Below are 112971 nucleotides of genomic sequence, written 5' to 3'. Positions count from 1 at the left end.
CCCGCCGGAAGCCAAGGAAGGTGACCATGAACGACCAGCTCCCGCTGCCGCCCACCACCGACCCCCGCACCGTCCGCGTCACTGGCGGCCACCGCCTGGAAGGCACGGTGGCCGTGCAGGGAAGCAAGAACATCGCCCTGCACCTGTACGCCGCCGCCCTGCTGGCGGACGAGCCGCTGATCTTGACCGGCGCCCCGGAGATCCTGGACACCCTGGTCTGCGCGGAGATCCTCAACCACACCGGCACCCCGACCAAGGTCGTCGGCGACCGCTTCGAGACCACCCCGGCCGCTGCCTGGTACCCGGTCATCCCCGACCAACTCGGCCGCCGCATCCGCACCACCGCCGTCATGGCCGCCGCTCTGCTCGCCCGCGCCGGGCAGGTCAGCTTCCCGCTGCCCGGCGGCGACGCGTTCTGCCGCCGCATGATCGACCGCCACCTCGCCGCCATGGAGGCAGCGGGCGCCACCCTGGCGGTCACCGACACCCACGTGAAGGCCCGCACCGCCTCCTGGGACTCGGCCGCCTTCACCACCGACGCCGCCACCCGGCAGTGGGGGCCGAGCCTGGGCGCCACGGTCACCGCAATGCTGCTGGCCGCCCGCCTGCGGGGCACCTCCAGCATCCTGAACCCCAGCGTCGAACCGGAGGTGATGGTCACCGCCGCCGTGCTCGCGGCCAGCGGGGTCGGCATCACCTGGGAAGGCACTACCGCCCTGCACGTCACCGGCACCGACCGGATCCTTGGCGGCGCCTTCCTGGTCCCGCCGGACCGGCTGGAGGCCGCCACCCTGGTCCTGGCCGCCGCGATCACCGGCGGCACCATCCAACTCGACGACTTCCCGACCAGCGACTTCCCCGCCGGCCTGATGGCCGTCTTCGCCGACGCCGGGATCGAGCTGACCCCGGTCAACGGCGGCACCCTCGCCCACTGCCCGGCCGGCCCCCGGACCGTGCACCTGGCCACCGGCCCCCACCCCGCCTTCCCGACCGACGTGCAGCCCCAGCTGACTGCCTTCCTCACCCAGGCCCCGGGCACCTCCCGGATCGAGGAACGCGTCTACACCGACCGCACCACCCACCTCGGCCCGCTGCGGGCGCTCGGCGCCACCGTCAACGCCGACGGGGCCGCGATCACCGTCCGTGGTCCCGCCCCGCTGACCGGCGCCGACGTGGCCGGGGAGGACATCCGAGCGGCCACCGCCGCGCTGATCGCCGCCCTGGCCGCCGAGGGCACCTCTACGATCCGAGGCATGTACCACCTGCGACGCGGCTACGGCAGCCTGCTGCCCAAACTCTCCTCGCTCGGTGCCAAACTGACGATCGACCAGGAGATGCCGTGACCATCACCTCGTGGAAGCCCGCCCAGCTTGCTGACCTGCGCGAGTGCCTGGAACTGATGACCGCCGACGGCACCGTGCCCGGCGGCGTCATCGCCCACGGCACCCTCGACGGGGTGCCCGGCTTCCTGGCAGCAGGAATCGTCGCGCCTGAGTGCGGCAACGCCCGGCCCGGCCCGGACACCGTCTACGACGTCGCCTCGCTGACCAAGGTGGTCGCGACCTGGCCACTCGTCCACGCCGCCGGCATCGACCTCGACTCCCCGGTCCGCACCTACCTGCCCACGGTGTCGGCCGACGCGCCGGGCGGGCGGGTGACGGTGGGACAGATCCTGGCCCACACCACCGGGCTTCGGGCCGACACCCGCCTGGACCAGTACCGCAACCGGGGCGAGGACCTGGCCGCGCTGATCTGCGGCGAGGACCTGATCGCCGAACCGGGTGCCGGGCACCGCTACATCAACCGCGGCTTCATCCTCGCCGGCCTCCTGCTCGCCCAGGCCACCGGCCGCCGCCTGGACGACCTGGCCGTGGACCTCTGGGCCTCGCTCGGCATGATCAACACTGTCTACGGGCCGATCAGCCGCTCCAACCGGGTCGCACCGACCGAACAGCGACTGGCCGGTGCCCCGCGGCTGTGGGGGATCCCGCACGACGACAACGCGGCCCTGCTGGGCGGCGTCGCCGGGCACGCGGGCGTCTTCACCACCGCCGGTGACCTGGCCGCCTACGCGACCGCGCTGCTGGCCGGGCACCGCGACGGCACCGGACTGGGCGGCTGGCTGGCCCGCAGCATGGTTCCGCAGGCCGCGATCGAGCCGGGCATCGACCGGGGCCTGGCCTGGATCCTCGCTGATGGGGGCCGAGTGGCCTACCACCACGGGTTCACCGGCACGAGCCTCTACCTCGCCCCGGCCACCGGCCGCTACCTGGTGATCTGCACCAACGCGGTCTACCACCACCAGGACAACCGCACCCGCCTCGCACCGCTGCGGAACCTCGCCCTCAAGGCGGTCACCGCCGAACCCTAGGGAGGAACCGGCCGTGGCACCGACCACGCTCGCACCCCTCACGACCCTGCGGCTCGGCGGACCCGCCGACCGCATCCTGACCCTCTGCGACCCGGCCGACTGGGCCGACACCGTCCGAGCAGTCGACCAGCACGACGAGCCGGCCCCGGCCGTCCTGGGCGGCGGCAGCAACGTCATCGCCTCCGACGCCGGACACCGGGGCACGGTGCTGGTGATGAACACCCGAGGCATCACCGCCGAGCACGTGGACGAGAACACGGTGGCCGTCACCGTCCAGGCCGGCCACCCGCTCACCGACCTCGTCGCCTGGGCTGCAACCGAGCACCTGGCCGGGATCGAGTGCCTGGCCGGAATACCCGGCACGACCGGGGCTGCCCCGGTCCAGAACGCCGGAGCCTACGGCCAGCAGATCGCCGAAGCCCTCCACCACGTCACCGCCTGGGACTGGCAGCACCGGAGACTGCGCACACTGCCCGCCCAGGCCTGCCGTTTCCGCTACCGCCACAGCATCTTCAAGTCCCACCCCGGCCGTTGGACGATCCTCACCGCCACCTTCCACCTCACCCGGGCAGAGAAGTCAACGCCGCTGGCTTACCAGCAGCTGGCCGACGAACTCGACCTGCCGCTGGGCTACCGAGCACCAGTGCCCGAGGTGATCACCGGCGTCCTCGCCAACCGCCACCGCCGCGGCCTCCTGCTCGACCCGCACGGTCCCGAGGCCCGCCAGGTGGGTTCAATCTTCCTCAACCCGCCCGTCACCGTCGTCCAGGCCGCCGACCTGTCAGCGGTCGGCTGCCCGGTCCACACCAGCAGCGACGGTCGGCTCCGAGCCAGCGCGGGTTGGCTGATGGAGCAAGCCGGCTACGGGCCGGGCCAATGGCGGGCCGACGGCATCAAGTGCTCACGCCACCGTGCGCTCACCCTGACCGTCCACGACGGGGCGACGGCTACCAGCTTTCGCGATGTCCTCCACCGCCTCGCACGGAAGGTCCAGGGCACCTGCGGGATCGCCCTGATTCTTGAGCCGGTGCCGGTCGGCGCCTGGCCGACTGGCGCCGAGACCTGACCTGCTACGCCGCCGTGGCCACCTGCTCGGCTCTCAGCGAGCTGTTGTCAGTCGGCTACGTTTCGGATCGGGGCACGGTGGTCGCAGCAAACTGCCTCCCTCTCAAGTGATCTGATCATGTGGCGAGTACTGACGACGCCAAAGGCAGCCCCGGCGAGGGCGAGGAGGAACGTGATCGCCAGGGCCGCCGTGATCAGGACGTCCTCGGCGCCGGGCCTCACCGCCGTGGGCCGATCACGCGGTGGCCGAGGCGGGCAGCCAGGTCCTGGAGCAGGTGCTCGGCCTGCTCGCGGCTGAGAGCGAGGGCGAGTTGATTGCCGGGGGCGACCTCGACACCGAAGTCGACGGCGGCGCGAAGCTGGACGGCAGCATCGGGCGCGCTCTCCACATCGAGGTGGGCGACAGTGGTGCGCTCGACGTGGAGCGGCAGCTGGATCAGGACTCCCACGGGTTCACCTCCATCGCCAGGGCGCCGCTCACGCGGCGGACTCCAGGTTCAGCTCGAACCACACCCGCTTGCCCCGCTTCGCCGGCGCCGTGCCGAAGCGGTGGGTCAGCGACTGGACGAGGTGCAGGCCCCGACCGGACAGCTCGTACGGGTCGGCGGAACCGGTGCGCTGCTCGGGCAGGACGGGGCTCTCGTCGGCAACGGAGACCCGCAGCGTGCGACGGGTGCGGAGCGCGACGACCACGACGGGCGCGGGACTGCCGCCGTGCTTCCAGGCGTTGACGAACAGCTCGTGCAGGGCGAGTTCGGCGTCGCGGACCAGGTCGTCGGGCCACCCGGCGGTGACGAGGAGGTCGCGCAGCTCCTCCCGGGCAGCGGACCAGTCGGGCGGCTCGGGGGATTCGGGGGAGCTGGGCAGGCTGAAGGTGCTGCACATGGTGGAACCTCCGTGAGGTGCGGTGAGGTTTCGCCGATCGGCGGATGCGTCGCCGTGAGCCAGGCCAGGACGGGACTGGTTGGGGTCGCGTGTGGCTGCTCTGCGGTGCGGGGCAGCGGAGCCTACTGCCCTGATAAGAGGCGTTACTGACGATCCGTCGGATCGGACTTACGACATCGACCATAGCCCACGAGCACTTAGTTCTAAGTAGCTTCAGGGAAGGTTCCACCTCCCGAGTGACGGCTGGCCTCGCTCGCCACGGACTTGGCACACTGATACCACGAACCGCCGAGAGGACGTCCATGCCCGGTCGCCAGAACCCAACGCTTCGTCAGCGCCGCCTCGGTGCTGAGTTGCGGAGGATGCGAGAGCAGGCCGGCCTCAGCGGAAGTCAGCTGGCCCGGTTGCTCGGTGCCACCTCCGCGTACGTGGCGCAGGCGGAGAACGGCAAGGCCAGCGTCAGCATGGAGCGCTTGCATGCCATCGCTGCCACATGCATGTGTGCGAACCAGCCTTTGATTGACGCGCTGCTCGACATCATCGCGGATCGCGAGAAGGGCGGCTGGTGGGAGGAGTACCGAGGAGTCCTCTCGACCGACTTCCTTGAGGTGGCTGAGCTGGAACGCGGAGCAGAACATCTGGTCACCTACACGAGCACTTTCATGCCCGGGCTGCTTCAGACCGACGCCTACGCCCGCTCCTTGTTCGCCCAGGCCCACCCGCCCCTCGCACAGCAGCAGGTCGACCTCCGAGTGAGGTTCCGGATGCAACGACAGGAGGCTGCCCGAGCACGTGGCTTGCCGAACTCGGTGTACATCCATGAAGCCGCGCTCCGCATGCGGTTCTGCGGGTCCAGGATTCTCGCCGACCAGCTCGACTCACTCATCGTCGACTCCGAGCGTCCCGGAACCTCCATCAGGGTGCTCCCGTTCGACTCGGACGCTCTCCCGAGTCCCAGTGAGAACTTCACCTACATGGCTGGTCCGATCTCCGAACTGGACTTCGCACAGATGGACACTGGTCATGGCGGGCAGGTCTTCGACGCTCCAGCCCATCTGGCGAGGTTTCGAGCCATCATCGCCCGGTTGGGGTCCAGCGCCCTCCCGGAGAGGGAGTCACGAGAGCTCATCCGGTCCATCAAGGGGAAAGTGGAAGACAAGCATGCATAGCTCTACCTGGCAGAAATCAAGCTATTCCGCCAATCATGACGAGTGCGTCGAGGTCCGCGCCGCCGACGGCCTCATCGAACTCCGCGAGTCCGACGACGGCGACATCATCGTCCGCACCAGCCCGACCAAGTTCGCCAAGTTCCTCCAGGGCGTCAAGGCCGGCGAGTTCGACCACTTCACCGAACTCGGCAACTGACCGACAACGGCCCCTCGCCTTCCCAGGCGAGGGGCCGACCGACCATCCTCCGTCAGGCGATCGTCCAGGTGTCCGGCCCCGCCAGCAGGGAGGCCAGGTCACCCGCCCCCTTCTGCTCCACCGCCGTCTCCAACTGCTCCGCCATCAACGTGTCGTACACCGGCCGCTGCACATCCCGGAAGATGCCGATCGGCGTCTGGTGCAGCGTGTCGTTGTCCGCCAACCGCGAGAGTGCGAACGCGCTCACCGGGCTGGCCGCGTGGGCGTCGTGCACGAGCACGTCCGAGCGGTTGGCCTCCGTCAGCTCCGCCGTCGTCAGCTCGCCGCTCCGCGCGTCGCGGAAGACGCCCCGCCCGCCGAAGGTGACCGGCTGGCCGTGCTCCAGCCGGATGAGAGCACGCTCGGCGCTCTCCGAGTCCTTCAGCACGTCGAAAGCGCCGTCGTTGAAGATGTTGCAGTTCTGGTAGATCTCCACCAGCGCCGTGCCCTCGTGCGCCGCCGCCGTGCGCAGGACCGACGTCAGTCCGGCCCGGTCCGAGTCGATCGCCCGCGCCACGAAGGTGGCCTCGGCCCCCAGCGCCAGCGAGACGGGGTTGAACGGCGCGTCCAGCGAACCCATCGGGGTGGACTTGGTGATCTTGCCGACCTCCGAGGTCGGCGAGTACTGACCCTTCGTCAATCCGTAGATCCGGTTGTTGAAGAGCAGGATCTTCAGGTTCACGTTCCGCCGCAGCGCGTGGATCAGGTGGTTGCCGCCGATCGACAGCGCGTCGCCGTCCCCCGTGACCACCCACACCGACAGGTCCTGCCGCGAGGTCGCCAGCCCCGTGGCGATCGCCGGCGCGCGCCCGTGGATGGAGTGCACCCCGTACGTGTTCATGTAGTACGGGAACCGGGACGAACAGCCGATGCCCGAGATGAAGACGGTGTTCTCGCGCTTGATGCCCAGCTCGGGCATGAAGGCCTGCACGGCGTTGAGGATCACGTAGTCCCCACACCCCGGGCACCAGCGCACCTCCTGGTCGGTCTTGAACTCCTTGGCCGTCTGCAGTGCTTCGGCCTTGGGCACCAGCGAAAGGGAACGCAGCTCGCTCATCGGGTCTCTCCGTCGTCCAGGGTGCCGATCGCCGCCCACAGCACGTCCGCCAACTGCGCTGCCTTGAACGGCAGTCCGCGGACCTGGTTGTAGGACTGGGCGTCCACCAGGTACTTGCCGCGCAGCAGCAGGGCGAGCTGGCCCAGGTTCATCTCGGGGACGATCACCTTGTCGTAACTATCCAGCACCACACCGAGGTTGGCCGGGAAGGGGTTGAGGTTGCGCAGGTGGGCCTGGGCGACGTGGCCGCCGTCCGCGCGGACCCGGCGCACGGCCGCGGCGATCGGACCGTAGGTGGAGCCCCAGCCGATCACCAGCACCCGGGCCCGGCCGTCCGGGTCGTCGACCTCCAGCTGCGGCACGGTGATGCCGTCGATCTTGGCCTGCCGGGTGCGGACCATCAGATCGTGGTTGGCCGGGTCGTAGGAGATGTTGCCGGTGCCGTCCTGCTTCTCGATGCCGCCGATCCGGTGCTCCAGACCGGGCGTGCCGGGCACCGCCCAGGGGCGGGCCAGCGTCTCGGGGTCGCGCTTGTACGGGTGGAAGGCGCCGCCCTCGGCGTTCGGGCCGGTCGCGAAGTCCGGCTCGATGACCGGGAGTTCGTCGACCGCCGGAATCCGCCAGGGCTCCGAGCCGTTGGCCAGGTAGCCATCCGAGAGCAGCATCACCGGGGTGCGGTAGGTGACGGCGATCCGGGCCGCCTCCAGCGCCGCGTCGAAGCACTCCGCGGGCGTGGCCGGGGCGACGATCGGCACCGGGGCCTCGCCGTTGCGGCCGAACATCGCCTGCAGCAGGTCGGCCTGCTCGGTCTTGGTGGGCAGGCCGGTGGACGGGCCGCCGCGCTGGATGTCCACCACCAGCAGCGGGAGTTCGAGCGAGACCGCCAGGCCGATCGCCTCCGACTTCAGCGCCACACCGGGCCCCGAGGTGGTGGTCACGCCCAGCGCTCCGCCGAAGGCCGCGCCGAGCGCGGCACCGATGCCGGCGATCTCGTCCTCGGCCTGGAAGGTCCGCACGCCGAAGTTCTTGTGCTTGGACAGCTCGTGCAGGATGTCCGAGGCCGGGGTGATCGGGTAGGAGCCCAGGTAGAGCGGCAGGCCCGAGCGCTGCCCGGCGGCGATCAGCCCGTAGGAGAGCGCCAGGTTGCCGGAGATGTTGCGGTAGGTGCCGGCCGGCAGCCTGGCTGGCGGCACCTCGTAGGAGACCGCGAAGTCCTCGGTGGTCTCGCCGAAGTTCCAACCCGCCCGGAACGCCGTGATGTTGGCCTCGGCGATCAGCGGCTTCTTGGCGAACTTGGTCCGCAGGAAGGACTCCGTGCCCTTGGTCGGCCGGTGGTACATCCAGGACAGCAGCCCGAGCGCGAACATGTTCTTCGCCCGCTCCGCGTCCTTGCGCGCCAGCCCGCTCTCCTTCAGCGCCTCCAGCGTGAGGGTGGTGAGCGGCACCTTGTGCAGGTGGTAGGAGCTGAGCGAGCCGTCCTGCAGCGGATCGGCCGCGTAGCCGACCTTGGCCAGCGCCCGCTTGGTGAACTCGTCGGTGTCGACGATGATCTCCGCGCCGCGCGGCAGGTCCGCCAGGTTCGCCTTGAGCGCCGCCGGGTTCATCGCCACCAGCACGTCCGGCGCGTCCCCGGGGGTGAGGATGTCGTGGTCGGCGAAGTGCAGTTGGAAGCTGGAGACACCCGGCAGGGTGCCCTGGGGCGCCCTGATCTCGGCCGGGAAGTTCGGCAGCGTGGACAGGTCGTTGCCGAAGGAGGCGGTCTCCGAGGTGAAGCGGTCCCCGGTCAGCTGCATCCCGTCACCCGAGTCCCCCGCGAACCGGATGATCACCCGATCCACCCGCCGGATCGGCTTGCTCCGCCTGGGCGCTCCCGGCCCCGGCCTGCCATCGAGGCCGTCGCCGGAACCGCCCGGGCCACCACTCGCTGTTACCTGATCGACCTCGCTGGTCACTGCCGCGGACCTCCTTCAGGGATACCAGCCGCGGAAGTGGGCCCTGTGCCCCGTCCGCCTGGTGCACCGCTCGCATCCTATGCGCGGTGGGATTGCTGGGGCGGTAACTGGAGCAAGCTTGGACCCTGACTCGAGCGATTGGCCGAAGGAGGCCCGTTTCGGCCCAGGCGAACAGGAGTTCAGGTGGCGGGGAGGCGCGAGTCGGGGTATGCGGGGCGTCAGGAGTTGAGGTACGTGAGCACCGCCAGCACCCGGCGGTGGTCCTGCTGGCTCTGGCCCAGGCCGAGCTTCTGGAAGATGTTGGAGACGTGCTTCTCCACCGCGCCGTCCGAGACCACCAGCTGCTTGGCGATCGCCGCGTTGGTCCGCCCCTCGGCCATCAGGGCGAGCACCTCGCGCTCACGCGGAGTGAGCCCGACCAGCACGTCACCCTTGCGGCTGCGGCTGAGCAGCTGCTGCACCACCTCGGGGTCCAGCGCCGTGCCGCCCTGGGCGACCCGCTGCACCGCGTCCACGAACTCGCGGACCTCGGCCACCCGGTCCTTCAGCAGGTACCCGACGCCCCGGGTGGAACCGGCCAGCAGCTCACCCGCGTACTGCTCCTCCACGTACTGCGAGAGCACCAGCACGCCGAGTCCCGGGAACTTGTCCCGCAGCGCCACGCAGGCCCGCACGCCCTCGTCGGTGAAGCTGGGCGGCATCCGCACGTCGGCCACCACCACGTCCGGCAGCCCGTCCCCCGCCGCCAGCTCGTCGATCGTCTTCAGCAGCGCCGCGGCGTCCGCCACCCCGGCGACCACCTCCAGGCCGCGGTCGGTGAGCAGCCGGGTCAGGCCCTCCCGGAGCAGGACCGAATCCTCGGCGATGACGACGCGCAGCATGTGCGGAACCCCCAGTGAGACGCCCCCAGGCGGGACGTTGCTGCCTCACATGGTACGGATGGCCACCGCGTCGCAGAGCCCCTGCAGGGCCGCCTTGGCCGGGCAGTCCGGCAGCGGGGCGAGCAGCGCCCGGGCCTCCTCGGCGTACCGCAGGGTCTCCCGGCGGGCGTGCTCCAGCGCCGGGTGCCGGCGCAGCAGCCGCAGCGCCTCGGCGTGCCGCTGAGGGTCCGTCAGGTCGGTGCCGACCAGCTCGCGCAGCCGGAGGTCCTCGGCGTCGTCCTCGTTGACCGGCATCGAGTCGAGCAGCAGCACCGGCAGGGTCGGCACGCCCTCGCGCAGGTCGGTGCCGGGGGTCTTGCCGGACTCGTGGCCGTCGCTGGCGATGTCCAGCACGTCGTCGGCGAGCTGGAAGGCCAGGCCCATCTTCTCGCCGTACTCGGTGAGGATGTCGACCATCCACGGCTCGGCGCCGGCCATCAGCGCGCCGAACCGGCCGGAGACGGCCATCAGCGCGCCGGTCTTGCCGGCCAGCACGTCCAGGTAGTGGCTCAGCCGGTCGTCGCCGGGCTGCGGGCCGGCGGTCTCCAGGATCTGGCCGGTGACCAGCCGCTCGAAGGCGTCTGCCTGGATCCGCACGGCCTCCGGGCCGAGGTCGGCCAGCACCTGGGAGGCGCGCGAGAAGAGGAAGTCGCCGGTGAGGATGGCCACCGAGTTGTCCCAGCGGGCGTTGGCGCTGGGTGCGCCGCGGCGCACCGGCGCCTCGTCCATCACGTCGTCGTGGTACAGGGTGGCCAGGTGGGTCAGCTCGACGACCACGGCGGCGGGGACCACCCCGGGCGCGGTCGGGTCGCCGAACTGGGCGGCGAGCATCACCAGCAGCGGGCGGAACCGCTTGCCGCCGGCCTCGATCAGGTGGCTGGCGGTGATGGTGATGAACGGGATGTCGCTCTTGACGGCCTCGGCGAGGGCGGTCTCGACCGCCTCCAGTCCGGCCTGGACGTCACGGGTCAGATCGCGGTCCTGCACGCTGAGCCCGAAGGGTCCTACGACGGTCACGAAGACCACTCCTGTCGCCGGTCGATCATGCGGTCCGGTCCCTGTTGCGGCCGCTGCCATCACCAGCAGCGTATCGGGTCACGAGTGGATCACTGTACGGGCGTGCTGGTCGGAGACCGAAGATGGCACCGGGCCCGGGGACAGCCGCCCCGGACCCGGTTGTTCACACCTCGTTCAGCGCCCTGTCGGGCAGTCCGTGCGGGGCGGGCCGCTCAGCGGACGAACATCGCCGCCTTGGACGCCAGGTCCAGGAAGTACTGCGGCGCGAGGCCCAGCACCAGGGTGGCCGCCACCGCGACCGAGATCACGGTGGCCGTCGCGGTGCTCGGGATCACCACCGCGGGACCGTTCGGCTGCGGGTCGGAGAAGAACATCAGCACGATCACCCGGATGTAGAAGAACGCGGCCACCGCCGAGCTCAGCACACCGACGATCACCAGCGGGGTCGCCCCGCCCGCCGCCGCGGCCTGGAAGACCGCGAACTTCCCGGTGAAGCCCGCGGTCAGCGGGATGCCGGCGAAGGAGAGCAGGAAGAGCGCGAAGACCGCCGCCAGCAGCGGCGAGCGCCGCCCCAGCCCGGCCCAGCTGGACAGGTGGGTGGCCTCGCCCCGGGAGTCCCGGACCAGGGTGACGGCGGCGAAGGCGCCCAGCGTCACCAGGGCGTAGGCGAGCAGGTAGAAGAGGACCGCGCCCAGGCCCTGCCGGTTGGTGGCGATCACGCCGGTCAGGATGAAGCCGGCGTGCGCGATCGAGGAGTAGGCCAGCAGCCGCTTGACGTCCTGCTGGGTGACCGCCAGCACCGCGCCGGCCACCATGGTGAGGATCGCCACGCCCCACATCACCGGCCGCCAGTCCCAGCGCAGGCCGGGGAAGGCGACGTAGAAGATCCGCAGCAGCGCGCCGAACGCGGCCACCTTGGTGGCGGCCGCCATGAAGCCGGTGACCGGGGTCGGGGCGCCCTGGTAGACGTCCGGGGTCCAGGCGTGGAACGGCACCGCGCCGACCTTGAAGAGCAGGCCGACCGCGAGCATCGCCAGGCCGATCAGCAGCAGCGCGTCGTTCTGGGTGGAGACGGCCAGCGCCGGGGTGGCCGGGGCGGTGCCGGAGACCACGTCGGCGATCTCCGGCAGCCGGAAGGTGCCGGCGTAGCCGTACAGCAGCGCGCTGCCGAAGAGGAAGAAGGCCGAGGAGAAGGAGCCCAGCAGAAAGTACTTGACCGCCGACTCCTGGGAGAGCAGCCGGCGGCGCCGGGCCAGCGCGCAGAGCAGGTAGAGCGGGAGGGAGAAGACCTCCAGCGCCACGAACATGGTGATCAGGTCGTTGGCGGCCGGGAAGAGCAGCATGCCGCCGACCGCGAACAGGGTGAGCGGGTAGACCTCGGTGCTGGCGAAGCCGGCCCGGGCCGCCTGCCGCTCCTGCTCGCCGCCGGGGGTGGCGGAGGCCTGCGGGGCGAAGGGGTCCTGCGGCACGCCCTCCACCCGGGGGTCCAGCCCGCGCTCGGCGTAGAGCAGCACCGACATCGCGGCGGCCAGGATGATCACGCCCTGGAGGAAGAGCGCGGGGCCGTCCAGCGCCACCGAGCCCATCGCCAGCAGGCCGCTCTTGGTGGTGGCGTAGCCCTCGCTGGCCAGCACCACCACGGCGGCGAAGGCGCCGGCCAGGCCGAGCAGCGCGACCGCCAGCTGCGCGCGGTAGCGCCAGCGGCGGGGCACGAAGGCCTCCAGCAGGATGCCCACCACCGCCGTGCCGAAGACCACCAGCATCGGGGAGAGCTGGCCGTACTCGATCTGCGGCGCCGGGATGCTCGGCGTGTTGCCGCCCGAAGCAGCGAGCAGCGTTTGGTCGTGCAGCAGCCACAGGCTGTGGACAGCGCTCACTTGGTCTCACCTCCTGCGGGGGCCGCCACCGGGTGGGCCGGGGCGGGGTCGGTCCGGTGGACCTGGGAGAGGGTGTCCGCGACGGCCGGGTTGACCAGGTCGGTGAGCGGCTTGGGGTAGACGCCGAGCGCGATGGTCAGCGCGATCAGCGGCGCGGCCACCAGCAGCTCACGGGCCTTCAGGTCGGGCATCCCGCTGACGCTCGCCTTGACCGGGCCGGTCATGGTGCGCTGGTAGAGCACGAGCACGTAGAGCGCGGCAAGCACGATGCCCAGGGTGGCGACGATGCCGAGCGCCGGGTACCGGGTGAAGGTGCCGACCAGCACCAGGAACTCGCTGACGAAGGGCGCCAGCCCGGGCAGCGAGAGGGTGGCCAGGCCGCCGATCAGGAAGGTGCCGGCCAGCACCGGTGCGACCTTCTGCACGCCGCCGTAGTCGGCGATCAGCCGGGAGCCGCGGCGCGAGATCAGGAAGCCGGCGATCAGCATCAGCAGCGCGGTCGAGATGCCGTGGTTGACCATGTAGAGGGTGGCGCCGCTCTGGCCCTGGCTGGTCATCGCGAAGATGCCCAGGATGATGAAGCCGAAGTGCGAGATCGACGCGTAGGCGACCAGCCGCTTGATGTCCTTCTGGCCCACCGCCAGCAGCGCGCCGTAGAGGATGCCGATCACGGCGAGCACCAGGATCGCCGGGGCGAAGAACTTGGACGCGTTCGGGAACAGGCCCAGGCAGAACCGGAGCATCGCGAAGGTGCCGACCTTGTCCACCACCGCGGTGATCAGCACGGCCGTTCCGGCGGTGGACTCGCCCATCGCGTTCGGCAGCCAGGTGTGCAGCGGCCAGAGCGGGGCCTTCACCGCGAAGGCGAAGAAGAAGCCGAGGAAGAGCGCCCGCTCCGCGTTGGGGTCGATCACCAGCTTGCCGTCGGCGATCGCCGAGGTCAGGGCCTGGAGGTCGAAGGTGCCCAGGTTCTGGTTCTGCGCGATGACGTAGAGGCCGATCACCGCGGCCAGCATCACCAGGCCGCCGAGCAGGTTGTAGAGCAGGAACTTGACGGCCGCGTAGGACCGCTGCCGGGCCTGCTCGGGGCCGCCCGCCTTGTCGCCGAAGCCGCCGATCAGGAAGTACATCGGGATCAGCATGGCTTCGAAGAAGACGTAGAAGAGGAAGACGTCGGTGGCCAGGAAGGAGACCAGCACCATCGCCTCGACGGCGAGGATCAGCGCGAAGTAGCCCTGGGTCCGACGGCGCCCCTCGAAAGTGTTGCTGCCGAACGACCCCTCCGGAGCGGGGCCTCCCGCGACGGAGTCGCCGGTGTCCGGAGTGGCGTCGTGCCAGGAGGCCAGCATCACCAGCGGCACCAGCACCGCGGTGAGCAGCACCAGCACGGCGCCGATCCCGTCCACGCCGAACGAGAAGCTGATCCCGAAGGCCCGGATCCAGCTGTAGTGCTCGGTCAGCTGGTAGCGCGGACCGCCGGAGTCGAAGCGCGCCGCGATCGCCGCGGCGAGCCCGAGGGCGGCCACCGAGAAGGCCAGCGCGACGGCCTTGGTGGTGCGCCGCCGGGACTCGGTGGTCCCGGCCGGCAGCGCGGCGGTGACGATCGCCCCGGCGGCCGGGACGGCGCAGGCGGTGGTGAGCAGGACACTCATGCCGCCACCTCCTGACGCCAGGCCAGATCAGTCAGGTTCCTCATACCGACCTCATCAGGAGAGTGGTGGCGACCAGCACCAGCGTGCCGCCGAACATGGAGAGCGCGTAGGAACGGACGTAGCCGTTCTGCACCCGGCGCACCCGGCTGGAGAGCCCGCCGATGGTCGCGGCCAGGCCGTTGACCACGCCGTCCAGGCCCTTGCTGTCGAAGTAGACCAGCGCGGCGGTGAGCGCCGAGCCGGGCCGGACCAGCACCGCGTGGTTGATGTCGTCCTGCAGCAGGTCGCGCCGGGCGGCCCGGGTGAGCGCGGAGCCCACCGGCGGGGTGACCGGCACCGGGTTGCGCCCGTAGACCAGGTAGGAGGCGCCGACACCGGCCAGCATGCAGACCATGGTGATCGCGGTGACCGCGATCGACGGCAGCGGGGAGTTGCCCTCGCTGTGCCCGGTGATCGGCTGCAGCCAGTTGACGAAGGCGTCGTTGAGGCTGAACAGCCCGCCGGCCAGTACCGAGCCGAAGGCCAGCACGATCATCGGCAGGGTCATGGTCTTCGGCGACTCGTGCGGGTGCGGCAGCTCGCCGTTCGCGTCCGGCTGCCAGCGCTTCTCGCCGAAGAAGGTCATCAGCATCACCCGGGTCATGTAGAACGCGGTGACCGCGGCGCCGACCAGGGTGACCAGGCCGAGGATCCAGCCCTCGGTGCCGCCCTTGGCGAAGGCCGCCTCGATGATCTTGTCCTTGGAGAAGAAGCCGGACAGGCCGGGGAACCCGATGATCGCCAGGTAGCCGAGGCCGAAGGTGACGAACGTGACCGGCAGGTACTTGCGCAGCCCGCCGTAGTGCCGCATGTCCACCTCGTCGTCCATGCCGTGCATGACCGATCCGGCGCCGAGGAAGAGCCCGGCCTTGAAGAAGCCGTGGGTGACCAGGTGCATGATCGCGAAGACGTAACCGATCGGGCCGAGCCCGGCCGCCAGGATCATGTAGCCGATCTGCGACATGGTCGAGCCGGCCAGCGCCTTCTTGATGTCGTCCTTGGCACACCCGACGATCGCACCGTAGAGCAGGGTGACCGCGCCCACGCAGACCACCGCCGTCTGGGCGTCCGGGGCGAGGTCGAAGATCGCGCTCGACCGGGTGATCAGGTAGACGCCGGCGGTCACCATGGTGGCCGCGTGGATCAGCGCGGAGACCGGGGTCGGGCCCTCCATCGCGTCGCCGAGCCAGCTCTGCAGCGGCACCTGGGCCGACTTGCCGCAGGCCGCCAGCAGCAGCATCAGGCCGATCGCGGTCAGCTTGCCCTCGCCGGCCTGGTGGGCCGCGCCGAAAACGCCGCTGAAGGAGAAGTCGCCGAACTGGGTGAACATCAGCATGATCGCGATCGACAGGCCGACGTCGCCGACCCGGTTGACCAGGAAGGCCTTCTTGGCCGCGGTGGCCGCGCTGGGCTTGTGCTGCCAGAACCCGATCAGCAGGTACGAGGCGAGCCCGACGCCCTCCCAACCGACGTACAGCAGGAGGTAGTTGTCCGCCAGCACGAGCAGCAGCATGGCGGCCAGGAAGAGGTTCAGGTACCCGAAGAAGCGCCGCCGCCGCTCGTCGTGGGCCATGTAGCCCACCGAGTAGAGGTGGATCAGGGTGCCGACCCCGGTGATCAGCAGCACGAAGGTGACCGACAGCTGGTCCAGCTGGAAGGCCGCGTCGGCCTTGAAGCCGGCCACCGGGATCCAGCTGAACAGCTTGACGTGGACGGCTCGTTGGTCCACCGAGCGGCCCAGCATCTGGCTGAACAGGACCAGCCCGAAGACGAAGGAGAGCGCGGCCGCCAGGGTGCCGAGCCAGTGCCCGAACCGGTCCAGCGCCCGGCCGCCGAGCAGCAGCAGGGCAGCACCGGCCAGCGGCGCCGCGATGAGCAGCGGGATGAGAGTGTTCACTTCGGCCCCTACAGCTTCATCAGGTTGCTGTCGTCGACCGAAGCCGAATGCCTGGTACGGAAGATGGAGATGATGATGGCCAGCCCCACCACGACCTCGGCCGCGGCCACCACCATGGTGAAGAAGGCCATGATCTGGCCGTCCAGGTTGCCGTGCAGCCGGGAGAAGGTGACCAGGGCCAGGTTGGAGGCGTTCAGCATCAGCTCCACGCACATGAAGAGCACGATGGCGTTGCGCCGGACCAGCACCCCCGCGGCCCCGATGGTGAACAACAGGGCTGCCAGGTAGAGGTAGTTGACCGGGTTCACTCCGCCTCCTCCGGTGTCGGCTGGTTGGTCGGGACGGTCTCCAGGGCCGGCCGCGGCCGGCCGGGCGCCGGGCGCTCGGAGGCGGGCCGGCCGAGGAAGTCGGCGGTGCTGTTCTCCAGCTCGGCCATCCGGCGCAGCATGTCCTGGCTGACGTCGCGGATCTGGCCGCGCTCGCGCAGCGTCGACATCACCGAGTCCTCGGCGACCGTGCCGTCCGGCAGCAGAGCGGCGATGTCCACCGCGTTGTGCCGGGCGTAGACGCCGGGCGCGGGCAGCGGCGGCACCTGCTTGTTCTCCCGGACCCGCTCGGCGGCCAGCTCGCGCTGGGTCTTGGGCTTCACCACGTGCTCGCGGTGGGTCAGCACCATCGCGCCGATCGCCGCGGTGATCAGCAGCGCGCCGGTGACCTCGAAGGCCCAGACGTACTTGGTGAAGATCAGCCGGGCCAGGCCCTGCACGTTGCCCTCGGCGTTGGCCTCGGAGAGCCCGGTGAAGTGGCCCAGCCTGGCGTTGGCGATGCCGGCGATCAGCAGCACCCCGAAGCCGAGCCCGCAGAGCACCGCGGCGATCCGCTGGCCCTTCAGGGTCTCCTTGAGCTGGTCGGCGGTGGAGACGCCGACCAGCATCACCACGAAGAGGAAGAGCATCATGATCGCGCCGGTGTAGACCACGATCTGCACCACGCCCAGGAAGACCGCGCCCTGGGCCAGGTAGCAGACCGCCAGCGCCATCATGGTGGCGGCCAGGCAGAGCGCGCTGTGCACGGCCTTGCGCATGGTCACCGTGCCGAGCGCGCCGCCCACCGCGAGCACCGCGAGCACCCAGAACTGGACCGCTTCGCCCGTGGAGGTCATGAGGTCACCTCGCGCTCACTCTGCTCCTGGGTGATGGTGCCGGGGGCGGCCTGGGTGACCTCGCCCCGGTAGTAGGCGCCCTCGTCGGTGCCCGGGAACATCGCGTGCGGCGGCGCCACCATGCCCTCGGTGAGGCCGGACAGCAGCTGCTCCTTGGTGAAGATCAGGTCCTTGCGCGAGGAGTCGGCCAGCTCGTACTCGTTGGTCATGGTGAGCGCCCGGGTCGGGCAGGCCTCGATGCACAGGCCGCACAGGATGCAGCGGGCGTAGTTGATCTGGTAGACCGCGCCGTACCGCTCACCCGGGGAGTAGCGCTCCTCCTCGGTGTTGTCGGCGCCCTCCACGTAGATCGCGTCGGCCGGGCAGGCCCAGGCGCACAGCTCGCAGCCGACGCACTTCTCCAGTCCGTCCGGGTGCCGGTTCAGCTGGTGCCGCCCGTGGAAGCGGGGGGCGGTCGGCTTCTTCTGCTCGGGGTACTGCTCGGTCAGCCGCTTCTTGAACATGGCCGTGAAGGTCACGCCGAAGCCTGCGGCCGGGCCGAGCAGCGACGGCTTGTCGTTCTCGGGCTGGGTCATCCCGGATCAGCTCCCTTCGGACTGGTTGGCGCCGTTGAGCGCGTCCTGCAGTGGTTCGTCGGCGGGCGGCTGCACCCGCGGCACCCGGCTGCGCCGGCGCGGGACCGGCGGCAGCTGCTGGCCGGGCAGCGGCGGCACGGGGTACCCGCCCGCCATCGGGTCGAACTCGGCCGGCGGCTCGAAGGCCTGTACCTTCTCCTTGCGCCGGAAGACGTCCCGGACCAGCGAGAGCAGCAGCACCGCGACCACCGGCGCCCCGACGTAGAGCACCACGTTGCCGAAGTCCTGGCCCTCGTTGCGCAGCGCCCGGACCGAGGCGACCATCACCAGCCAGACCAGCGAGACCGGGATCAGCACCTTCCAGCCGAGCTTCATGAACTGGTCGTAGCGCAGCCGGGGCAGCGTGCCGCGCAGCCAGATGAAGAAGAAGAGCAGCAGCTGGATCTTGACGACGATCCAGAGCATCGGCCACCAGCCGTGGTTGGCGCCGGCCCAGAAGGCCGAGATCGGCCAGGGGGCCCGCCAGCCGCCCAGGAAGAGGGTGGAGGCGACGGCCGAGACGGTGACCATGTTGACGTACTCGGCCAGCATGAACATCGCGAACTTCAGCGAGCTGTACTCGGTGTTGAAGCCGCCGACCAGCTCGCCCTCGGCCTCCGGCAGGTCGAACGGGGCCCGGTTGGTCTCGCCCACCATCGCGATGATGTAGACGATGAAGGAGACCGGCAGCAGCACCGCGAACCAGGTCGGCTGCTGGGAGCTGACGATCTGCGAGGTGGACATCGAGCCGGAGTAGATGAAGACCGCGGCGAAGGAGAGGCCCATCGCGATCTCGTAGGAGATCATCTGCGCCGAGGAGCGCAGGCCGCCGAGCAGCGGGTAGGTCGAGCCGGAGGACCAGCCGGCCAGCACGATGCCGTAGATCCCGACCGAGGCGGTGGCCAGGATGTAGAGCAGCGCCACCGGCAGGTCGGTGAGCTGCATCGGGGTCCGGGTGCCGAAGATCGAGACCTCGTCGTCGGCCGGGCCGAACGGGATCACCGCGAAGGACATGAAGGCCGGGATCGCGCAGACGATCGGCGCCAGGACGTAGACCACCTTGTCGGCCTTGGCGACCACCAGGTCTTCCTTGAGCGCCAGCTTGATGCCGTCGGCCAGCGACTGCAGCAGGCCCCAGGGCCCGTGCCGGTTGGGGCCGATCCGCAGCTGCATCCAGGCGACGACCTTGCGCTCCCAGACGATCGCGATCAGCACCGTGAGCACCAGGAAGGCGAAGCAGAAGACCGCCTTGAGCAGGACCAGCCACCACGGGTCGCGCCCGAAGTACTCCAGGCTCCCGGAGGCGGCGGCCAGTTGGACCGCCGGCAGTGTGGGTGCCATTACTCCTCCTCCCCTGCGGGGGCGATGGTCACCAGGTGACCGACGGTGGTGCCGAGGGTGCGGTGGATGCCCTCGCCGGCGCTGTTGACCGGTACCCAGACGGTCCGGTCGGACTGCTCGGCGGTGATCTCCAGCGGGAGGACCAGCGAGCCGGCCGGGCCGGTGACGCGCAGCCGGGCGCCCGGGGCTCCGCTCGCTCCGATTTCTGCGGCGGTGCCGGGCGAGAGCCGGGCGACGGCGGCGTGCCGGGTGCCGGCCAGGTGCTCGTCGCCCTGCTGCAGCCGGCCGCGGTCCAGCAGCAGCCGCCAACCCGCCAGCACCGCCTGGCCGGTGGCCGGCCGGGGCAGCGGGGCCGGGTGACCGGCCGGGGGCGCCGGGTGGTCGCCCTCCCAGGGGGTGAAGGCGTCCAGCTCGATCCGGGCGGCCCGCACATCGGGCAGTCCGAGGCGGTGGCCCATCGCATCGGCCAGCATGCTCAGCACCCGGACGTCCGGGTGCAGATGACGGCCCATCAGCTGGTCGGGCTTGAGCGCGGCCTCGAACATCCGCACCCGGCCCTCCCAGTCCAGGAAGGTGCCGGCCTTCTCGGCCACGGCGGCCACCGGCAGCACCACGTCGGCCTGTTCGGTGACGGCCGAGGGGCGCAGTTCCAGGGCGACGGTGAAGCCGACCCGGGCCAGCGCCTCGTCGGCCAGCTGCGGGTCCGGCAGGTCGTCCGGGTCCAGCCCGCCGATCACCAGCGCGTCCAGGTCGCCGGCCGCGGCGGCGGCCAGGATCTGGCCGGTGTCCCGGCCCAGCCGGGCCGGCAGCTCGGCGACGCCCCAGGCGGCGGCCGCCTCGGCGCGGGCGGCCGGCACGGTGACCGGGCGGCCGCCGGGCAGCAGGCCGGGCAGCGCGCCGGCCTCCAGCGCGCCGCGCTCGCCGGCCCGGCGCGGGATCCAGGCGAGCCGGGCGCCGCTGGCGTGCGCCAGCCGCAGTGCCGCGGTGAGCGCTCCGCTGATCGGGGCCAGCCGCTCGCCGACCAGGATCACCGCGCCCGGCTGCCGCAGCAGTTCGGCGGCCCCCTCCGGCTCGCCGTCCAGTCCGGCGGATTCGGCCAGGGTGCCCAGCCACTCGGGCTCGGTGCCCGGGGCGGCCGGCAGCAGGGTGCCGCCGAGCTTGGCCAGGCCGCGGGAGCGGTGGTCGGCGATCGCGTAGACCTTGAGCCGTCCGGTGCGGGCCGCCTTGCGCAGCCGCAGGAAGACGATCGGCGACTCCTCCTCGGGCTCGAAGCCCGCGAGCAGCACCACCGGGGCCTGCTCCAGATCCTGGTAGCTGACGCCGCCGCCGTCGAGATCGACCCCGTGCCCGGCCACCGCGGCGGCCAGGAAGTCGGCCTCCTCGGCGCTGTGCGGGCGGGCCCGGAAGTCCACGTCATTGGTGCCGAGCACCACCCGGGCGAACTTGGCGTAGCCGTAGGCGTCCTCCACGGTGACCCGGCCGCCGGTCAGCACACCGGCCCGGGCGCCGCGCAGCCCCTCGGCGGCGGCGGCCAGCGCCTGCGGCCAGGAGGTGGGCACCAGTTCGCCGGTGGCCGCGTCGCGGACCAGCGGGCTGCTCAGCCGGTCCCGCTGCTGGGCGTAGCGGAAGGCGAACCGGCCCTTGTCGCAGTTCCACTCCTCGTTCACCGCCGGGTCCTCGCCGGCCAGGCGCCGCAGCACCTTGCCGCGCCGGTGGTCGGTGCGCTGGGCGCAGCCGGCCGAGCAGTGCTCGCAGACGCTGGGCGAGGAGACCAGGTCGAACGGGCGGGAGCGGAACCGGTAGGCGGCCGAGGTGAGCGCGCCGACCGGGCAGATCTGGATGGTGTTGCCGGAGAAGTAGGACTCGAAGTCGTCGCCCTCCCCGGTGCCGACCTGCTGCAGCGCGCCGCGCTCCACCAGGTCGATGAACGGGTCGCCGGCGATCTGCTGGGAGAACCGGGTGCAGCGGGCGCAGAGCACGCAGCGCTCCCGGTCCAGCAGCACCTGGCTGCTGATCGGCACCGGCTTCTCGTAGGTCCGCTTCATCCCGTCGAACCGGGACTCGGCCTGGCCGTTGGACATCGCCTGGTTCTGCAGCGGGCACTCGCCGCCCTTGTCGCAGACCGGGCAGTCCAGCGGGTGGTTGATCAGCAGCAGCTCCATCACGCCGCGCTGGGCCTTCTCGGCCACCGGCGAGGAGAGCTGGGTGCGGACCACCATGCCCTCGGCCACCGGGATGGTGCAGGAGGCGACCGGCTTGCGCTGGCCCTCGATCTCCACGATGCACTGGCGGCAGGCGCCGGCCGGGTCGAGCAGCGGGTGGTCGCAGAACCGGGGCACCTGGGTGCCGATCTGCTCGGCCGCGCGGATCACCAGGGTGCCCTTGGGGACCTGGACTTCGACGCCGTCGATGGTGAGCGTGACGAGTTCGACGGCGGTCTGCGCCGATGGCTCGGTGACGGTCACGCGTGCACCTCCCTCTCGGTGGCGGGGCGGGGGGCCGCGGCGCGCCGGCCGTCGGCCCAGACGGTGCTGGCGGCCGGGTCGAACGGGCAGCGGCGCTCGGCGAGGTGCTGCTCGTACTCGGCGCGGAAGTACTTCAGCGAGGAGACGATCGGGCTGGCCGCGCCGTCGCCGAGGGCGCAGAAGGACTTGCCGTTGATGTTGTCGGCGATGTCCAGCAGCTTCTCCAGGTCACCGGGCTCGCCCTGGCCGGCCTCGATCCGCTTGAGCAACTGGACCAGCCAGTAGGTGCCTTCACGGCACGGGGTGCACTTGCCGCAGGACTCGTGGGCGTAGAACTCGGTCCACCGGGTGACCGCCCGGACCACGCAGGTGGTCTCGTCGAAGACCTGCAGCGCCTTGGTGCCCAGCATCGAGCCGGCCGCGCCCACGCCCTCGTAGTCGAGCGGCACGTCGAGGTGCTCCTCGGTGAACATCGGGGTGGAACTTCCGCCCGGCGTCCAGAACTTGAGGCGGTGGCCGGAGCGGATGCCGCCGCTGATGTCGAGCAGCTGGCGCAGCGTCACGCCGAGCGGGGCCTCGTACTGGCCGGGGTTGGTGACGTGGCCGGAGAGCGAGTAGAGCGTGAAGCCCGGCGACTTCTCGGTGCCGAGCGAGGTGAACCACTCCTTGCCGCGGGCCAGGATCGGCGGCACCGAGGCGATCGACTCCACGTTGTTGACCACGGTCGGGCAGGCGTAGAGGCCGGCGATGGCCGGGAACGGCGGGCGCAGCCGGGGCTGGCCGCGCCGGCCCTCCAGCGAGTCCAGCAGCGCCGTCTCCTCGCCGCAGATGTAGGCGCCGGCGCCGGCGTGCACGGTGATGTCCAGGTCGATGCCGCTGCCCAGCACGTTCTTGCCGAGGTAGCCGGCCGCGTAGGCCTCGGCCACCGCGGCGTGCAGCCGGCGCAGCACCGGGACCACCTCGCCGCGCAGGTAGATGAAGGCGTGGTCGCAGCGGATCGCGTAGGAGGCGATCACCATGCCCTCGATCAGCGCGTGCGGGTTGGCGAAGAGCAGCGGGATGTCCTTGCAGGTCCCGGGCTCGGACTCGTCGGCGTTGACCACCAGGTAGTGCGGCTTGCCGTCGTTCTGCGGGATGAACTGCCACTTCATGCCGGTCGGGAAGCCGGCGCCGCCGCGGCCGCGCAGGCCCGCCTCCTTGACCAGCGCGATCACCGCGTCCGGCTCCATGGCCAGCGCGGCGCGCAGGCCCTGGTAGCCCTCGTGGCGGCGGTAGGTCTCCAGCGACCACGGCCGGTGGTCGTCCCAGGAGGCGGAGAGCACGGGGGTGAGCAGCTTCTCGGCCGGCTCGGTGGCGGTCATCACGCTTCCGTCCCTTCGTTGCGCGGCGAGACCACCCGGGCGCCGGGGGCACCGGGCAGCGACTCTCCCCGGGCCAGCCGCAGGCCGGCCAGGCTGGGTGCGCCGCCCGCGCCGGACTCGTCGTTGGCGCCGGCCCGCTCGTCGGGGAAGCCGGCCAGGATGCGGGCGGTCTCGCGGAACTCGCAGAGCCGGGCGCCGCGGGTCGGCCGGACCTCGGCGCCGGACCGCAGGTCGTCGACCAGCCGGCGGGCGCTCTCCGGGGTCTGGTCGTCGAAGAACTCCCAGTTGACCATCACCACGGGGGCGTAGTCGCAGGCCGCGTTGCACTCGATGTGCTCCAGCGAGACCGCGCCGTCCTCGGTGGTCTCGTTGTTGCCGATCCCCAGGTGCTCCTTGAGCTCCTCGAAGATCTGGTCGCCGCCGAGCACCGCGCAGAGCGTGTTGGTGCAGACGCCCACGTGGTAGCGGCCGGCCGGGCGGCGGCGGTACATCGTGTAGAAGGTGGCGACGGCCGTGACCTCGGCCGTGGTCAGCTCCAACTGCTCGGCGCAGAACCGGATTCCGGTCGGGCTGACGAAGCCCTCCTCGGCCTGCACCAGGTGCAGCAGCGGCAGCAGGGCCGAACGGGACTGCGGGTAGCGGGAGATCAGCTCCCGTGCGTCGGCAGCGAGGCGCTGCCTGACCTCCGGCGGGTACGGCTTGGCCGGCATCGCCGGCAGGCCGAGCGCCACGCTGGGCTGTGCTTCCGAACTCACCGGTCCACGCCTCCCATCACCGGGTCGATCCCGGCCACCGCCACGATCACGTCGGCGACCTGGCCGCCTTCGCACATCGCCGCCATCGTCTGCAGGTTGGTGAAGGACGGGTCGCGGAAGTGCACCCGGTACGGCCGGGTGCCGCCGTCGCTCACCACGTGCACGCCGAGCTCGCCCTTGGGGGACTCGACGGCCGCGTACGCCTGGCCGACCGGGACCCGGAAGCCCTCGGTGACCAGCTTGAAGTGGTGGATCAGGGCCTCCATGGAGGTGCCCATGATCTCCCGGATGTGGTCCAGCGAGTTGCCCATCCCGTCGGGTCCGACCGCGAGTTGGGCCGGCCAGGCGATCTTCTTGTCGCCCACCATGACCGGGCCCGGGGCCAGCCGGTCCAGGCACTGCTCGACGATCCCCAGCGACTGGTGCATCTCCTCCAGCCGGATCAGGAACCGGCCGAAGGAGTCCGCGGTGTCGGCCACCGCGACCTCGAAGTCGTAGTTCTCGTAGCCGCAGTACGGATCCGTCTTGCGCAGGTCGTGCGGCAGGCCGGTGGCCCGCAGGATCGGGCCGGTGGCGCCCAGCGCCAGGCAGCCGGGCAGGTCGAGGAAGCCGACGTCGACCAGTCGGGCCTTGAACACCGGGTTGCCGGTGGCGAGTTTGTCGTACTCGTGCATCCGGGAGCGGAGCAGCTTGACCGCCTCGCGGATCTGGTCGACGGCGCCGGGCGGCAGGTCCTGGGCCAGGCCGCCGGGGCGGACGTAGGCGTGGTTCATCCGCAGGCCGGTGACCAGTTCGAAGACGTCCAGGATGAGTTCGCGGTCCCGGAAGCCGTAGATCATCAGCGTGGTGGAGCCGATCTCCATGCCGCCGGTGGCCAGGCAGACCAGGTGCGAGGAGATCCGGTTGAGCTCCATCATCAGCACCCGGATGACATTGGCCCGGTCCGGCACGTCGGCGGTGATGTCGAGCAGCTTCTCCACCGCCAGGCAGTAGGCGGTCTCGTTGAAGATCGGCGTCAGGTAGTCCATCCGGGTCACGAAGGTGGTGCCCTGCACCCAGGAGCGGAACTCCATGTTCTTCTCGATGCCGGTGTGCAGGTAGCCGATGCCGCACCGGGCCTCGGTCACCGTCTCGCCGTCGATCTCCAGGATCAGCCGCAGCACCCCGTGGGTGGAGGGGTGCTGGGGACCCATGTTGACGATGATGCGTTCGTCGTCGGCCCGGGCGACGGCGTCCACCACCTCGCCCCAGTCGCCGCCGGTGACGGTGAAGACCCGCCCCTCGGTGGTCTCGCGCGACCCCGCCTGCTCGTATTGAGTGCTCATCAGGAGTACGACCTCCGCTGGTCGGGCGCCGGGATCTGGGCGCCCTTGTACTCGACGGGGATGCCGCCGAGCGGGTAGTCCTTGCGCTGCGGATGGCCCAGCCAGTCGTCCGGCATCATGATCCGGGTGAGCGCCGGGTGCCCCTCGAAGACGATCCCGAAGAAGTCGTAGGCCTCGCGCTCGTGCCAGTCGTTGGTCGGGTAGACGCTCACCACCGAGGGGATCCGCGGGTCGTCGTCCGGCGCGGTGACCTCCACCCGGATCAGCCGGGTGTGGGTGATCGAGCGCAGCTGGTAGACCGCGTGCAGCTCCCTCCCCTGGTCCGAGGGGTAGTGCACGCCGCTGACGCCGAGGCAGAGCTCGAAGCGCAGCGCCGGGTCGTCGCGCAGGGTCCGCACGGTCTGCAGCAGGTGCTCGCGGGCGATCTGGAAGGTCAGCTCGCCGCGGTCCACCACGGTCTTCTCGATCACCTGGCCAACCGTCAGGCCCTGTTCCTCCAGTGCGCCTTCGAGCTCGTCGGCGACCTCGTCGAACCAGCCGCCGTACGGGCGCTCGGCGGGGGCCGGCAGCGCGATGGCCGCGTTCAGGCCGCCGAAGCCGGAGGTGTCGCCGGTGCCGTGGGTGCCGAACATGCCCTTGCGCTGCCCGATCACCTCGACCGCCAGCTCCGTGCGGCCCCGCGGCACGGGCTGGCCGCTCTGCTCCTCGCTCATCGCAGCAGCCCCCGCATCTCGCTGGTGGGGACGGCGGTCAGGGCCTGCTCCTCGGCGAGCTCCTGCGCCTTGCGCTTGTTCACGCCCAGCGGCTCGTGCTGGATCTTCTCGTGCAGCTTGATGATCGCGTCCATCAGCATCTCCGGGCGCGGCGGGCACCCGGGCAGGTAGATGTCCACGGGGACGATGTGGTCGACGCCCTGGACGATCGCGTAGTTGTTGAACATGCCGCCCGAGGACGCGCAGACGCCCATCGAGATGACCCACTTGGGGTTGGCCATCTGGTCGTAGACCTGGCGGAGCACCGGGGCCATCTTCTGGCTCACCCGGCCTGCCACGATCATCAGGTCGGCCTGCCGGGGCGAGCCGCGGAAGACCTCCATGCCGAACCGGGCCAGGTCGTACCGGCCCGCGCCGGTGGTCATCATCTCGATCGCGCAGCAGGCCAGCCCGAAGGTGGCCGGGAAGAGCGAGGCCTTCCTCACCCACCCCGCGGCGCTCTCCACCGTGGTGAGCAGAAAGCCGCTCGGCAGCTTCTCCTCGATTCCCATCTACCCATCCCTCTCAGTGGTTTGGCAGGTCGGGGCCCTCGCTCGGGGCCGTCAGTCCCACTCCAGGCCGCCGCGCCGCCACACGTACGCGTAGGCGACGAAGACGGTGGCGATGAAGAGGAGCATCTCGACCAGCCCGAAGATCCCCAGGGCGTCGAAGCTGACCGCCCACGGGTAGAGGAAGACGATCTCGATGTCGAAGACGATGAAGAGCATCGCCGTCAGGTAGTACTTGATCGGGAACCGACCGCCGCCCACCGGCTGCGGGGTCGGCTCGATACCGCACTCGTAGGCCTCCAGCTTGGCCCGGTTGTAGCGCTTCGGGCCGGTGAGCGAGGCCATCACCACGGAGCCGACCGCGAACGCCGCCGCGATGGCACCCAGTACGAGGATCGGCGCGTAGGCATTCATCGCCGTCGCTCCCTCCGTCCAGTCGTCCTTGACTGCAGATCGGAACCGCCGGATCACTGTGGGGTGATCCGGTGATCCGGTTCCCGAGATCCACCTCATGTGAGGCAGTTCACAAGCCCCGGATCGAGCGCATCCTATGCCCGTCGGCTTGTGATCTGCGACACGCAGTTCGGGATGGGTTCTGTGATCTACACCACCCCGGCGGGCGGCAGCCGCGTCCACCTGGGGAGACTCGTGAACGCATCGAACGCAGACGATCGCTATCTGTCATATTCCACGGCAAGCCAGCTGGCCAGGGCGCCGTTCCTATATCAACTATCTCGCGATCAAGGCAAATTTCTAGGCTTTACCTTCGCGTGCTAATGGACCCCACTCGACCGGGTGACCTGCGCGGAGCCCGCTCCTTGACCCCGGGTTCACAAGCCCGCCGGCCGGCCTCGGTGCCGACCAGCACCAGCAGGGCGCCGGCCACCACGCCGGCGGTCAGCCGGTCGCCGCCGAGCGCGATCCCGAGCACCGCGGCCCAGAGCGGTTCGGTGCCCAGCAGCAGCGAGACCCGGGACGGCGAGGTGGCCCGCACCGCCCACATCTGCACCGCGAAGGCCAACAGCGTGCAGAACAGCGCGAGGTAGAGCAGCAGGGTCCACTGCAGCGCCCCGTAGCCGGCCGCCAGGCGCCAGGGCGCGGGTGCCCCGGTGAACGGGCTCACAAGAGCGAACACTACTCCGGCGGAGGCGAGTTGCACCCAGGTGAGCGCGCCGGAATCGGTCCCGCGCAGCGCCTTGGTGCGGCCCATCACCAGCACGTGCACGGTGCGCACGATGGCGGCGCCGAGCATCAGCAGGTCGCCGAAGGAGGGCGCGCGCAGTCCGCTGCCCTGGGTCAGCAGCGCCACCCCGAGCAGCGAGGCGCCCGCCGCCAGCAGGAACCGCCGCGACGGGCGGGTGCGGCTCAGCGCGCTCTCGCCGAGCGGGGTGAGCAGCATGTTGAGGCTGATGATCAGCCCGGCGTTGGTGGCGGAGGTGTGCACGGCGCCGAAGGTCTCCAGCAGGAAGATCCCGCCGAGGATGCCCCCGAGCAGCGCCCCGCCGACCCACTCCGTCCGGCTGAGCCCGCGCAGCCGCCCGTGCACCACGGCCCCGAGCAGCGGCAGCACCAGCACGAACCGCAGCACCAGCGTCGGCAGCACGGTCTGCGCGGTGGCCAGGTGCTTCACCGCCAGGAAGCTGGACCCCCACACCACCGCCACCAGCAGCAACGGCAGGTCGGTGACGAGCCCGCGCGGGGCGGCGGCTTGTGAAGGGTTTCGCATGGGCGGATCTTGACGCAGAGCCACCGAACCGATCAACAGCTTTACGTCTCGGTTGAGCGGTCATGGACGCGCGGTGGAGCACCAGGAATGAACAACCGGACCGCGGGGCAGAGACGTTGTGCACATGCCAGGCACCACCATCCGTCCCCTCCTGCCCGAAAGGCCGTCAGATGTCCCGCAACCGCCTCACCGTCGCGGCGGCCGCAGCCGCCCTGGTCCTCACCGCGACCACCGCCGCCTCCGCCGCGACCGTCACCGCGACCCCGAAGGCCGCCCCGGCCGCCGCCCCCGCGGCCGCCGCCGACTGCGGCTTCACCAAGGCGGTCCCGGCCGACGACTTCAAGGGCATCCCGGTCTTCGACGCCGCCAAGGCCGCCAAGCCGTACCACGCGAGCCTGCGCACCAGCCAGGGCACCGTCACCTTCCAGGCCCTCACCGCGGCCGCCCCCTGCACCACCTTCTCGTTCCGCTTCCTCGCCGACCACGGCTACTACGACGGCACCCACTGCCACCGCCTCACCACCAAGGGCATCTTCGTCCTGCAGTGCGGCGACCCCACCGGCACCGGCGCGGGCGGCCCCGGCTACTCCTTCAACGACGAGAACCTGACCGGCGCCACCTACCCCGCCGGCACCGTCGCGATGGCCAACGCGGGCCCCAACACCAACGGCAGCCAGTTCTTCTTCGTCTGGCAGGACACCAAGCTGCCCCCGCTCTACACCCCGTTCGGCAAGGTCACCGGCGGCCTCGACGTGCTGCAGAAGATCGCCGCGGCGGGCGAGGACGACCAGAACGGCCCCGGCGACGGCTACCCGACGCTGCCGGTGGACCTGCGCAAGGTGAAGATCGAGAACCGCTGACCCCGCGGGGGCGCCCGCACGGGCCATGCCGTGCTCGCCTTGGCCCGGACACACGAAAGGCAAGGAGTCACCACTCCCCGCCACTCTCAACCTATAGCGCACCCCGGGCCTTGCCACAAGACCCCCGCCGTGCCGCAGACTCTGCGGGTCACACGGGTGCGAGCAGGGAGAACGTGCGGATGATCGACGTCATCGTGGTGGGCGGCGGGCCCACCGGGCTGATGGTGGCCGGGGAGCTGCGGCTGGCCGGGGTCGGGGTGGTGGTGCTGGAGCGGCTGGCGGAGCCGACCCGGGAGTCGCGGGGACAGGGGCTGCACGCGCGCAGTGTCGAGATCATGGACCAGCGCGGGCTGCTGGAGCGGTTCCGGGCGGTGAGTGAGGAGTTCCGGGTCGGCGCGATGTTCGGCGGCATGCACCGGGAGTGGCCGGAGGGCATGGACACCGCGCACCCGTACGGGCTGGCCGTGCCCCAGCCCGTCACCGAGCAGCTGCTCAACGCCTACGCGCGGGAGAACGGCACCGAGCTGCGGCGCGGCTGCGAGGTGGTCGCGGTGAGCCAGGACGCCGACGGCGTGACCGTCGGGCTGGCCGGCGGCGAGCAGCTGCGCTCGCGCTGGCTGGTCGGCTGCGACGGCGGCCGGAGCCTGGTGCGCAAGCAGCTCGGCATCGGCTTCCCCGGTGAGCCGGCCACCTTCGAGACGCTGCTGGGCGAGCTGGAGCTGACCGAGGATCCGGAGAAGATCACCGCCGTGATGGCCGAGGTCCGCCGCACCCAGCTGCGGTTCGGCGCCAGCCCGCTGGGCGGCGGCTGGTACCGCGTGGTGGTCCCCGCCGACGGGCTGGCGCAGGACCGCTCCGCCCAGCCGACCCTGGAGGACTTCCGCCGGCAGCTGCGGGCCGTCGCCGGCACCGACTTCGGCGCCCGCGCACCCCGCTGGCTCTCCCGCTTCGGCAACGCCACCCGCCAGGCCGAGCAGTACCGGGCGGGCCGGGTGCTGCTGGCCGGCGACGCCGCGCACATCCACCCGCCGACCGGCGGGCAGGGGATGAACCTCGGCCTGCAGGACGCCTTCAACCTGGGCTGGAAGCTGGCCGCCGAGGTCAACGGCTGGGCGCCCGAGGGGCTGCTGGACAGCTACCACGACGAACGCCACCCGGTCGGCGCCCGGGTGCTGGACAACACCCGGGCCCAGGTCACCCTGCTCGGCACCGACCCGGGCGCGGTGGCGCTGCGCGAACTCTTCGGCCGGCTGATGGACTTCGCGGAGGTCAACCGCTACCTGACCGGCCTGATCACCGCGATCGACGTCCGCTACGACCTGGGCGAGGGCCCCGACCTGCTGGGCCGCCGCCTGCGCGACCTCCCGCTCGCACCGGGCCGGCTCTACGAACTGCTGCGCACCGGCCGCGGCCTGCTGCTGGACACCACCGGCACGCTCTCCACCGCCGGCTGGGCCGACCGGGTCGACCGGGTCACCGACCCGGCCGCCGCACTCGGCGCCCCCGCCGTGCTGCTGCGCCCCGACGGCCACGTCGCCTGGATCGGCGACGACCAGCGCGACCTGGCCTCCCACCTCGCCCGCTGGTTCGGCGAGCCGGCCGCCTGACCGCCCGTCAGGCGTTCGGCGCCACCCGGGTCAGGCCGTTGATGATCCGGTCCATCGCGTCGCCGCCCTGCGGGTCCGTCAGGTTGGCCAGCAGCTTCAGGGTGAACCGCATCAGCATCGGGTGGGTGAGCCCGCGCTGGGTGGCCAGCTGCATCACCTTGGGGTTGCTGATCAGCTTCACGAAGGCCCGGCCCAGCGTGTAGTAGCCGCCGTAGACGTCCTTCAGCACCGCCGGGTACCCCTGCAGGGCGCGCTCGCGCCCGGCGGGGGTGACCCGGGCGTGGGCCTGGATGATGGTGCGCGCGGCGATCTGGCCGGATTCCATCGCATAGGCGATGCCCTCGCCGTTGAACGGGTTGACCATCCCGCCCGCGTCGCCGACCAGCAGCAGGCCGCGGGTGTAGTGCGGCTGGCGGTTGAAGGCCATCGGCAGGGCGGCGCCGCGGATCGGATCGGTCATGTTCTCCGGCGTGTAGCCCCACTCCTCCGGCATGCTCGCGCACCAGGACTTCAGCACCTCGCGCCAGTCCAGCTCGCCGAAGGCCGGCGAGGAGTCCAGGATGCCCAGGCCCACGTTGGAGGTGCCGTCGCCCATGCCGAAGATCCAGCCGTACCCGGGCAGCAGCTTGCGCTCGCCGCCCCGGGTGTCCCACAGCTCCAGCCAGGACTCCAGGTAGTCGTCCGAGGAGCGCGGCGAGGTGAAGTACGTCCGGTAGGCCACACCCATCGGCCGGTCCTCGCGCCGGTGCAGGCCCATCGCGAGCGACAGCCGGGTCGAGTTGCCGTCCGCCGCCACCACCAGCGGCGCCCGGAACTCCACCTCGCGCTTCTCCGCCCCGAGCTTCGCCGTCACCCCGGTGATCCGCCCGGTCCGGTCGTCCAGCACCGGCCCCGACACGTTGCACTTCTCGTACAGCCGCGCCCCGGCCTTCTCCGCCTGACGGGCCAGCAGCTCGTCGAAGTCGGCCCGCTTGCGCACCAGCCCGTAGTCGGGGAACGAGGACAGCTCCGGCCAGTCCAGCTCCAGCCGGACCCCGCCGCCGATGATCCGCAGCCCCTTGTTGTGCAGCCACCCGTTCTCGGTGGAGACGTCGATCCCCATGTCCACCAGCTGCTTGGTGGCCCGCGGCGTCAGCCCGTCCCCGCACACCTTCTCGCGCGGGAACTCCGTCTTCTCCAACAGCAGCACGTCCAGCCCGCTCTGGGCCAGGTAGTACGCGGTGGCCGAGCCCGCCGGGCCCGCGCCGACCACGATGACGTCAGCACTGCTCTCGACGGTGTTCTCGGTCACGATGGCAACACTCCTGATGCACGACAGCGCCACTCAGCAGCACTGGAACGGGTCTCCGGCAGTCTACGGGGTGGCCCCGTCGACGGGCCTGGCGACTGCCCACAGGTCCTCGAACCGCTGGATCCGCCGGGCCACCTTGTCCTCGCTCAGCACCAGCAGGGTGCTGGCCACCATCAGGTCGGGACCCGGTACCCCGTCCCCGTCCCCATCGCCCTCGTGCCCGCTGGTGTCGGTCTGCACCTCGTAGCTGACGGACCGGTCGAAGACGATGAAGTCCGACATCGGCCGCCTGGCCCAGTGCGGCAGGTCCCGCACCGCGACGATCCGCACGCTCAGGCCCAGTTGCTGGTGGCTGCGGCCGACCTGGCGGATGCCCTCCAGCACCCGCTGGTCGGCGCTCTGCACCACGAACACCCGGCGCACCGGCACCCCGCGGCGCACCGCCGCTCGCTGCGCCTCCAGGTAGCGGCGGCCGAGCTCGGTGGTCCAGAAGCCGATGTCGATGGCGGTGCTGATCGCGTCGATGCCGGTGGCGGCGCTGTGGGTGAGGGTGAGCAGCCAGTCCTGGTCCTCCCCGTCGTAGGCGGCCTGGCCCGCCATCAGCTCCTTCACCAGGTCCGCCACCCGGCGCAGCTCGCGCTGGGTGAAGGCGCCGACGATCGGCGGCTGGTCTCCGCCCAGGCCGGCCAGGTTCTCGGCCAGCTGGGTCATCTCCCCGCCGGCCAACGGCGTGCTGCGCAGCCGGTCGTAGAGCTCGGTGGCCTTGTTGACCCGGGCGAAACCGTCCTCGACCAGTCCGTGCATCCGCTCGTTGTGCTCCGCGATGCCCTGTTCCAGTTCGGCCAGCCGGACCTCGAAGTCCCGGAGGAACTCGACCAGCAGCACGACTCCGCCGACCAGCACCGACAGGTTGACGCTGGTGGTCCACGCCTGCTTGGTGAGCTCGGTGATCGCCAGGGTGCCGCCGCCCGAGATGCTGGTGGTGAGGATCTTGCGGATCAGCGGCGACATCCGCCCTGCTGACCTACTGCGTCCGCGGTGTGACTCTTGGTATCCGAGAAGTGGTGCGTGACGCTCGATCATCGTGTTCTCCCCCGGGACGGTGTGACTAGCGCTCAGGTATCGGGGCGCTCAGGCCGACGGCCTGCAACGCCAACTGGTCGCGGATCCGCTGGACGGCCGCCGCCCACTGGCGGGTGAATCCGGGGCTGGTCTCCAGGTGTCCCCACACCTGGGCCAGCAACCGGTCCACCCGGGCGCCGGGCATCCACAGATGGAGCAGATGGTTCACGGCCGGGCGCAGCCGCAGCACGGGTTCGGCGCCGGGCACCGAGCCGAGGCCGCTGCGCTCGATCAGCTGGGTCAGCGCGGTCAACAGCCAGTCGTGCAGCGCCAGGTCCTCGCAGAAGGCCGCGACGGCCATCGGGTCCACCTGCTCCAGGCTGAGCCGCAAGGTGCGCAGGGTGCCGTCCTCGATGGTGAAGTGCGCGCCGGGCGGACCCTGCTCGCAGCTCCACAGCAGCCGGGTGCGGCGGGACTTGAACGGGGCCCGCCGGTCCAGCTGCGGACGGCCCTGCAGGTCGGTCAGCAGCCGCTCGGCGATCGCCCCGAGGTCCAGCTGCCCGCCGGACGGCACCTCGAGGAAGCCCGCCACCAGTTCGGCGTCGGTGACCGGTCCGGTCGGCTCGACGGTGCCGGGCCGGGCCAGGTAGTGGCCCCAGGGCAGCCGCATCCCGACGCCGCGCTCGCCGATCCCGGCCCGCACCGAGGCCTGCAGCACCCGCCCCTCGGTGAGCACGGCCTGCGCCACCGCGGTGCCGACCCCGCGCACCGCCTTGCGGGAGGCCGTCGGCAGCGGGCAGTCCACTCCGGTCAGCAGTTCGGCCGAGCGGACCTGCTGGTTGGGCCGGGCGGAGCTGCGCACCCGCTCGCCGTGGCGCAGGTGGAGCAGCTGCAGCGCGACCGGGTGGGAGAGTTCGACCGAGTGCTGGAGCAGTCCGGTGCGGACCTCGCCCAGAACCAGCCGGCCGCTCATGACGGCCCGTTGAACAGGTAGTCCACCCGGGCCCGCACCCCGTCCGGCAGTTCGATCCCCTCCTGCCGGGCCCGGTCGGCGAGCTGGCGCAGCACCGGCTCCTCCGGCGACCACTGGTCCAGGATCACCGCCACGGCGTGCTCGATCGGCAGGAACCGCCCGGCCAGCACCGAGAAGGTGCGGTAGGCGGCGAACGGCGCGGCGCCCGGGTTGAGCCGCACCAGCGGCGCCAGCGCATCCCAGGAGGCCGGAAACGCCTCCGGCGGGTCGGCCGGCCGCAGCACCTCCTGCCCTTGGTCGCGGAGCAGCCCCAGCCGGAGCAGCTGCCAGACGGCGGCCAGGAACGGGCAGGACCAGGTGCGCCGGCCGTGCCGCTCGTCCCAGAGCTCCACGTCCAGGAAGACCGAGTGGTTGCGGGCCTCGATCTCCCGGGGCGGCCGCCAGCCGGCCGACGCGCTCATCGCCTCGGCGAGGGAGTCCGCCGGCGAGCGCTCGCCGTTGCTCAGCCAGCCGCTCTCGCTGGCCGGCGGGCGGGAGCCGTTGCTGCCGGGCGGCGGCGACTGCACCAGCCGGGCCTCGACCAGTTGCGCGGGCCGGACGCCGCCGGCCTCGGCGCAGGCGGACTCACGGGCCAGGTAGTCGATCACCAGGCCGGCCGCGGCGGCCTGCTCGATGATCTGCGGCACCACCTCGGCGGGCGAGGAGAACCGGGTGAAGTAGTCGTCGATCAGGAAGCAGGTGCTGACCCGCGGCCGGCGCGAGCGGCCGCGGGCACAGCTCTCGCGGGCCGCGTCGGCCCACGGCCGGACCCGGGCGAAATGCTCGCGCAGCCGGTCCGGTCCGGCGGCGAAGTCGTCCATGTAGAGGTGGCCCAGCTCCAGCGAGAGGTGGGCCAGCGGCAGTGCCGCAGTGCGCGGGTCGGCCGAGGCCTCCCGGAACGTGGTCTCCATCGCCCCTCCCCCGCCGTCGGTCACAACGGCGACTCCCAGCGCTGGTCGTCGGTGAGTGCCGCAGCCAGGTCGGCGAAGGCCTGGGCGGTCTCCAGATTGGCCACCTGGTGCAGCAGCACGTCGTCGTCGGTGATCAGTTGCTCGCGCCACTGCAGCACCGGGTCGAGCGGGACCTTACCGAGGGTCAGGGTCGGGCCGAGGCGGTGCTGGGCGGCGAGCCGGTTCAGCTCCTCGTCGCAGATGCTCAGCCACTGCGCCTGGGCCGGGCGCAGATCGGTGAACATCGGTGATCTGGCATCGGGCACGGCCGCCCGGACGAACCTGACCGAGTCCCGCATCAGCTGTGCGTCGTGGCCGCGGGAGGCCGCCGTCGCCATGATGCCCCGCTCCCCGTAGACCAACCCGGCGGCGGCGATGATGTGCTGACGGGTCCAGCGGTGGAAGACCAGCCACCTGGCGGTCAGCATCGCCAGCTCGGGCTGCGAGGTGGCCTCCAGGGCGAGCTGGGCGGCGTAGGAGCGGCCGGCGCTGAGGTCCACCAGGATGATCTCGAACTCCTCCGCCAGCCGCAGGAACAGCTCGGTGCAGCGCCGGACCGTGTCCGGTCCGAGCACGAACTCCCCGCCGCCCTGGTCGCCGGGCAGCAGCACCAGCCGGCCGGACCCGGCCGGACGGCGGTGCAGCGCCTGGCTCTCCGACTCGGACCAGATGTCGAGCCGGCGTGGCTCGGCGGCCTCGCCGCGCAGGTAGGAGTGCAGGCCCGGCTGCTCGGAGCCGCGCAGCGCGGTCGGCACGTCGAAGACGGCGGCGCTGGTCGGCGAGCCGAAGTCGAAGTCCAGGTAGCAGACGTCGTCGCCGCGCAGTGCCCGGCGGTAGGCGATGTTGGCGCTGGTGACCGAGCGGCCGGTGCCGCCCTTGTCCGAGGTGGCGAAGATCAGCACCGGGCGTCAACTCCCCCAGGCGGCGGTGCGGCGGGCGGCAGCCAGCTCGTCCAGCGCGGTGAGCACCTGGACGGCCAGCGCGCAGGCGGTGCCGGGGCTGTCGCGGAGCAGCCGCCGGGCCAGCTGCAGCCGGGACTCGGCCTGGTTGAGGGTGTTCTGCACCGAGGCGAAGCCGCCGGCCGCCGCGGCCATCATCTCCTTGTCGAGCAGGTGGTCCGCCTCGCCGAGCAGGTCGGTGGCGACTTCGGTGAGCCGGGGCGAGCGGATCGGCGTCTCACCGATCATGTCGGCGGTGGCGATCAGCGCCTCCACCATTCGCTCGGTGAGGCTCCAGGAGACCGCCTCGGTGTGCGTCTCCACGTCCGGTGAGACGGCGCTGAGGTCGTCCCAGAGGCGGGCGAACTGGCCGCTGGGGATTCGCCGCTGCCAGAGGTGGTCCATGATCTGCTCGGCCAGCCGGAGCAGCCGGTCGTGCGGGCCGACGGCCTGCGCCAGCTTCGCCAGCTGGACGGTGCGCTTGAGCAGCTGGGGCGAGAAGTCGGCAACCGACCAGCGCAGCATCGGCCCCAGCCGCTCGCTGCCGAGCAGGGTGAGCGGTACGCCCTGGCGGTGCAGGCTCAGCCCGGCATCGCCCGGCACCATCCGCCGGGTGGTCTTGGAGCGGACGCCCAGCTCCTCCAGCACGTTGACGGTGCGGTTCAGGTCGGCGTCGGTGGCCCGGCGGCGCAGCAGGTCCTGCACCAGGATCGAGCTGACCAGCAGGGAGAAGTAGAGGGAGTCCTGGCCGTCGGTGGTGCGCCAGGGGATGTCCTCCAGCGGCCAGGCCTGGTCCTCGAACCGGGCCAGCGTGGACCAGTACTCCTGGGTCAGCTTCCACCGCAGCTGCAGCGCGTTGGCCAGGCGCTGCTGGCCCTCGTTGAGCAGGCCGAGGATCATGGTGCGGTCGGAGAAGAGGTCGGCGATGCCGTCGAGCGCGACCACGGTGAAGTAGAGGTAGGGCGCGTTCTGGGCCACTCCGGCCGGCTGCGGGCCGATGTCCTCCGGGGTGTCGACCGGCGGCGCGCCCTCCACCACGCCCCAGGACCAGCCGCACTCGAAGAGCAGGTTCTCGTTCTCCAGCGCGTCGCCGCCCGCCAGGCCGAGGGTGAACTGGTCGCGGATGCTCGCCCGCAGCGGCTGCAGCTTGGTCTGCAGCTTCTGCACCACGGCCCGGTTGGAGAGCCCCGCGCGGTTGATCCGCTCGCAGAGCACCTGCCCGCGCTCGGAGTCGGCCTCGAAGACCGAGACGGTGAAGCAGCGCAGCAGCGCGGCCATCGCGGCGGAGAGCCGCACCGAGGCGGCCTCCTGCAGTTCGTCGGCCCGTCGGCGCAGGTCGGACCGGGTCAGGTTGCGGCTGAACACCTTGAGGAAGCCGAGGGTTGCCAGGCAGAGCGTGATGGAGAGCGAGTAGGAGTCCACCACGCCGAGCCGCAGCTGCTCCTCGGTGATCTCCGCGTCCGCCTCGTCGGAGCGGTAGTAGTCACCGGCGCCGAAGGTCGGCACCCCGGACATGCTGTTCCGCTCGAAGTAGTCGGCGGCGGCATCCATCAGCGCACGCGGGATCTCCACGCTGTCGCCGAGCTTGCGCAGGGCGGCCAGCACGTCCTCGGCCGTCCGGTCCGGCTCGTCGAGGCGGAGCACCGGCACCTCGGTGGCAGGGTAGAGCAGGCAGAGCAGCCGCTCGGCCTCACTGACGCAGTTGGGCAGCGCGCCGGGCTGGTGCTCGTGCTGGAGCTGGGGGGCGACCGCCTCCCAGATCTCCAGCAACTGCTGGCGTGGCTTGATCCGCACGTCCCACCTCGGTTCCGACTAGGCCGGGTCAGCCGCGCAGCCGCCCCAGGGCCAGCAGCATGCCGCTGTACCCGTCGCGCAGCGGCGAACTCCCCGGGACATCGATATGACTGATCGTCAGATCATCTTCAGCGTAGCCCTGGAGACCGTTCAACACGTCGGGCTGTTCGATCTTGCAGGCCGGGAAGGTCTCGCCCCCGACCGCGTAACCGGTCGAGTTCTCCATGAAAGCGACCGCGAACGGGGCCCCGGGGCGCAGCGCCCGGGCGAACCGGCCGACCGCGCCGCGGTACTCGTCGTAGTCGGTGGAGAGCGACTCGGCGACGAAGAACATGGTGCCGATGTCGGCGGCCCGCTCGGGCAGGTCGAGCTCGGCGAAGAGGTCACCGCGCACCACCTCCGCGGCCTCGCGCAGCCGGGCCCGGGGATCGGGCAGCCCGCGGTAGGCCGGCTGCTCGCAGAGCACCTCCCAGAACGGGTCCCAGTTGGTCCCGTACTCCCGGACCGCCGCCTCCAGCCACCCGACGTTGGCGCTGGACCGCTCGAACAGCGTGATCCGCTCGCACCAGGGCAGCATGGCCAGCGAGGGGTAGAGGTTGGTGCCGGCCCCGACGTCCAAGCCCCGCAGCCCGGCGGCCGGGCGCTGCTCGAAGTGCGCGGTGAAGTGGTCCCGCACCGCCGCCAGGATCTGCCGGTCGTCCGCGCGCAGCGTCCGGTAGTTGTGTTCCAGGTAGGCCTCGGGATCGAAGGAGTCCCAGGGGGCCTGGCTGTTGGTGAGGGCCCTGGCGTCGAGCGCGGGGGTGGCATCCATACTCACAACTTCCCTGCGGCGCCCCGGGGGGAGTGGTGGCCGGGACTGGCGCATTTCCGCCCGTACGAGCGCTGGTTCCTGAAAGGGTGTCATCGTACCGTACTGCAAGGGGAGTTGGCCCCTTTCCAGCGCAGTATGGTCAGCCGACGAGAGGGTAATCCCATGCACCCTGTACAGCCGTCGCTCAAGCACCAGCAGCCCGGCCTGGTGCGGCTCGCCACCGAGCGGGACCTGGGCCGGCTGGAGCGGATCGACCAGCAGATCTTCCCCGAGGAGCCGTACCCGTTCTTCGTACTCCGGCAGCTCTTCGAGGTGCACGGCGGCCGCTTCCTGGTGCTGGAGCACCAGGAGGAGCTGGCGGGCTACGCGCTGCTCGCCACCACCCCGGACCACGCGCAGAGCTGGGTACTCGGGCTCGGCGTCCTGGCGCAGCTGCGCAACCTCGGCTACGGCCGGCAGCTGATGGAGGAGTCGATCGCCCTCCTCACCGCCGACCGGGTCGGCGAGCTGCGGCTCAGCGTGGACCGGGAGAACACGGTGGCGCTGCACATCTACCGCTCGCTCGGCTTCACGCTCGCCGGCGAGCGGCCGGACTACTTCGGGCCCGGGGACGACCGGCTGATCCTCCGGCTGCCGCTTCGCCCCTGACGGCTCAGGCCTTGAACCCCCGGTGCAGCGCCACGATGCCGCCCGTGAGGTTGCGCCAGGCGACGCGCTGCCAGCCGGCCTGCTGGAGGAGGGCGGCGAGGGCGGGCTGGTCGGGCCAGGCGCGGATGGATTCGGCGAGGTAGACGTAGGCGTCGGGGTTGGAGCTGACCCGGGTGGCGACCGGGGGGAGGGCACGCATCAGGTACTCGGTGTAGACGGTGCGGAACGGGGTCCAGGTGGGGGTGGAGAACTCGCAGATCACCACCTTGCCGCCGGGCCTGGTGACCCGGAGGAGTTCGGCCAGCGCCTCCTCGGTGGCGTGCACGTTGCGCAGGGCGAAGGAGATGGTGACCGCGTCGAAGGAGTCGTCGGCGAACGGGAGCCTGGTGGCGTCGCCGGCGGTGAGGGCCAGCTCGGGGTGGCGGCGCTTGCCCTCGGCCAGCATGCCGATCGAGAAGTCGCAGGGGACGACCTTGGCGCCCGCGGCCGCGAACGGCAGCGAGGAGGTGCCGGTGCCGGCCCCGAGGTCGAGCACCAGGTCGCCCGGCCCGGCCCCGACCGCGTCGGCGACCGCGCGGCGCCAGGCGCGGGCCTGGCCGAGCGAGAGCACGTCGTTGGTCCGGTCGTACTTGGCCGCGACGTCGTCGAACATGGCGGCGACTTCGTGCGGCTGCTTGTCCAGATTGGCTCGGGTCACGTACCCCATTGTTCACCCTGGGCGCCCGGTACCCCGCCAGGGGTCCGCAGTGCGGTCAGCGGGCGGGGCGGCGCACGGCCTTGTGGCGGCGGCGGGAGCGCTTGCCCTGGGTGATCGCCGGCATGCCCTCGGCCAGGGCCTCGGTGGCCAGCGCCACGGTGGCCATCACCTGGGTGCCGCGGCCCGAGCGGAAGGCGACCCGCCGGTGGTGGCGGCGGATCCGCAGCAGGCAGAGGCCGCAGAACAGCACCGCCACCGGCACGCTGATCTGGGCCAGCCGGACCCCGGCGGGCTGCGGGTAGGTCTGGTTGCAGACCCGGACCGCGCCGGCGTCGGAGGCCGCGTGCTCCAGGCAGATCGGGTCGCCGACCTTGGCGCCCGACGGGAGCTGGAGGTCGGCCGCCGAGTGCTGCTGGCCGCCCGCCGGGTAGCTGACGGCGCTGTAGGTGCCGCTGCCGCCGGGCAGCTGGGTGACCGTGCCCTGGACCCGGACCGGGTGGGCCCCGATCTTGTCGGCCAGCTCGGACTGCCGCCAGCCCAGCAGGCACATGCCCAGCGCCACCACGGCGCTGAGCAGCGCGGCGAGGTACCAGCCGCGGCCCATCCGGGGGGCGTCGGGCGCGGACGGGGATCGCATGGACGGGGGCCTGGCTTCCCGTAGGGGACGGTGAGGGGGCACGCCGTTCGGGGGGACACCGTCCGGCGGGACCGACCGGGATCGTAACCGCTGGCGGCCCCTCAGGTCACGGCGAGTCCGAATCAGACCACTGCCCGACACCGGGAGTTCGTGAACCGACGGCCCGTCAGCCGCAAGCCGAACGCCGTCAGCCGCGGGCCCGGTAGACGATCCTACCGGCCAGTACCGTGGCCAGGCAGCGATCGGATCCGGCCTCCAGCACGACGAAATCCGCCCGTCCGCCGACCGCCGGCTCCCGCGCCCCGGGGGCGGCGACCACCGCCAGCCCGGACCGGGCCACCGCCGTGCGCACCTCGGGCCGCTCGAACGGCCCGGTCAGCGCCGTCACCCCGCGGGCCAGCAGCGCCTGCAGCCCGCGCCGGGCGCTGCCGCCCAGGCCCGCCGGGGTCAGCCCGGCGGGCAGCTCCCGGGGCTCGGTGCCGATCCCCTCGCGCGGGTCCGGGTGGTAGCGCCGCTCCAGCAGCTCGCCGCCGGCCTGCTCGACCGCGCCCCCGGTGATCCGGGCGCCGGGCCAGTCGCGCACCCGGGCCCCCGGGTGCGCGCCGGCCAGCTCGGCGGCGGGGCCGATCGCCTCGATCCGGTCGTCGCGGACCAGCACCGACGGTCCGTCGGCGCACTGGTGGAGGGTCAGCATCAGGCGTTGTCGAGGATCTTCAGCTCGGGATGCGCCGTGCCGCCCTCGATCGCCGTGGAGGCGATGTGCGAGGCCACCCGCGGGTCCACCGGGTCGTTCGCCGGGTCGTCCAGCACCCGCAGGTGCTGGTAGGTGGTGGAGCGCTGGGCCGGGGTGCGGCCGGCGGTGCGGATCAGGTGGATCAGCTCGGTCAGGTTGGAGCGGTGCTTGGCGCCCGCCGCCGAGACCACGTTCTCCTCCAGCATCACCGAGCCCAGGTCGTCCGCGCCGTAGTGCAGCGACAGCTGGCCGGCCTCCTTGCCGGTGGTCAGCCAGGAGCCCTGGATGTGCGCCACGTTGTCCAGGAAGAGCCGGGCGATGGCGATCATCCGCAGGTACTCGAAGACGGTCGCCTGGGTGGAGCCCTTGAGGTGATTGTTCTGCGGCTGGTAGGTGTACGGGATGAAGGCCCGGAAGCCGCCGGTGCGGTCCTGCACCTCGCGGATCATCCGCAGGTGCTCGATCCGCTCGGCGTTGGTCTCGCCGGTGCCCATCAGCATGGTGGAGGTGGACTCCACGCCCAGCCGGTGCGCCGTCTCCATGATCTCCAGCCAGCGCTCGCCGGACTCCTTGAGCGGCGCGATCGCCTTGCGCGGGCGCTCCGGCAGCAGCTCGGCGCCGGCGCCGGCGAAGGAGTCCAGGCCCGCGGTGTGGATCCGGGAGATCGCCTCCTCGATGGAGACGCCGGAGATCTTCGCCATGTGCTCGACCTCGGAGGCGCCCAGCGAGTGGATCACCAGTTCCGGGAAGGCCTGCTTGATCGCGGAGAAGTTCCGCTCGTAGTACTCCACGCCGTAGTCCGGGTGGTGGCCGCCCTGGAACATGATCTGGGTGCCGCCCAGCTCCACCGTCTCCGCGCAGCGGCGCAGGATCTCGTCCAGGTCCCGGGACCAGCCCTTGTCGCTCTTCGGCGGCACGTAGAAGGCGCAGAACTTGCAGGCGGTGACGCAGACGTTGGTGTAGTTGATGTTGCGTTCGATGATGTACGTCGCGATGTGCTCGGTGCCCGCGTAGCGGCGCCGGCGCACCGCGTCGGCCGCGGTGCCGAGGGCGTGCAGCGGCGCGGAGCGGTAGAGCTCCAGCGCCTCCTCCGGGGTGATCCGACCGCCGGCCGCGGCCCGGTCGAGGACGGCCTGCAGGTCGCTGCTGCTGGGCGCGGCGGTGGGCGCGGCTACCTCGGTCACCTGGCGGCCTTCTTTCTTCCGGTATGTCCAGGGTGCTGACCGGCTCAGCCTACGCCAGAGGGTCCGGCCGGACCGGTGCCCGGTCGGGCCCTGCGGCGGCCGGTCAGCCCGCCTTGTGCAGGGTGGCCTTGGGGTTGCCGGCGGGGCCGTCCTGCGAGTGGTAGGCCAGCGTGCCGTCGCCGTTCAGGTCCAGCTCCTCGGTGCTTCCGTCGGTGCAGCCGGTGCCGGCCACCAGGCGGGAGTGGAAGACCAGCGCGGTCCGGGTGGCCGAGGTGAGGGTCCAGGCGCCCCGGCAGGTGAGGTTGAGCAGGCCGCTGGCGTCCACGCTGGTGGTGTTCTCGGCGCCGAGGTCGGCGGCCCGGACGGTCACCGTGATGGACTGCTGGCCCAGGCTGCCGAGGTGGTCGGTCGTCACCTGGCCGCTCCAGGTGCCGAGGAAGGCGACGGGGACGGCGCTGGCGCCGCTCGGCCCCGGGGAGGGCGGGGGGAGGGGCGGGGCGGTGCCCCCGGTCGGGGAGCCGGCGGCGGGCGAGTCCGGCGGGTCGTTCTCGGACGGGGACTCGGCGGCGGACGGGGACTCGGACGGGGAGTCGGACGGAGCGTCCGGAGCGGACTCGGCCGGTGAACTGCGGTCGTCCGAGGAGTCCCCCTGGTTCTTCGTCGCGGCCGCCCACGGGTGCCAGGCGACCAGCCCGCCGCCCGCGCCGAGCAGCAGCACGCCCGCCAGCACCGCCGCGAGCGTGCGGCGGCGCGGGGTGCGGCCGGCCGACGGGGCGTCAGCCGGCGGTGCGGACGGCGGCTCCGCCTCCAGCTCCAGCAGCTCGACGGCCTGCCGGCCCACCGCCTCCGCCACCGCCGGGGGCAGCCAGCCGGGGCGGCCGAGCCGGACCGTCGCCTGGTCGCCGGCCGGCGCCGCGGCGGAGTCCAGGGCCTGCACGGTCTCCAGGGCGAGCAGGCGCTGGGCCAGCCGCTCGGGGGTCGGACGGGCGGCCGGGTCCTTGGCCAGGCACTCGGCGAGCAGCGCGCGCAGCGGGCCCTCGGGCAGCCCGGCCAGGTCGGGCTCCTCGTGCAGCACCCGGTAGAGCAGCACCGCCGCGCTCACCCCCTCGCCGAACGGCGAGCGCCCGGTGGCCGCGTAGGCCAGCACGGCGGCCAGCGAGAAGAGGTCGCTGGGCGGGCCGACCCGGTCGCCGCGGGCCTGCTCGGGCGAGAGGAAGCCGGGCGAGCCGACCACGAAGCCGGACTGGGTCAGCGTGCCGGCGTCCAGCGCCCGGGCGATGCCGAAGTCGATCAGCCGCGGCCCGTCCAGGGCCAGCAGCACGTTGGACGGCTTGACGTCCCGGTGCACCAGGCCGAGCCCGTGCACCGCCGCCAGCGCGCCGGCCAGGCCCGCGCCGAGCACCCGGACGGTCTGCGCCGGCAGCGGGCCGAACCGCTGCACGGCGCTGGTCAGCGAGGGGCCGGCGATGTAGCCGGTGGCCACCCAGGGCGCCGGGCCCTCGGTGTCGGCGTCCAGCACGGGCGCGGTCCAGCGGCCGTCCACCCGGCGGGCGGCGGCCACCTCCTGGCGGAACCGGGCGCGGAACTCCGGGTCGTCGGCCAGCTCCGGGCGGACCGCCTTGACCGCTACGGTGCGCCCGCCGGCCGAACGCCCGAGGTACACCCGGCCCATGCCGCCCGCGCCGAGCCGGCGCAGCAGCCGGTAGCCGCCGAGCTCCCTCGGGTCCGCCGCCTCCAGTGGCTCCATCCGCCCCGTCCCCTCTCCCCCGTCGTCGAACACCCCGCACCGTACCGGGTGCGGGCCGCGCGGCCGACGGGTAGCGGAGTCAGACCACCGGCGCCCGCTCCAGCAGCCGGACCGTCACGTCCGGCGCGAAGCCGCTGTCGTGGGCCACCCGGCGGGCGAACTCGGCGATGCCGGCCAGCTGCGGCCCGGCGAGCGAGAAGTCCAGCGCCTCGCTGAAGTAGCGCTCCAGCACCGCCGCGTCGAAGCCCTCCCAGCGGGCGGCGTGCGCGGCCACCTCGCCCGCCTCCAGCAGGGAGAGGTCGCGGGACTCCAGGAACGCCCGGTGCACGGCCGTGACCAGCTCGGGCCGGCGCTCGACGAACTCCCGGCGGGCCGCCCAGACGGCGAAGACGAACGGCAGGCCGGTCCACTCCTTCCAGAGCTGCCCGAGGTCGTGCACGGTGTACTCGGGGTGCCGGTCGGCCTCCAGGGTCACCCGCAGCGCCGGGTCGCCGATCAGCACGGCGGCGTCGGCCCGGGCCAGCATCGCGTCCAGGTCGGGCGGGCAGCTGAAGTACTCGGGGCGCACCCCGTCCCGCTCCTCCAACAGCAGCCGGGCCAGGCGGACGGAGGTCCGGCTGGTGGACCCGAGCGCGACCGGACGGCCGTCCAGCTGGTCCAGCGGCACGGTGCTGACGATCACGCAGGACATCACCGGCCCGTTGCTGCCGACCGCGATGTCCGGGAGCACCACCAGCTCCTCGGCGTGCCGCAGGTACTCGACGCAGGTGATCGGGCCGATGTCCAGCCGGCCCTCCACCAGCTGGTCGCTCAGCTTCTCGGGGGTGTCCCGGGTCAGGTCGAGGTCGAGCAGCGCCCCGGTGCGCCCGAGCCCCCAGTAGAGCGGAACACAGTTCAGGAACTCGATGTGGCCGACCCGGGGACGTGCCTGCCGGCCCCCGCCGGGGGCGGCGCCGATACCCTCGTCAACGCGTTCCACAAGATCGGCCACTGCCTGCTCCCTCTGCCTGTTCAAGCTGTTCTGGCAGGGTATGCCCGGCTGCTCCGCAGACCGTCAGGACCCCCGTGCGACACACCCCGACACGCCCCTCGCGCAGCTTCGGACACACCCTGGTCGAGCCCGCCTCTCCGTGCTACGGTTTCACTCAGTTGCAGTTTGATTCCCCTTGCAGTACTTGAAGCCTGCGGAGCATGTAACCGCAGGCTTTTTGTAGTTTTTCAGCATTGCAGCATTATGCGAAAAACTCCGGGCCCACATCCCGGAGGCGGGGCGATCAGCGCAGCGGACCGGACGTCACAACACGTGTGGCGTCCAACACGTCCCTCGCAAGGAGAACGGCATGGCCACGGGAACCGTCAAGTGGTTCAACGCTGAGAAGGGCTTCGGCTTCATCGCCCAGGAGGGCGGCGGCCCGGACGTCTTCGTCCACTACTCCGCGATCAACGCCAGCGGCTTCCGCTCGCTGGAGGAGAACCAGTCGGTCAGCTTCGACGTCACCCAGGGCCCCAAGGGTCCGCAGGCGGAGAACGTCACCCCTGTCTGATCACTTGATGATCACCTGATCGCTCCGGGCCCCCGTGGGCCCGCCGGCGGCCCGGCCAAGGGGCCCCATGAGCATGAATAGCAGTACCAAGGGGGCCCTCTGCGGGCCCCCTGCCGTTTTGTCAGAACTCGTCGGTACGGAGCGCCAGCGCAAAGGGCTCGGGGAGTTCGACGGGGGTGCCGAACGGGTGCGGGCCCGATACGCGCGGATAGCCCGGCGAGCCGGGTTCGGCGAAGAGCGTGCAAGAGCGTTGCCGCCGGTCGACGAGGAGATAAATCGGAGCACCGTACTCCGCATATCGGCGTCGCTTCACCAGCCGATCCGTATCTCCGTTTGATTCCGAGCTCACCTCGACCACCATCAGCGTCTGCTCGGGCAATAGGGACTTTCCGCCCTTTGCCAGTTCGCGGGACGTCGGTCACCGACTCGTGGTACCAGCTCGGCGACTCGTGCCGGATCACCCCCTCGATGATTTCCACCCGATCGCCCTCGATGTGGCGAATGGCGAACTTCAGCGCCGCTTCCGGATCGTCGACCTCGTACTCACGCGCCCGCTCCGCGCCCATGGCACTTCCTTCCGGTTCGCCGGCCACCGTATCCCCGCCCCGCCCGGTGCTCCCGCTCCGCTCACACGAACGAGCGAACCCCCGGCGCCGGTGGGCACCAGGGGTTCGCTGCGGCGTGACGGCGGATCAGGCCGCCGTGGCCAGGGGGACCGCCGGCTCGTCGTAGAGCTCCTTCGGCGCGTTGTAGGCCGCCAGGTCCAGCGTCTTCTCCCGCGCCGAGACCAGGATCGGCACGACGACCTGCCCCGCGACGTTCGTCGCCGTCCGCATCATGTCCAGGATCGGGTCGATCGCCAGCAGCAGGCCGACGCCCTCCAGCGGCAGGCCCAGCGTCGACAGGGTCAGCGTCAGCATCACGATGGCGCCGGTCAGGCCGGCGGTGGCCGCCGAACCGATCACCGACACGAACGCGATCAGCAGGTAGTCGCCGATGCCCAGGTGGATGCCGTAGACCTGCGCGACGAAGATCGCGGCGATCGACGGGTAGATCGCGGCGCACCCGTCCATCTTCGTCGTGGCGCCGAACGGAACCGCGAAGCTCGCGTACTCGCTCGGCACGCCCAGCCGCTCCGTCACCCGGCGCGTCACCGGCAGGGTGCCGACCGAGGACCGCGAGACGAACGCCAGCTGGATCGCCGGCCACGCGCCCTGGAAGAACCGCACCGGGTTCAGCCCGCCCGCGAAGCGGAGCAGCAGCGAGTAGACGACGAACAGCACCAGGGCGCAGCCGACGTAGATGTCGGCGGTGAAGGTGGCCATCGGACGGAGCAGGTCCCAGCCGTACTTCGCCACCGACTTGCCGATCAGGCCCAGCGTGCCGAGCGGGGCCAGGCGGATGACCCACCAGAGCGCCGTCTGCACCAGCTCCAGCAGCGACTCGTTGAGCTTCAGGATCGGCTCCGCCTTGGCGCCGACCTTCAGGATCGCCGCGCCGGCCACGATCGCCAGGAAGACGATCTGCAGCACGTTCACCTTCAGGAACGCGTCGGCGATGTTCGTCGGGATGATCCCGGTCAGGAAGTCGACCCAGGAGCCGGAGTCCTGAGGCGCCTTCAGGCCGGTCGTGGACAGGTGGGTGCCGGTGCCCGGGTCCGTCAGCAGGCCGATGGCCAGGCCGATCGACACGGCGATCAGGCTGGTGATGCCGAACCAGAGCAGCGTCCGGACCGCCAGCCGCGCCGCGTTCGCGACGTTCCGCAGGTTGGCGATGGAGACCACGATCGCCGTGAAGACCAGCGGCGGCACCGCCAGCTTCAGCAGCTGCACGAAGGTCTTGCCGATGGTGTCCAGCGTGGTCGTGAGCCAGGAGACATCGTTCTGCCGGGCGATGAAGCCCAGCACGACGCCGAGCACCAGGCCGGCGACGATCTGCACCCAGAACGGGGTGCGGCGCAGGCGGCCGAGGGCCGGGGGCGCGGGAGTGGAGGACATGGGGGTGCTACTCCGGGGTGTGGCGGGAACGGGGGGAGGCGGGGGCAGGGCGGCGCACGCAGGGAGGGGCAGCCGGCCGCACGGGGCCGGAGCGGGCGGTACGCCGCCTAGCTACAGCTCGGAACTCGACACGAGCGGACGCAGCGGCACTCCTCGACCCCTGAGCACAGCGCGGCGCGCGGCATGAGCGAACCGCTCATGCCCTGCTGCCGGAGTGCTCCTGGGGTGGTCATGGCCGACACGTTAGCAGCGAACCTTTGAGATGTTCAAAGTAGAAGTTTCAGATCCGGCCACGAACGACCCCCGCACCCAGACACCTGCTCGGTTGACCCCAGCCTTGTTATACGTATAACTTTCAAGCTCACCGCCCCCCTGACTCACTCCCGGGAGATCCCCGTGGGCTACCTGGCCCTGCTCCGCGCCCCGCACGTCCTCCGACTGCTCGGCGGCACCCTGCTCGGCCGGCTGCCCGCCGGGATGACCGCCCTGGTGATCGCCCTCGCGCTGCGCGAGGCGGGCGCGCCGTACAGCCGGATCGGGCTGGCCACCGCCGCCTACGCGCTCTCCGCCGCGATCGGCGGCCCGGTGCTCGGGCGGATCGTCGACCGCACCGGCCAGCCCAAGGTGCTGCTCTGCTCCGCACTGGTCGCCGGGCTCGGTTACGCGCTGCTCGCCCTCGCGCCCGGCAGTGCGCCCGCCGCGATAGCCGGCGCGGCCGTCGCCGGGCTCGCGATGCCGCCGCTGGAACCCTGCCTGCGCTCGCTCTGGCCGGATGTGGTGGCCGAGGAGCAGCTGGACACCGCTTACGCCTTCGACTCCGCCTCGCAGCAGATCCTCTACGTGGCCGGCCCGCTCGCGGTGGCGCTGATCGCCGGCACCGCCGGACCCGTGACGGCGCTCTGGACGGCCGCCGGCCTCGGCTTCGTCGGCGCGCTGGTGGTGGCCACCACCGCCCCCGCCCGCCGCTGGCGGGCGCCGGCCCGCGCGCACGGCAGCGGAATCCTCGGGCCGCTGCGCTCCCCCGGGCTGGTGCTGCTGCTGATCGGTCTGGCCGGCGCGGGCTGGACGGTCGGCGCACAGAACGTGCTCTTCATCGCCTACGCCGAACGCCACCGCGGCGCGCTCCCCGGCGGTGCCGGGCTGCTGCTCGCGGTGGCCGCCTTCGCCGGGCTGCTCGGCGCGCTCGGCTACGGCGCGGTGAAGTGGCGCAGCTCCACCGGCACCCGCACCTGGGCGCTGGCCCTCGGGATGGCCGCCTGCTACCTGCCGCTGCTCGCCCTGCCCGCGCCCTGGCCGATGACCGCGCTGGCCTTCCTCTCCGGCCTCGGGCTGGCGCCGCTGCTGGCAGCGGCCTTCGTGCTGGTCGCCGAACTGGCGCCGGTCGGCACGGTGACCGAGGCCTTCGCCTGGCTGGTGACGCTCTTCGCCACCGGCAACTCGCTCGGCTACGCGGTCTCCGGCGCGCTGGTCTCGGTCTCGCTGACCGCCGTCACCTGGTGCGCGGTGGGCGGCGTGACGCTCGGCGGGGTGCTGCTGTTCGCCGCCCGGGGGCGGCTGGACGCGCCAGTGGCGCCGCCGGCGGCGGCGCCACTGGGTGTGACGGTCTGACGTTCGGTCAGTCACTGGTGGTGCGTCAGCTGTGCTTCCCGGGGCGGCGGTAGGCCACCGCACAGATCACGGCACCGGCGAGCACCGCGATGGCGCCGAGCGCGGTCAGGAACTCCCCGGGCACTCCGCTACCGGTGTTCGGCAGCGAGGTGCTGCTCGGCGACGGGGTGGGGGTGACCGTCCGGGTCGGCTCCGGCGTCACCGTGGCGCTGGGGCTCGGCGACTCGGTGGGCGACTCGGTGGGCGACACCGTCGGCGAAGGAGTCGGGGTGGGCGTGGGGGTCGGGGTGGGCGTCGGGGTCGGAGTGGGCGTGGGAGTGGGCGTCGGGGTCGGGGTCGGGGTCGGAGTGGGCGTCGGAGTCGGCGTCGGCGTAGGCGTCGGCTGCTCCACCACCCCCATGTCCACGTCCAGGTCCCGCTGCCCGCCCGACAGGTGCACGGTCGGCGTGATCCCGGTCGCCTGGTCGGCGTCCGAGTCCTTCGCCCCGTCCGTCCCCTGGTGCTGCCTGGAGACCGTGGCCCCGGCCGGCAGCGTGGTGAGGTCGAACTGCACCTGGTAGGCACCGTCCGGCAGGTTGTCGAACAGGTAGTGCCCGTTCGCGTCGGTCACCGTGCTGACCGGCCGGCCCATCTTGTCGCGGACCGGCTGCCCGTTCCCGTCCAGCAGGTTGACCTTGACCCCGGCCACACCGGTGTCACCGCCCTGCTGGATGCCCGAGTCGTTCCGGTCCAGCCAGACGAAGTCGCCGAGCGCGTTGTTCGACGGCGCCGTCTGCTTGACGGCCACGCCGACCTTGGCCGGCTCGGCGGGCAGCAGCTGCTGCCCGCTGTGGTCGGTGGCGGTGAAGGCGAAGCTGTTCCAGGCGTACTCGCCGTCCGCCGCGTCCACCGAGGCGACCATCGGCCAGGTCAGGGTGAACGAGGCGCCGGAGGCCAGGGTGCCGGGGCGGTGCACCCGGAACCAGGTGGCCGTGCCGGGGCCGGGGAAGGTGCTGCTCCAGACCGCGCCGGCGTTGCAGCCCACCCGGGTGACCAGCGCCGTCTCCACGCAGGGGTTGGCGTCGGTGGTGTACTCGATCAGCACGGTCGGGTCGCTGCTGGTGATCGGCTGGCTGAGCGAGGGGGTCCAGACGGAGCCGCGCGGGGCGTCCTGGGTGAGCACGTAGGTGTCGCCCGGGGCGGGCAGCCTGTCGTAGGCGATGAAGCTGGTGACCGGGTCCGGCGAGTCGTTGCGCACCGTCATCCGGTAGGAGATCTGGCCGCCGGGGGTCGAGGTGCCGATGCTGCCGTAGTCGGCGTCCAGGTCGCCCTTGACCTCCTTGTAGGAGCGCAGCACGCTCGGCGCGTCGACCTGCACGTTGGAGGAGGCGTGGCACAGCAGCTCGGAGGTGTCGCCGTTGCCGTTCAGGTCGAGCACGTCCGGGGTGCTGCCGCTGTCGGAGCCGAAGTAGGAGCAGGCCACCGGCAGGGTCGGCTGGTCGACCGTCACGTACACGTCGTTGACCAGGGTGCCCGCGCCGACGCTGCCGGCCACCTGGACGTCGAAGAGCGTCCGGTAGGCCTTGTCGTCGTGCAGGTAGGTCATGTCCGGCGCGCCGGCCGGCCACTCCATCCTGATGATCTGCCGGCCGTCCGGGCCGGGGGTGACGGTGACGGACTGCGGGGCGACGGTGTCCGGGTAGGCGGGGTCCCGCCGGGCCGAGCCGTCCACGTAGACCAGGCCGGCCGGCAGCAGGTCGTAGAGCACCAGCGGGCGGTCCAGGTCCCGGCCCGTGCGGTTGTACGGGATCACCTGGAAGGTGGCCGTGCCGCCCGGCGAGGAGACCGCGCCGGCCACCGTGGTCTTGGCCGCGCCCAGGTTGGTGGCGGCCTTGACGGTGGAGTGGGCGCAGGAGTTGGCACTGGCGTTGGTGGTGCCGTCGGTGGCGGCGGTGTCCACGCAGTTGGTCAGCGGGTCCGGGGCGGCGGTGCCGTCGTGCCCGGGGGTGATCGTCTGGGCCACCAGCTGCACCGCGTTGCCCGGGCTCCAGCCGGTCGGGATCGGGCCGTTCCAGGTGAGGTCGATGCCGTCCAGCCAGCGGCCGGCCGGGATGCCCAGCAGGTCGTCGGCCGGGTCGCCCGCACCGTCGACGAAGGTGATCCGGCGGGCGCTGGAGCCGTTCAGCGGGCTGCTCGGGCTGAAGGTCAGCCAGGTCGGGTCACCGTTCAGCCGGTACTTCAGGTCCAGCACGATGCTGGTCGGGTTCCACGGTTCGAACTGGAAGGACTGCGCCCGGATCCAGTTGAAGACGCCGCCGGTGCTGCCCGCGCCCGGGTCGGTGATGTTCAGGCTGGTCGCCGGGCCGGCCGTGTTGGTGGCCGAGAGGCTGAGGGTGTTGATGTCACCGGCGACCGAGTTGGCCCCCCACACCTTGCTGGCCGTGACCACCACGCCGGTCACCGGCGTCTGGAACGGGCCGGTGGTGGCGCTGTCGGTGTCCAGCCGGCGCTCGGTCCCGCCGAGCGGGGTGCCGCGCAGCTCCACGTTGTTGGTGGCGATGGTCCCGGTCGGGAAGGCGGGGTCCGGGTAGTTGACCACCATCGCGCCCGGCTGCTTGCAGCCGCCGTTGGGGGTGGTGAAGTCGCCGTTGTCGTAGGCCCAGACGTTGGGGCTGGTGGTCACCTGGGTCCAGCCCGGGGAGCGGCCGGTGTCCACCACCGCGCCGTCCGGCAGGGTGTCCAGCAGCCGGTTGTGCTCCAGGTTGACGTTCGGCACGTTGCCGGTGGCGCAGGTGCTGAACTGGTAGGTGACGGTCCGTCCGTCCTGGCTGCTGGTCTGGATGCCCTTGGTGACGCTGTACTCCGGCTCGACCCGCGCCTTGGTGTCGGCGGTGGCGGTCTGGGTGGTCTCCCCGGTGGCCGAGAGGGTTGCCGAGTTGGTGGAGGCGGCGCCGTTGGGGGTGGAGAAGTTCGGGTACTTCATCACCACCGTGATCGAGGCGGTGGTGCCGGGGCTGAGGTTGTTCAGCTTGATGTTCATCGTGCCGCCCATGGCCCCCTGGGCCGGCACGGTGGAGCCCGCCACGTCCACCGAGGTGGGGTCGGGCGTCCAGCCGACGAACTGCATGTTCGCCGGCAGGGTGTCGGTGATCTGCCCGCCGGTGCACTCGGCGACGGAACAGGTGTACTTGAGCGTGAAGGTGACGTTCTCCCCCGGAGAGGCGGTCGCCTTGTCCACGCTCTTGGTGAAGGAGATGGCGGCCTGTGCTGGCGTTGCCAGCATGCCGCTGCCCAGCAGTGAGCCTGCCAGGAGGGCGAGAACCGAGACGATCCGCCCGGTCCGGAAGGGTGTGCGCATACTGTGCAGTTCATCCGACTGTCCCATTGATGCCCGGACGACTCGAACGCGGCCGACCCGAATTCACCCGTACGGCGGTTCGACTCAGCGGGGCTCACGGGTGGACGACCTGACGATCAGCCGGGTGGCCAGCGGGGCCACCGGCTCCACCTGACCGCCTGTCAGCAGCGCGGCCAGCGCGGCGATCCCGGTGCGGCCCAGCTGCTCGCCCGGCAGGTCGACGGTGGTCAGCGGCGGGGTCAGCAGCGCCGCCACCGAGATGTTGTCGATGCCCACCACCGAGACGTCCTGCGGGATCCGCAGGCCCAGGTCGGCGGCGGCCTGGTAGAGCCCGGAGGCCACCACGTCGTCGTCGCAGAGCACGGCGTGCGGGCGGTCCGGACGGCCCAGCAGTTCGGCGGCCGCGGTCCGGGCGGCGGACTCGCCGCGGTTCAGCGAGACCCCGTACTCCAGCACCTCCAGCCCGGCGGCGACGCGCTCGAAGGCGGCCTGGCGGACCCGGAAGGTGTGCGCGCTGTGCACCGAGCGCAGCCGGCCGAGCCGGCGGTGGCCGAGCCCGGTCAGGTGGGCCACCGCGGCGGCCATGCCGCCGGCCAGGTCCAGCTCCACGGTCGGGGCACCGCCGGCCGCGGCCGGGTCGGCGTCCAGGAAGACGGCGGGGGTGCCCGGCGGCAGCTCGCCGAGCTGGCTGTCGTCGGGCGAGCAGATCAGCAGGCCGTCGAACCGGCTGGTGGTCGCGGCCTCGGCCAGCCCGGCGGCGGTCCAGCCGGAGCTGACCACCACGGCCAGCCCGTGCCGGGCCGCCTCCTCGTGCACCCCGGCCAGCACCCGGCCGAAGAACGGGCCCTGGAGGTTGGGCACCGAGAGCATGGCCATGCCGCTGCGGCCCAGCCGGAGCTGGCGCCCGGCCGCCTGCGGGCGGTAGCCGAGGCCGCGGGCGGCCTCCAGCACCCGCTCCCGGGTGGCGGCGGAGACCCGGTGGCCGGACTCGGCACCGGAGAAGACCAGCGAGACGGTGGCCTGCGAGACACCGGCCAGCCGGGCGACGTCCCGTCCGGTGGGGCGGCGCGCGGGGGTGCCCACGGTCCTACTGCTGGCCGGCGGCGGCCCGGGCGGCCTCGTCCGCCTCGTCCTCGCCGGTGTTCTGCTCGGCGATCCGGCGGGCGGTGCGCTCCTTGATGCCGCTGACCTTGTCGATCACCTGTGCGGACATCTCGTCGCGCTGCTTGCTGAGCACCACGTAGCTGATCGGCGCCGAGACCAGTGCGGCCAGCAGCACCAGGAAGACCGCGCCGGTCGCGCCGACCACCGGGATCACGCCGAAGTGGCCCAGCAGCGAGGTGACCAGCAGGCAGGCGAGGAAGATGCTGGCCCGCAACGAGGTGTAGCGGAGCGTGGCGTGCTTCTTGCTGCTCACGGTGGTGTCCTTCGGCTCTCTCGCGGGTGCGGCGGTCTCCCAGTGAAGCATGCCTGCCCGGCGGATCTTCGAGGACCTCTCTCAGACGAGGGAACGCCAGAGGGTGATCTCGTCCCGGTCGTCCCCCGGAGCCACCCGGATCGCGCCCGGCACCCGGCCGACCTCGGTGTAGCCGCAGGAGGTGTAGAACCGCTCCAGGCCGAGCCCGCCGCGGCAGGTGAGCCGCAGCCCGGCCAGGCCCCAGCCGCGGGCGACCCGGTCGGCCTCGGCGAGCAGCTGCCGGCCGTGGCCGCGGCCCTGCCGCTTCGGGTCCACCATCACCCGCTTCAGCAGCCGCCAGTGCGCCATCAGGTCGAACCGCATGCTCTCGAAGAAGAGCGCCGCGACCAGCCGGCCCTGCTCGTCCCGGGCGATCAGCAGCCGGTCCGCGTCGGGGTCCTCCACCGCGCCGAGGCCGGCAAGCTGCTTGTCCGCGGTCGGCCCCACCTCCTCCTCGGTGACCGGCGCCACGAAGCCGATCGCACCGCCGGCGTTGGTCGCGTCCGTCCAGAGCGTGACGATCTCGGCGCGCAGCTCGGGAGTCGGTTCCGGGTCGAGGAGGAAGTGCAGGCTCATGCCCGCGACCTTACTGAGCCGCGACGACAAGGCCGCCCGGCAGCGGCCGCCGGTTCACCGCGAAGCAGCAGACCACCGCGATCGCGCAGAGCGCGCCGGCGCCGTACCAGGCCAGGTCGTAGTCGCCGAACTTGTCCCGCATCACGCCGGCGGCGGTGGAGACGATCGAGGCCCCGATCTGGTGGCAGGCCAGCACCCAGCCGAAGACGATCGGCGCGTCCGCCCCGAAGTGGCGGCGGCAGAGCGCCACCGTCGGCGGCACGGTGGCCACCCAGTCCAGGCCGTAGAAGACCACGAAGGCCAGGAACGGCGGCTTCACCGAGACGTCGAAGAGCTGCGGCAGCAGGAGCAGCGAGAAGCCGCGGAGCCCGTAGTAGACCATCAGCAGCCGGCCGGAGTCGAAGCGGTCGGTGAACCAGCCGCTGGCTATCGTGCCGATCACGTCGAAGAGGCCGATCAGCGCCAGCAGGCTCGCCGCGGTGGTCTCCGGCATCCCGTGGTCGTGCGCGGCGGGGATGAAGTGGGTGCCGACCAGGCCGACGGTGGTGGCGCCGCAGATCGCGAAGGAGCCGGCCAGCAGCCAGAAGACGCCGCTGCGCATGGCGTCCCGGAGCACCCGCACGGTGCGGGAGACGGCCCGGCCGGAGATCCGCGCGGGCAGTTCGTCACCGGGCTTCGCGCCGTAGGGCAGCAGCCCCAGGTCGGACGGGTGCTCGCGCATCAGCAGCAGCACCGGCACCGAGACGGCGGTGGCGCAGAGCGAGACCACCACCACGGCCGTGCGCCAGCCCTGCGCCTGCACCAGCCAGGAGAGCACCGGCAGGAAGACCAGGTTGCCCGCCGCGCCGGCCGCCGTCAGCACACCGGTGACCAGGCCCTGCCGGGCCTGGAACCAGCGGCCGCTGATCGTGGTGGCGAAGGCGCCGGCCATGCTGCCGCTGCCCAAGCCGACCAGCACGCCCCAGCAGAGCAGCAGCTGCCAGCTCTGGGTCATCAGCACGGTGAGGCCGGAGCCGACCGAGATGGTGAGCAGGGCGCAGACCGTCACCAGCCGCACCCCGAACCGGTCCATCAGGGCGGCGGCGAACGGCGCGGTCAGGCCGTAGAGCACCAGGTTGATCGAGACGGCCAGGCTGATGATCCCGTGCGACCAGCCGAACTCGCTGTTCCACGGGGTCATCATCAGGCCGGGCGTGGAGCGGAAGCCGGCCGAGCCGACCAGCACCAGCAGCGAGAGGGCGGCGATCACCCAGGAGTAGTGGAGCCGGGGCCGCTTGGGGGCGCCCCCGGCCGAAGGCTGGGGGAGGTCGGCGGTGCCGGCTGGGGTGGCTTCGAGCTTGGTCACACCGGAGAGTCTCGCCGCCCGGCCGGGGCCGGACGAGTGGCCTGACTGCCATCTTCCGTCAGGATCGGGCCACCGGCGGGGCCTTGGGCCACCGGGCCCTCCGGCACCCGGCGCAGGCCGCGGATGGCCGGGGTGAGCAGCAGCGCGGCCACCACCCCGACCGTGACGGCCGCGCCGACGCTGAGCACCGCGCGGGCGCCCCAGGCCGAGGCGGCCGGGCCGGCCAGCGCGCTGCCGAGCGGGACCATGCAGACCGAGCCGGCCACCTCGTAGGCGTGGATCCGGTTCAGCACCTCGCCGGGCACCTGGGTCTGCACGCTGGTGGCCCACATGACGCCCCAGAAGGTGTAGCCGGCCCCGGCGATCAGCAGGCAGCAGGCGAGCAGCGGCACCGGCAGGTCGAGCGCGATGCCCAGCGGGTAGAGCGGCGCGGCCAGCATCGCCAGGCTGCCTGCGGCCAGCGGGCGGGCCGGCTTGAACCGGATCGCGACCAGCCCGCCGACCACCGTGCCGACCCCGTACACCGCGCTGAGCAGGCCGTAGACCGCCGAGCCGTGGGCCGGCACCAGCACCCCGGCGGCCAGCGGGATCAGCGGGCCGTAGCCGAAGACGCTGTAGACGGTCCAGATCAGGATCACGCCCCACATCCACCGGCGGGCCCGGAACTCCCGCCAGCCGACCACCAGGTTGCGCCAGAGGCTGTCACCGGGCGGCGGCGCGGGCACCGGGCCGAGCCGCAGCGCCAGCAGGCAGCTCGCGCTCAGGCCGAAGGTACAGGCGGCGATCACCATCACCCAGCCGGTGGACCCGGTGGCCACCAGGGTGCCGGCCAGCGCCGGACCGGCCAGCGCGGTGACCGCCTCCGAGGTGCGCAGCACCCCGTTGGCGCCCTGCACGTCGCGGGCCACCAGCGGCACGGTGCTGGCCGCGCCGGGCTGGAACATCGCGGCCGCCGCGCCGGCCACCGCGAGCAGCGCGTACAGCTGCCAGGGGTGGTGGACGCCCTCGAAGAAGACCGCGGCGAGCAGCACCCGGGTGGCCAGGTTGGCCAGGTCGGCGCCGATCATCATCCGGCGCGCGGTGAACCGGTCGGCGAGCACGCCGCCGATCAGGATCAGGCCGGCGAACGGCGCCAGCCACCAGGCGAGCGCGTAGCCGACGGTGCTGACGGGGTGTCCGGAGCCGATCAGTCCGGCCGCGACGGCGACCGGCAGCATCGCGTCGCCGAGCAGGCCGCTGCTGCGGGCGGTGAAGTAGAGCCGGAACGAGCGGGACCAGATGGCGGGGGTCTGTGGAGCTGGCACGACAGCAGGGTGGTCCAGACCACTGCTGGTTTTCCAGCGATTTCGGGTCACAATACGGGGATGACGGCTGCGCAGACCCCCCACCGAGTGGCGGTGCTGGCCCTGCCCGGAGTGATCGCCTTCGAGCTCGGCATCCCGTCCCGGATCTTCGAGTCGGCCACCGGGCCGGACGGCGCCCCGCTCTACACCGTGGCGACCTGCACGGTGGACGGCGGCCCGGTGCGCACCAGCAGCGACTTCCGGATCGAGGTGGACCACGGCCCGGAGCTGCTGGAGCGGGCCGACACGGTGGTGGTGCCGGCCGCCCGGGGCATCCACGCCCGGGTGGTCGACGGCGAGCTGTCCGGACCGGAGCTGGCCGCACTGGACCGGATCCGGCCCGGCACCCGGGTGGTGTCGATCTGCACCGGCGCCTTCCTGCTGGCCGCCGCCGGCCTGCTGGACGGCCGCCCGGCCACCACCCACTGGTCCTACACCGAGCGGTTCGCCCGGCTCTTCCCGAAGGTCCGGCTCGACCCGGACGTGCTCTTCGTGGACGACGGCGACCTGCTCACCTCCGGCGGGGTGGCCGCCGGGGTGGACCTCTGCCTGCACCTGGTGCGCCGGGACCACGGCAGCGCGGTGGCCAACCACGTCGCCCGGGTCTGCCTGGTGCCGCCGTGGCGGGAGGGCGGCCAGCGCCAGTACGTGGACCTGCACGTGCCGGCCGAGCAGCGCCCGGCCGGCAGCACCGCCGCCGTCCGGGAGTGGGCGGTGGACCACCTGGACGAGCCGCTGACGCTGCGGCTGCTGGCCGACCGGGCCGGGATGAGCGTGCGCACCTTCACCCGGCGGTTCCGCGAGGAGACCGGCGCCAGCCCGGGCCAGTGGCTGACCACCCAGCGCACCGCGCGGGCCCGGGAGCTGCTGGAGAGCACCGAGCTGAGCATCGACCAGGTGGCCCGCCGGGCCGGCTTCGGCACCGCGGCCTCGCTGCGACTGCAGCTGCGCGGACGGCTGGACCTCGCGCCGAGCGCCTACCGGCGGACCTTCCGCGCGGTCGGCTGACGGCGGCTCACACCACGCGCCGACGCGGGTAGCGACGGCGGGCGGTCCCCGGCACCCCCGCCTGGACCGCCCGCCGGTACGGGCCCTGCCCCGCACTACGGGCTGCTCCGCACTCGCCAAGCGGCTGTCGCCCGGTCAGTTTCCGCTGTCCGGCGGCCTCTTGACGTCCCCTCGCGACGGAGAGCTGACCCAAGAGTGATCAGCCCGCCACATCACGTCAATGGGTCGTCCGAAATTCGGAACGGTTGCATGCCATTTCAGCCGCGCAATGATCGAAAACCGGCCGTCCGTACACGGTCAGGCGGGCAGCCGCCCACCGGTCAGCAGGTCCGCGCCGGCCCCGGCCGCACCCTCCCCCGGGCCGTCCCGGTCCACCTCGCACCAGACCAGCTTGCCCGCGCCCTCCGGCACCCAGCCCCAGCGGACGGCGAGCAGTTCGACCAGTTCGAGCCCGCGCCCGTTGGTCGCCTCCCCGCAGGCGTGCCGGGGCAGCGGGGCGGTACCGCTGGCGTCCGCCACCTCCACCCGGACCGGCCCCGCGTGCTCCGGCCAGTGCAGCCGGAGCACCGCCGGGCGCCCGGTGTGCACCACCGCGTTGGTCACCAGTTCGGAGACCAGCAGCACCAGCGTCTCCGCGTAGCCCGCCGTCGGGTCGGCCCCGAGTGCGAGCAGCCTGCCCCGGACCCACTGCCGGGCCCGGCCGACCTCCGCTGCGTCGGCTGCCACCGCGAGCTGTACCTGAACCACCTGCACCGCTCCACCACCTGCATGACGAGCTACCGGTTGGACTGTCCATGTCGTCGGCACGAATAGGGCTCAGGATGATTGGCGGAAACCGGCCCGACAACCGCTTCGGGCATATTCCAGCGATCGGGGGACACGACGGCGCATACTGACCCGCTCGCCCGGCCGAGGATCGCAACGACCTTCGCACGGGTGCTGTGGAACCTACGCCCCGCGACCCGACCGGGCGGCGTCCGCCGCGCGAAGACCGGCCGTCCCGCCGGAGAAGTGTTCTTCCTACAATTCGCCTCCCCCGAACCCGGCCCGGCGATACCGTGGTTCCATGACCGCACCGGACTGGGACCAGCAGATGCGGTCGCGGTTGGCCCGCGGCGAGGAGAGCGCGCTGGGCGAGCTGTACGACCAGCTGTCGCCCCTGGTGCACGGGCTGGCCGGCCGGATCCTGGGCGACGAGCAGGCGGCCGCGCAACTCACCCGCGAGGTGTTCGGCCACCTCTGGGAGCACCCCGAGGAGTTCGACCCCGACCAGCGCTCGCTGCGCTCCTGGGTCGGCGAACTGACCCACCGGCGGGCCGTGGAGCGGCTGCGGCGGGAGGAGCTGGGCGCCGAGGAGATCCGCGAGCGGGCCGCCGCCGCCCAGGTGCAGTACGTGGTGGCCGCCCTGCCGCCGGCCCTGCGGGAGACCCTGGAGACCACCTGGTACGACGGCCGGACCTACCAGGAGACCGCCCGACAGCTCGGCATCAGCGAGCAGGCGGCCCGCCAGCGCCTCCGGCTGGGCCTGCAACTGCTGGCCAATGAACTGGAGTTCGGGTCTTGACGGGGGACGGAGCGGGGGACGGGGCCAGATGACTGAGCAGGAGCACGACGCGTTGCGCGGCCTGCTCGGCGCGTGGGCGCTGCGGGCCTGCCGGCCGGACGAGGCCGCCGAGCTGGAGCGGCACCTGGGCGGCTGCCGGGAGTGCGCCCAGGAGGCCGACCAGCTGAGCCGGGCGGCCGGCCGGCTCAGCACCGACGACCCGCTGGACCAGCCGGACGGGCTGCGCCAGCAGGTGCTGGACTTCTGCCTGACCCGGCGGGCCGCCGGCCGCCCGCTGGCCAGTTGGGCGGCGCCGTACGCGGCCGAGACCGCCAAGCTGGACGCGCTGCTGCGCGACCTGGGCCGGGCCGAGTGGCAGGAGGTGGCGGAACTGCCCTGGCACGGCGGGGCGCTGCGGCTGCGCCCGGCCGAGGTGCTGTGCCACCTGGCCGGGGTGGACGCGCTGGTCGGCGCCGCGCTCGGGCTGCCCGACCCGGCGGCCGGCCCGACCGGCCGGGTGCCCGTCCAGGGCACGGCCGTCCCGCCGCCGTGGGCCGGTCTGGTGGAGCGCGGCGAGCGGCTGGCCGCCGGCTACGCCCAGGCGCCGCCGCAGCAGGTGCGCCAGTTCTGGCGGACGCAGTCCCAGGCGCTGCTGCGCGAGGCGGTGCCGGAGGCCGGCGACCGCACGGTGGACTACGGCTTCGCCGAGGTGCGGGTGCGGGACGCCTTCATCGACCGGGCCTTCGAGACCTGGATACACGGCGAGGACGTGGCCCGGGCCGTCGCCTACCCGTACGCCCAGCCCTCGCCCGCGCACCTGCGGCAGATGGTGGACCTGGCGGCCCGGATGCTGCCCGGCGCCCTGGTCGGGCGGCGGCAGGCGGCCTACGCGGGCGGCCTGGCCGAGAAGGGGCCGGGCCGCACCGTGCGGCTGGTGATCGAGGGTCCGGCGGCCGGCCAGTGGCTGATCCCGCTGGACCGGCCGGTCGAGCCGGGCGGGCCGCCCAGCGGGTCCGCCGAGCCCGAGCCGGTGGCCGAGCTGGTGATGGACGGCGTGGAGTTCTGCCAGCTGGCCGCCGCGCACCGGGATCCGGAGCGGCTGCCGGTCGGCGAGTACGGCGACCGGGCGGCGATCCGGGAGGTGCTGGCGGCGGTGCCGCTGCTCTCCCGGCCCTGAGCCGCCCCGGGTCAGGCGAAGACCACGGTCCGGGTGCCGTTCAGCAGCACCCGGTGCTCGCTGTGCCACTTGACCGCGCGGGCCAGCGCCTGGCACTCCACGTCCCGGCCGATCGCGACCAGCTGGTCCGGCGAGACGTCGTGCTGCACCCGGGCCACCTCCTGCTCGATGATCGGGCCCTCGTCCAGGTCCGCCGTGACGTAGTGCGCGGTTGCGCCGATCAGCTTCACGCCCCGGGCGTGCGCCTGGTGGTACGGCTTGGCGCCCTTGAAGCTCGGCAGGAAGGAGTGGTGGATGTTGATCACCCGGCCGGAGAGCGCCTTGCACAGGTCGTCCGAGAGCACCTGCATGTACCGGGCCAGCACCACCAGCTCGACCTGCTCGGTCTCGACCAGCTCCAGCAGCTTCCGCTCGGCCTCCGGCTTGTTCTCCCGGTTGACCGGGATGTGCACGAACGGGATGCCGTAGGAGGCGGTCAGCTCCTCGAAGTCGGTGTGGTTGGAGACCACCGCGGCGATCTCCACCGGCAGCGCGCCGATCGAGGTGCGGAACAGCAGGTCGTTCAGGCAGTGCCCGAACCTGCTCACCATCAGCACGATGCGCATCTTGCGCTCGGCCGGGTGCAGCGCCCACTCCATGCCGAAGGAGGCGCCGATCGCGGCGAAGCTGGCCCGCAGGCTCTCCAGGGACACCGGCGGCTCGGCCGAGAAGTGCACCCGCATGAAGAAGAGCCCCTGCTCACCGTCCCGGTCGCCGAACTGCTGGCTGTCGATGATGTTGCAGCCGGTCATGAAGAGGTAGCTGGAGACCGCGTGGACGATCCCCTGGCGGTCCGGACAGGACAGGGTGAGTACGTACTGGGTCGGCTGGGCCTCGCTCTGCTGCGCCACGCTCTCGGTCCTCGATTCCACTGGTGTCGGTCGGTGCGCCGGATCCCCCAGCCTGGCACAGCCGGGCCCGGCGGGGGCGGCCGTCCGCAGTCCGGTCAGCCGACGCGGGTGAGGATGCGCAGCACCTCCAGCGAGCGCGGCGGGAGGTCGGGGTCCTCGCCGTCGTTGCGGCTGAGCAGCTCGTGGGCCGCCCGGGCCGCGCCCACCGCGGCCGGCCAGTCCGGGTGCGCCAGGTAGCTGGTGGAGGGGGCGTCGGCGCCCACCTCGTGCAGGATCCGCAGCACCCGCAGCACCGCGGCGTCCACCAGGGCGGCCTCGGTGCCGTCCCGCAGGATGGTGCCCACGTACTTCTCGGCCGACCAGCGGTCCAGCCAGCTGTCCTCGACCAGGCGGTAGACGGCGTCGGTGACGTCACCGAAGCCGTCCCGGCCGGTCGCCCAGTACTCCTGCTGGAAGGCCGGGTCGGCGAGCATGTGCAGTGCGGAGCGCAGACGGGCGCGCCAGCGCCACCAGGGCAGGTCGTTGAGCGGCATGCCGCCCATGGTGCTGGAGCGGCGCCCCGCACGAGAAGGGTTTCCGGGAGAGCCGTTCGAAGTTTCTGCGCTGACCGCCATGGGAAACGATCGTACGTTCCCCACCGGACCCCTTCTACACGCGTCCAAGCTCGGAGTTCATCTCCTGTTTGCCGTCCGTTGTGTGATGGTCCCTCTAGAGGAGCGAACCCCCCATGAGGCTTGGTCTCAGACCGAGAAACTCCTGGGGAGGGACCAGCCAGTGACCACCGCTGCATCGAGGGCTCCGCGCCGGACACGCCGGATCGGACGTCCGATGGCATGGGCGGCCACCGCGGCGCTGGTTCCGGCTCTGCTCGCCACCTCCGGCTGCGGCGGCAAGGCGGACGCGGCCTCCGACCAGGGCCAGCTCACCGTGATGACCTTCGCGCCCTGGGGCACCGGCTCCACCGACCGGCCGGGGATGCCGCAGCTGGCCACCGCGATCGGCGCCGAGGTCAACGCCCAGGGCGGGGTGGCCGGCCGCAAGCTGCGGGTGCTGACCTGCAACGAGCACAACACCGCCGACGGCGCGACGGCCTGCGCCCGGCAGGCCGTGAGCGCCGGCGCGATCGCGGTGATCGGCTCCTACAGCCAGTACGGCGACGTCTTCATGCCGCTGCTGGAGAACGCCCGGATCCCGTTCATCGGCGGCTACGGCCTCTCCGGGCCGGAGTTCACCAGTCCGCTCTCCTACCCGGTCTCCGGCGGCACCCCGTCGCTGATCGCCGGCAGCGGGCGGCAGCTGGTCGCGGCCGGCTGCAAGACCGTCGCGCTGATCCGCCCGGACACCCCGGCAGGCGACACCCTGGTCGGCTCGCTGATCGGCGCGCTCAACCCGGCCAACGTGAAGCTCACCGACGTCAAGGTGCAGGAGAAGTCCACCGACTACGCGGCGGCGGCCAGGACCGCGATCGGCTCGGACGCCGCCAACAACTGCGTCACCGCCGCGCTCGGCCCGCTGCCGACCGTCAACCTGCTGGACTCGCTGCGCCGCCAGCCGCACAGCCGCACCCGGCTGTTCTCGGTGATCGGCAGCTTCCAGCAGTCCGTGGTGGACTCCACCGGCGGCGACTCCGGCCCGCTCGGCGGCGCCTACGCGGTGGGCTGGTTCCCGCCGGAGGGCTCCAAGGTCTGGGACGCGCTGCGCTCCACCGTGCGCACCCGGGCCGCGGCCGACGCCAGCATCGACGTCGCCGACCCCGGGGTGCAGACCACCTGGGTCGCCTACCAGGTCTTCCAGCAGGCCCTCAAGCGCATCCCCGGCGGCAAGCCGGTGGACAACCACACCCTGCGGGACGCGCTGGACTCCGGCTCCCCGATCGAGACCGGCGGCGCCACCCCGCCGCTCGGCTGGGGCCTGACCAACATGCTGGCCGCCGCCGACTCGCCGCGGCTGGTCAACACCTCGGTGACCTTCCAGCAGGTCCAGGGCGGCCGGCTGGTGGAGCAGCAGCCGGGCTTCATCGACGTCCGCTGGGTGCTGACCGGCGGCCCGGCGCCGACGGTCACCCCGCTGGGCTGAGCCGCCGGAACGCGGAAGCGCCCCGGGGATTCCCCCGGGGCGCTTCCGCGTGCGCTCAGAGCTGGGAGTCGCCCAGGGTGGGCAGGCCGGCCTGGGCCGCGATCGCGTTCCAGGTGGCGGAGGCCTGCTTCTTGGCCGTGCTGGCCTGGCCGCTGGCCGTGTTGCCGGCCTGGCGGTGCGGGTTGTCGCCCTGCTTGGCCGGGTCGCAGCCGGCGACCGCGTCGCCGGCCCAGGCCGCGTAGGCGTCGTCGGCGGCCGCCGAGGCAGTCCAGGCCTGGGTCAGCTGCTGCACCAGCTGGGCGCCGGTGGGCAGCTTGTCCACCTTGAGCGCGGCCAGCGAGGTGATCAGCTGCTTGCGCTGGGCGGAGGCCTGGGTGAGCGCCTGCTGGGCGGCGGCCGGGTTGTCGCACTTGGCGACCGAGTCCACCGCGCCGATCACCGCCTGGCGGCTGCTGTTGGCCCCGCTCAGCAGGTTGGAGACGCCCTGGGCCTGGGTCTGCGCCTCCGGGCTGAGCGCGCTCGCCCCGGCGCTGCTGGAGGCCGGCGCGGAGCTGCCCGCGGTGGTCTGGGCGCCGGTGGTGGCGGCCTTCGCCTTGTGCCCGCCGCCGCCCCCGCTGGCCAGCACCCCGATCAGGATGCCGCCGACCGCGCAGACGGCCACCACGCCGCCCACCACGGCCTTGCGGGAGAGCCGGCCGCCGCCGGACGGGCGGGAGCCGGCGCGGCCGAGCTGGGTGGTCTGCTCGGCGGGCGGGTAGCCGCCGTCGTAGCCCTGCTGGCCGTCGTAGGACTGCTGCCCGTAGATCGGCTGGCCGCCGAAGGACTGCTGCCCGCCGAAGGACTGCTGGCCGCCGAACGTCTGCTGCCCGCCGAAGCCCTGCTGGCCCCCGTCCCCGTAGGAGGGCGCCGGGTCGTTGGCCGGGTAGGGCGGCAGGTACTGGGTCGCCGGGGCCTCCTGGGCGGGTGCCTCGGCCGCGTAGGCCGCCGGCGGCTCGCCCCAGGTCTGGCCGCCCCCCGACAGGTACTCGGGCGCCCCCTGGGCCGGCACTCCGGGCGGCGGCCCGGCCGGGGCGGGCGGCGCGGCGGGCGCCGGTGCCGCGGGCGCGGCGGGCCCGCCGGGTGCGGCCGGCTCCGGGCGGAACAGGTCTTCCAGGTTGATGTCACCGGAGTTGGGGTACGAGCGGCGCTGGCTCAACGCGAATCCTCACCTGTGCACGGCCGAGGGCGCGTGGACAAGGGCGACCGGGCGGTCCGTGGTGCGGACCGCCCGCGCTGTCTGTCCGGTCGGAGCACCCGGGCCTTCCTCGGTTTCTTCCGCGCGTTATCACTGACGGCGGACCACTGCTGCTGGAGTTCCTCGGAACCTGGCGCCCACGCTACCGGTTCACCGCTACGGGTGACCACGCGGGCGCCTCCTCACCCCCGCTCGGACACCGCCCGCCGACAGTCCGTCACGCCGCCTCCACCTCCGCGCGCTGCTGGAACTCCCGCACCACGCGGTGGTCCCGGTACGGCTCCAGCCGGCGGCGGAAGTCGTCCAGGTACTCCACGCCCCGGTTGGAGCGCAGGCCGCCGAGCAGCCGCACCGCCTGCACCCCGGTCTCGCAGGCGCGTTCGATCTCGCGCTGCTGGAGCTGGGCGGTGGCCAGCAGCACCAGGTCCACGGCGCGCCGCCGGACCCGGCTGGCCGGGTGCAGGTCGAGCGCGATCCGGGCCTGCTTCTCGGCCTGCTTGCCGTGCTCCAGGTCGCGGTAGCAGTGCGCCAACTCGTCGGCCAGATAGGCCTCGTCGAAGTGCGCGATCCAGTCCGGGTCCTGCTCCGGGTCGCGCTGCTCCATGGCCGCCACCGCCTTGGCGGCGACCAGCTCGCAGCTGCGGGCGTCGCCGAGCAGCGCGTGGCCGCGGGCCTCGGCCGCGTAGAACATCGCCATCGCGGTCGGGGTGGCGACCGAGCGGGCTCCCTCCTGGGCCGCCCGGGCGAGTTGGGCGATCTCCCGCGGGTTGCCCAGGGTGGCCGCCAGGTGGCTCATCGAGGCGGCCAGCACGTAGCCGCCGTAGCCGCGGTCGTCGGCGGCCTGAGCCAGCCTCAGAGCCTGGATGTAGTAGCGCTGGGCGAGCCCCGGCTGCCCGGTGTCCACCGCCATGTAGCCGGCCAGCTCGGTCAGCCGGGCGACGGCGGCGAAGAGTTGACGGCCGGTCTCCTCCCGGTAACCGCCCGTCAGCAGGCTGGAGACCACGCTGTTCAGGTAGTGCACCACCACCGGGCGGACGTGGCCGCTGCCGAACCGGTGGTCCAGGTCCACCAGCATCTCGGTGGTGGCCCGGATCGCCGCCACGTCCGAGGGGCCGACCCGGGGCCCGCCGGTGCGCGCCACCACCGGGTCCGGCGGGGTGATCAGCCAGTCCCGGCTGGGCTCGACCAGCGCCGAGGCGGCCACCGAGGCGCCGCCCAGGAAGTCGCGCCGGCTGACGTCGCTGCGCCACAGCTCGCAGACCTGTTCGACCGCCCCGCCGAGCGTGGCGGCGAACTGCAGGCCGACGCCGGAGGTGAGGTTCTTGCCGTCGGCCATGCCGATCTCTTCCACCGTGACGCCGCGGCCGAGCTTGCGGCCCAGCGCCTCGGCGATCACGGCCGGCGCCTGGCCGCGCGGCTGCTGGCCGCGCAGCCAGCGGGCGACCGAGGTCTTGTCGTAGCGCAGATCGAGCCCGTGTTCGGCGCCGCAGAGGTTGACCCGGCGGGCGAGACCCGCGTTGGAGCAGCTCGCCTCCTGGATCAGCTGCTGCAGACGCTCGTTGGGCTGTCGTGCGACGAGTGGTCTCGCGGCCATGGGCTTCGCCTCCCCAGCGCCCCCGGTTCCGGCCGGCGGGCGTCGACTCTGCTGCTCTGGTGCCGGCCGACGCCCGCTCGCGCAGCGGCGAAACGGCGGCGTGCCGACTACCCGGCCAGTGAAGGAACTTGAGGCCAGGTTAGCGATCAACGACACCATCGGGATACCCATGCGATCGACCTGTTTCCCATGCGCGCCCGGGAGAATGCTCCCGTGCGCCCCCGCTGCGCCCACCCCCGCCACCGCTCCGGCCGCCCCACCCGCGCAGGCGGGGCGCCGGTTCCGCGCCAGGTACCGCGCCAGGGCGCGCCACCCCGGGCGGCCGCGCCAGGACCGGGCGCCGACTCTTCGTGATCACCGTTTCGAGTGACATTCCACAGCGCGGCGCGTGCACCGGGAGTCGGCCCGTAACCCGCTCCAAGGCCGGTAGTTGAGCAGCACGTGGAAGAGACCCCAGGAGCCCCACGGCAGGGCAGCGACGGAAAGCCGGTTCCCCCGCTGCTGATCGAGGCGGTCCGGTACGCGGAGGAGCGCCACTGGGAGGTGGTGCCCGGCACCCACCTGGTGGACGGGGACGGGCCGCCGCGCTGCTCCTGCCAGGTGCCCGGTTGCCCGGCCCCCGGCGCCCACCCGGCGAGCCCGGACTGGCAGCGCCGGGCCAGCGCCGGCCCCGGAGTGGTGCGCCGCTGGTGGACCGAGCAGCCGGAGGCGGCGATCCTGCTGCCCACCGGCCGCTCCTTCGACGCGCTGGACGTGCCGGAGCGGGCCGGCTGCCTGGCGCTGGCCCGGATGGAGCGGATGGAGCTGCAGCTCGGCCCGGTGCTGGAGGCGCCGGCCCCGCCCGGTCAGCGCGGGCGGCGGCTGATCTTCCTGGTGCTGCCGGGCACCCTGGTGAAGCTGCCGGAGCTGCTGCGCCGGCTCGGCTGGGCGCCCGGCCGGCTGGACCTGCTCGGGCGCGGCGACGGCGACTTCATCGTGGCGCCGCCGTCCCGGATCGGCCCCTACGGCCTCACGCAGTGGGCCCGGCCGCCGTCCGCGCTCAACCGCTGGCTGCCGGACGCCACCGAGCTGATCAACCCGCTGGCCTACGCCTGCGGCCGGGAGGCCCCGGCCCCGCAGGGCGCCCAGCAGGTGGCGGCCGCCCTGCACTGACGATCCGTCACCTGAGTCGGCGTCAGACCTTCGCCGGGCAAGAAGGCTGGTCTACCCGGCCGCCGGCCCGGCAAGCCGCTCGGACGAGTGACAGGGCGGCAGGGTTGCCACCCGCTGTCCAGGGGATGAATGCTGCGGGACGCGAAAGGCCCGAACCGAGACGAAACGGACCGGGGCGGACGGACGCGGACCAGGGGCCGGAGGAGCGCCGCAGGGGACGCCTGGACGGGGAAGCCAGGCGGCGGCGGAGGGCCTCGGGAGGGACGGAGGGGTCGGGAGGGATCGGGGGCGTCGGGCCCGGCACGCGGGGACGTGCCGGGCCCGACGGCACTCCCCCGCGCCGTCGCGGACGGCCTTTGCTACGCGTGCGCCACGAAGACGTGCTGGGCGATCTCCTTGCCGAGCTCGGCCGCGTCCGTGCCGGAGCCGACCAGCAGGCCGCCGCCGGCCGGGGCGACCCGCACCGTGGCGCCCGGGCGGATACCGGCGCGGCGCAGGGTGCGCATCAGCTCCTCGTCGGTCTGGATCGGCTCGCCGATCCGGCGGACCACCACGCTGGTCCCGTCGTCGCCCGGGCGCAGGGTGTCCAGGGTGATCAGGGCGGCGTCGAAGCCCTCGCCCTCGGCCTTGGTGTCGCCCAGCTCGTCCAGGCCGGGGATCGGGTTGCCGTAGGGCGACTGGGTCGGGTGGCCGAGCATGCTGAGCACCTTGCGCTCGACCGTCTCGCTCATCACGTGCTCCCAGCGGCAGGCCTCCTCGTGCACCTGCTCCCACTCCAGGCCGATCACGTCCACCAGCAGGCACTCGGCGATCCGGTGCTTGCGCATCACCCGGACCGCCAGCCGGCGGCCCTCCTCGGTCAGCTCGAGGTGGCGGTCGCCGGCCACCCGCAGCAGGCCGTCGCGCTCCATCCGACCCACCGTCTGGCTGACCGTCGGACCGCTCTGCTCCAGCCGCTCGGCGATCCGGGCGCGCATGGGGACGATGCCCTCCTCCTCCAGCTCCAGGATGGTGCGAAGGTACATCTCAGTGGTATCGATCAGCCCAGACATCGCCGCCGGCTCCGTTCCATCGGGGTCCTCACCGTTAATTCTGACGTACGGCTCGGACAACCGAGCCGCCCCACCGGTGCTTCCCCGGCGGTTTCGTCCCTGTTGACAGCGGGCCCGTGCAGGCACCACCGTGCTCGCCGTAGCTTTCTCCACTGTTCTAGAGGGAAGATCGCGATGGACGACCTGGTCGGACAGTACTTCGAGGCCGCCGTGGCCCACCTGCGGCGGGTGCGCGAGGAGGAGGCCGGCTCGATCGACCGGGCCGCCGCGCTGCTCGCGGACGCGGTGGAGCAGGGCCGGCGGATCTTCACCTTCGGCGCCGGGCACTCCTCGCTGGCCGCCCAGGACGTGGTCTACCGGGCCGGCGGCCTGGTGGTGATCAACCTGCTGAACGTGCCGGGCATGACCGGGGTGAACGTCATGCCGGCCCAGCTGGGCAGCGCCCTGGAGCGGGTCTCCGGGCTGGCCACCGCCACCCTGGACCTGACTCCGGCCACCTCCGGCGACCTGCTCTTCGTGATCTCGCTCTCCGGCCGCCAGGTGATGCCGGTGGAGCTGGCCGCGCACGCCCGGACCCGGGGCATGCACGTGGTCGGCGTGACCTCGCTCGCCTACCCGGGCCAGGTGACCTCCAAGCACCCCTCCGGCACCTTCCTCAAGGACCACTGCGACGTGGTGCTGGACAGCAAGATCGCGGTCGGCGACCACGAGCTGAGCCACCCGGGCGCCGAGACCGGGTTCGGCTCGGTCTCCACCATCGTCACCAGCGCGCTGATGCAGTCGGTGGTCGCGAGCGCGGTGGGCAAGCTCGCCGACCGCGCCCTGAGGGGTGAAGGAAGTACGCCCCCGCTCTTCCGCTCCGGCAACGTGGACGGCGGCACGGACTGGAACGCCAAGCTGATGGCGGAGAACGCGGACCGGATCTACTACACCTTCTGAGCCGGTGCTCCTCCGAATCGCGTAGGACGGGCGCGCACGCGCCCGAAAGGCGCGTACGCGCCCTGTGCCGCGGGGCGGTGACCGCCCATACTTCGAGCAGCGGACACCACGCGCACTCGGGGGGACGGGATGGCTGCCGGTGCAGGACCCACGGAGCGGCTGCGGGAGGAGGAGCTGCTGCCGGAGCTGTTCCGGCTGGCCGACTCCGCCTCCGCGCTCGGCCAGCGCCGGGCCGTCACGCTGGCCCGCTGGCAGCTGGTGCTGCTGATCCTCGCGGCGGCGGCCGGCGCCGTCGGCCCGGCCGCGGCCGGCTGGCCGTGCGCGCTGGCCTTCCTCGGCGCCTGCGGCCTTGCGGTGCGGCTGCACCGGCAGCAGCCGCAGGCGCTCTGGTACGAGGGGCGGGCGGCCGCCGAGTCGGTGAAGACCCTGGCCTGGAAGTTCGCGGTCCGGGCCGACGCCCACCGGCCGCCGCAGCGCTCCCGGCCGGAGGACGGCGAGCCCCTCTACCGGCGGCAGCTGGCCGGCCTGCTGCGCGGCTTCCGGGACAGCTCCGCGCTGCCGGCCGGCGCGGCCGAGGCGCCGGGCCAGGTGACCGCCGCGATGCGCGCGCTGCGCGAGCAGCCGCTGGCGGTGCGCCGCGAGGTGTACCTGCGGGAGCGGCTGGAGTCCCAGCGCGACTGGTACCGGGCCAAGGCCGGCTACTGCGAGCGGGCCGGCCGGGTCGCCGAGCTGCTGGGCATCCTGCTGCCGCTGCTCGGCGCGGTGCTGGCGGTGCCGCGGGCGCTGGGCGCGCCGCGGGTGGACACCGCGGGCACGGTGGCGGCCGTGGCGGTCGCGGTGACCGCCTGGGCACAGCTGCGCCAGTACCGCCCGCTGGCCGCCGCCTACCGGCTGGCCGCCGAGGAGCTGACCCTGGCCGGCGCCCAGCTGGCCCGGCTGGACCCGGCGGCGGACGGCGCCGAGGAGCTGTGGGCCCGGCTGGCCCGGGACGCCGAGGAGGCGGTCTCCCGCGAGCACACCACCTGGCAGGCCCGCCGCGAGGTCGGGCACGGGCACTGACCCGATCCGCTTTCGACTCTCTGGAGGGCCCTTCCGTGCAGCCGCGACTTGTCATGACCCCTGAGGGTCGGACCCTGGCCGTGCAGAGCTTCGGCGACCCCGCCGGGCGGCCGGTCTTCCTGCTGCACGGCACCCCGGGCAGCCGGGTCGGGCCGACCCCGCGCCCGACCGTGCTCTACCACCTGGGCGTGCACCTGATCTCCTTCGACCGGCCCGGCTACGGCGGCTCGGACCGGCTGCGCGGGCGGCAGGTGGCGGCGGGCGCCGCCGACGTGCAGGCGATCGCCGACCAGCTGGGCCTGGACCGGTTCGCCGTGGTCGGCCGCTCCGGCGGCGCCCCGCACGCGCTGGCCTGCGGGGCGCTGCTGGCGGACCGGGTGCACCGGGTGGCGGTGCTGGTCCCGCTGGCCCCGCACGACGCCGAGGGCCTGGACTGGTACGCCGGGATGACCCCCTCCAACATCCGCGACTACCGGGCCGCCGAGCGCGACCACCTGCGGATCGCCGCCACCATGTCCCAGCGCGCCCGCCGGATCCGGGACGACCCGGCCACCCTGCTGGCCGGGCTGCGCCGGGAGCTGTCCGGCAGCGACGCGGCGGTGGTCTCGGACGCCGGCATCCGCCGGATGCTGCAGCGCAACTACCGCGAGGCGTTCCGGCAGAACGCCGACGGCTGGATCGACGACGTGCTGGCCTTCACCACCGAGTGGGGCTTCAAGGTGCAGGACATCGCTGCCGCCACCTGGCTCTGGCACGGCGCCGAGGACATGTTCTCGCCGGTCGACCACTCCCGCTGGCTGGCCGCGCACATCCCCGAGGCCACGCTCTTCCTGGAGCCGGGGGTGGCGCACTTCGGCTCCTTCCGGGTGCTCACGGCCGCCGTCAAGTGGGCAGCCGGGAGCCCCGGCTGAGTCCGCATCAGACCGGCTGCGGCTCCAGGTCGCGGTTGATCCGCTTCCAGCCCCGGGCCGAGACGGTGTTGGGGTGCTCCTCGCCGAGCTGGCGGATGAACTCGGCGACCGCCCGGCTGCGCAGCTCGGCGGCCTGGTTGACCCGGCCCTGGGCGCGCAGCGTGACCGCCAGGTTGGCCTGGCAGGCGACCGCGTCCGGGTGCTGGGCGCTGTACCGGTCGCTCAGGCCGACCAGCGCCGCGCGCTCCAGCTCCTCCGCCTCGTCCAGGCGGCCGAGGTCCCCGTAGGCGTTCGCCAGGTTGATCATCGAGTTCAGGGTGAACGGGTGCTCCGCGCCCAGCACCCGGGTCAGCGTGCCGACGGTGGCCCGGCCCAGCTCCACCGCCTCGGCCAGGCCGCCGCTGCCGCGCAGGTAGATCGCCAGGTTGTTGGCGCAGGCCAGGGTGAACGGGTGCTCGTGGCCGAAGAGCTGCTGGTGGCCGACGTAGACCTGGCGGGCCAGGTCGCGGGCCGCGTCCTTGTCGCCGCCCGCGCTGTAGTCGGCGGCCAGGTTGAGCGCGCAGGCCAGGGTGTCGGGGGCGTTCTCGCCGTACCGCTCCAGGTAGCGCTCGTAGGTCTCCTTGGTCAGCCGGCGGGCCTCCGCCTGCCGGCCGGCCTTGCGCAGCGCCACCGCCAGCGCCTTGGCGTTGCGCAGCAGCTCCGGCACGTCGATGTCCAGGGTCTCGGCGTAGGCCGCGTCCACCTCCTGGTGGACCGAGACCGAGGCCTCGTAGTCGCCCTGTTCGCGCAGGTCGCGGGCGAGGTTGGACTTGCTGGAGAGGGTGTAGGGGTGCTTGGGGCCGAGCACCAGGGCCCGCCGGTCCAGGGTGTCCTGGTCCAGCTCCAGGGCGGCGGCGCTGTCGCCGACCAGCCGGTGGTCGATGGCCAGGTTGTTGGCGATCGACAGGGTGCGCGGGTTGTCCTCGCCGAACTGCTCGCGGAACCGCTCCAGGATCTCCCGGTCCAGCTCCAGCGCCTTGGCGAACTCGCCCAGCGCCCGCCGGTCGGCGCTCAGCGAGCCGGCCGTCATCAGGGTGTACGGGTGGTGCTCGCCGAGCACCCGGCGCTGCCGCTCCAGGGTGTCCTCGTCCAGCTCCATGGCGGCCGCGTACTGGCCCTGCGAGCGCATCACGTTGGCCAGCTGGAAGCGGAGCAGCAGGGTCTGCCGGTCGTCCTCGCCGAGCTTGGCGGTCCAGGCCTCGTCCAGCAGGTGGCCGGTCCGCCGGGCCTGGATGTACTCGCCGCGCTTCCACAGGTAGCGGACCCGGTCGATCATCAGCTGCCGGGTGTCCGCCTCCTCGCAGTCGTGCGCCCGGGACGGCGACAGGTGCGGCCAGATCTCCTCGAAGGCGGGCCAGTTGGCCGGGTCGTCGGTGTCGCCGACGACCGGGCGGGCGCCGATCAGGATCCGGTGCACCTCGTGGATGGTGTCGTTCTGCTCGACGGCGGTCATCTCGGAGCGGATCACCTCCTGGACCAGCCGGTGCACCTGGATGCTGTTGGCGCCCGCGTCCACCTTGGCCAGCGCGTACCGGCCGATCGCCTGGATCACCCGGCCGAGCAGGAACTTGTCGCTCAGGCCCGGGTCGTAGGGCACCAGGGCGCGGATCATCTGGTCGCTGTAGAAGAGGTTCATCGAGATCGGCTCGGGCGCGAAGTAGGCGCACAGCTGCAGCATCCGGGCCGCGGCCGGGGACTGCCCGCGCAGCCGGGCGATCGAGACCCGCCAGGTCGCGCCGACCGTCATCGGGTAGTCCACCGGGCGCTCCAGCTCCAGCACCCGGGCGGCCTCGGTGCGCAGCGCCTCGATGTACTCGGCGACCGGGGTGCCGGTGGCCTTCAGCCAGGCGCCGGCCACCTCGACCGCCAGCGGCAGGTCGCCGACCGCCTCCGCCACCGCGTCCGCGTCCGGGCGGCCGAGCGCGCCGCCGGTGCGCCGGGTCAGGTGGTCGATGCTCTCCGGACGGGTGAAGACGTCCATGGTCAGCGCCTCGGCGGCGGTGGACCAGGCCTGGTTGCGGGAGGTGACCAGCACGTGGCCCGGGCCGCCGGGGAAGAACCGGCGGATCTCGCCGGGCTCGTCGGCGTTGTCGAAGATCAGCAGCCAGCGCTTGGCCCGCTCGCCGCGGCGCAGCGCCTCCAGCGCGATCTCCGCCGCGTGCGCCACCGGCTCGTTGGTGGAGCGGCCCATCCGGCGGGCCAGCTCGGCCAGCTGGCCCTGGATCTCCTCCTCCTGCTCGGCCGAGATCCACCAGACCAGGTCGTAGTCGGCCATGAACCGGTGCGCGTACTCCAGCGCCACCTGGGTCTTGCCGACGCCGCCGAGGCCGTAGAGGGTCTGCGGCACCGGCAGCACCGCGGTGGTGCCGCCGCCGAGCTGGTTGCGCAGCCGCTCCAGCACCTCGGCCCGGCCGGTGAAGTAGGTGTTGCGCGGCGGCACGTTCCAGATCTCCGGCTGGGTGCCGGGGAACCGCGGACCGGCCGCCGGGTCGATGGTCGGCAGCTCCTCCCGGCCCAGCGCCTTGACCAGGGCGGCCAGCGCCTGCGGCTCCTTGAGGTTGACCAGGTCCACCGGGTTGCGGCTGCTGAACGGCGCGGCCAGCGGGGTGGAACCGACCCGGACCGGGATCAGCTGGCGCCGGGTGCCGGACGGGTCGGAGCCGGCCACCGACTCCCAGAGCGCCCGGGCCTGCGGCGAGCGCAGGTAGGCGGGCGAGAGCACGGCGACGGTGCGGAAGGCGGCGTCCACCGAGCGCTCGGTCTCCAGCCGGGTGTCCGCGCCCGCGCTGACGTCCCGGGGCAGCACCCGGAAGCCGGCCGCGCCGAGCACGTACTCGATCCAGTCGGCCCACATCCGGTCCTCGGGCACGTAGCTGAGGTAGATGTCGGCGGGCACGGTCGGGCGGCGGCGGGTGAACGCCTCGATGTAGCGGGCCCGCACCTCCTCGTCCATCGCCGGCAGCGAGCTGACCTCGCCGGCGGTGATCGCGTCGGTCAGCCGCTCGCAGGCGGAGAGCATGCTGGTCGGGGTGCCGGGCTGGTCGCCGAAGGTGGCCAGGATCTCCTCGTAGGCGTAGAACGGCCGATACGGGATCTCCACCGAGCCCCAGTAGTGCACCAGTTGCTCGCCGGACAGACCGGAGGGCAGGCCGTCGAACCGGATCCGGGCCAGCGCCCGCCCGGCGTCGGCCTTCTCCTTCTCGAAGTCGTCGATCCGCATCGGCACCGGCAGGATCCGGATGCCCCGGTCCCGGTAGCGGTCGTTGATGTGCTGGGCGATCCGGGAGGCGCCGTCGATGGACTGGTCGCTGAGGGTGAAGCAGACCACCAGGTCGTCGGGCATCTGCACGGTGCAGATCTCGGCGGTGTCGGAGAGGCCGGTGCGGCTGTCGATCAGCACGTAGTCGTAGCGGCGGCGCATGTCGGCGCGCAGCGCGTCGAAGAACTGGCCGCCGTCGAACCGCTCGTAGAAGAGGTCCCAGTCCAACCCGCCCAGGGTGCCGGAGTAGTCCCGGTCCTGACGGCCCGCGGAGAGGAAGTCGATGCCGCCGCCGGGCGGGAAGCCGCCCCAGGAGAGCGGCACGGTGTGCCCGGCCACCTTGGCGAAGTCCAGGTGCCAGCCCGGGTGGTGGCCGATCCCGCGGAGCTCCTCCTGGTAGCGCTCCGGCTCCAGCAGCGCGTCCGCGTACAGCTCGGTCTCCCGCAGCGCCTCCTCCCGGTAGTCGTTGATCAGCGTCATCACGCCCGGGGCCTCGGCGAGTTCGGCCGAGTCCAGGAACGGGTGGAAGAACTTGGCCAGGCCCGGCGCCTCCAGGTCCCAGTCCACGGTGAGCACCCGGTAGCCGTTGGCCGCCAGGATCCAGGCGGTGTTGGCCAGCGCCATGGTGCGCCCGGTGCCGCCCTTGTAGGAGTAGAAGGTGACGATCCGGCCCTGCCGGTCCGCGCCGTCGGCGACCGGGGGGCGGACCGGCTGGACGGCCGGCGACTGCTCGGCCCGCGCGGAGGACGAACCGCGCCCGCCCAGTCGCAGGTTGCGCGTGGTCGTGTCGGACGTCTCAGGCATCGTCTTCTCCCCCTCGGTCGCTCTCGCGGTCCTGGTCGTCGGTGGCGGCGGGCGGGCGGCGCGGTCCGCGCGGCGGATCGCCGAACGCGCCGGTCAGTCGCGGCCGGGGCTCCCCGGTGGCGGGCGGGCGCGGCAGCGCCCGCTCCTTGAAGGCCTTCTGCGCCCGGATCGCGGCGTGCTGGAAGGCCAGGCCGAAGTCGCTGGCGGTGGGCACCCCCTCGGTGTCGATCCGGTCGCCGGCGCTCGGGCGGAACGACGGACGGGCGCCGCCGGCCCGGCGGCGCAGCACCCGGTCGGTCAGCCCGGCGAGCGCGCCGGCCTCGGCCGCGCACTGCGGGTCGTCCCGGTTCCACGGCTCGACCACGGTGACCCAGGCCGGGTTGCGGCGGGCGAACTCGGCGACCAGCGCCGCCCGGCCCGGGTCCTGCAGCACCCAGCGGTCCAGCAGCACCACGCCCGGGCCCTGCGGCTGCTCCAGCTCCATCAGGTGCTCGGCCCGGGCGTCGAACTCGTGCACGGTGGGGTTGAGGTCGCACTGCCGGGCCAGCTGGGCGGCCTTCTCGGCCAGCGTGCCGCCGGCGCCGCCGCGCACGTAGGGCTGCCAGTCGGTGCGCAGCGCCCCGTACCAGCCGGGGTCGCGGTGCTCGGGCACCTCGGAGTCCTTGAACGCGAGCACCGCGATGGTCAGCTCGTCGGCCGGCGAACGGCTCGGGAAGGCCGAGGGGTTGCTGGTGAAGTCGACCGGCTCGACCACCGGGACCACGGTCTCCAGCGCCACGTCGACGATCCGCCGGGCGATCTTGTAGACCACCTTCTCGTACAGCCCCTGGTTGTGCCGCTGGGCCATCAGCGCGTAGAGGCCGTCCTCGGTGTAGGCGCGCGGCATCGAGGAGTGGTTGTACTGCACCTCGGCGGCGACCGAGGGCAGCGCGCCCTCCCGCATGCCGACCCAGAGCACCGGCACGATCGCGGTGTTGTGGGCCGGGCCGCCGGGGGCGTTCGCGGCCCGGCGGGCGAAGGTGTACCACTCCTGCCCGCAGGGCGTGGAGCGGAACAGCCGCGGGTGGTAGAGCGGCACGAAGACCCGGCAGGTGGCCAGCGCCTCGGAGATCCGCATCGCCCAGTTGTCGCCCTGGTGCATAGTCTCGTCCATGAACCCGACCGGGTCGGCGGTGGGCAGCGGGGTCAGCTGCAGCACGGCCTCGCACAGGTCCTCGTAGAACTGGCTGACCCGCAGATTGGGGTTGCGCGAGCCGACGGCCGGCATGTGCGCGTACGACAGGAAGAAGTGCGGTTTCGCCGAGGCCGTCCGCCCGCCTTCAGCGTCGTTCACTCAGCCTCCCCCGGCGCCGGCCGTGCCTCCCCGCGGGGGGAGCGCTCCAGTGTAGGAAGGCGGCCTTCCCCGAGGGAATAGTGCCGCCGCCACCCACACCACTGATCATGCGTCAGTGCGCCGCCGACTGTCAGGAGTTTGCCCGCATCCGACCTTCCGCCCCACCCGCCGCACCCGCCACCCGCGCCTCGCCCAGCCAGGCCGTCGCCGCGTCCACCGCCGCCCGCACCGGCAGCAGCACCGCCGGCGCCCCGCCCGCCGTGCCGGTCCGGGCGAAGCCCTGCGGCAGCACCGCGCGCAGCATCGGCCCGAAGTGCCGGTCGTCCACGTCCACCCCGTCGAAGTGCACCCAGCCGCGGTCGGCGGTCCGGGCCGTGTAGCGCTTGCGCGGCGGGTCCGGGAGCCGGTACTCGGCCAGGTGCAGCACGGTGCAGCTGGTCAGCGGCGCGCCCAGCATCAGCACCTGGGCGCCGGCCCGGTAGAGCGCGCCGACCGGGGAGCGCTCGCCGAGGTGGCAGTCGAGCGCGTGACCGGCCGTCAGCTCCGGCGCGCGCGGGCCGAGCGCCGCGAAGGAGGTCTGCGGATGGGTGCTGCGCACCGCGCCCGGCGTGCGCCGCAGCTCCTCGGAGAGCCGGCCCACGGTCGGCGAGCAGGGCGTGGCGGCCGGGTCGAAGGCCGGCATCCGCGCCAGGTAGGAGGCCAGTTCGGCCGGGCCGAGGCCGGCCGTTGCCTCGGTGTGCAACCGGGAGGTGAGCGAGTTCTCCGGCGTCGCCGTGTACGCCACCAGGGTGCCGTCCGGGCCGAGCGCCGCCCGCAGCCCGGCCAGCACGGCGGCGGAGTCGCCCGCCCAGCCGGCCAGCGAGCGCAGCGCGCCGTGCACCAGCAGCACCCCGGTTCCGGGGCCCACGCCGAGATCACGCAATTCCGCCGTCAGGCGCGAGGTCGATCCGTCCATCACACCGGCTGCTCGGCGGGAGCCGGCGCGGGCTCGGCCGGCCACGGCACCCGGCGGTCCAGCGCCGTGCGCATGCCGCGCCCGAACCGCTCTCCCAGCGCGGTCAGCGAGCCGCTGCCGAGCAGGGTGTCCACCGCCCGGTCGGTGTGGCCGCGCCACAGCGCCAGCTGCTCCCGGGCGTGCTCGGCCGCCTCGCCCGCCACCCCGTCGTACGCCCGGACCCGGCCGGCCCAGAACTCGACCACCGCCAGGTGCGCGTAGCAGCCCTGGAACAGGCCCTCGAGCGGGCGCGGGTCCTCCCGCCAGGGGGCCTCGTAGAGCCGCTGGTCGGCACGGTCGAACAGGTCGTGGAAGTCCAGCACGGCGCCCAGCTTGACGTGCTGGAACTCGTGCACCAGCAGCAGCGCCAGGGCGGGCGCGGTGGCCGGCCGGGCGATCCCGACCGCGCCGAAGGCCTGCCGGGCGGCCGCACTGACGTCCCGTCCGTTCGGGCCGGAGCGCAGCGGGGTGATGGTGCTCAGGCCGGCGGCGATGCCCGCCGCGTAGGCAGGCAGGTCCCGCTGGGCCAGCTCCCAGGCCTCGCGCAGCGCACCGCTCCAGTCGGCCAGCGCCGCCTCGGTCAGCCGCTGCTCGGCCGGCCACTGGTGGCTGTCCCGGTACGGGTCCAGGTCCTCCAGCGCCACCGTCCAGCCGGGCAGCTCCACCCGGCGCACCGGCAGCCAGCGCTCGTCGCCGGGCTGGTCGAAGGCCACCTCGAAGGCCGCGCCGCCGGGCGCCCGCACCGCGAAGCCGGCCGGCCCGCCGCGCAGCACCGCCTCGCCGCTGCCGCCGACCAGCAGCCGGCCCAGGGTGGGCAGCTGCAGCTCGCCGCCGCGCACCGGCACCGGCAGCTCCTCGCTCCGCCCGGCCCGCAGCGAGGCGGCGGCGGCCAGCTCGGCCAGCGGCGCCGCCCCGTCCGCGCCCGGCTCGCGCAGGGTGCGCACCGCCCAGGCCCGGACGTACGGGTGGGCGAGCACCGCGTCCACGGCGTGCGGGGCCTCCTGGTCCAGCACGGTGAGCAGCTGCCAGGCCGCCGGGTCGGCCGCCGGGCCGACGGCGGCCAGCAGGCGCCGGGTCAGGTCGAGCTGGGCGGCGGCCAGCGCCCGCACCGTGGCGCCGTCGCCCAGGCCGAGCGCCAGCTGGTCCAGCTGCTCCTCGGCCAGCTCGGTACCGGGCCGGGTGCCGGCCGGCAGGACGGGGGCGACCCGGTCCCGGATGGTGGTGATCAGGCGCATGAGGTCTCCGCAGAAGACGGAAGGATTGTCGAAACCGGTCTCGCTGTGCCAGCGGTGTGCGTAGAGCCCGCCGCCGCAGCTGCGCACCACGGGGCAGGCCCGGCACTGCGCGCTGAGGCCCGCCAGGCCGGACTGACGGGCCATCATGCCCGGGTGCCGGGCGACCTCGTCCAGGCTGTTCGCGAAGACGTCGAAGCCGGTCGCGGGTGCGCCGTCGTAGGCCGTCTTCAGGCTGTCGGCCTGCTCGAAGCTGCCGTCGGTCTCGATCACCACCAGGTCGGCGGGGTCCAGGCCGAGCGATTCGGTGAGGCTGGAGAGGCCGAGCAGGGTGCGGCGGACCGAGTCGAAGCTGCGGACCGGGACGGGACGGCCGAGCTCCAGCCACCGCTGGTGGATCGTCAGCAGCCAGTCGGCGTAGGAGGTGTCGCCGTTCGGCTGCGGAGGCGGGGCGTCCCAGGTGGCGTGCGGGAGCAGGAAGTCGAGGTGCGGCGGGTCGAGTGCGAGCAGCGCGTCCAGCACGGCGACCGGGTCGTTGGCCGGATCGATGGTGCAGAGCAGCCCTGCGTAGAGCTCGCGGTAGCGCGGGGAGCGCAGCAGGTCGACGGCGGCCAGCACCTGGGGGTGGCTGCTGCGGCCGTCGGCGAAACGGCGGTGCCGGTCGTTGGCGGCCCGGTCGCCGTCCAGCGAGATGCCGACCTTGATCCGCTCGGCCAGGAAGAGGTCGAGGAACCGGGTGTCCAGCCGGATCCCGTTGGTGTGGATGCGCAGGTCCAGCGCGCAGCCGCCCGGCAGTTCGGCCCGTAGCGTACGGGCCGCGTGGCCCAGCAGCTCCGGACCGGCCAGCAGCGGCTCGCCGCCGTGCAGCACCACGTGCACGGCGGGGAGGCGATGGGCGCGGGCGTGCTCACCGATCCGCCGGGCCGCCTGGTCCAGCACCTCGCGGCTGACCGCCCGTGGGCGGCCGCGCCAGCTGGTGTCGGCGTGCTCGTAGACGTAGCAGTGGTCGCAGGCCAGGTCGCAGCGACTGTGCACCTTGAGCACGAACTGCGCGAACGGCACCAGCACGGGGTCACGCACCAGGCGGCTGTGGGTCGGTCAGATGTCGGGTGTCGGAGGTCAGATGGAGGAGTTGAACGCGGCGACCGAAACCTGGCCCGACTCCCCACCGGGCAGGGCCCGGTGCAGGGCTGCCGTCAGCTCGGCGGCACCGAGCGCGGCCAGCTGGTCCAGCGGGATCCGGGCATCGGCCTGCGCGCCGGCGTGCTCGGTGGACTCGGCAGTCAGGACAGTGGTCATGGCGTCAGATCCTCTTCAGGGAGAGATGCGATTCAACCGCACCCGGTGTGGGTAAAGGTAGCCCGCCCGGAGCGCCATAGCATGCCGCTCGGCGACCGCCCGAGGGGCTTTCGACGCCGGTGCGGGTCCGCATGGTGGCCGCGAACTGCGCCGACCTGCGGCGGCGCGAAGAGGATGGCCCGATCCGACCATCGAAGATCACCCGGTGGGGCTAGGCCGAATCGCGTAGACGACGGGAACTTTCGGCGCGCCGCGTCTACTGGGGCGGGTTGTCTTCGTCCATCGCCTGGTTCGCCTCCCGCCGCTCCTCGTGACGGCCGAGCCGGTTCAGCGCCTCGACCCGGGTGGTGGCAAGCGCCACCAGGAGCCGGGCCTCGGCCGGGTCGGACTGCCGGTCCCGCCACTCCCGGAACGCCGCGCGGTCCGTCACCACCCGCAGGTCCCGATCACCGGTCCCGATCACGATCGCGTCCTCCACCTCGGCCAGCGCCTCGGCCGCCCGCCCCAACCGCAGCTTCACCTGGGCGCGACGGCCCAGGGCCCAGGCGTCGGACGGGTTGTGCTCGACCACCACGTCGTAGTCGGCCAGCGCCTCCTCCAGCCGCCCGAGCTTCACCAGGCAGTCGGCCCGCGAGTCCCGGGCCCAGAGCCGGCTCCGCTCGTCTCCGGTCTCCAGCGCGAGTGCGTAGTCCTCCAGCGCCTTCTGGTCGCGGCCCCACGCATGCTGCAGGCGGCCGCGGTTGGTGATCGACCAGCCGTAGGAGGGGTCGATCACCAGGGCCCGCTGGTAGCAGGCCAGCGCCTCCTCGTAGCGGCCGGCCCGGTGCAGGGTCTGGCCGCGGGCGTCCATCAGCCAGGCGTCGTCGGGCCGGAGGGTGACGGCGAGCGCGAGGTCGGTGAGCGAGGCCTCGTAGTCCCCGAGGTCGCGGTACACCTCACCGCGCAGGCCCAGCACCCAGGCGCGGCGGCTGTCCAGCTTGAGACTCGCGTCCAAGTCGCGCAGGGCTTCGGCGAGTTCGCGGCGGTCACGGTGCACCCGGCCGCGCTCGCCGAGCGCCCAGGCGTCGTCGGGGCCGAGGCGGATCCGGCGGTCGAGGCAGACGAGCGCGGCGTCGAGGTCGCCGAGTTCGCGGTGGACCAGGGCCAACTCGCCCAGGCCCCAGGGGTCGTCGGGCTTGGCTTCCAGCCGGCGCCGCAGGGTGTCGAGGGCGGCCTGGAACTCTCCACGGGCGCGCTGCAGGAGGGAGAGCTCGCCGAGCGTCCACGGGTCCTCGGGGTCCTGCTGGAGGCGCCGGTCGAGGTCGGTCTGCGCCTCGTCGAGTCGTCCCGCCGCGCGGTGGATCCTGGCCCGTTCGCCGAGCGCCCAGGGGTCGTCGGGGGCGACGGCGAGGAGGTGGTCCAGGTCGGCGAGGGCCGCTTCGTCCTCGTCCGCCTCGCGGAGGTACGGAACACGGAGTCGCAGGGCCCACTCGGCGTCCGGCTCGTGGGTGAGGTAGGCGTTGAGGTCGGCGATCGCCTCCTCGCGCAGGCCGAGTTCGCCGAGGATCAGCGCACGGCGGCCGAGCGCCCAGGTGTCGGCGGGGTCGAGTCGGAGGTTGCGCTCGATGGCGTCCAACGCGTCCGCGGTGCGGCCCATGAACCTCAGGGTCTCGGCCCGCTCACCGTGGGCACGGGCGTGGCCGGGGTCGAGGCGGATGGCCTTGTCGAGGGCTTCCAGGGACTCGTCGTGGCGGCCTTCCGCACGCATGAGGAAGGCGGCGCTCCGCAGATCGCTCGCCGTACCGGCCTCCCCGGCCAACCGGTCCCGCCGCTCCCGCAGATCGGCGTTCTCGGGATCCGCCGCGAACAGCACGTCGAGCTGCACCAGCGCCTCCGCGTACCGCCCCGCCCACTCCAGTGCGTTGGCCAGCCCCTCGCGGGCCACGGCGTTCTCCGGGTCCCGCTCCAGCGCCTCGTGGTACACGGCCATGGCAGCCTCGTTGTCGCCCGCCCGCAGGTAGGCCGCGCCCTGGGAGGTCAGCGCGGGCAGGTTCCCAGGGTCCAGCCGCCAGGCCATCGCGAACGCATCGCCGGCCCGCTGGTACTCCTGCTGCCCCATCAACGCCTCGCCGAGGGCGAACCAGTACTCCGGCTCCCCCGGTGCGGCCTGTACCGCCAGCTCCAGCGCCGACAGCTCATCCGCCGCCCGCCCCGCACGGCCCAGCATCTCGGCGATCTCCAGAAGCGGCGACGGCGACCACTCGCCGTTCCGCCGCATCGCCTCCCGCAGATCCTCCGCCGCCTGCTCCTTCTGCCCGACCCGGTACCGCACCACCGCCCGCTCCGCGAGCACCCAGGCCGCGCCCCGTGCCAACTGCAGCGCCGAGGTGAGCGCATCCAATGCCGGCCAGAGCTCGCCCAGCCCAGCCAGCGCCATCCCCTGCCCCGCCACCGCCCGCGCGTCGTTCCGATCGATCGCAGCGGCCGCGTCGAAGTCCGCCAGCGCGGACCCCGACTCGCCCAGCCGCAGGAACGCATCACCCCGGGCGATCAGCAGTTCGAGATCCGGCCCCGCCGCCAGCGCCCGGGTACACAGGTCGACTGCCTGCCGGTACTCCCGCTCGTCCAGCAACTCCCTTGCGGCCCGAGCCGCTTCCCCCACCCCCACCAGCGAGGCCGCCACCCACTCCACCTCGGCCTCCGCCCACTCCTCCTCCGGGTCACCCGCCCCCTCCACCACCGCCACCGGCGCCCCCAGCCCCGACCACGGCGTCCCGCCCTCCCCCTCCCCCGCCGCCAGCAGCGCCCGCGCCGCCACCGTCGACTGCTCCTGCCGCGCCAGGTACGCGCTCACCAGCTCCCGCGTCCGCGCCCCCTCCGCCCGCCCGATGGTGCGGCGCAGCAGCGGCACCGTCTCCGGGTCCAGCCCGTAGGTCCGCCGTGCCACCGGCAGGCGCCCCGCCTCCTCCGGGTCCTCCGCCCGCAGCAGCCCCGAGGTGAAGACCTCCGCCAGCTGCGCCAGCCCCGCCCCCGGCGCCACCGCCTGCTGCACCAGCCGCATCAGCGGGATCGTCAGCGGCGCCACCTCCGCCAGGTGCGCGGCCAGCAGCCGGGTCGGCTCGTCGGCAGAGCCCAGGAAGTGACGGAGCAGCACCTCCGGCTCGACCTCTTCGTACTCCTCCTCCCACACCTCCACCCCGCCGTCGACCCGCGCCACCGGCAGCACCCGTCCCCGCCGCGCCTGCCCCACCGCGCCGGCCCAGCTCCGCAGCGCGCCGTCCGCCAGCAGCTCCGCCACGGGCACCACCCCACCGCCCGGCTGCGGATACACCTCCCGCCGGACCGCCAGCCCGCCCCCGCCCCACAGCTCCTCCGGCAGCACCTGCAGCACGCCGACCCGCCCCCGCCGCGCCCAGCCCGCCAGCTGCCGCTGGGCGACGCCGCTGAGCCAGGCCTCGCCGACCCCGTCCGTCAGCACCAGCACCAGCCGCCGCGGGCCGCCAGCCGGCTCGGCCGCCGGCCGGTCGCGGAAGGGCACGGCGTTGAACCGCACCCGCTCGCCCCGGTCGCTGTCCATGCCGACCACCTCGCAGCGCCGGAACACCCGCATCCGGCGCAGCAGTGCCAGCAGCTCCTCCGCCAACTCGGCCCAGACCGCCATGGACTCGCCGTCGTCGACGACCAGCAGCAGCTCCAGCTCGGGCTCCTGCACGGGCGCGAGCACCACCTCGGGCAGCCGGTCGGCGAGTGCCCGAACGGTGGCGGGCGTGTCGATCCGCTGCTCGGTGCGCGAGGGCACGGTGCTGCGCAGCGCCCGCAGCGCCCGCCCGACCCGCAGCGGCGCGGGCAGTGCGCGCGGCACGGGCAGGTAGCCGTGCACGACGCCGGGCCCGAAGCCCCCCGGGTGCCCGGCCGGCGGGTACACCTCGCGGCCCCCGGCGGCGGGCTGCCGCGGCACGGGCTCGCCTTCGGGCCGTGGCGCGCCCGAGCGCTCCAGGGGCTCCGCGTGCTCCGCGGAAGGCGAGTGGTCCGGTGCGGCGGTCCACTCCCCCGCCGCCGATCCGCCCCGGGCCGGCATCCGCCCCGCGAGCCAGAGGATGTCCGCCAGTTCCTCCGGCGTCGCCTCGTACCCGGCCGCCCGCAGCGCCTCCCGCAGCGCGTCCGCGATCACCTCGCCGCCTCCACCGGCGGCCCGGCGGCCTCCGCGTCCAGCGGCCGCAGCACGGCGTGCAGCGCCTCGGCGCTCAGCGGAACTCCGCGCAGCCGCAGGTGGATCGCGTTGAGCAGCTGGTCGGTGGCCTGCCGGTGCTGCTCCGCGGAGAGCGCGAACTCGCTGATCATGTCGGCGATGTCGGCCCGCACCGGTCCGTCCACGCCGGTCAGCCGCTCGCCGAACTGGGCCCGGACGATGGCGTCCAGGTGCTCCCGGTCGGGGTGCCGCAGGTCGAGCTGGACGCAGCGGCGCAGGAAGGCCGGGGAGAAGTCGCGCTCACCGTTGCTGGTGATCACCACCACCGGGAACTCCCGGCAGTGCAGCCAGCCGCCGGTGATCTCCCGGGTGGCGGGGGCCCGGCCGGCCTCGGCGGCGGGCACGGTGAGCCGCACCCGGGCGGTGTGCCCGGTGTCCTCGCCGGCGTCCCGGCTGAGTTCGGGGATCTCGAAGGCCCCGTCCTCCAGCACCGTGAGCAGGTCGCTGGGCAGGTCGAAGTCGCCCTTGTCCAGCTCGTCGATCAGCAGCACCCGGGGCCTGCCGGCCTCGGCGGCGAGCGCGGTGCCGAGCGGTCCGAGGGTGATGTACTCGGGCAGCTCGCGGGGGCGGTCGGCCAGGTTGGCGTCCCGCAGCCGCCCGACCGCGTCGTAGCGGTAGAGCGCCTCGGCCAGCGTGGAGCGGGAGTTGACGGGCCAGCGGAGCACCTCGCCGAGCCCCAGCTGCCGGGCCACCTCCTCGGCCAGCGAGGACTTGCCGACGCCGGGGAAGCCGGTGACCAGCAGCGGCCGCCGCAGGTGCAGCGCGGCGTTGACCACCTCCGCATCGCCCGGGCGCACGATGTAGCGCGGACGCGGGCGCGGCCCGGCGCCGAACTGCCGCCAGGGCGGCCCGGGCGGCAGTGCCACCGGTGCGCCGGGGCTCGCCACCGCGTCGCCCGTCGGGTCGGTGGGCCGGAACAGCTCCCAGGTGCCGCCGTCGGTCGTCATCTCCGCATCCTCCTTCTGGGCGAGTGGAGCCAGCGCGGTTCGGGCGGCATCCGCTCTGCGTCGTCGCTTACGACTATCACCGAGTCCGCCCCCTGCACAGGGGTGATCCGCTCCGGGCGAACCCGGGCGGGCAGCTCGGCCAGGGCGGCGCCGCCCAGGAGTTGACGGGTGCTCGGCCGGTCGGCACCGCCGCCGCGCCAGACCGTGACCACGGGGACGCCCCGGGTGACGCAGAGGTCCAGGGCGGCGCGCTGCTCGGCCAGCGCGCCGAGCAGTTCGACACCCGCCGCCAGCGGCAGCCGGTCCAGTTCGGCGGCCAGCGCGGACGGGCCGTCGGCCGGGTGGTGGCTGATCCAGCGGCCCTCGGGAGCCTCCGCCGCGTAGAGCTGCCGGCTGCGCCGGCGCCATTCGCCCTGGCTGGGCCGCGGACGGCGCAGCCGCACCCGGGCGTCCGCGCCGGCGCCCAGCGGCGGGCCGCCGGCCGGCACGGGCAGCAGTTCGACGGGCAGGTCGACCCGGTCGGCGGGCAGCAGGAACTCGACCGGCCGGTCCGGCTCCAGGCGTGCGGCCAGCAGTGCGCCGACCTCCTGCTCCACCCCGGCCCAGTCGGTGCTCCGCCGGTGCTCCTCGGCGGCCCGCAGCTCGCGGTAGTCGGCCAGCGCGTCGCCCGCCCAGGCGTGCCAGCGGAACCCGCCGTCCGCCTCGACCACCTCGACCACCAGCGATCCGGCGCACCGCCCGGCCGCCTCGAGCAGCCGCCGGGCCTGCTCGCGCAGCCGCCCGGGCTCCACCGCCAGCCGCGCGCAGAGCCGCCCGCACCACCCGGTGAGCCCCCGGGCGCCCTCGCCCACCGCGGCGGCGACCGCTGCCAGGTACTCCAGCAGTACCGGCACCGGGCCGACCGGGCCGGGCGCCTCCAGGGCCCGGACGATCCGCTCGGCCGAGGCCTCGCCGGCCGGCTGCCGCTCCCAGTGCTCGCGCCACTCGTGCCGCAGCCCGAGCAGGCCGAGCAGCCCCGCGACCGGCACCGGCGCCAGCAGCTCCAGCAGCTCCCGGTGCTCCTGCCGGGTCAGGTACTCGTCGCCGATCTGCGCGACCCGGTCCCACAGCTCCCGGCAGTCGTCGGCGGCGGGCCGGCCGGGGCCGAGCCGGTCGAGCAGCGCCTCGACCACGGTGGGCAGGCCGTGCGCGTCGTGCCGGGCGGCGAAGACCAGCTGGGGGATCCCGTCACCGGCCCAGCCCGCCAGCTCCAGCCCGCCGGTGCGCAGTTCGGCGAGGACCGGGCGCAGCCCGTCGGCGGGCAGCCAGGGCGCCAGGGACTCCTGCAGCCGCTCCTCGGCCCGGGTCGGCGCGTACCGCCAGGTGCTGGCCCAGCGGTCCAGCGGGCCGGCGACGGTGTCGCGCTCGTGCGGCCAGTTGAACCGCTGGTAGCCGGGCAGCTGGGCGTCGTAGGCGTGCCAGCCGCGGGTCTTGAAGAGCTCGCCGAACCGGTCGTCCAGCGCCTCCTGGAGCAGGCTGGGCCGCATCACCAGCCGGTCGCCGAGCACCGCGAGCAGTTCGCGCGGGAGCCGGCCGGCGGGCTCGCCCGGCTGCCGGTCCCGGTCGGGCACGGTCCAGGCGGCCCGTCCGGGGCCGGCGGCCTGGATCGCGAAGAAGCCCCGGTCGGGGACGACCTCCACCGGGTCGATCCGGACCGGCAGCGGCTTGGTCCGCACGCTGTTGGCCGGCTGCTGGTCCGCGCAGGCGTTGAGCACCAGCACCACCAGCCCGACCGAGAGCCCCACCTGGTCGGAGAGCAGGGCCTGTTGCAGTTCGGCGGCGCCGATGGTGCGCAGCACCCCCCGCCGGGAGCCGGGCAGCAGCAGCTGGTGCCGCCCCTGGTCGTCGAGCATGCCGTGGCCGGAGAAGAAGACCCAGAGCAGGTCGCCGGCGGCGTCCCGGAGCTGGTCGCCGAGGAAGTCGGCCAGCTCCTCGGGGCTGGCCAGCCCGGCGACGCCGGCCGGCAGTCCGGGCTGGCTGCGGGTGCGCCGGGGCGCGGTGAAGACGGTGATCTGCTCGCGCGGCACCCGGCAGCGGATCAGCCAGTCGACCACGGCGAGCGCGTCGGTGTGCGGGCCGTCGGTGTTCCACAGGGCGTCGCCGTACTCCTCGGCGGCCACCACCAGGGCGTGGGTGCGGGCCGGGTCGACCGGCGGGCCGCTCACCCCAGGACGTCCTTCACCAGCCAGTCGTAGAAGGGCCGGTGGTCCCAGAGCGCGGTGTGCGCGCGCAGCAGCGGCCGTCCGGTGTCGAACTGGCGGTCCGTCACCCGGTCGGGGCCGAAGACGGCCTCGGCGGCGTAGCCGAGCGGGTCGCGCGGGTCGAAGGCGTTGAACCAGCGGGCCGGGAAGTGGGCGGGCAGCGGCTGGTCGGCGCGGAGCGAGACCAGGGCGTCGATCTCGTAGAGGAACGGCGCCTGGGAGGCGAAGGTGACCAGCGCCGAGACCCGGTCGGCCAGGTCGCGCTCGATCAGCAGGTCCACGCTGGCCACTCCGCCGAGGCTGTGGGCGACCAGCACCACGGGCGGCTCGGCGTCGGCCACCGCGGCGGCGACGGCGTCCCGGATGCCGTTGCCGCGGGCCTGGTAGCGCAGGATGTCGCCGAGCGGCGGGGTGCTCTTCTCGGTCAGGCCGGGGCGGGCGGCCCGGAACCGCCAGGAGGCCAGCCGCTCGGCGCCGGTGGCGGCGGCCAGTGCGCCGAGCATCCGGCCGCCCAGGCCGAGCCGGCCGGGCGGTTCGCCGAGCGCGGTGAGGACGGCGTTGCGCAGCGGCTCCAGCGATTCGCTGTCCAGGCTGGCCCCGGCCTCGTCCCACTGCTCGTCCAGCACCAGGGCGAGCCGGGCCTCCAGGGCCCGGGCGGAGGCCTTGACCAGGTCGGCCCGCTCCAGGCCGCCGCCGTGCAGGGTGGTGACCAGCACCCGGCCGAGTTCGGCGGTGGCGGCGTCCAGGTCGGTGCGGGTCAGGCCGAGCGGGGCGAGGGCGGCCAGCACCTCCCGGTCCCCGGGCAGTTCGCGCAGCAGTCCGGCCAGCTCCCGGGCGGGGGCGGGGCCGGCGGCGCCGGGGCGGCCGCGCTCGATCAGCGCCAGCTCGCGCAGCTCGGCCCGGTAGTCGTCGAGCACGGCGGCGATCTCGAAGACGTCGGCGGCCGGGCGGTCGGGCAGCGAGCGGCCGCCGTGCCGCAGCCGGGCGCCGTGCTCGGGGCCCCAGAGGCAGGGCACCACGGTGGCGGCGGAGCCGCCGGCCTCGGCCAGGCGCGCGGTGAACCTGCCCAGGACCTGCCGGTAGCCGGCCTCCCGCACGCCGGTGCCGTGCACCACCACTATGCTCGCCACGCGTCTCTCCCCCGAGCGGTTCACCGTGTTGCGCGGTCAGGTCGGATGACCATTAGACCGGATCGCGACCCGGTTGGTGGCGGCTCCGATCGGAACTGACGATCCGGCAGCTGAAACGTGATCAGCGGCTCAGCCGGTCAGGGGCAGAGCCGTTCGACCTCCCAGCCGTCCCCGGCGGCGGTGAAGCGCAGCCGGTCGTGCAGCCGGTTGGGCCGGCCCTGCCAGAACTCCACGGTGTGCGGGACCACTCGGAAGCCGCCCCAGAACGGCGGCACCGGCACCCCCTCGCCCTCCGGGTAGCGGGCCTCCAGCTCGGCGAACCGCTGCTCCAGCACCTCGCGGGAGGCGATCGGGCTGGACTGCTCGCTGGCCCAGGCGCCGAGCTGGGAGCCGTGCGGGCGGACCCGGAAGTAGGCGGCGGTCTCGTCCCGCCCGGTGCGCTCGACCCGCCCGGCGATGATCACCTGACGGTCGATCTGGTGCCAGGGGAAGAGCAGCGAGGCGTGCGGGTTGGCCGCCAGTTCGGTGCCCTTGCGGGAGCCGTAGTTGGTGAAGAAGACGAAGCCGCGCCGGTCGTAGCCCTTGAGCAGCACGGTGCGGGAGCTGGGGCGGCCGGCGGCGTCGGCGGTGGAGAGCACCATCGCGTTGGGCTCCGTGAGGCCGACCCGCTCGGCCTGGGCGAACCACCGGCTGAACTGGGTCACCGGGTCGTCGGCGAGCTCGGTCTCGGCCAGTCCCTCCTCGGCGTACTGCCGGCGCATCCGGGCGAGGTTGGGGACGGAGGTCTGCGGCGCGTGCTGGGCGCGGTCCGGGGTCTGCACGCCAACATCATCCCGTACGACAAGCGGCGAACCATGCTCCGCCTATGGAATCTCGACATCAAGAGATATGGTGACTCGCCACCGCGAGGCCGACACCGTGTCGGAAACATGTCCGGTAGCGGCCGATTCGTACCGGAAGATCCCCGGTTCGAGCCGGGCGCGACGTGAGGCCTGGCGGTCCTCCGGGAAACATCACCGCAGTGGTGTATGGCGCAATGCACCCAGTGCCTGTCACCCTGGCACCGAGTGCCAAACACCAAACGGTCACCGGCCGTGCCGCCCCACCATGGCGGCCCGGCCCGTCACGTCACTGAGGAGCCGCGTGATGTCCGATTTCGTACCCGGGCTTGAGGGAGTAGTCGCCTTCGAGAGCGAGATCGCCGAGCCCGACCGCGAGGGCGGTGCGCTGCGCTACCGCGGCGTGGACATCGACGACCTGGTGGGCCACGTCTCCTTCGGGCACGTCTGGGGCCTGCTGGTGGACGGCAAGTTCAACCCCGGCCTGCCGGCCGCCGAGCCGTTCCCGATCCCGGTGCACTCCGGCGACATCCGGGTCGACGTGCAGTCCGCGCTCGCCATGCTCGCCCCGGTCTGGGGCCTCAAGCCGCTGCTCGACATCGACGCCGACCAGGCCCGTGACGACCTGGCCCGGGCCGCCGTGATGGCACTCTCCTACGTCGCCCAGTCCGCCCGCGGCCAGGGCCTGCCGATGGTCCCGCAGCGCGAGATCGACAAGGCCGAGACCGTGGTCGAGCGGTTCATGATCCGCTGGCGCGGCGAGCCCGACCCGAAGCACGTCAAGGCCGTCGACGCCTACTGGACCTCCGCCGCCGAGCACGGCATGAACGCCTCCACCTTCACCGCCCGGGTGATCGCCTCCACCGGCGCGGACGTGGCCGCCGCCCTCTCCGGCGCGGTCGGCGCGATGTCCGGCCCGCTGCACGGCGGTGCGCCGTCCCGGGTGCTGCACATGATCGAGGAGATCGAGCGCACCGGCGACGCCGCCGCCTACGTCCGCAAGACCCTGGACAACGGCGAGCGCCTGATGGGCTTCGGCCACCGCGTCTACCGCGCCGAGGACCCGCGCGCCCGCGTGCTGCGCCGCACCGCCAAGGAGCTCGGCGCGCCGCGCTTCGAGATCGCCGAGGCGCTGGAGAAGGCCGCGCTGGAGGAGTTGCACAACCGCCGCCCCGACCGCGTGCTCGCCACCAACGTGGAGTTCTGGGCCGCGATCATGCTGGACTTCGCCGAGGTCCCGGCGCACATGTTCACCTCGATGTTCACCTGCGCCCGCACCGCCGGCTGGTCCGCGCACATCCTGGAGCAGAAGCGCACCGGCCGCCTGGTCCGCCCGTCGGCCCGCTACATCGGCCCCGGCCCGCGCAGCCCGCGCGAGGTCGAGGGGTACGAGTCGATCGCGCACTGACACCCCGTCCGCCGCACCGCTGTCCGCCCGCCGACCGGCCGTTCGAGAGCCCATCTCAGCGGCCGGACAGCGGGCGGACACACGTGACGCGTACCAGTAGGCTGCGGCCGTGGCCCAGATTCAGATCCCCGCTGACCTCAAGCCCGCCGACGGCCGATTCGGCTGCGGGCCGTCCAAGGTGCGCCCCGAGGCCCTCAGTGCCCTCGCCGCCACCGGTACCTCCCTGCTCGGCACCTCGCACCGCCAGGCCCCGGTCAAGAACCTGGTGAAGCGCGTGCGCGAGGGCGTCTCCAGCCTCTTCTCGCTGCCCGAGGGGTACGAGGTGGTGCTCGGCAACGGCGGCTCCACCGCCTTCTGGGACATCGCCGCCCTCGGCCTGGTGCGCCAGAAGTCGCAGCACCTGAGCTTCGGCGAGTTCTCCTCGAAGTTCGCCTCCTCGGTCAAGGCCGTGCCGTGGCTGGACGACCCGAGCGTGATCAAGTCCGAGGTGGGCACCCACCCGCTGCCGGTCGCCGAGGCCGGCGTGGACGTCTACGCGCTGACCCACAACGAGACCTCCACCGGCGTGGCGATGCCGATCCGCCGCCCGGCGGGCACCGCCGGCGACGGCTCGCTGGTCCTGGTGGACGCCACCTCGGGTGCCGGCGGCCTGCCGGTGGACATCACCGAGACCGACGTCTACTACTTCGCGCCGCAGAAGTCCTTCGCCTCCGAGGGCGGGCTCTGGCTGGCCGCCTTCTCGCCGGCCGCGCTGGAGCGGGCCGCCGAGATCGCCGGCTCCGGCCGGTACATCCCGCCGTTCTTCGACCTGCCGACCGCGATCGACAACTCCTCGAAGGACCAGACGTACAACACCCCGGCCATCGCCACGCTCTTCCTGCTGGCCGACCAGCTGGAGTGGCTGAACGGCAACGGCGGGCTCGACTGGGCCGTCGCCCGTACGGCTGAATCCTCGGCCCACCTGTACGGCTGGGCGGAGAAGTCCGCGTTCGCCAACCCGTTCGTGGCCGAGCCCGCCGAACGCTCGCAGGTGGTCGGCACCATCGACTTCGACGACGCGATCGACGCGGCCGCGATCGCCAAGGCGCTGCGCGCCAACGGCATCGTGGACACCGAGCCGTACCGCAAGCTGGGCCGCAACCAGCTGCGGATCGCGATGTTCCCGGCCGTCGACCCGGCCGACGTCCAGGCGCTCACCGCCTGCATCGACTACGTGGTCGAGCAGCTCTGACGTTGGTGTGACCTGACGAGGGGCCGCCGCTCGGTTTCGAGCGGCGGCCCCTCGTCGTCGTGCTCACTCCGTCGTGCTCACTCCGTCGTGCTCACTTCGTCGCGCTCACTTGCCGAGCAGGGCGCCGATCAGCACGGCCACCAGGACCAGGCCCAGGGCTCCGGAGACGATGCGGGTACGAGTCTTGGGATCCACGGTTCCGAGGGTACCCGCCGGTCTCACATGCCCAGGAAAGAGCCCCCGGTGGCGTCCAGCACCTGGCCGGTCACCCAGCGGCCGTCCGCGGAGGCCAGGAAGGCGACCACGTCGGCGATGTCGGCCGGCTCGCCGACCCGGTCGAAGACCGAGAGCTTCGCCGCCTTGGCCCGCTCCTCCGGGTCGGCGAGCTGCGGGTTGATGTCGGTCAGCACCAGGCCGGGGGCCACCGCGTTGACGGTGATGCCGCGGGCGCCGAGCTGCTGGGCCAGGGTCAGGGTGAAGGCGTCCAGCGCGCCCTTGGTCATCGAGTAGGCGGTGATCACCGGGAAGGCGATCCTGGTCACACCTGAGGAGATGTTGACGATCCGGCCGCCGTCGCGCAGCCGGCCCAGGCCCTGCTGGACCACGAAGAACGGCGCCCTGACGTTGACCGCGAAGACCCGGTCGTAGTCCGCCTCGGCCACCTCGCCGGTCTGGCCGTAGGCGGTGATCCCGGCGTTGTTCACCAGGATGTCCAGGCCCGGCTCGACGTCGCGCTCGGCGCTGTATTCGGCGCTGTATTCGGCCAGGCCCGCGTCGAAGGCCGCCCAGAGCGCGGCCGCGTCGCCCGGCACGCCCAGCTCGGCGCCGACCGCGAAGGCCGCGCCGCCGGCCGCCTCGATCTCGGCGACGGTCTCCTTGGCGGCCTGCTCGTTGCTGCCGTAGTGCACGGCCGTCAGCGCCCCCTCGCGCGCCAGTCGCAGGGCGATGCCCTTGCCGATCCCGCGGCTGCCGCCGGTGACGAGTGCGGTCCGGCCGGTGAGTCGAGACATGGCTGTGCCCCCTGAAGTCCGTGGCTCATTTCTGTAGCGGTCGCTACGAAAAGAACCGTAGCACGCGATCTGTAGCGCTCGTTATAGAATTGGCGGCATGACTGCTTCCGGTGCCGCGCGCGGACGCCCGCGCGCCTTCGACCGCGAGGCGGCGCTCAACGCCGCCACCCTGCTGTTCTGGGAGCGCGGCTACGAGGCCACCTCGATCGCCGACCTGACCGGGGCGATGGGCATCCGGCCGCCCAGCCTCTACGCGGCCTTCGGGGACAAGCGGGCGCTCTTCACCGAGGTCGTCGCCCGCTATGCGGAGCAGTACGGCTTCGCCCGGCGCGCCCTGGACGAGGAGCCGACGGTGCGCGGCGGCATCGCCCGGATGCTGCGGGACGCCGCGCGCGAGTACACCGACCCCGGGCACCCGCACGGCTGCCTGATCATCACGGTCGGCGGCGGCTGCGCCGAGCCCGCCGTGCGGGAGGCGATGCAGGCGATCAGCGCCGCCAACCGGGCGGAGCTGGCCGCGCGGATCGCGGCCGCCGTGGCCGCCGGCGAGGAGCCGGCCGAGGCGGAACCGGAGACGCTGGCCCGGCTGGCCGCCACCGTGCTGCAGGGCATGTCGCAGCAGGCGCGGGAGGGAGCGAGCCGGGAGCAGTTGGAGGCGGTCGCGGCGGCGGCGATGCGGGCCTGGCCGACAGCCTGACCCGCCGTCAGCCCGGAGTGAGGGACCAACTGCGCAGGCGGGTGTAGCGGGCCCGGCCGGCGTGCAGGTCGCTGCGCATCAGGTGGATCGCGGGGACGGGGAACTCGGCGCCGTGGAAGGGGGTCAGTTCGTCGGCGGCGGTGCGCAGCGGCACCGGCGCGGGCTGCCGACCGGTGCGGGCGAGGGTGAGGTGGGGGTGGTAGTCGGGCGCGGCGTCCACCACACCCAGCACCTCGGCGGCCGCGACGCCCACCGAGCGGGCCAGCGCGCGCAGCGTCCAGGTCTCGCCGGCGAGACCGGCCCAGAGCACCCGCTCACCGAAGTGTCCCGCACCCGCCAGCCGCACCCGGTGCACGGGGTGGTCCTGCGCGGCCCGCGCCAGCGCCTCGCCGAGGGCGGGCAGGCGGTCCTCGGACACCTCGCCGAGGAAGGCGAGAGTGAGATGCCAGCCGTCGCGGGTGGTCCAGCGCAGGGCGTCCATCCCGGGGCGGGCGCGCAGCGGGGCCACGGCGGCGTCCAGCTCGGCCAGCACCGCGGGGGGCGGCAGGACGGCGACGAAGAGCCTCATGGATCCATTGTCCCGCAACCGCGCGGGCGGGCAGTGATCAGGAGGCGTTGAGGGTGGAGGTCTTGAGGCCGAGGAGGAAGGCGGAGAAGGAGGAGGAAGGGAAGGTGAGGAAGGGGCCGGCGGGGTCCTTGGAGTCACGCACGGGGACGAGGCCGAGGGAAGCGGACTGTGGGGCGCACTCGACGCAGGTACCGCCGTTGGCTTCCGAGTAGCTGCTCTTGATCCACGGGATGCTCATCACCGACCGGTCCTTCCATGACACTTCGGATGAACTCAGCAGACTCAGCCTGCGGTAGAGCCTGCGCCCGTAGGAAATCATACTCATCGACAACTCGACTGACCTGGCTCGCACCTTCGATGATGTGCCCCTGCCCGAGGCTCTCCGAGTAAGCCACCCTCCGCCCGGTGGGACGATCAAGAATCGTCATGGGACGCATGAGAACCCTGGTCACCTCTCCTCTCCCGAACGGCAGGATCTGGAGCACGACCTGAGGCGAGCTCATCATCTCGAGCAAGTGCCGACACTGGAGTCGCATCACCGTCTGGTCACCCACAACACGCCAGAGAGCCGCCTCCTCGATGACACTCACCAGTTTGGGCCCCCCGCTCCTGAAGACCTTGGCGACCCGATCCAGCCGGTCCTGCATACGAGCATCGATCTGATCGGCACTCTCCATGGGGTTGCCCGCGGTGAAGAGAGCGCGCATGTATGCCTCGCACTGAAGCAAGCCCGGCATCCGTCCCATGGAGAAGTCATAGATCCGGAGCGCCTGCGCCTCCATCTTCAGATAGGCCTTGAAAGCGTCCCAGTTGGGGTGCCTCTGCGACAGAAAGGGCTCCGCCAGCTTGAAGGCCGCCAGCAGGATCCCGTTGGCCTTCAGCACCTCGTCCAACAGCTTCGCCCAGCGCTCGTCGGGCTGCACCTTGCCCAGCTCCAGGTTGCTGATCATCGTCTGGTGCGCCTTCACCAGATCCGCGACCTGCGTCTGCGTCAGCCCAAGCGCCTCTCGGAACATCTTGAGCAACGTGCCCCAGGTGACGGGGCCCTCGTCTTCGATCCCGGCATCCATGAGATCCAGATGCAGCGCCACTGACGCCCCCTCAAGTGTCTTCTTGCCCCTCTTATGCAACCGCTTGTGACGCCAGCATCACAGCCCGACACTAATCACGCAGCCGAATCGACGAACTCCACCCGATTCATCCTGCTCTGCACCCCTTCGCCCCTCACGGAAAGTCATCCCCCATGCCCCTCCCCGCCCCCTCCCCCGAGGACCGCGGGCTCCCGGAGTGCCGCTGTCCCGCCAACTGCGGCGGACACCCCGAGCTCTTCACGCGCCTCACCCCCGCCTACCCGAGCGCCACCGCCGAGGGCTCGACCCCGCCCGAGCTCCCCTACAACCCCCGCCAGCGCGGGGAGTTGATCTACGACAACCTCAACCAGCGGTCCGGCGCATTCATGGACCGCAACCGCCAGCTCGTCTACCTGCGCCCGGAGCGCGGGGGCCAGGAATGGGAGGTCGACGCCAAGTGGCTGACGAAGTCCGCACCGTGATGCCCAGCATCCGTCAGGCCCGCGCAGCGGTGGAGCACCTGGAGGACGTCCTCGCCGACCGGGAAGTCGACCTGAACGACCTCTCCGTCGGCTTCACCATCAGCCCCACGGGAGTGGTCCTGATCCAGTTCCGGCCCCTGCTCCCCACCGAGATCATCCTCCTCGCCGAGGCCCTGCGAGAGTGACGCCCAAAGTCGATCCACCCGACTTCACCCGCGCTCGCACCAGGGCCTACGCGATCTCCCTCGCCGCCCTGCTTCCCGTCGCCGCCGTCCTCCTCGCCCTTCACCCCCGCTGACCACTCACTGCAGCCGACTGCGGGCCGCCTCGATCTCGCGCCGAGCACCGGCTCCGAAGACGGCCTGCCCCCGTAGTGCAGCGAAGGCGCGGGCGAAGTACGCGATGTTCTCAGGCCTCGACGTCTGGAATGCACCCGACCAGAACTCCTGCTTGAGCAGGCTCTCGTCGAACAGATAAAAGCCCTCCCCTGGGTAGAGCGATCGCTCCCGCCCCTGCGGGATGATCCCGACCGACACGTACGGTAGCTTCAACACCTCTAGTAAATAGTCGAGTTGCCCACCCATCACCGATGCTCCGCCCGTGTTGTTCGTCAGCGCGGAGGCTTCCAGCACGAATGAGAACACCGGCGCTCCCGTACCGAGGAACCGCTTGCGGAGCATGCGGTTCCTCGCGGCTTCTTCGACATCACCCACCGGCAGGCCATGCAGCTCGGCGTGGATGGTGAACTGCGCCTTCGCGTACTCGACCGTCTGCAGGAATCCGGGGATGAACAACGACTCGTACACGCGGAGCAGCTTGGTCCTCGCGTACAGTTCCATGGCCTGGAACTGGAGACGCTTCATCCCCGGCCTGTGCCACCGTCGGTAGTCGGTCCACATCTGCTCGATCTCCCGACTCACTGCGATGAGTTCGGAGATCTGGTCATCAACTGCGCAGGCGGTTGCCCACTTTCGGATGTCGTCCTCGGTCGGGCTCTGCGTCCCGTGCTCGATCTTCGACACCTTGCTCTTGTGCCAACCGCAGCGCCGCGCGAGTTCGACGGCCGAAAGGTTGATGTCTCCGCGCAATTCCCTTAGTTGAGTCCCGAAGGCGCGCTTCGCGGACTCGGACGGCTCTTGGTCCGACATGCTGTCAGGGCTTGTACGTGCCGTTGGGGATGCCAAGCGACCAGGCCCGCTCGAATGCATCGGTGCAGAAGCCGACCACTGCCGGATCGGTCGAGAGCTGGATGCCGGCCTGCCGGTCGTCTCCTCCGAGCAGGTTGAAAACCACCATGTCATCGCGGATCAGGCAGTCGTTCCCCGGCAACGGCACCGCCGACACGAGCGATCGCGGGAGCCACCGCAGACGCTCTTCTGGGTCAGCCAACTCGACCGCCATCCGCTGGTACTCCGAGAGAGGTTCAGAAACCACACGGACTCGCCGATAGGGGAACCCGGCGGCAGCCTTCCCCGTCAGGAACGCCCGATGCCCGCGCATCGTCTCCTCGACCATCGCACGGTCGCCGGAACGCCACGCATCGAACAGTGGGCGGTCCACCTCGTAGAAGTCCCGCAGTTCCAGCTTGCGGACCTCCTGGGCGGGTTCTCCGAACAGCAGCTCAATTCGGCGCGACGCCGAGATCAATTCCATAGCGCTCCCTGACGTACTTCCGCACGAACACATCCATGGTCCGCCCGGACATCTCCCCGAACGTCTCGTCCTCGGCCAGCGCGACGAGCTGCTCCCGCACCTTCGTGCCACGCCTCTTCAACTGGACGATCCAGGAGCCGCGGTCGGTCTCGTAGAACGTCTCGCACTCCACGCCGCCCTGTGAATTCGGGTCCGTACAGAAAAACGTGGCGGTCAAGTCGTCGCCATCGCTGCCGTGTTGCCGCATCTCGCTCCCCTCGATCCGGCCGTTCACCGGCTCCGACCATCGCCCCACGAACGCCCCGCGGTCAAGCACCCCGCGAGTGTCGAAGTCGGCTGCCGCAACTATGAGCAACTTCGTTGAGTTCCGCCTGCCGACGCCCGTACGGTCAGCATCACTTCCCCGCGGAATTGGAGGAGGAGACCACCATGAACCGCGCCACCCCAACGCCGGCGCCACCTGGCCCGGGGCCGATGCCTCCCGACGGCGACACGGCCTGACGTTCCACCCGACCATCAACCGGAGAGGAGCCCGCCGATGAGCGGAAAGCACGGAGACGGCAAGGGCGGCAGCGAAGGCGACAAGAGCCAGTCGCCGCGCGAGTCGGATGGCCAGTGGAACAAGCCGGTCCCGCCGGCTCCGAGCAAGTGAGCGAGTGAGCAGCGCATGCACACGTACGTGCAGTTGCTCGACGAGCTGAGCGAGTCGGGCTCTCTGAGCGCGGAGTGGCGGGGCGCGTTCGAGCGTGCCCCGCGCTCTGCCTTCGTCCCGGGCCGGATCTGGAGCCGGAGTCGCTCCAGCTGGCTGGACCGGGCCACCGACCCGGACGGCTGGGAAGCGATGGTGAACGCCGACCAGGTGGTCATCACCCAACTGGACGACGGCGACGACAACGGCCCCGGCGTGGCGACCTCCTCAGCCTCGACGCCGTCCCTGGTGGCCCGGATGCTGCACCACCTCGGCGTCACCGACGGCGATCGGGTGCTGGATATCGGCACCGGTACGGGGTGGACCGCCGCGCTGCTCTCCACACGACTGGGAGCCACCCGCGTGACCACTGTCGAGGTAGACCCGGACATCGCGGCTCAGGCCCAGGCCGCCCTGCACGCCCAAGGTTTGCTGCCCGCAGCCGCAGTCGCGGACGGACTCGCCGGCTGGGCCCGCTCGGCACCGTACGACGCCATCCACTCCACTGCCGCCGTACAGCGGCTGCCCGCCGAGTGGCTGGCCCAGACCCGCCCGGGCGGCATCATCGTGACCCCGTGGGGCACACCGTACGCCAACGCCGCGCTGCTGCGGCTCGAAGTGGCGCAGCCCGGCCTGCCCTCCCACGGCAGGTTCGTGGAGAACGCCAGTTTCATGTGGATACGCGCCCAGCGCCCGCAACAGGTCAGCAGGCCCGGCCAGGACCCTGACTCATGCCGCGCCTCCGCCATGGACCCCGATCTCGCCGTCGAACACGTCCACGCGGCGTTCGGGATCGGACTACGTCTGCCGGGCGTTCGCTACCTCCACACCTGGGAGCCCAGTGACCCGGCGGCCAGCTACCGGATGCAACTCACCGACCAGGTCGGCTCCTGGGCCTCGGTCCGGGGCGTCGACTGGCACAAGGAGGACGCCGTTCAGCAGCTCGGCGCCCGGAAGCTGTGGGACGAAGTCGAGGCGGCCCGCCGGTGGTGGGTGGAGCAAGGCAGGCCCGAGCTCACCCGCTTCGGTCTGACGGTCCATCCCGACGGACGGCAGATCGTCTGGCTCGACAGCCCCGACCAGCCTGTCCGGTGACCTGCACAGGCTCCCTCACCCGCCATCCTCGGCCCCGGTCACAGCACCGGCTCCAGCGCCCGCCCCAGACGTGCCAGCCACTCCTCGGCCGTGCCCCGGAGCCATGGGTGCCGCGCGCGGAACTCCTCCCAGTCCACCGACCACAGCGCCACCTCGTCCAACCGCATCACCTCCGCGCCCACCGCATGGCCCGGCTCCCCGCGGAGCACCCTGCGCAGCAGCCGCGGAGAGAGCTTCGTGGCGGCCGCCTCCGCGAGGAGCACGGCGTCGTAGAGGTCCTTGGCCTGCGCCCGGCCCTCCGCGGCGCAGTCGGCGCGCAGCCACAACAGCTTCCAGGCGAGCGACAGTTCACGGCTCGCGGTGCGCACGACGTTCGGCCCGGCACCGTCTCCGCGCGGTATCGCCGTCCAGACGGGAGGCGTCGGAAGCCGCTCGTCGCGGGCGAAGTCCAGCAGTACGCCGCCGGGCGGCAGGCCTTCCGCCCGCCAGGGGATGGTCAGACGGATGCCCGGGGTGTCGTACTCCGTATAGGTCCAGGTGCCGTCGTCCTTGGCGGCATCCGCATCGAGCACCAGCCCCGGCGCGGCCACCGGCCGCTGACGCACCAGGTCGAGCAGGGCCTCATGGGGCGGGCTGAGCTCCTGCTCCGCTTCGGTGAGCCAGTGCAGGCCTTCGGGCGGCACGACCGGCCGGAAACCTCCGGTGTCGAACTCCTCGAACTCCCAGATCTCGTACCGGCCGGCGCCGTCTGCCGCCTCCGGCCACTGCTGCACGACCGCCACGTCCTCCACGTACGGGTACGGGTGCTCTGGGTCGACCGGGACCAGGACGGACCGCGGGACGATCCAGTCGAGGTCCGCCGGCTCCCTCGCCTCGGCCCCCACCCAGGCCGGCATCACCATGCTCCCGCGCAGCACCAGGTCATCGCCCAGCGGGGAACCGGCGACGAGGGCCAGCAGGTGATCGAGCACGGCCCGATGCGCGATGCGCCGCTGTTCGGCCTGCTCCGGGTGGATCACCGGGTGGCCGTCGTCTCGTCGGTCCAGCCGTGGTCGCGCTGGACGGTCCTCGTGCGCACCTTGGCATTACACCAAACCCCTCATCACCACGTGCCAGGAGGAAGGCTCCCGGGGCCCGTCATCAGTGGTACATCCGGGCCGCCCGTTCCGGGTCGGAGGCGACGTTCGCCACGAAGAGCCCGAAGTCGAGGTGCTCGGCGCACCCGAGAAGTCCCGAAGGCCAGGAATCGCAGCCCTCCCCACGAAGTGCCCCCGCAGGCACCACCCAACGCCCACCACCGCCACTCCCCGCACCGAACGTCAGGCACTCCACCGTCCAACAGGCCCAGCAATTCACAGGATTACTCCCACCCGCCACTCCCGTGCGCTGACGCCGCCCCAGTTCCCGCGTCGATTGTGGCGCCTGCACTCCTGGCCCAAGCTGATGACATGTCCGCCACGAGATGGCGGTCCGGTGGAGCGGCGGAGGAGCCGACATGTCGAGTCCGGTCACGGCGTGGCCCCTGGTCGGGCGGGATCGTGAACTGCGCGGCCTGCTGGCGGTGGTGGGCGGTGAGGCCGGTGCGCCGCGGGCGGCGGTGCTGGAGGGGGCGCCCGGGACCGGGAAGAGCCGGCTGCTCGATGAACTGCTCGCGCGATGCCGGGCCGCCGGTCGCCCGGTCGAGCTCGCGCGCGCGGTGCCGGGCGACCAGGAGCTGCCGGGCGGACTTCTGTTGGCGATCCAATGGCCCTCCCCGGTATGCGAATTGGTGGAGAAGTACGTCGCCGACCTGGCGGCCGCCGAGGCCGACCCGGTGCACCGCCACCGCTGGCACCGCCGGCTCTGCGAGGCGCTGGCCGAGGCCGCCGGTGGCGGGCCGTACGCGCTGCTGCTCGACGACCTGCAGTGGGCGGACCGCGAGTCGCTGCTGCTCCTCGACCACCTGGCCGCCGCCCGGCCCACGGCCCGGCTCGCCGTGGTGCTGGCCCACCGCAGCGGCGGCAGACCCGCGGAGCTGGCCCGCAGCCTCACCGACCCGGGCACCCTGCGCGTCGCCCTCCACCCGCTGACGCCCGCCGAGGCGGCCGAGCTGCTGCCGGACTGCCCGCCGGCCCACCGCCGGCTGCTGCTCCGCACCAGCGCCGGCAATCCGCGCGACCTGCGCGTCCTCGCCGCCCTGCCTCCGGACGCCGCACAGCAGTTGGCGGAAGCCACAGCCGGCCCGGCGGACCCGGAGCTGGCCGCCGAGGTGGCGAGCCTCGCCGAGCCCGCCCGGCTCGTCCTGCGGGCCGCCGCCGCGGCCGGCGCGCAGTACGACCTCCCGCTGGTCGCCGCGGTGGCCGAACTGCCGGTCACCGTCGTCGGCGCCGCCGTGGACGACCTGGTGGCGCACGGCTGCGTCGAGGGCGCGGCCGGCCGCTACCGGTTCAGCCGCCCGCTGCTCGCCGCCACCGCCTACCGGCTGGCCGGGCCGGCCTGGCGGACCGCGGCGCACCGGCGGGCCGCCGACCACCTGCGGCGGATCGGGGCACCGCCGCCGCTCTGGGCGGCGCAGGCCGAGCACCTGGCCTACGCCGCGGGACGGGAGGACCTGGCGCGGCTGGTCGGGGTCGCCCAGCTCGCCCTGCACGACGCCCCGGCGGACAGCGCCCGCTGGCTGGCCACCGTGCTGCGGGTGCTTCCGGCCGAGGACCGCGGCACCCCGGCCGCCCTGCTCGGGCAGGCGCTCACCCTCACCGGCCGGCTCGACGAGGCCGCCGGAGTGCTGGCGCCGCTGCCCGCCCAGCCCGGCCCGCACCGGGCCGAGGCGGTGTTGGCGGCGGCCCTGGTGGAGCGGCTGCGCGGGCGGACCGATCGCGCCCACCACCTGCTGGCCGGCCTCACGACCGGGCAACAGCCACGCCCGGAGGACCGGGGACACCACTGGACCGCCCAGCTGCGGCTCGCCCGGATCGACCTGATGAACGGTCACCCGGACCGGTCCCTGACCCGGCTCGCCGCGCGGACCGAGGAACCGCCCGGCACCGACCGCACCGGCGACGGGGCCCGGCAACTGCTCCTCCGGCACACCGTCACCGCCCTCGCCCTGGTCGGCCAGGGCCAGGTGGCGGCCGCCCGCCGCGCCCTCGACCAGGCGGAGCCGCTGGTCGACGCCGCCCCCGACCGGTCCCTGCTCCAACTGCTCGGCGACCTGCCCGACCTCGGCTGGGCCGGGCTGCTGCTGGAACGGCGGCACCGGACCGCCGGCCGGATCGACCGGGCCATCGCGGTCGCCGAGCAGCACGGGCACCGCTACGTCCTCCCGCACCTGCACACCGTCCGGGCGGCGCTGCTGCTGACCACCGGCCCGCTCGACCGGGCCGTGGCCGCCGCCGACGCCGCGCTGCTGCTGGGCGGCGAGCTGGGCACCGCCGAGACGCTGGGCCTGGCCGCCGCGCTGCGGCTGCGCGCCGTGCTGTGGAGCGAGGGGCCGGCCTCGGCCGCCGCGGCGCTGGAGCTTTCGCACCGTCTGCCCGAGCCGCCGATGGCGGGCTGGCGGACGGTGGTCCGGCAGGCCCGGCTGGAGGCGGCGATCGCCTGCGGCGAGCCGGTGAGCGCCGAGCGGGCCGTCCAGCTGCTCGGCCTGGACGACGGCCGGCGCGGGCGCGATCCGCTGCCGGCCCACGGGCACGACCTCGTCGCGGCGCTCTACGCGGCGCAGGGGGACCCGGAGATGGTGGCGCGCCACGCGGAGCAGGCCGCGCGGGCCGGTGCGCTGCCCGCGGCCCGCGCGGTGGCGACGCTGACCGCGGCCCGGTCCTGGCGGGCCCGCGGCGACCTCGTGCGGGCGGCGGCCCGGGCCCGCCGCGCGGCGAGCAGGCTGACGGCCTCCGGCCTGCTGGTACGGGCCGGGCTGGCGCACCGGATGGCCGCGGAGATCGCCGAGGAGCTCGGCGACCAGGACGGCCACCGCAGCGCCGACCGCGCCGCCCGGGAGCTGTTCCACCGGGTCGGGGCGCACGCCCTCACGGCCGGTCCGGCCGCCGGCCCCGCCACCGGCCGGACCGGCGCCGACCCGCGGCTGTCCGGGCGGGAGAGCGCGGTGGCCGACCTGGTCGTGCAGGGCCTGACGAACCGTGCGATCGCCGAGCGGCTGTACCTCAGCGTGCGCACGGTCGAGTCCCACCTCACCAGCCTCTACCGCAAGCTGGGGATCCACTCGCGCGCCGCCGTGGCCCGGGCGATGGACACCGCCGTCAGCGGCTGAGCCCGGACCGGCCCCCGCGCATCGTGGGCTCCCGCAGCAGTGGACCGCGGTGTCCGCCGGGCAGGACTGCGGATACTCACGATCCCGCGCAACCACGGCCGGTCGCTAGCGTGCCTGACGCCCGGCGACCCCGCCCCGGCCGGCGAGCCGAGCCCCTGATCGGCCCCCAATCACGGAGATCCGATGACCAAGCGATTGACCACCACCCTCGCCGCGCTCGGCCTGGCCCTCGGCCTGGCCGGCCTCGGCTCGGCGCAGGCCCAGGCCGCCCCGAGCCGGCCCAACACGACCGGCCCGAACATGCTGAGCGCGGGCTCCTTCGAGGGGAGCATCGCCGGCTGGCAGAAGCTCGTCCCCGCGGGCGGGATCGTCAACTGGGCCAACTACAACACGCTGGCCGGCGCCCCCGCCCCGGCCCACGACGGCACCGGGTACCTGGCCACCAACACCAACGTCGGCGGCGGCTCGGTCTACCAGGACGTGCAGGTCAACGCCCCCGCCGGCACCTGGTACGAGGCCTCGGTCTTCCTCTCCTCGCAGAGCGGCTCCGCGAGCGGCACCTTCTGTCTCTGGAGCCTGGGCGCCACCAACACCAACACCTGCAGCGCCTACAGCGTCGACTCCTCGACCGGCTACCAGGGGTACGCCATCTACTTCCAGATGCCCCAGCCGACCAGCACACTGCGCTTCCAGATCTACCCGACGGCGAACGGCGGGACGACCGACATCGACACCGCGAGCCTGAACCTGATCTACTGATCCACCGTCCGGGGCGGGCCGCCCCCCCGCCGCCGGGGGCGGGGGGCCCCCCCGGGGGGGGGCCCCCCCCCCACCCCCCCCCCCCGGCCCGCCCCCCCCCCCCCCCCCGCGGGGGGGGGGGCGGGGCCCGGCCGCCCCCCCCCCCCCCCCCCGCCCCGGGCCCCCCCCCCCCCCCCCCCCCCCCCCCCCCCCGCCCCGCTGTCGTGTGACCCGCACCACAACCGCTCCCCCCGTGCAGCAGATCCGCCCCCGCCGCCGTCTTGAGGGCAGCAACGACAGCAAGGGGGACGCATGGTGAGCAGGGAGCGGGCCGACCCGCCCGACTTCGCCGAGTTCGTCCATCAGCGGTCCGCCGCGCTGTTCCGCACGGCATACGTGCTGACGGGCCATCGGCAGGTGGCCGAGGACCTGGTGCAGGAGGCCTTGGAGAAGGCCTGCCGGCGCTGGCGGCGGGTGGCGGCGGCCGAGTCGCCGGAGGCGTACGTCCGCCGGATCCTGGTCAACCTGGCCAACGACCGGTGGCGGCGGATCGGCCGGTCGGTCGAGCGGGTCGGCCAGGCCGACCTGGCCGGGCGGGCCGCGCCGGGCGATCCGTACCGGGTGGTCGAGCTGCGCAGCGAGCTGGTCCAGGCGCTGCACACGCTGCCGATCGGCATGCGCACCGTCGTCGTCCTGCACTACCTGCACGACATGGACCCGCTGGAGATCGCCGCCACGCTGGGCATCTCGGCGAGTTCGGTGCGCTCCCAACTCGCCCGGGGCGTGGCCAAGCTGCGCGGCTCGGCAACACTCCAGACGCAGTTCGAAGGTGCGTGATGACGATGCCCCAGGCCGGCTCCGGCACACCCGAACCCCGCTTCCGGAAGGAACTGACGCACGCCATGGAAGAGTTCTCGAACCACGCCCAACCGCCCGTCTTCGACGCCCCCGCGATGGAGGCCGGCGTCCGCCGCCGGCGCCGGCGGCTGGTGGAGGCGGGCACGGTGCTCGCGGTGCTGGTGGTCTGCGCGGGCACGGCGGTCACGCTGCAGTCCGCCTCGGGCGGCACCCCGGCGCAGGCCGACCCGGGAGCGGCCGCCCTCCCCGCCGTCACCTCGGCGCGCCCGAGCGCGAGCGCGAGCCCGACCGCGAGCCCGAGCGCGAGCGCGAGCCCGACCGCGAGCCCGAGCGCGAGCCCGACCGCCGACCCGGTCCCGAACGCCAGCGGGAGCGCGAGCAGCGGGAAGCCCGGCGACTCGTGCGTCCCGGGCTCGATCCGCCCGAGCAGCCCCCCGGCCTCCGCCCCCGGCCCGCTCCCGACCGGCAGCCCCGTGCCCACCGGCGCCGGCGCCAGTGCCTCCTCGCCCTCCCCCACCGGCACCTTCACCCCACAGCCGCAGGCCAGCTCCATCGTCCCGAACGTGATCGGCCAGACCGAGGAGAGCGCCGAGCGCACGCTCGCCGCCGCGGGCTTCAAGTTCGCGCTGACCGGCCCCGCCTGCCCGCACCTCCCCTCCGACACCGTCACCGCGCAGCAGCCCGCGGCCGGCGCAGTGGTGGTCACCGGGTTCCCCGTCCTCCTCGCCGTCAGCCCCGAAAAGCACTGACGCCCCCGCGCCTCCCGGGTGTAGACAGGACCGCATGATCATTCGAACCGGCGGTCCCGAGGACGTCCCCGCCGTCCTCGCCATGTTCGACGCCACGGTGGCCTGGCTGGCCGACCAGGGCCGCACCGGGCAGTGGGGCGACCAGCCCTGGTCGACCAGTCCGGCCCGGGTCGCCCATGTGAACGGTTACGCGACCGAGCACCTGATGCGCCTGGCCGAGGACGAGCAGGGCACGCTGCTCGGCGTCTGCGTGCTCTCCGAGCAGGTGCCCGAGCACATCCCGCCCGCCGATGCGCCCCACCTCTTCATCCGGCTGCTCGGCACGGCACGCACCCACAAGAACACCGGCATCGGTGCCGCGCTGGTCGCCGACGCCCGCGCCGAGACCGTTCGGCGCGGGCTCGGCCTGCTCCGGGTGGACTGCTACGGCGGCGACGACCGCCGGCTGGTCGCCGCCTACCGCGCCCTGGGCTTCACCGAGACCGAGCCCTTCGAGGTGGAGCGGGCGGACCTGCCGCCGTGGCCCGGCCAGGTGCTGGAGATCCGGCTCGACAACGCCTAACCGGTCAGTCGAGCGCGGCGAACATCCCCGGCTGGTACGAGCCGCCCTCGTTGTGCAGGATCACGCTCATCCGGTTGGCCGCGTTGATCAGGGCGACGACGCAGACCAGCGCGCCGACCTGGTCGTCGTCGTAGTGCTTGCGCACCTCGGCCCAGGTCTCCTCGCTGACGCCCTGAGCGGCGTCGGCCAGCCGGGTGCCCTCCTCGGCGAGGGCCAGCGCGGCCCGCTCGGCCTCGGTGAAGACGGTGGTGTGGCGCCAGGCGGCGACCAGGCTGAGCCGCAGCGCCGTCTCGCCGTCGGCGGCGGCCTCCTTGGCGTGGATGTCCACGCAGAAGCCGCAGCCGTTGAGCTGGCTGGCGCGCAGCTCCACCAGGTGCCGGGTGGTCATGGGCAGCGCGGACTCCTGGAGCGCCAGCGAGGCGTTGTAGAACCGCTTGGCGACCTTGGCGGCGGTCGGGCTGTCGAACAGGTTGAAACGGGGGCTCATGGTGTCGTCCTCACTCGTGGACTGGGCAACCGGACGAACACCAGATGCCGCCACCCGGCCGCCCGTGACAGCCCGGTGGTGTGACCCGCGCCACCCTGCGGAGGTGTCACGGCAGCACGGGACCCGGCGTCTCGTGTGCGGAACGAGCAACGACGGACCAGGAGTCGGCCATGAGCGAGCGCACCACGGACAGCACCGCCCTCGACGCGTTCACCGCGCACCGCAACCTGCTCTTCACCGTCGCCTACCAGTTGCTCGGCTCAGCCGCCGACGCGGAGGACGTGCTCCAGGAGACCTGGCTGCGCTGGTCGGGCGTCGACCAGGGCATCGTCCGCGACCAGCGCGCCTACCTGGTCCGGATCACCACCCGCCAGGCGCTGAGCCAGCTGCGCGCGCTCGGCCGCCGCAAGGAGTCCTACGTGGGCCCCTGGCTGCCCGAGCCGCTGCTGACCTCGCCCGACGTGGCCGAGCACGTCGAGCTGGCCGACAGCGTCTCGATGGCGATGCTGCTGGTGCTCGAAACCCTCACCCCGACCGAGCGGGCCGTCTTCGTGCTGCGCGAGGTGTTCGCCCTGGACTACGAGGAGATCGCCGCGGCCGTCGACCGCAAGCCCGTGACGGTCCGTCAGATCGCGCACCGCGCCCGGGTCCACGTCGCCGATCGGCGCCCCCGGGGCACCGTCTCGGCCGCCGAGCGGCAGGGCGCCATCACCGCGTTCCAACGGGCCGTGGAGACCGGCGACTTGCAGGAGCTGTTCGACCTGCTCGCCCCGGACGTGGTGCTGCTCGGCGACGGCGGCGGGCTGCGGCCGACGGTGGGGCAGCCGCTGGTCGGCGCCGAGCAGGTGACCCGCACGCTGGCCGCCGGCCTGCCCGCGCTGCTCGGCCGGGCGACGGTCCACCCGGTGCAGGTCAACGGCGGTCCGGCGCTGGCCGTCCGGGTGGGCGACCAGCTCGACCTGATCACGATGCGGATCGACGAAGGCCTGATCACCGGGCTGTACGTCGTGCGCAACCCGGAGAAGCTGACCCGGATCGCGCACGAGAACGCACTCACACTCTGACGCTCCGTCAGCTCGCCATCGGCGGGCGGCGGTCGTGCAACCTCGGCAGCCAGTGCCAGAACGCCGCCGCGAGCGACAGGGCCACGACGATCAGGGCGACCGCCGTGAGGTGCCCGCCGAGCCGCCAGACGTGACCGACGCCCAGGAGGAAGGCGAGCACGGCGATCGGGGCGCCCGCCAGCGCCCCGGCGGTCGGACCGAACCGGCCCTTCAGTGCCGCCGGTACCGCCAGGACGACCAGCGCCAGCTCCACCCCCGCGAGAGCCACCGCCAGAAGTTGGCTGTCCGTGGCGTAGTTCAGCCTCGACACCGGGCCCACGCCCAGCGCGGTGCCGAGCAGGAAGCCGCCGGTCAGCAGCCCCGCCAGGGCGGCCGATACGCGCCGGAGCGTCCACCGCCCGAGCAGGTCGCGCGGCGCGGCCAGCAGGACCAGCACCCACAGCGCCGCCGGCCCGTAGCGCAGCAGGATGTCATGGGTCAGCTGCCACACCCACATCGAGGACCACGGCTGGGAGCTCTGCGATTCCACGCCGAGCTCACCGAAGAACACCAGCACCATGCCCAGCAGTGCGGACAGCCGCGCCGCACCCCACCACCGGAACCCGGCCGCCACGGCGGCCAGCAGCAGCACCACCAGCCCCGCCTGCCCGGCCAGGAAGTCGTTCGAGGGGTTGGTGTACTCCGCCGACAGGACCTGCCCCAGGATCCCCTCCCGCAGGCTCTCCGCCATGTCCCCCACCCGCGGGGCCAGTCCGCCGCCCACCGCCGCGCCCAGCGCGAACGGCGCTACCACGGCCGCGAGTTGGGCGGGCAGCCGGGCGGAGCCGAGCCCCAGCCGCAGCCGCACCCCGTGCCCGGCCAGGTCGACCAGCTCACGGGCGGTGGCCCAGGGGCCGGCGCCCTCCGTGGCGTCGGCGAACACCGCCTCCAACTCGTCGCCCCGCTCCCAGCGGTAGGCCGCCGGGTGGAGCCCCACCGCGGTCCGCAGCCCGAACCAGACCGCCCCGTTCACGAGGCGAACCCGGGACGCGGCCGCGGGCTCCGCGCGGCGAGCCGCCGCTCGGCCTCCGCGGCGACCGAGCGCAGCCGCGCCGCCTCGGTGGCCAGCACCTCGCGCCCGCCCTCGCTGAGCGCGTAGGTGCGGCGGGCCCGCCCGTCCACCACCTCGTCGCTCTCCACCCTGACCAGCCCCTGTGCGAGCAGCCGGTCCAGTGCCCCGTAGAGCGTCCCCGTGCGCAACTTCACCCGTCCCCCCGAGATCGCGGCGACCTCCTGGATCAACGCGTACCCGTGCCGGGGCGCGTCGGCCAGCGCCGTGAGCACCAGCAGCGTGGGCTCCTGCATCGAACGATCAGCCATGGGACTACATATACCGGTGAACAGCATATGCAGTCCAGAGGCGGCTGACGCGGGATCAGCCGAAGCGGCCGTTCACGTAGTCGGCGGTGCGCGGGTCGGCGGGGCTGCCGAACATCGCGGCCGTCGGCCCGTGCTCCACGATCGCGCCCGGCGTGCCCTGCTCGGCCAGGAAGAACGCGCAGTCGTCCGAGACCCGGGCCGCCTGCTGCATGTTGTGGGTGACGATCACGATGGTCACCTCCTGCGCGAGCTCCCGGATGGTCTGCTCGATCCGCCGGGTGGAGGTCGGATCCAGCGCCGAGCAGGGCTCGTCCATCAGCAGCACCCGCGGCCGGATCGCCAGCGACCGGGCGATGCAGAGGCGCTGCTGCTGGCCGCCGGAGAGCGCGCCGCCGGGCTGGCGCAGCCGGTCGGCCACCTCGCGCCACAGGCCCGCCTTGGTCAGGCACTCCTCGACCAGCCGGTCCTTCTCGGCCCGGCCGGCCTTGGTGCCGGTGAGCTTGAGCCCGGCCAGCACGTTGTCGTAGATGGACATCGCCGGGAACGGGTTCGGCTTCTGGAACACCATGCCGATGTCGCGGCGGGCGTCGGTGAGCCGCCGGGCCGGGTCGTAGACGTCGGCGCCGTCCAGCAGCACCTCACCGGCCAGCGAGGCGCCCGGGATCAGCTCGTGCATCCGGTTCAGGGTGCGCAGGAAGGTCGACTTGCCGCAGCCGGACGGGCCGATCAGCGCCGTGACCTGCCCGGCCGGCATGGTCAGCGACACCTGCTCCAGCACCTTGCGGTCGCCGAACCAGGCGGAGACGGCGCGCGCCTCGAGCGTGCCGGCCCGGGTGGGCACGGGGGCGGACTGGGCTGCCACGGTCGTCATACGGGTCCTCTTCGGTGGTGCGGACGGTGGTGCGGGCGAGGTCAGATCAGGTTCGGCAGCAGGCGGGCGACCTGGTCGGCGACCGCCAGGCCGAGCGCGGCCAGCACGGGCACCCCGACCGCCCAGCTCTGCGCCCGCCCCCAGCGGCTGCGCAGCAGGGCGTGGCCGACCACCGCGAGCAGCAAGGCCTCGCCCCAGAGCACCAGCGGCACCCAGGCGCCCGCGTCGGTGCCCATCGAGCGCTCGGCGGCGGGCAGGGCGGCGTAGCCCAGCGGGCGCGGGTCGGAGTCCTGCACGTCGGTGACCAGGTCGGCGTCCACCAGCAGGGTGCCGGTCGGCTCGAAGGCCTGGCCGTCGCCGGTGATCAGCAGCAGCCGGCCGGCGCCGGCGGCGGGCGCGTCCGGCACCGGGTCGCCGGCCCGGCGGACGTCCAGCACCCGGAAGCTGTGGCGGCCCTGACCGGTCGTCACGGTGAAGGTCTCGCTGGCCCGCAGCTGGCCGATCGCGCCGAACGGACCGCCGAAGCCGGCCTGGCGGCCCATCAGCACGGAGGTGCCGGCCTGGCCCGGCATCGGCGAGTCGCGCCGGTGGCCGGGGCCGGAGGCGAGCACCCCGCCGCTGGTGCCCTCGCGGATCACCTCGCGCAGGCCCAGCTGCGGGATCTCCAGCAGGGCGACGGGCGTGCCGAGGGCGACCGGCTTGCCGTCGTTGTCGCGCTGGCCGATCGGGGTGGTGCCCTTGGCCAGGGTCTCGCGCAGCTCGGCGTAGCCGGTGGCGTTGTCGCGCAGGTGCTGCACGGCGCCGACCGGGCCGAGATCGAGCAGCAGGCCGAGCAGCAGGGTGGCCAGGATGGTCAGCCCGGCGGCGAACAGCTGCGCGGTGCCGAGCCGGTGGCCGTCCGACGGCGGGGTCGCGGCGGGCTGCCACGGCGCGGGGACCACCGGCGCGGCGACCGGTTCGGGTGCGGTGGTCGGGCTCATGCCCCGGCCCCGTTCGCCCGGGCACGGCGGCGGAGCAGCCGGGGCAGGCCGATCCAGCCGAGCAGGGCGGCGCCCAGGCCCATCGCCACCCAGGCCGCCACCGGGGTGCCGGGCGCGGGGCGGGCGGCGGCCGCGGGGGCGGTCCGGTTCACCGGCGGGTCGGCGGGCGCCGGGTCGGTGTCGGCGGCGTGGATCACGCCCGCCGGCGCGACGGCCGCGGCCTGCCAGGTGGTCGGCGTGGCGAAGGTCAGCACCCCGGAGAAGTCCCGTACCGAGGTCGGGCTGAGCCGTCCGTGGCAGCTGGCGGTCACCGTGTAGTCGCCGTGCAGCACGGCCACGCCCTGGCCGGTGGCGGCGGTGCGCAGGGTGTTGGTGAGCGGCAGCACGTAGCCGCCGTTGGCGGCCACCCGGTAGACGGCGGCGGGCGTGTTGCCGTTGAGCACGGAGCCTTCGGCGGGGAAGCCGGGGCCGGCGATCCGGACCGTCAGGTAGTCGGCCGCCGGGTTCGGGCAGCGGCCGGAGCTGAGCATGTCGATCGGGTCGTCATCGTGGCCGGTCGGATAGTCGAAGGCGAGCGTGCCGGGGCCGGTGACCGGACCGGGGACGGCGGAGGCGGAGTCCGCGGCGCCGGGCACGGCCGTGGGTGTCGGCGTGTCGGCGAGCGCTCGCGGCGCCCCCGCCAGGCCGGCCCCGGCCAGCGCGAGCAGCAGGAGCAGCGCTGCGCCCCCGGTAGCTGCGGCGGCCCCGGACCCGGAGGTGGCGGACCCGGACCGGGATGCGGTGGCGGGCACCGGCACGGCCACGCCGACCGGCTCCACCGCGGCGGCATCCGCTTCGGCAGCGGTCGTCGAGG

102 protein-coding genes and 1 pseudogene (2 of these 103 cut by a window edge) are annotated in these 112971 nt (G+C 73.0%); 31 read left to right on the top strand and 72 right to left on the bottom strand.

The window, feature by feature from the left end; translation table 11 throughout:
• The 4 genes in view from ACFYNO_RS16675 to ACFYNO_RS16660 are tightly spaced (at most 13 nt apart) and all read left to right on the top strand, a layout consistent with a single transcriptional unit that may run on beyond the window.
• Window positions 1-24: the final stretch of a hypothetical protein gene (locus ACFYNO_RS16675; RefSeq protein ID WP_388011838.1), read on the top strand. Its footprint begins 717 nt before the window's first position; only the last 24 of its 741 coding nucleotides appear in the window; its start codon lies off the left edge, out of view; the stop codon is at window positions 22-24.
• 2 nt (window positions 25-26) lie between these two features.
• Window positions 27-1343, top strand: a complete 1317-nt coding sequence (locus ACFYNO_RS16670) for a UDP-N-acetylglucosamine 1-carboxyvinyltransferase (RefSeq protein WP_388011836.1) — start codon at window positions 27-29, stop codon at window positions 1341-1343.
• A complete protein-coding gene (locus ACFYNO_RS16665; protein WP_388011834.1) occupies window positions 1340-2371 on the top strand; it encodes a serine hydrolase domain-containing protein in 1032 nt (343 codons plus the stop codon). The genes ACFYNO_RS16670 and ACFYNO_RS16665 overlap by 4 nt, the downstream gene beginning before the upstream one ends.
• 13 nt (window positions 2372-2384) lie before the next feature.
• Window positions 2385-3437 carry a UDP-N-acetylmuramate dehydrogenase gene (locus ACFYNO_RS16660; protein ID WP_388011832.1) on the top strand — a complete coding sequence of 351 codons (1053 nt, stop codon included), beginning with the start codon at window positions 2385-2387 and terminating at the stop codon, window positions 3435-3437.
• 217 nt (window positions 3438-3654) lie between these two features.
• Here the strand turns inward: ACFYNO_RS16660 and ACFYNO_RS16655 are convergent, their stop codons facing one another.
• Window positions 3655-3885 (bottom strand): hypothetical protein, encoded by a 231-nt coding sequence (locus ACFYNO_RS16655; protein WP_388011830.1) that lies wholly within the window; start codon window positions 3883-3885, stop codon window positions 3655-3657.
• A 28-nt stretch (window positions 3886-3913) separates the two neighbouring features.
• Window positions 3914-4321, bottom strand: a complete 408-nt coding sequence (locus ACFYNO_RS16650) for an ATP-binding protein (RefSeq protein ID WP_388011828.1) — start codon at window positions 4319-4321, stop codon at window positions 3914-3916.
• Between the two features lie 302 nt (window positions 4322-4623).
• On the opposite strand from ACFYNO_RS16650, the gene ACFYNO_RS16645 reads away from it, so the two are divergent.
• Complete coding sequence (locus tag ACFYNO_RS16645; protein ID WP_388011826.1) at window positions 4624-5490, top strand: helix-turn-helix domain-containing protein; 867 nt, start codon at window positions 4624-4626, stop codon at window positions 5488-5490.
• A complete protein-coding gene (locus tag ACFYNO_RS16640; protein ID WP_388011824.1) occupies window positions 5483-5686 on the top strand; it encodes a DUF397 domain-containing protein in 204 nt (67 codons plus the stop codon). Before ACFYNO_RS16645 ends, ACFYNO_RS16640 begins: the two co-directional genes overlap by 8 nt.
• Before the next feature lie 52 nt (window positions 5687-5738).
• On the opposite strand, the gene ACFYNO_RS16635 is transcribed toward ACFYNO_RS16640, so the two are convergent.
• The 19 genes from ACFYNO_RS16635 to ACFYNO_RS16545 all read right to left on the bottom strand — a co-directional run bounded on the left by ACFYNO_RS16635 (window position 5739) and on the right by ACFYNO_RS16545 (window position 28146).
• Entirely contained in the window at window positions 5739-6782 is a 1044-nt protein-coding gene (locus ACFYNO_RS16635) for a 2-oxoacid:ferredoxin oxidoreductase subunit beta (protein WP_388011822.1), read from the bottom strand.
• Complete coding sequence (locus ACFYNO_RS16630) at window positions 6779-8629, bottom strand: 2-oxoacid:acceptor oxidoreductase subunit alpha (protein ID WP_388011932.1); 1851 nt, start codon at window positions 8627-8629, stop codon at window positions 6779-6781. The genes ACFYNO_RS16635 and ACFYNO_RS16630 overlap by 4 nt, the downstream gene beginning before the upstream one ends.
• Before the next feature lie 323 nt (window positions 8630-8952).
• On the bottom strand, window positions 8953-9612 hold the full coding sequence (locus ACFYNO_RS16625) for a LuxR C-terminal-related transcriptional regulator (protein ID WP_388011930.1): 660 nt from the start codon (window positions 9610-9612) through the stop codon (window positions 8953-8955).
• Between the two features lie 48 nt (window positions 9613-9660).
• On the bottom strand, window positions 9661-10671 hold the full coding sequence (locus ACFYNO_RS16620) for a polyprenyl synthetase family protein (RefSeq protein WP_388011820.1): 1011 nt from the start codon (window positions 10669-10671) through the stop codon (window positions 9661-9663).
• Window positions 10672-10883: 212 nt separating this feature from the next.
• On the bottom strand, window positions 10884-12548 hold the full coding sequence (nuoN, locus tag ACFYNO_RS16615) for an NADH-quinone oxidoreductase subunit NuoN (RefSeq protein ID WP_388011818.1): 1665 nt from the start codon (window positions 12546-12548) through the stop codon (window positions 10884-10886).
• Entirely contained in the window at window positions 12545-14200 is a 1656-nt protein-coding gene (locus ACFYNO_RS16610; RefSeq protein ID WP_388011816.1) for an NADH-quinone oxidoreductase subunit M, read from the bottom strand. The genes nuoN and ACFYNO_RS16610 overlap by 4 nt, the downstream gene beginning before the upstream one ends.
• Window positions 14201-14240: 40 nt before the next feature.
• Entirely contained in the window at window positions 14241-16136 is a 1896-nt protein-coding gene (gene nuoL / locus ACFYNO_RS16605) for an NADH-quinone oxidoreductase subunit L (RefSeq protein ID WP_388011814.1), read from the bottom strand.
• 8 nt (window positions 16137-16144) lie between these two features.
• Window positions 16145-16444 carry an NADH-quinone oxidoreductase subunit NuoK gene (gene nuoK / locus ACFYNO_RS16600; protein WP_388011812.1) on the bottom strand — a complete coding sequence of 100 codons (300 nt, stop codon included), beginning with the start codon at window positions 16442-16444 and terminating at the stop codon, window positions 16145-16147.
• Window positions 16441-17298 (bottom strand): NADH-quinone oxidoreductase subunit J, encoded by an 858-nt coding sequence (locus ACFYNO_RS16595; RefSeq protein WP_388011810.1) that lies wholly within the window; start codon window positions 17296-17298, stop codon window positions 16441-16443. Before ACFYNO_RS16595 ends, nuoK begins: the two co-directional genes overlap by 4 nt.
• The gene (gene nuoI / locus ACFYNO_RS16590) at window positions 17295-17873 is read right to left on the bottom strand and encodes an NADH-quinone oxidoreductase subunit NuoI (protein WP_388011808.1); all 579 of its coding nucleotides are present in this window, start codon (window positions 17871-17873) and stop codon (window positions 17295-17297) included. The genes ACFYNO_RS16595 and nuoI overlap by 4 nt, the downstream gene beginning before the upstream one ends.
• Before the next feature lie 6 nt (window positions 17874-17879).
• Window positions 17880-19253 carry an NADH-quinone oxidoreductase subunit NuoH gene (nuoH, locus tag ACFYNO_RS16585; protein ID WP_388011806.1) on the bottom strand — a complete coding sequence of 458 codons (1374 nt, stop codon included), beginning with the start codon at window positions 19251-19253 and terminating at the stop codon, window positions 17880-17882.
• Window positions 19253-21718 (bottom strand): NADH-quinone oxidoreductase subunit G, encoded by a 2466-nt coding sequence (locus ACFYNO_RS16580; RefSeq protein WP_388011804.1) that lies wholly within the window; start codon window positions 21716-21718, stop codon window positions 19253-19255. The genes nuoH and ACFYNO_RS16580 overlap by 1 nt, the downstream gene beginning before the upstream one ends.
• Window positions 21715-23079, bottom strand: a complete 1365-nt coding sequence (nuoF, locus tag ACFYNO_RS16575; protein ID WP_388011802.1) for an NADH-quinone oxidoreductase subunit NuoF — start codon at window positions 23077-23079, stop codon at window positions 21715-21717. The genes ACFYNO_RS16580 and nuoF overlap by 4 nt, the downstream gene beginning before the upstream one ends.
• Entirely contained in the window at window positions 23079-23789 is a 711-nt protein-coding gene (gene nuoE, locus ACFYNO_RS16570; RefSeq protein WP_388011928.1) for an NADH-quinone oxidoreductase subunit NuoE, read from the bottom strand. The genes nuoF and nuoE overlap by 1 nt, the downstream gene beginning before the upstream one ends.
• A gap of 41 nt (window positions 23790-23830) precedes the next feature.
• The gene (locus tag ACFYNO_RS16565) at window positions 23831-25159 is read right to left on the bottom strand and encodes an NADH-quinone oxidoreductase subunit D (RefSeq protein WP_388011800.1); all 1329 of its coding nucleotides are present in this window, start codon (window positions 25157-25159) and stop codon (window positions 23831-23833) included.
• Window positions 25159-25872 (bottom strand): NADH-quinone oxidoreductase subunit C, encoded by a 714-nt coding sequence (locus tag ACFYNO_RS16560; protein WP_388011798.1) that lies wholly within the window; start codon window positions 25870-25872, stop codon window positions 25159-25161. The genes ACFYNO_RS16565 and ACFYNO_RS16560 overlap by 1 nt, the downstream gene beginning before the upstream one ends.
• Window positions 25869-26423: a NuoB/complex I 20 kDa subunit family protein gene (locus tag ACFYNO_RS16555; RefSeq protein WP_388011796.1), complete on the bottom strand. Its 555-nt coding sequence runs from the start codon at window positions 26421-26423 to the stop codon at window positions 25869-25871. Before ACFYNO_RS16555 ends, ACFYNO_RS16560 begins: the two co-directional genes overlap by 4 nt.
• A gap of 51 nt (window positions 26424-26474) precedes the next feature.
• Entirely contained in the window at window positions 26475-26834 is a 360-nt protein-coding gene (locus ACFYNO_RS16550) for an NADH-quinone oxidoreductase subunit A (RefSeq protein WP_014137597.1), read from the bottom strand.
• A gap of 346 nt (window positions 26835-27180) precedes the next feature.
• On the bottom strand, window positions 27181-28146 hold the full coding sequence (locus ACFYNO_RS16545; RefSeq protein WP_388011794.1) for a DMT family transporter: 966 nt from the start codon (window positions 28144-28146) through the stop codon (window positions 27181-27183).
• Between the two features lie 170 nt (window positions 28147-28316).
• Here ACFYNO_RS16545 and ACFYNO_RS16540 point away from each other — a divergent pair, with 170 nt between their 5' ends.
• Together ACFYNO_RS16540 and ACFYNO_RS16535 are read left to right on the top strand one after the other, a co-directional pair.
• The gene (locus ACFYNO_RS16540) at window positions 28317-29006 is read left to right on the top strand and encodes a peptidylprolyl isomerase (protein WP_388011792.1); all 690 of its coding nucleotides are present in this window, start codon (window positions 28317-28319) and stop codon (window positions 29004-29006) included.
• 179 nt (window positions 29007-29185) lie between these two features.
• A complete protein-coding gene (locus tag ACFYNO_RS16535; protein WP_388011790.1) occupies window positions 29186-30613 on the top strand; it encodes an FAD-dependent monooxygenase in 1428 nt (475 codons plus the stop codon).
• Window positions 30614-30620: 7 nt separating this feature from the next.
• Here the strand turns inward: ACFYNO_RS16535 and ACFYNO_RS16530 are convergent, their stop codons facing one another.
• The 7 genes from ACFYNO_RS16530 to ACFYNO_RS16500 form a co-directional block, all read right to left on the bottom strand.
• Entirely contained in the window at window positions 30621-31904 is a 1284-nt protein-coding gene (locus ACFYNO_RS16530) for a geranylgeranyl reductase family protein (RefSeq protein ID WP_388011788.1), read from the bottom strand.
• A gap of 63 nt (window positions 31905-31967) precedes the next feature.
• Window positions 31968-32915 (bottom strand): DUF6879 family protein, encoded by a 948-nt coding sequence (locus ACFYNO_RS16525; RefSeq protein WP_388011786.1) that lies wholly within the window; start codon window positions 32913-32915, stop codon window positions 31968-31970.
• Window positions 32916-33012: 97 nt separating this feature from the next.
• Window positions 33013-33939: an SCO2521 family protein gene (locus ACFYNO_RS16520; RefSeq protein ID WP_388011784.1), complete on the bottom strand. Its 927-nt coding sequence runs from the start codon at window positions 33937-33939 to the stop codon at window positions 33013-33015.
• Window positions 33936-34889, bottom strand: a complete 954-nt coding sequence (locus ACFYNO_RS16515) for an SCO2522 family protein (protein WP_388011782.1) — start codon at window positions 34887-34889, stop codon at window positions 33936-33938. The genes ACFYNO_RS16520 and ACFYNO_RS16515 overlap by 4 nt, the downstream gene beginning before the upstream one ends.
• Before the next feature lie 20 nt (window positions 34890-34909).
• The gene (locus ACFYNO_RS16510; RefSeq protein ID WP_388011780.1) at window positions 34910-35830 is read right to left on the bottom strand and encodes an SCO2523 family variant P-loop protein; all 921 of its coding nucleotides are present in this window, start codon (window positions 35828-35830) and stop codon (window positions 34910-34912) included.
• Window positions 35831-35836: 6 nt separating this feature from the next.
• On the bottom strand, window positions 35837-37660 hold the full coding sequence (locus ACFYNO_RS16505; RefSeq protein WP_388011778.1) for an SCO2524 family protein: 1824 nt from the start codon (window positions 37658-37660) through the stop codon (window positions 35837-35839).
• Window positions 37661-37688: 28 nt separating this feature from the next.
• Window positions 37689-38471: an SCO2525 family SAM-dependent methyltransferase gene (locus tag ACFYNO_RS16500; protein ID WP_388011776.1), complete on the bottom strand. Its 783-nt coding sequence runs from the start codon at window positions 38469-38471 to the stop codon at window positions 37689-37691.
• Window positions 38472-38633: 162 nt separating this feature from the next.
• Here ACFYNO_RS16500 and ACFYNO_RS16495 point away from each other — a divergent pair, with 162 nt between their 5' ends.
• Complete coding sequence (locus tag ACFYNO_RS16495) at window positions 38634-39119, top strand: GNAT family N-acetyltransferase (RefSeq protein ID WP_388011774.1); 486 nt, start codon at window positions 38634-38636, stop codon at window positions 39117-39119.
• Between the two features lie 4 nt (window positions 39120-39123).
• Here the strand turns inward: ACFYNO_RS16495 and ACFYNO_RS16490 are convergent, their stop codons facing one another.
• The 6 genes from ACFYNO_RS16490 to ACFYNO_RS16465 form a co-directional block, all read right to left on the bottom strand.
• Window positions 39124-39816 (bottom strand): demethylmenaquinone methyltransferase, encoded by a 693-nt coding sequence (locus tag ACFYNO_RS16490; protein ID WP_388011772.1) that lies wholly within the window; start codon window positions 39814-39816, stop codon window positions 39124-39126.
• Window positions 39817-39871: 55 nt separating this feature from the next.
• Window positions 39872-40453 (bottom strand): hypothetical protein, encoded by a 582-nt coding sequence (locus ACFYNO_RS16485; protein ID WP_388011770.1) that lies wholly within the window; start codon window positions 40451-40453, stop codon window positions 39872-39874.
• Window positions 40454-40640: 187 nt separating this feature from the next.
• Window positions 40641-41147, bottom strand: coding sequence for a hypothetical protein (locus ACFYNO_RS16480; protein ID WP_388011768.1), 507 nt, complete (start codon window positions 41145-41147; stop codon window positions 40641-40643).
• Window positions 41147-42370 (bottom strand): cyclic dehypoxanthinyl futalosine synthase, encoded by a 1224-nt coding sequence (gene mqnC, locus ACFYNO_RS16475; RefSeq protein WP_388011766.1) that lies wholly within the window; start codon window positions 42368-42370, stop codon window positions 41147-41149. Before mqnC ends, ACFYNO_RS16480 begins: the two co-directional genes overlap by 1 nt.
• A gap of 103 nt (window positions 42371-42473) precedes the next feature.
• Window positions 42474-44117 (bottom strand): serine/threonine-protein kinase, encoded by a 1644-nt coding sequence (locus tag ACFYNO_RS16470; RefSeq protein ID WP_388011764.1) that lies wholly within the window; start codon window positions 44115-44117, stop codon window positions 42474-42476.
• Between the two features lie 79 nt (window positions 44118-44196).
• Window positions 44197-45075 (bottom strand): menaquinone biosynthetic enzyme MqnA/MqnD family protein, encoded by an 879-nt coding sequence (locus ACFYNO_RS16465; RefSeq protein ID WP_388011926.1) that lies wholly within the window; start codon window positions 45073-45075, stop codon window positions 44197-44199.
• Window positions 45076-45457: 382 nt separating this feature from the next.
• Between ACFYNO_RS16465 and ACFYNO_RS16460 the strand changes: the two genes are divergently transcribed.
• Window positions 45458-45661: a cold-shock protein gene (locus tag ACFYNO_RS16460; protein ID WP_388011762.1), complete on the top strand. Its 204-nt coding sequence runs from the start codon at window positions 45458-45460 to the stop codon at window positions 45659-45661.
• A 121-nt stretch (window positions 45662-45782) separates the two neighbouring features.
• On the opposite strand, the pseudogene ACFYNO_RS16455 reads toward ACFYNO_RS16460, so the two are convergent.
• Window positions 45783-46227: pseudogene (locus ACFYNO_RS16455) on the bottom strand (Uma2 family endonuclease).
• Window positions 46228-46353: 126 nt separating this feature from the next.
• Window positions 46354-47658 carry a dicarboxylate/amino acid:cation symporter gene (locus ACFYNO_RS16450; RefSeq protein WP_388011760.1) on the bottom strand — a complete coding sequence of 435 codons (1305 nt, stop codon included), beginning with the start codon at window positions 47656-47658 and terminating at the stop codon, window positions 46354-46356.
• A gap of 396 nt (window positions 47659-48054) precedes the next feature.
• Here ACFYNO_RS16450 and ACFYNO_RS16445 point away from each other — a divergent pair, with 396 nt between their 5' ends.
• Window positions 48055-49266, top strand: a complete 1212-nt coding sequence (locus ACFYNO_RS16445; protein ID WP_388011758.1) for an MFS transporter — start codon at window positions 48055-48057, stop codon at window positions 49264-49266.
• A gap of 25 nt (window positions 49267-49291) precedes the next feature.
• On the opposite strand, the gene ACFYNO_RS16440 is transcribed toward ACFYNO_RS16445, so the two are convergent.
• From ACFYNO_RS16440 to ACFYNO_RS16415, 6 genes are all read right to left on the bottom strand, one after another.
• On the bottom strand, window positions 49292-52603 hold the full coding sequence (locus ACFYNO_RS16440; protein ID WP_388011756.1) for an SdrD B-like domain-containing protein: 3312 nt from the start codon (window positions 52601-52603) through the stop codon (window positions 49292-49294).
• 84 nt (window positions 52604-52687) lie between these two features.
• Window positions 52688-53686 carry a LacI family DNA-binding transcriptional regulator gene (locus ACFYNO_RS16435; protein WP_388011754.1) on the bottom strand — a complete coding sequence of 333 codons (999 nt, stop codon included), beginning with the start codon at window positions 53684-53686 and terminating at the stop codon, window positions 52688-52690.
• A gap of 4 nt (window positions 53687-53690) precedes the next feature.
• Window positions 53691-54020: a DUF4229 domain-containing protein gene (locus ACFYNO_RS16430; protein WP_388011752.1), complete on the bottom strand. Its 330-nt coding sequence runs from the start codon at window positions 54018-54020 to the stop codon at window positions 53691-53693.
• An 81-nt stretch (window positions 54021-54101) separates the two neighbouring features.
• Complete coding sequence (locus ACFYNO_RS16425; RefSeq protein WP_388011750.1) at window positions 54102-54635, bottom strand: GNAT family N-acetyltransferase; 534 nt, start codon at window positions 54633-54635, stop codon at window positions 54102-54104.
• 10 nt (window positions 54636-54645) lie between these two features.
• The gene (locus ACFYNO_RS16420; protein WP_388011748.1) at window positions 54646-55980 is read right to left on the bottom strand and encodes an MFS transporter; all 1335 of its coding nucleotides are present in this window, start codon (window positions 55978-55980) and stop codon (window positions 54646-54648) included.
• A complete protein-coding gene (locus tag ACFYNO_RS16415) occupies window positions 55977-57284 on the bottom strand; it encodes an MFS transporter (protein ID WP_388011746.1) in 1308 nt (435 codons plus the stop codon). The genes ACFYNO_RS16420 and ACFYNO_RS16415 overlap by 4 nt, the downstream gene beginning before the upstream one ends.
• Window positions 57285-57344: 60 nt before the next feature.
• Between ACFYNO_RS16415 and ACFYNO_RS16410 the strand changes: the two genes are divergently transcribed.
• Entirely contained in the window at window positions 57345-58331 is a 987-nt protein-coding gene (locus ACFYNO_RS16410) for a GlxA family transcriptional regulator (RefSeq protein WP_388011744.1), read from the top strand.
• A gap of 297 nt (window positions 58332-58628) precedes the next feature.
• On the opposite strand, the gene ACFYNO_RS16405 is transcribed toward ACFYNO_RS16410, so the two are convergent.
• On the bottom strand, window positions 58629-59084 hold the full coding sequence (locus ACFYNO_RS16405; protein WP_388011742.1) for an ATP-binding protein: 456 nt from the start codon (window positions 59082-59084) through the stop codon (window positions 58629-58631).
• 313 nt (window positions 59085-59397) lie between these two features.
• Between ACFYNO_RS16405 and ACFYNO_RS16400 the strand changes: the two genes are divergently transcribed.
• Entirely contained in the window at window positions 59398-59895 is a 498-nt protein-coding gene (locus ACFYNO_RS16400) for a sigma-70 family RNA polymerase sigma factor (RefSeq protein WP_388011740.1), read from the top strand.
• 28 nt (window positions 59896-59923) lie between these two features.
• On the top strand, window positions 59924-61051 hold the full coding sequence (locus ACFYNO_RS16395; protein ID WP_388011738.1) for a maleylpyruvate isomerase N-terminal domain-containing protein: 1128 nt from the start codon (window positions 59924-59926) through the stop codon (window positions 61049-61051).
• An 11-nt stretch (window positions 61052-61062) separates the two neighbouring features.
• On the opposite strand, the gene purU is transcribed toward ACFYNO_RS16395, so the two are convergent.
• Both purU and ACFYNO_RS16385 read right to left on the bottom strand, forming a co-directional pair.
• Complete coding sequence (gene purU, locus ACFYNO_RS16390; RefSeq protein ID WP_388011736.1) at window positions 61063-61941, bottom strand: formyltetrahydrofolate deformylase; 879 nt, start codon at window positions 61939-61941, stop codon at window positions 61063-61065.
• A gap of 95 nt (window positions 61942-62036) precedes the next feature.
• Window positions 62037-62555 (bottom strand): hypothetical protein, encoded by a 519-nt coding sequence (locus ACFYNO_RS16385; protein ID WP_388011734.1) that lies wholly within the window; start codon window positions 62553-62555, stop codon window positions 62037-62039.
• Window positions 62556-62769: 214 nt separating this feature from the next.
• On the opposite strand from ACFYNO_RS16385, the gene ACFYNO_RS16380 reads away from it, so the two are divergent.
• A complete protein-coding gene (locus tag ACFYNO_RS16380) occupies window positions 62770-64017 on the top strand; it encodes an ABC transporter substrate-binding protein (RefSeq protein WP_388011732.1) in 1248 nt (415 codons plus the stop codon).
• Between the two features lie 55 nt (window positions 64018-64072).
• On the opposite strand, the gene ACFYNO_RS16375 is transcribed toward ACFYNO_RS16380, so the two are convergent.
• Entirely contained in the window at window positions 64073-65212 is a 1140-nt protein-coding gene (locus ACFYNO_RS16375; protein ID WP_388011730.1) for a hypothetical protein, read from the bottom strand.
• 256 nt (window positions 65213-65468) lie between these two features.
• Window positions 65469-66845, bottom strand: coding sequence for a transcriptional regulator (locus ACFYNO_RS16370; RefSeq protein WP_388011728.1), 1377 nt, complete (start codon window positions 66843-66845; stop codon window positions 65469-65471).
• Window positions 66846-67286: 441 nt separating this feature from the next.
• Between ACFYNO_RS16370 and ACFYNO_RS16365 the strand changes: the two genes are divergently transcribed.
• Entirely contained in the window at window positions 67287-67997 is a 711-nt protein-coding gene (locus tag ACFYNO_RS16365; protein WP_388011726.1) for a bifunctional DNA primase/polymerase, read from the top strand.
• Between the two features lie 359 nt (window positions 67998-68356).
• Here ACFYNO_RS16365 and ACFYNO_RS16360 read toward each other — a convergent pair whose 3' ends face one another.
• Window positions 68357-69049 (bottom strand): metal-dependent transcriptional regulator, encoded by a 693-nt coding sequence (locus ACFYNO_RS16360; protein ID WP_388011724.1) that lies wholly within the window; start codon window positions 69047-69049, stop codon window positions 68357-68359.
• Between the two features lie 174 nt (window positions 69050-69223).
• Between ACFYNO_RS16360 and ACFYNO_RS16355 the strand changes: the two genes are divergently transcribed.
• The 3 genes from ACFYNO_RS16355 (at window position 69224) to ACFYNO_RS16345 (ending at window position 71958) form a co-directional block, all read left to right on the top strand.
• Complete coding sequence (locus ACFYNO_RS16355) at window positions 69224-69988, top strand: SIS domain-containing protein (RefSeq protein WP_388011722.1); 765 nt, start codon at window positions 69224-69226, stop codon at window positions 69986-69988.
• 129 nt (window positions 69989-70117) lie between these two features.
• On the top strand, window positions 70118-71047 hold the full coding sequence (locus ACFYNO_RS16350) for a DUF4231 domain-containing protein (protein ID WP_388011720.1): 930 nt from the start codon (window positions 70118-70120) through the stop codon (window positions 71045-71047).
• A 53-nt stretch (window positions 71048-71100) separates the two neighbouring features.
• On the top strand, window positions 71101-71958 hold the full coding sequence (locus ACFYNO_RS16345; RefSeq protein ID WP_388011718.1) for an alpha/beta fold hydrolase: 858 nt from the start codon (window positions 71101-71103) through the stop codon (window positions 71956-71958).
• 7 nt (window positions 71959-71965) lie between these two features.
• On the opposite strand, the gene fxsT is transcribed toward ACFYNO_RS16345, so the two are convergent.
• The 10 genes from fxsT to pdxH all read right to left on the bottom strand — a co-directional run bounded on the left by fxsT (window position 71966) and on the right by pdxH (window position 90224).
• Window positions 71966-76060 carry an FxSxx-COOH system tetratricopeptide repeat protein gene (fxsT, locus tag ACFYNO_RS16340; protein ID WP_388011716.1) on the bottom strand — a complete coding sequence of 1365 codons (4095 nt, stop codon included), beginning with the start codon at window positions 76058-76060 and terminating at the stop codon, window positions 71966-71968.
• Window positions 76053-77393 (bottom strand): TIR-like protein FxsC, encoded by a 1341-nt coding sequence (locus ACFYNO_RS16335; RefSeq protein WP_388011714.1) that lies wholly within the window; start codon window positions 77391-77393, stop codon window positions 76053-76055. The genes fxsT and ACFYNO_RS16335 overlap by 8 nt, the downstream gene beginning before the upstream one ends.
• A 130-nt stretch (window positions 77394-77523) precedes the next feature.
• Window positions 77524-78348 carry an aminoglycoside N(3)-acetyltransferase gene (locus ACFYNO_RS16330; RefSeq protein ID WP_388011712.1) on the bottom strand — a complete coding sequence of 275 codons (825 nt, stop codon included), beginning with the start codon at window positions 78346-78348 and terminating at the stop codon, window positions 77524-77526.
• Window positions 78348-80699, bottom strand: a complete 2352-nt coding sequence (locus tag ACFYNO_RS16325; protein WP_388011710.1) for an FxsB family cyclophane-forming radical SAM/SPASM peptide maturase — start codon at window positions 80697-80699, stop codon at window positions 78348-78350. Before ACFYNO_RS16325 ends, ACFYNO_RS16330 begins: the two co-directional genes overlap by 1 nt.
• A 39-nt stretch (window positions 80700-80738) precedes the next feature.
• Entirely contained in the window at window positions 80739-80918 is a 180-nt protein-coding gene (gene fxsA, locus ACFYNO_RS16320; protein ID WP_388011708.1) for an FxSxx-COOH cyclophane-containing RiPP peptide, read from the bottom strand.
• Window positions 80919-81174: 256 nt separating this feature from the next.
• Window positions 81175-85068 carry a tetratricopeptide repeat protein gene (locus ACFYNO_RS16315; protein WP_388011706.1) on the bottom strand — a complete coding sequence of 1298 codons (3894 nt, stop codon included), beginning with the start codon at window positions 85066-85068 and terminating at the stop codon, window positions 81175-81177.
• Entirely contained in the window at window positions 85065-86093 is a 1029-nt protein-coding gene (locus tag ACFYNO_RS16310; RefSeq protein WP_388011704.1) for an AAA family ATPase, read from the bottom strand. The genes ACFYNO_RS16315 and ACFYNO_RS16310 overlap by 4 nt, the downstream gene beginning before the upstream one ends.
• The gene (locus ACFYNO_RS16305) at window positions 86090-88297 is read right to left on the bottom strand and encodes a hypothetical protein (RefSeq protein ID WP_388011702.1); all 2208 of its coding nucleotides are present in this window, start codon (window positions 88295-88297) and stop codon (window positions 86090-86092) included. Before ACFYNO_RS16305 ends, ACFYNO_RS16310 begins: the two co-directional genes overlap by 4 nt.
• Window positions 88294-89463, bottom strand: coding sequence for a hypothetical protein (locus ACFYNO_RS16300; RefSeq protein ID WP_388011700.1), 1170 nt, complete (start codon window positions 89461-89463; stop codon window positions 88294-88296). The genes ACFYNO_RS16305 and ACFYNO_RS16300 overlap by 4 nt, the downstream gene beginning before the upstream one ends.
• A gap of 137 nt (window positions 89464-89600) precedes the next feature.
• Entirely contained in the window at window positions 89601-90224 is a 624-nt protein-coding gene (gene pdxH / locus ACFYNO_RS16295; protein WP_388011924.1) for a pyridoxamine 5'-phosphate oxidase, read from the bottom strand.
• A 385-nt stretch (window positions 90225-90609) separates the two neighbouring features.
• On the opposite strand from pdxH, the gene ACFYNO_RS16290 reads away from it, so the two are divergent.
• Window positions 90610-91710 carry a citrate synthase 2 gene (locus ACFYNO_RS16290; RefSeq protein ID WP_388011698.1) on the top strand — a complete coding sequence of 367 codons (1101 nt, stop codon included), beginning with the start codon at window positions 90610-90612 and terminating at the stop codon, window positions 91708-91710.
• Window positions 91711-91819: 109 nt separating this feature from the next.
• Entirely contained in the window at window positions 91820-92941 is a 1122-nt protein-coding gene (gene serC, locus ACFYNO_RS16285; RefSeq protein WP_388011696.1) for a phosphoserine transaminase, read from the top strand.
• Window positions 92942-93159: 218 nt separating this feature from the next.
• Here the strand turns inward: serC and ACFYNO_RS16280 are convergent, their stop codons facing one another.
• Complete coding sequence (locus ACFYNO_RS16280; RefSeq protein ID WP_388011694.1) at window positions 93160-93951, bottom strand: SDR family oxidoreductase; 792 nt, start codon at window positions 93949-93951, stop codon at window positions 93160-93162.
• Between the two features lie 97 nt (window positions 93952-94048).
• Between ACFYNO_RS16280 and ACFYNO_RS16275 the strand changes: the two genes are divergently transcribed.
• Window positions 94049-94648 (top strand): TetR/AcrR family transcriptional regulator, encoded by a 600-nt coding sequence (locus tag ACFYNO_RS16275; RefSeq protein WP_388011692.1) that lies wholly within the window; start codon window positions 94049-94051, stop codon window positions 94646-94648.
• Between the two features lie 7 nt (window positions 94649-94655).
• Here the strand turns inward: ACFYNO_RS16275 and thpR are convergent, their stop codons facing one another.
• Genes thpR through ACFYNO_RS16260 form a run of 3 tightly spaced genes read right to left on the bottom strand, consistent with a single transcriptional unit; the run spans window position 94656 to window position 96307 of the window.
• Complete coding sequence (gene thpR / locus ACFYNO_RS16270; protein ID WP_388011690.1) at window positions 94656-95216, bottom strand: RNA 2',3'-cyclic phosphodiesterase; 561 nt, start codon at window positions 95214-95216, stop codon at window positions 94656-94658.
• 37 nt (window positions 95217-95253) lie between these two features.
• The gene (locus ACFYNO_RS16265) at window positions 95254-95439 is read right to left on the bottom strand and encodes a DUF397 domain-containing protein (protein WP_388011922.1); all 186 of its coding nucleotides are present in this window, start codon (window positions 95437-95439) and stop codon (window positions 95254-95256) included.
• The gene (locus ACFYNO_RS16260; protein ID WP_388011688.1) at window positions 95351-96307 is read right to left on the bottom strand and encodes a helix-turn-helix transcriptional regulator; all 957 of its coding nucleotides are present in this window, start codon (window positions 96305-96307) and stop codon (window positions 95351-95353) included. Before ACFYNO_RS16260 ends, ACFYNO_RS16265 begins: the two co-directional genes overlap by 89 nt.
• Before the next feature lie 152 nt (window positions 96308-96459).
• Here ACFYNO_RS16260 and ACFYNO_RS16255 point away from each other — a divergent pair, with 152 nt between their 5' ends.
• Both ACFYNO_RS16255 and ACFYNO_RS16250 read left to right on the top strand, forming a co-directional pair.
• Window positions 96460-96768 (top strand): hypothetical protein, encoded by a 309-nt coding sequence (locus ACFYNO_RS16255; RefSeq protein ID WP_388011686.1) that lies wholly within the window; start codon window positions 96460-96462, stop codon window positions 96766-96768.
• A complete protein-coding gene (locus ACFYNO_RS16250) occupies window positions 96744-96953 on the top strand; it encodes a hypothetical protein (RefSeq protein WP_388011684.1) in 210 nt (69 codons plus the stop codon). Before ACFYNO_RS16255 ends, ACFYNO_RS16250 begins: the two co-directional genes overlap by 25 nt.
• Before the next feature lie 117 nt (window positions 96954-97070).
• Here the strand turns inward: ACFYNO_RS16250 and ACFYNO_RS16245 are convergent, their stop codons facing one another.
• From ACFYNO_RS16245 to ACFYNO_RS16235, 3 genes are read right to left on the bottom strand one after another with little or no spacing between them, the layout of a single operon-like run.
• Entirely contained in the window at window positions 97071-97916 is an 846-nt protein-coding gene (locus tag ACFYNO_RS16245; RefSeq protein WP_388011682.1) for a helix-turn-helix domain-containing protein, read from the bottom strand.
• Between the two features lie 4 nt (window positions 97917-97920).
• Entirely contained in the window at window positions 97921-98421 is a 501-nt protein-coding gene (locus ACFYNO_RS16240; RefSeq protein WP_388011680.1) for a DUF6879 family protein, read from the bottom strand.
• On the bottom strand, window positions 98390-98737 hold the full coding sequence (locus ACFYNO_RS16235) for a hypothetical protein (protein ID WP_388011678.1): 348 nt from the start codon (window positions 98735-98737) through the stop codon (window positions 98390-98392). The genes ACFYNO_RS16240 and ACFYNO_RS16235 overlap by 32 nt, the downstream gene beginning before the upstream one ends.
• Before the next feature lie 351 nt (window positions 98738-99088).
• Between ACFYNO_RS16235 and ACFYNO_RS16230 the strand changes: the two genes are divergently transcribed.
• Complete coding sequence (locus ACFYNO_RS16230) at window positions 99089-100204, top strand: methyltransferase domain-containing protein (protein ID WP_388011676.1); 1116 nt, start codon at window positions 99089-99091, stop codon at window positions 100202-100204.
• Window positions 100205-100242: 38 nt separating this feature from the next.
• On the opposite strand, the gene ACFYNO_RS16225 is transcribed toward ACFYNO_RS16230, so the two are convergent.
• Window positions 100243-101175 (bottom strand): nucleotidyl transferase AbiEii/AbiGii toxin family protein, encoded by a 933-nt coding sequence (locus tag ACFYNO_RS16225; protein WP_388011674.1) that lies wholly within the window; start codon window positions 101173-101175, stop codon window positions 100243-100245.
• Between the two features lie 524 nt (window positions 101176-101699).
• On the opposite strand from ACFYNO_RS16225, the gene ACFYNO_RS16220 reads away from it, so the two are divergent.
• From ACFYNO_RS16220 to ACFYNO_RS16200, 5 genes are all read left to right on the top strand, one after another.
• Window positions 101700-104450, top strand: a complete 2751-nt coding sequence (locus ACFYNO_RS16220; protein WP_388011672.1) for an AAA family ATPase — start codon at window positions 101700-101702, stop codon at window positions 104448-104450.
• 183 nt (window positions 104451-104633) lie between these two features.
• Window positions 104634-105209, top strand: coding sequence for a hypothetical protein (locus tag ACFYNO_RS16215; protein WP_388011670.1), 576 nt, complete (start codon window positions 104634-104636; stop codon window positions 105207-105209).
• A 291-nt stretch (window positions 105210-105500) separates the two neighbouring features.
• The gene (locus ACFYNO_RS16210) at window positions 105501-106025 is read left to right on the top strand and encodes a SigE family RNA polymerase sigma factor (RefSeq protein ID WP_388011668.1); all 525 of its coding nucleotides are present in this window, start codon (window positions 105501-105503) and stop codon (window positions 106023-106025) included.
• Window positions 106026-106090: 65 nt separating this feature from the next.
• A complete protein-coding gene (locus tag ACFYNO_RS16205; RefSeq protein WP_388011666.1) occupies window positions 106091-106795 on the top strand; it encodes a PASTA domain-containing protein in 705 nt (234 codons plus the stop codon).
• Window positions 106796-106829: 34 nt separating this feature from the next.
• Complete coding sequence (locus ACFYNO_RS16200; RefSeq protein ID WP_388011664.1) at window positions 106830-107357, top strand: GNAT family N-acetyltransferase; 528 nt, start codon at window positions 106830-106832, stop codon at window positions 107355-107357.
• 4 nt (window positions 107358-107361) lie between these two features.
• Here the strand turns inward: ACFYNO_RS16200 and ACFYNO_RS16195 are convergent, their stop codons facing one another.
• Window positions 107362-107844 carry a carboxymuconolactone decarboxylase family protein gene (locus ACFYNO_RS16195; protein WP_388011662.1) on the bottom strand — a complete coding sequence of 161 codons (483 nt, stop codon included), beginning with the start codon at window positions 107842-107844 and terminating at the stop codon, window positions 107362-107364.
• Window positions 107845-108014: 170 nt separating this feature from the next.
• Between ACFYNO_RS16195 and ACFYNO_RS16190 the strand changes: the two genes are divergently transcribed.
• Window positions 108015-108908 carry an RNA polymerase sigma-70 factor gene (locus ACFYNO_RS16190; RefSeq protein ID WP_388011660.1) on the top strand — a complete coding sequence of 298 codons (894 nt, stop codon included), beginning with the start codon at window positions 108015-108017 and terminating at the stop codon, window positions 108906-108908.
• A 7-nt stretch (window positions 108909-108915) separates the two neighbouring features.
• Here the strand turns inward: ACFYNO_RS16190 and ACFYNO_RS16185 are convergent, their stop codons facing one another.
• The 5 genes in view from ACFYNO_RS16185 to ACFYNO_RS16165 are tightly spaced (at most 55 nt apart) and all read right to left on the bottom strand, a layout consistent with a single transcriptional unit that may run on beyond the window.
• Window positions 108916-109920: a hypothetical protein gene (locus tag ACFYNO_RS16185; protein ID WP_388011658.1), complete on the bottom strand. Its 1005-nt coding sequence runs from the start codon at window positions 109918-109920 to the stop codon at window positions 108916-108918.
• Complete coding sequence (locus ACFYNO_RS16180; protein ID WP_388011656.1) at window positions 109917-110267, bottom strand: PadR family transcriptional regulator; 351 nt, start codon at window positions 110265-110267, stop codon at window positions 109917-109919. The genes ACFYNO_RS16185 and ACFYNO_RS16180 overlap by 4 nt, the downstream gene beginning before the upstream one ends.
• A gap of 55 nt (window positions 110268-110322) precedes the next feature.
• Window positions 110323-111138, bottom strand: coding sequence for a phosphate ABC transporter ATP-binding protein (locus tag ACFYNO_RS16175; RefSeq protein ID WP_388011654.1), 816 nt, complete (start codon window positions 111136-111138; stop codon window positions 110323-110325).
• 41 nt (window positions 111139-111179) lie between these two features.
• Complete coding sequence (locus ACFYNO_RS16170) at window positions 111180-112118, bottom strand: sortase domain-bontaining protein (protein WP_388011652.1); 939 nt, start codon at window positions 112116-112118, stop codon at window positions 111180-111182.
• Window positions 112115-112971 carry the end of a WxL protein peptidoglycan domain-containing protein gene (locus ACFYNO_RS16165; RefSeq protein WP_388011650.1) on the bottom strand. The gene runs 1063 nt beyond the window's last position, so 857 of the gene's 1920 nt are visible here — the last part of the coding sequence; its start codon lies beyond the right edge, outside the window; it ends in the stop codon at window positions 112115-112117. Before ACFYNO_RS16165 ends, ACFYNO_RS16170 begins: the two co-directional genes overlap by 4 nt.

Source organism: Kitasatospora sp. NPDC006697, assembly GCF_042869935.1.
In the GTDB taxonomy this organism is placed as follows: domain Bacteria; phylum Actinomycetota; class Actinomycetes; order Streptomycetales; family Streptomycetaceae; genus Kitasatospora.
This window is presented reverse-complemented; position numbering and strand designations above follow the sequence as displayed.

Coding starts and splice junctions, on each gene's coding strand:
- ACFYNO_RS16645 (WP_388011826.1), top strand. CDS start 4,624: ATGCCCGGTCGCCAGAACCCAACGCTTCGTCAGCGCCGCCTCGGTGCT.
- ACFYNO_RS16205 (WP_388011666.1), top strand. CDS start 106,091: ATGGAAGAGTTCTCGAACCACGCCCAACCGCCCGTCTTCGACGCCCCC.
- ACFYNO_RS16180 (WP_388011656.1), bottom strand. CDS start 110,267: ATGGCTGATCGTTCGATGCAGGAGCCCACGCTGCTGGTGCTCACGGCG.
- ACFYNO_RS16230 (WP_388011676.1), top strand. CDS start 99,089: ATGCACACGTACGTGCAGTTGCTCGACGAGCTGAGCGAGTCGGGCTCT.
- ACFYNO_RS16610 (WP_388011816.1), bottom strand. CDS start 14,200: ATGAGTGTCCTGCTCACCACCGCCTGCGCCGTCCCGGCCGCCGGGGCG.
- ACFYNO_RS16670 (WP_388011836.1), top strand. CDS start 27: ATGAACGACCAGCTCCCGCTGCCGCCCACCACCGACCCCCGCACCGTC.
- thpR (WP_388011690.1), bottom strand. CDS start 95,216: ATGAGGCTCTTCGTCGCCGTCCTGCCGCCCCCCGCGGTGCTGGCCGAG.
- ACFYNO_RS16370 (WP_388011728.1), bottom strand. CDS start 66,845: ATGGCCGCGAGACCACTCGTCGCACGACAGCCCAACGAGCGTCTGCAG.
- ACFYNO_RS16480 (WP_388011768.1), bottom strand. CDS start 41,147: ATGCTGACCCTCCACCAGTGCGCCGACGGACCGTCGGTGCTGGTCCGC.
- ACFYNO_RS16255 (WP_388011686.1), top strand. CDS start 96,460: ATGCCCCTCCCCGCCCCCTCCCCCGAGGACCGCGGGCTCCCGGAGTGC.
- fxsA (WP_388011708.1), bottom strand. CDS start 80,918: ATGACCACTGTCCTGACTGCCGAGTCCACCGAGCACGCCGGCGCGCAG.
- ACFYNO_RS16550 (WP_014137597.1), bottom strand. CDS start 26,834: ATGAATGCCTACGCGCCGATCCTCGTACTGGGTGCCATCGCGGCGGCG.
- ACFYNO_RS16210 (WP_388011668.1), top strand. CDS start 105,501: ATGGTGAGCAGGGAGCGGGCCGACCCGCCCGACTTCGCCGAGTTCGTC.
- nuoF (WP_388011802.1), bottom strand. CDS start 23,079: ATGACCGCCACCGAGCCGGCCGAGAAGCTGCTCACCCCCGTGCTCTCC.
- ACFYNO_RS16485 (WP_388011770.1), bottom strand. CDS start 40,453: ATGCGATCCCCGTCCGCGCCCGACGCCCCCCGGATGGGCCGCGGCTGG.
- ACFYNO_RS16535 (WP_388011790.1), top strand. CDS start 29,186: ATGATCGACGTCATCGTGGTGGGCGGCGGGCCCACCGGGCTGATGGTG.
- ACFYNO_RS16175 (WP_388011654.1), bottom strand. CDS start 111,138: ATGACGACCGTGGCAGCCCAGTCCGCCCCCGTGCCCACCCGGGCCGGC.
- ACFYNO_RS16280 (WP_388011694.1), bottom strand. CDS start 93,951: ATGTCTCGACTCACCGGCCGGACCGCACTCGTCACCGGCGGCAGCCGC.
- ACFYNO_RS16525 (WP_388011786.1), bottom strand. CDS start 32,915: ATGTCGCCGCTGATCCGCAAGATCCTCACCACCAGCATCTCGGGCGGC.
- ACFYNO_RS16170 (WP_388011652.1), bottom strand. CDS start 112,118: ATGAGCCCGACCACCGCACCCGAACCGGTCGCCGCGCCGGTGGTCCCC.
- ACFYNO_RS16635 (WP_388011822.1), bottom strand. CDS start 6,782: ATGAGCGAGCTGCGTTCCCTTTCGCTGGTGCCCAAGGCCGAAGCACTG.
- ACFYNO_RS16355 (WP_388011722.1), top strand. CDS start 69,224: ATGGACGACCTGGTCGGACAGTACTTCGAGGCCGCCGTGGCCCACCTG.
- ACFYNO_RS16215 (WP_388011670.1), top strand. CDS start 104,634: ATGACCAAGCGATTGACCACCACCCTCGCCGCGCTCGGCCTGGCCCTC.
- ACFYNO_RS16330 (WP_388011712.1), bottom strand. CDS start 78,348: ATGGACGGATCGACCTCGCGCCTGACGGCGGAATTGCGTGATCTCGGC.
- ACFYNO_RS16540 (WP_388011792.1), top strand. CDS start 28,317: ATGTCCCGCAACCGCCTCACCGTCGCGGCGGCCGCAGCCGCCCTGGTC.
- ACFYNO_RS16310 (WP_388011704.1), bottom strand. CDS start 86,093: ATGACGACCGACGGCGGCACCTGGGAGCTGTTCCGGCCCACCGACCCG.
- ACFYNO_RS16460 (WP_388011762.1), top strand. CDS start 45,458: ATGGCCACGGGAACCGTCAAGTGGTTCAACGCTGAGAAGGGCTTCGGC.
- ACFYNO_RS16470 (WP_388011764.1), bottom strand. CDS start 44,117: ATGGAGCCACTGGAGGCGGCGGACCCGAGGGAGCTCGGCGGCTACCGG.
- nuoH (WP_388011806.1), bottom strand. CDS start 19,253: ATGGCACCCACACTGCCGGCGGTCCAACTGGCCGCCGCCTCCGGGAGC.
- ACFYNO_RS16545 (WP_388011794.1), bottom strand. CDS start 28,146: ATGCGAAACCCTTCACAAGCCGCCGCCCCGCGCGGGCTCGTCACCGAC.
- ACFYNO_RS16555 (WP_388011796.1), bottom strand. CDS start 26,423: ATGGGAATCGAGGAGAAGCTGCCGAGCGGCTTTCTGCTCACCACGGTG.
- ACFYNO_RS16360 (WP_388011724.1), bottom strand. CDS start 69,049: ATGTCTGGGCTGATCGATACCACTGAGATGTACCTTCGCACCATCCTG.
- ACFYNO_RS16440 (WP_388011756.1), bottom strand. CDS start 52,603: ATGCGCACACCCTTCCGGACCGGGCGGATCGTCTCGGTTCTCGCCCTC.
- ACFYNO_RS16495 (WP_388011774.1), top strand. CDS start 38,634: ATGCACCCTGTACAGCCGTCGCTCAAGCACCAGCAGCCCGGCCTGGTG.
- ACFYNO_RS16190 (WP_388011660.1), top strand. CDS start 108,015: ATGAGCGAGCGCACCACGGACAGCACCGCCCTCGACGCGTTCACCGCG.
- ACFYNO_RS16245 (WP_388011682.1), bottom strand. CDS start 97,916: ATGTCGGACCAAGAGCCGTCCGAGTCCGCGAAGCGCGCCTTCGGGACT.
- fxsT (WP_388011716.1), bottom strand. CDS start 76,060: ATGCCTGAGACGTCCGACACGACCACGCGCAACCTGCGACTGGGCGGG.
- ACFYNO_RS16500 (WP_388011776.1), bottom strand. CDS start 38,471: ATGGATGCCACCCCCGCGCTCGACGCCAGGGCCCTCACCAACAGCCAG.
- ACFYNO_RS16195 (WP_388011662.1), bottom strand. CDS start 107,844: ATGAGCCCCCGTTTCAACCTGTTCGACAGCCCGACCGCCGCCAAGGTC.
- ACFYNO_RS16650 (WP_388011828.1), bottom strand. CDS start 4,321: ATGTGCAGCACCTTCAGCCTGCCCAGCTCCCCCGAATCCCCCGAGCCG.
- nuoI (WP_388011808.1), bottom strand. CDS start 17,873: ATGACCCAGCCCGAGAACGACAAGCCGTCGCTGCTCGGCCCGGCCGCA.
- ACFYNO_RS16450 (WP_388011760.1), bottom strand. CDS start 47,658: ATGTCCTCCACTCCCGCGCCCCCGGCCCTCGGCCGCCTGCGCCGCACC.
- ACFYNO_RS16640 (WP_388011824.1), top strand. CDS start 5,483: ATGCATAGCTCTACCTGGCAGAAATCAAGCTATTCCGCCAATCATGAC.
- ACFYNO_RS16220 (WP_388011672.1), top strand. CDS start 101,700: ATGTCGAGTCCGGTCACGGCGTGGCCCCTGGTCGGGCGGGATCGTGAA.
- ACFYNO_RS16400 (WP_388011740.1), top strand. CDS start 59,398: ATGACCGCACCGGACTGGGACCAGCAGATGCGGTCGCGGTTGGCCCGC.
- ACFYNO_RS16200 (WP_388011664.1), top strand. CDS start 106,830: ATGATCATTCGAACCGGCGGTCCCGAGGACGTCCCCGCCGTCCTCGCC.
- ACFYNO_RS16595 (WP_388011810.1), bottom strand. CDS start 17,298: ATGACCTCCACGGGCGAAGCGGTCCAGTTCTGGGTGCTCGCGGTGCTC.
- ACFYNO_RS16560 (WP_388011798.1), bottom strand. CDS start 25,872: ATGAGCGAGGAGCAGAGCGGCCAGCCCGTGCCGCGGGGCCGCACGGAG.
- ACFYNO_RS16350 (WP_388011720.1), top strand. CDS start 70,118: ATGGCTGCCGGTGCAGGACCCACGGAGCGGCTGCGGGAGGAGGAGCTG.
- nuoE (WP_388011928.1), bottom strand. CDS start 23,789: ATGCCGGCCAAGCCGTACCCGCCGGAGGTCAGGCAGCGCCTCGCTGCC.
- ACFYNO_RS16520 (WP_388011784.1), bottom strand. CDS start 33,939: ATGAGCGGCCGGCTGGTTCTGGGCGAGGTCCGCACCGGACTGCTCCAG.
- ACFYNO_RS16240 (WP_388011680.1), bottom strand. CDS start 98,421: ATGGAATTGATCTCGGCGTCGCGCCGAATTGAGCTGCTGTTCGGAGAA.
- ACFYNO_RS16515 (WP_388011782.1), bottom strand. CDS start 34,889: ATGGAGACCACGTTCCGGGAGGCCTCGGCCGACCCGCGCACTGCGGCA.
- ACFYNO_RS16385 (WP_388011734.1), bottom strand. CDS start 62,555: ATGGCGGTCAGCGCAGAAACTTCGAACGGCTCTCCCGGAAACCCTTCT.
- ACFYNO_RS16275 (WP_388011692.1), top strand. CDS start 94,049: ATGACTGCTTCCGGTGCCGCGCGCGGACGCCCGCGCGCCTTCGACCGC.
- pdxH (WP_388011924.1), bottom strand. CDS start 90,224: ATGCGCCGGCAGTACGCCGAGGAGGGACTGGCCGAGACCGAGCTCGCC.
- ACFYNO_RS16290 (WP_388011698.1), top strand. CDS start 90,610: ATGTCCGATTTCGTACCCGGGCTTGAGGGAGTAGTCGCCTTCGAGAGC.
- ACFYNO_RS16380 (WP_388011732.1), top strand. CDS start 62,770: ATGGCATGGGCGGCCACCGCGGCGCTGGTTCCGGCTCTGCTCGCCACC.
- ACFYNO_RS16425 (WP_388011750.1), bottom strand. CDS start 54,635: ATGAGCCTGCACTTCCTCCTCGACCCGGAACCGACTCCCGAGCTGCGC.
- ACFYNO_RS16395 (WP_388011738.1), top strand. CDS start 59,924: ATGACTGAGCAGGAGCACGACGCGTTGCGCGGCCTGCTCGGCGCGTGG.
- ACFYNO_RS16345 (WP_388011718.1), top strand. CDS start 71,101: ATGACCCCTGAGGGTCGGACCCTGGCCGTGCAGAGCTTCGGCGACCCC.
- ACFYNO_RS16565 (WP_388011800.1), bottom strand. CDS start 25,159: ATGAGCACTCAATACGAGCAGGCGGGGTCGCGCGAGACCACCGAGGGG.
- ACFYNO_RS16410 (WP_388011744.1), top strand. CDS start 57,345: ATGACGGCTGCGCAGACCCCCCACCGAGTGGCGGTGCTGGCCCTGCCC.